The sequence below is a fragment of the Pseudomonas sp. R45(2017) genome (genome assembly GCF_002112305.1).
GTDB classification, from domain to species: Bacteria; Pseudomonadota; Gammaproteobacteria; order Pseudomonadales; family Pseudomonadaceae; genus Aquipseudomonas; species Aquipseudomonas paraglycinae.
Genome location: NZ_NEHH01000001.1, coordinates 283,427 through 396,517, shown reverse-complemented (window position 1 = coordinate 396,517; position 113,091 = coordinate 283,427). Strand labels below are relative to the sequence as shown.

102 protein-coding genes, 11 tRNA genes, 1 pseudogene and 1 riboswitch (1 of these 115 running past the window's edge) are annotated in these 113,091 nt (G+C 60.9%); of the genes and pseudogenes, 72 read left to right on the top strand and 42 right to left on the bottom strand.

Annotation, left to right across the window (positions count from 1 at the left end):
* The 7 genes from CAF74_RS01920 to astE all read left to right on the top strand — a co-directional run.
* On the top strand, positions 1 to 1,185 hold the 3' portion of the coding sequence (locus tag CAF74_RS01920; RefSeq protein WP_085745131.1) for an aspartate aminotransferase family protein. It extends 36 nt beyond the left edge of the window; the window shows 1,185 of its 1,221 coding nt (coding positions 37–1,221); the start codon falls outside the window, past its left edge; it ends in the stop codon at positions 1,183 to 1,185.
* A 131-nt stretch (positions 1,186 to 1,316) separates the two neighbouring features.
* Positions 1,317 to 2,336, top strand: coding sequence for an arginine/ornithine succinyltransferase subunit alpha (gene aruF, locus CAF74_RS01915; protein WP_011335535.1), 1,020 nt, complete (start codon positions 1,317 to 1,319; stop codon positions 2,334 to 2,336).
* 51 nt (positions 2,337 to 2,387) lie between these two features.
* Entirely contained in the window at positions 2,388 to 3,413 is a 1,026-nt protein-coding gene (gene astA, locus CAF74_RS01910; protein ID WP_064598805.1) for an arginine N-succinyltransferase, read from the top strand.
* Positions 3,410 to 4,879: a succinylglutamate-semialdehyde dehydrogenase gene (gene astD, locus CAF74_RS01905; protein WP_164872184.1), complete on the top strand. Its 1,470-nt coding sequence runs from the start codon at positions 3,410 to 3,412 to the stop codon at positions 4,877 to 4,879. The genes astA and astD overlap by 4 nt, the downstream gene beginning before the upstream one ends.
* 93 nt (positions 4,880 to 4,972) lie before the next feature.
* Positions 4,973 to 6,319: an N-succinylarginine dihydrolase gene (gene astB, locus CAF74_RS01900; protein ID WP_085745129.1), complete on the top strand. Its 1,347-nt coding sequence runs from the start codon at positions 4,973 to 4,975 to the stop codon at positions 6,317 to 6,319.
* Between the two features lie 62 nt (positions 6,320 to 6,381).
* Positions 6,382 to 6,672, top strand: a complete 291-nt coding sequence (locus CAF74_RS01895) for a hypothetical protein (protein WP_064598799.1) — start codon at positions 6,382 to 6,384, stop codon at positions 6,670 to 6,672.
* Between the two features lie 12 nt (positions 6,673 to 6,684).
* Positions 6,685 to 7,695, top strand: a complete 1,011-nt coding sequence (gene astE / locus CAF74_RS01890) for a succinylglutamate desuccinylase (protein ID WP_085745128.1) — start codon at positions 6,685 to 6,687, stop codon at positions 7,693 to 7,695.
* Between the two features lie 45 nt (positions 7,696 to 7,740).
* On the opposite strand, the gene CAF74_RS01885 is transcribed toward astE, so the two are convergent.
* Positions 7,741 to 8,250: a 6,7-dimethyl-8-ribityllumazine synthase gene (locus tag CAF74_RS01885; protein ID WP_011335530.1), complete on the bottom strand. Its 510-nt coding sequence runs from the start codon at positions 8,248 to 8,250 to the stop codon at positions 7,741 to 7,743.
* Positions 8,251 to 8,352: 102 nt separating this feature from the next.
* Positions 8,353 to 8,524: riboswitch (FMN riboswitch) on the bottom strand.
* Positions 8,525 to 8,722: 198 nt separating this feature from the next.
* On the opposite strand from CAF74_RS01885, the gene ltaE reads away from it, so the two are divergent.
* The 8 genes from ltaE (at position 8,723) to CAF74_RS01845 (ending at position 14,840) form a co-directional block, all read left to right on the top strand.
* Positions 8,723 to 9,727 carry a low-specificity L-threonine aldolase gene (gene ltaE, locus CAF74_RS01880; RefSeq protein WP_085745127.1) on the top strand — a complete coding sequence of 335 codons (1,005 nt, stop codon included), beginning with the start codon at positions 8,723 to 8,725 and terminating at the stop codon, positions 9,725 to 9,727.
* Positions 9,728 to 9,873: 146 nt separating this feature from the next.
* Complete coding sequence (gene alaS, locus CAF74_RS01875) at positions 9,874 to 12,498, top strand: alanine--tRNA ligase (RefSeq protein WP_085745126.1); 2,625 nt, start codon at positions 9,874 to 9,876, stop codon at positions 12,496 to 12,498.
* Between the two features lie 90 nt (positions 12,499 to 12,588).
* Positions 12,589 to 13,830, top strand: coding sequence for an aspartate kinase (locus CAF74_RS01870; protein WP_007951048.1), 1,242 nt, complete (start codon positions 12,589 to 12,591; stop codon positions 13,828 to 13,830).
* A 186-nt stretch (positions 13,831 to 14,016) separates the two neighbouring features.
* Positions 14,017 to 14,205 (top strand): carbon storage regulator CsrA, encoded by a 189-nt coding sequence (gene csrA, locus CAF74_RS01865; protein WP_002554426.1) that lies wholly within the window; start codon positions 14,017 to 14,019, stop codon positions 14,203 to 14,205.
* Positions 14,206 to 14,267: 62 nt separating this feature from the next.
* A tRNA-Ser gene (locus CAF74_RS01860) sits at positions 14,268 to 14,358 on the top strand.
* A gap of 107 nt (positions 14,359 to 14,465) precedes the next feature.
* Positions 14,466 to 14,542: transfer RNA gene (locus CAF74_RS01855), tRNA-Arg, on the top strand.
* A gap of 72 nt (positions 14,543 to 14,614) precedes the next feature.
* Positions 14,615 to 14,691: transfer RNA gene (locus CAF74_RS01850), tRNA-Arg, on the top strand.
* A 72-nt stretch (positions 14,692 to 14,763) separates the two neighbouring features.
* Positions 14,764 to 14,840: transfer RNA gene (locus CAF74_RS01845), tRNA-Arg, on the top strand.
* A gap of 19 nt (positions 14,841 to 14,859) precedes the next feature.
* On the opposite strand, the gene CAF74_RS01840 is transcribed toward CAF74_RS01845, so the two are convergent.
* Complete coding sequence (locus CAF74_RS01840; RefSeq protein ID WP_085745125.1) at positions 14,860 to 15,378, bottom strand: cell envelope protein SmpA; 519 nt, start codon at positions 15,376 to 15,378, stop codon at positions 14,860 to 14,862.
* Positions 15,379 to 15,698: 320 nt separating this feature from the next.
* Between CAF74_RS01840 and mgtE the strand changes: the two genes are divergently transcribed.
* The gene (gene mgtE / locus CAF74_RS01835) at positions 15,699 to 17,141 is read left to right on the top strand and encodes a magnesium transporter (RefSeq protein WP_007960287.1); all 1,443 of its coding nucleotides are present in this window, start codon (positions 15,699 to 15,701) and stop codon (positions 17,139 to 17,141) included.
* A gap of 116 nt (positions 17,142 to 17,257) precedes the next feature.
* Here mgtE and CAF74_RS01830 read toward each other — a convergent pair whose 3' ends face one another.
* Positions 17,258 to 17,584 carry an Arc family DNA-binding protein gene (locus tag CAF74_RS01830; RefSeq protein WP_003178899.1) on the bottom strand — a complete coding sequence of 109 codons (327 nt, stop codon included), beginning with the start codon at positions 17,582 to 17,584 and terminating at the stop codon, positions 17,258 to 17,260.
* Positions 17,585 to 17,973: 389 nt separating this feature from the next.
* On the opposite strand from CAF74_RS01830, the gene phnN reads away from it, so the two are divergent.
* Positions 17,974 to 18,543 (top strand): phosphonate metabolism protein/1,5-bisphosphokinase (PRPP-forming) PhnN, encoded by a 570-nt coding sequence (gene phnN, locus CAF74_RS01825; protein ID WP_085745124.1) that lies wholly within the window; start codon positions 17,974 to 17,976, stop codon positions 18,541 to 18,543.
* Here phnN and CAF74_RS01820 read toward each other — a convergent pair.
* A complete protein-coding gene (locus tag CAF74_RS01820) occupies positions 18,518 to 18,697 on the bottom strand; it encodes a PA3371 family protein (protein WP_085745123.1) in 180 nt (59 codons plus the stop codon). The genes phnN and CAF74_RS01820 overlap by 26 nt on opposite strands.
* A gap of 20 nt (positions 18,698 to 18,717) precedes the next feature.
* Positions 18,718 to 18,945: a hypothetical protein gene (locus CAF74_RS01815; RefSeq protein WP_085745122.1), complete on the bottom strand. Its 228-nt coding sequence runs from the start codon at positions 18,943 to 18,945 to the stop codon at positions 18,718 to 18,720.
* Between the two features lie 284 nt (positions 18,946 to 19,229).
* Between CAF74_RS01815 and CAF74_RS01805 the strand changes: the two genes are divergently transcribed.
* Positions 19,230 to 19,306: transfer RNA gene (locus tag CAF74_RS01805), tRNA-Arg, on the top strand.
* A gap of 56 nt (positions 19,307 to 19,362) precedes the next feature.
* Here the strand turns inward: CAF74_RS01805 and CAF74_RS01800 are convergent.
* Complete coding sequence (locus CAF74_RS01800; RefSeq protein ID WP_085745121.1) at positions 19,363 to 21,003, bottom strand: methyl-accepting chemotaxis protein; 1,641 nt, start codon at positions 21,001 to 21,003, stop codon at positions 19,363 to 19,365.
* A gap of 367 nt (positions 21,004 to 21,370) precedes the next feature.
* Between CAF74_RS01800 and CAF74_RS01795 the strand changes: the two genes are divergently transcribed.
* From CAF74_RS01795 to CAF74_RS01785, 3 genes are read left to right on the top strand one after another with little or no spacing between them, the layout of a single operon-like run.
* Complete coding sequence (locus CAF74_RS01795) at positions 21,371 to 22,771, top strand: cytochrome c (RefSeq protein WP_085745120.1); 1,401 nt, start codon at positions 21,371 to 21,373, stop codon at positions 22,769 to 22,771.
* Positions 22,772 to 22,774: 3 nt separating this feature from the next.
* Positions 22,775 to 23,329, top strand: coding sequence for a sugar dehydrogenase complex small subunit (locus CAF74_RS01790; RefSeq protein ID WP_085745119.1), 555 nt, complete (start codon positions 22,775 to 22,777; stop codon positions 23,327 to 23,329).
* Entirely contained in the window at positions 23,326 to 24,960 is a 1,635-nt protein-coding gene (locus CAF74_RS01785; RefSeq protein WP_085745118.1) for a GMC family oxidoreductase, read from the top strand. Before CAF74_RS01790 ends, CAF74_RS01785 begins: the two co-directional genes overlap by 4 nt.
* 81 nt (positions 24,961 to 25,041) lie before the next feature.
* On the opposite strand, the gene CAF74_RS01780 is transcribed toward CAF74_RS01785, so the two are convergent.
* Positions 25,042 to 26,424: a lysozyme inhibitor LprI family protein gene (locus CAF74_RS01780; RefSeq protein WP_256578336.1), complete on the bottom strand. Its 1,383-nt coding sequence runs from the start codon at positions 26,422 to 26,424 to the stop codon at positions 25,042 to 25,044.
* Between the two features lie 215 nt (positions 26,425 to 26,639).
* Here CAF74_RS01780 and CAF74_RS01775 point away from each other — a divergent pair, with 215 nt between their 5' ends.
* The 4 genes from CAF74_RS01775 (at position 26,640) to CAF74_RS01760 (ending at position 31,833) form a co-directional block, all read left to right on the top strand.
* Positions 26,640 to 28,244, top strand: a complete 1,605-nt coding sequence (locus CAF74_RS01775; protein ID WP_085745116.1) for a tetratricopeptide repeat-containing response regulator — start codon at positions 26,640 to 26,642, stop codon at positions 28,242 to 28,244.
* On the top strand, positions 28,241 to 28,933 hold the full coding sequence (locus CAF74_RS01770) for a sensor histidine kinase KdpD (RefSeq protein ID WP_085745115.1): 693 nt from the start codon (positions 28,241 to 28,243) through the stop codon (positions 28,931 to 28,933). Before CAF74_RS01775 ends, CAF74_RS01770 begins: the two co-directional genes overlap by 4 nt.
* A gap of 219 nt (positions 28,934 to 29,152) precedes the next feature.
* Entirely contained in the window at positions 29,153 to 30,394 is a 1,242-nt protein-coding gene (locus CAF74_RS01765; RefSeq protein WP_173892800.1) for a glutamine synthetase family protein, read from the top strand.
* 68 nt (positions 30,395 to 30,462) lie between these two features.
* Positions 30,463 to 31,833 carry an MFS transporter gene (locus tag CAF74_RS01760; RefSeq protein WP_085745113.1) on the top strand — a complete coding sequence of 457 codons (1,371 nt, stop codon included), beginning with the start codon at positions 30,463 to 30,465 and terminating at the stop codon, positions 31,831 to 31,833.
* Positions 31,834 to 31,892: 59 nt separating this feature from the next.
* Here the strand turns inward: CAF74_RS01760 and CAF74_RS01755 are convergent, their stop codons facing one another.
* The 4 genes from CAF74_RS01755 to flgA all read right to left on the bottom strand — a co-directional run bounded on the left by CAF74_RS01755 (position 31,893) and on the right by flgA (position 34,545).
* Entirely contained in the window at positions 31,893 to 32,627 is a 735-nt protein-coding gene (locus tag CAF74_RS01755) for a flagellar brake protein (protein WP_007960322.1), read from the bottom strand.
* 95 nt (positions 32,628 to 32,722) lie between these two features.
* A complete protein-coding gene (locus tag CAF74_RS01750) occupies positions 32,723 to 33,190 on the bottom strand; it encodes a flagella synthesis protein FlgN (protein ID WP_007960323.1) in 468 nt (155 codons plus the stop codon).
* A gap of 48 nt (positions 33,191 to 33,238) precedes the next feature.
* Positions 33,239 to 33,565 carry a flagellar biosynthesis anti-sigma factor FlgM gene (flgM, locus tag CAF74_RS01745; RefSeq protein WP_007960324.1) on the bottom strand — a complete coding sequence of 109 codons (327 nt, stop codon included), beginning with the start codon at positions 33,563 to 33,565 and terminating at the stop codon, positions 33,239 to 33,241.
* 218 nt (positions 33,566 to 33,783) lie between these two features.
* Positions 33,784 to 34,545 carry a flagellar basal body P-ring formation chaperone FlgA gene (gene flgA / locus CAF74_RS01740; protein ID WP_085745112.1) on the bottom strand — a complete coding sequence of 254 codons (762 nt, stop codon included), beginning with the start codon at positions 34,543 to 34,545 and terminating at the stop codon, positions 33,784 to 33,786.
* Between the two features lie 82 nt (positions 34,546 to 34,627).
* Between flgA and CAF74_RS01735 the strand changes: the two genes are divergently transcribed.
* From CAF74_RS01735 to flgE, 6 genes are all read left to right on the top strand, one after another.
* The gene (locus CAF74_RS01735) at positions 34,628 to 35,560 is read left to right on the top strand and encodes a chemotaxis protein CheV (protein ID WP_007960326.1); all 933 of its coding nucleotides are present in this window, start codon (positions 34,628 to 34,630) and stop codon (positions 35,558 to 35,560) included.
* Positions 35,561 to 35,607: 47 nt separating this feature from the next.
* Positions 35,608 to 36,435, top strand: coding sequence for a protein-glutamate O-methyltransferase CheR (cheR, locus tag CAF74_RS01730; RefSeq protein ID WP_007960327.1), 828 nt, complete (start codon positions 35,608 to 35,610; stop codon positions 36,433 to 36,435).
* 241 nt (positions 36,436 to 36,676) lie between these two features.
* The gene (gene flgB / locus CAF74_RS01725) at positions 36,677 to 37,084 is read left to right on the top strand and encodes a flagellar basal body rod protein FlgB (RefSeq protein WP_007960328.1); all 408 of its coding nucleotides are present in this window, start codon (positions 36,677 to 36,679) and stop codon (positions 37,082 to 37,084) included.
* A gap of 3 nt (positions 37,085 to 37,087) precedes the next feature.
* Positions 37,088 to 37,531, top strand: a complete 444-nt coding sequence (gene flgC, locus CAF74_RS01720) for a flagellar basal body rod protein FlgC (RefSeq protein ID WP_007960329.1) — start codon at positions 37,088 to 37,090, stop codon at positions 37,529 to 37,531.
* A gap of 15 nt (positions 37,532 to 37,546) precedes the next feature.
* Positions 37,547 to 38,275, top strand: coding sequence for a flagellar hook assembly protein FlgD (gene flgD, locus CAF74_RS01715; protein WP_085745111.1), 729 nt, complete (start codon positions 37,547 to 37,549; stop codon positions 38,273 to 38,275).
* A 30-nt stretch (positions 38,276 to 38,305) separates the two neighbouring features.
* Entirely contained in the window at positions 38,306 to 39,619 is a 1,314-nt protein-coding gene (gene flgE / locus CAF74_RS01710; protein WP_085745110.1) for a flagellar hook protein FlgE, read from the top strand.
* A 729-nt stretch (positions 39,620 to 40,348) separates the two neighbouring features.
* Here flgE and CAF74_RS01705 read toward each other — a convergent pair.
* Positions 40,349 to 43,243, bottom strand: a complete 2,895-nt coding sequence (locus CAF74_RS01705) for a ribonucleoside-diphosphate reductase subunit alpha (RefSeq protein ID WP_085745109.1) — start codon at positions 43,241 to 43,243, stop codon at positions 40,349 to 40,351.
* 735 nt (positions 43,244 to 43,978) lie between these two features.
* Between CAF74_RS01705 and CAF74_RS01700 the strand changes: the two genes are divergently transcribed.
* Both CAF74_RS01700 and CAF74_RS01695 read left to right on the top strand, forming a co-directional pair.
* Complete coding sequence (locus CAF74_RS01700) at positions 43,979 to 44,701, top strand: response regulator (protein WP_085745108.1); 723 nt, start codon at positions 43,979 to 43,981, stop codon at positions 44,699 to 44,701.
* Positions 44,698 to 46,308, top strand: coding sequence for an ATP-binding protein (locus CAF74_RS01695; protein WP_007957745.1), 1,611 nt, complete (start codon positions 44,698 to 44,700; stop codon positions 46,306 to 46,308). Before CAF74_RS01700 ends, CAF74_RS01695 begins: the two co-directional genes overlap by 4 nt.
* A 6-nt stretch (positions 46,309 to 46,314) precedes the next feature.
* Here CAF74_RS01695 and CAF74_RS01690 read toward each other — a convergent pair whose 3' ends face one another.
* Together CAF74_RS01690 and CAF74_RS01685 are read right to left on the bottom strand one after the other, a co-directional pair.
* Positions 46,315 to 47,040 carry a 4'-phosphopantetheinyl transferase gene (locus CAF74_RS01690; RefSeq protein WP_085745421.1) on the bottom strand — a complete coding sequence of 242 codons (726 nt, stop codon included), beginning with the start codon at positions 47,038 to 47,040 and terminating at the stop codon, positions 46,315 to 46,317.
* 221 nt (positions 47,041 to 47,261) lie between these two features.
* Entirely contained in the window at positions 47,262 to 48,053 is a 792-nt protein-coding gene (locus tag CAF74_RS01685; RefSeq protein ID WP_085745107.1) for a dienelactone hydrolase family protein, read from the bottom strand.
* A gap of 143 nt (positions 48,054 to 48,196) precedes the next feature.
* Here CAF74_RS01685 and CAF74_RS01680 point away from each other — a divergent pair, with 143 nt between their 5' ends.
* From CAF74_RS01680 to CAF74_RS01670, 3 genes are all read left to right on the top strand, one after another.
* Positions 48,197 to 48,802 carry a hypothetical protein gene (locus CAF74_RS01680; protein ID WP_085745106.1) on the top strand — a complete coding sequence of 202 codons (606 nt, stop codon included), beginning with the start codon at positions 48,197 to 48,199 and terminating at the stop codon, positions 48,800 to 48,802.
* A gap of 104 nt (positions 48,803 to 48,906) precedes the next feature.
* Entirely contained in the window at positions 48,907 to 49,584 is a 678-nt protein-coding gene (locus tag CAF74_RS01675; RefSeq protein WP_085745105.1) for a response regulator transcription factor, read from the top strand.
* Positions 49,581 to 50,927, top strand: coding sequence for an ATP-binding protein (locus CAF74_RS01670; protein WP_085745104.1), 1,347 nt, complete (start codon positions 49,581 to 49,583; stop codon positions 50,925 to 50,927). Before CAF74_RS01675 ends, CAF74_RS01670 begins: the two co-directional genes overlap by 4 nt.
* 86 nt (positions 50,928 to 51,013) lie before the next feature.
* On the opposite strand, the gene CAF74_RS01665 is transcribed toward CAF74_RS01670, so the two are convergent.
* A complete protein-coding gene (locus tag CAF74_RS01665; RefSeq protein ID WP_085745103.1) occupies positions 51,014 to 52,012 on the bottom strand; it encodes an AraC family transcriptional regulator in 999 nt (332 codons plus the stop codon).
* Between the two features lie 352 nt (positions 52,013 to 52,364).
* Between CAF74_RS01665 and CAF74_RS01660 the strand changes: the two genes are divergently transcribed.
* Positions 52,365 to 53,699: a dicarboxylate/amino acid:cation symporter gene (locus CAF74_RS01660; protein ID WP_064383574.1), complete on the top strand. Its 1,335-nt coding sequence runs from the start codon at positions 52,365 to 52,367 to the stop codon at positions 53,697 to 53,699.
* Between the two features lie 145 nt (positions 53,700 to 53,844).
* Positions 53,845 to 55,026 carry a CaiB/BaiF CoA-transferase family protein gene (locus CAF74_RS01655; RefSeq protein ID WP_085745102.1) on the top strand — a complete coding sequence of 394 codons (1,182 nt, stop codon included), beginning with the start codon at positions 53,845 to 53,847 and terminating at the stop codon, positions 55,024 to 55,026.
* 8 nt (positions 55,027 to 55,034) lie between these two features.
* On the opposite strand, the gene CAF74_RS01650 is transcribed toward CAF74_RS01655, so the two are convergent.
* Together CAF74_RS01650 and CAF74_RS01645 are read right to left on the bottom strand one after the other, a co-directional pair.
* Complete coding sequence (locus CAF74_RS01650; RefSeq protein ID WP_085607401.1) at positions 55,035 to 55,529, bottom strand: SprT family zinc-dependent metalloprotease; 495 nt, start codon at positions 55,527 to 55,529, stop codon at positions 55,035 to 55,037.
* A 158-nt stretch (positions 55,530 to 55,687) separates the two neighbouring features.
* A complete protein-coding gene (locus tag CAF74_RS01645) occupies positions 55,688 to 56,290 on the bottom strand; it encodes a Yip1 family protein (RefSeq protein ID WP_007957761.1) in 603 nt (200 codons plus the stop codon).
* Positions 56,291 to 56,579: 289 nt separating this feature from the next.
* On the opposite strand from CAF74_RS01645, the gene ttcA reads away from it, so the two are divergent.
* Together ttcA and CAF74_RS01635 are read left to right on the top strand one after the other, a co-directional pair.
* Positions 56,580 to 57,404 carry a tRNA 2-thiocytidine(32) synthetase TtcA gene (ttcA, locus tag CAF74_RS01640; protein WP_011335493.1) on the top strand — a complete coding sequence of 275 codons (825 nt, stop codon included), beginning with the start codon at positions 56,580 to 56,582 and terminating at the stop codon, positions 57,402 to 57,404.
* 68 nt (positions 57,405 to 57,472) lie between these two features.
* A complete protein-coding gene (locus tag CAF74_RS01635; protein WP_085683575.1) occupies positions 57,473 to 58,147 on the top strand; it encodes a DNA-3-methyladenine glycosylase I in 675 nt (224 codons plus the stop codon).
* A gap of 76 nt (positions 58,148 to 58,223) precedes the next feature.
* Here CAF74_RS01635 and CAF74_RS01630 read toward each other — a convergent pair whose 3' ends face one another.
* Genes CAF74_RS01630 through arsC form a run of 3 tightly spaced genes read right to left on the bottom strand, consistent with a single transcriptional unit; the run spans position 58,224 to position 59,597 of the window.
* A complete protein-coding gene (locus CAF74_RS01630) occupies positions 58,224 to 58,649 on the bottom strand; it encodes a DUF2069 domain-containing protein (protein ID WP_085745101.1) in 426 nt (141 codons plus the stop codon).
* 1 nt (position 58,650) lies between these two features.
* Complete coding sequence (wrbA, locus tag CAF74_RS01625; protein WP_085745100.1) at positions 58,651 to 59,247, bottom strand: NAD(P)H:quinone oxidoreductase; 597 nt, start codon at positions 59,245 to 59,247, stop codon at positions 58,651 to 58,653.
* On the bottom strand, positions 59,244 to 59,597 hold the full coding sequence (arsC, locus tag CAF74_RS01620; protein ID WP_011335489.1) for an arsenate reductase (glutaredoxin): 354 nt from the start codon (positions 59,595 to 59,597) through the stop codon (positions 59,244 to 59,246). The genes wrbA and arsC overlap by 4 nt, the downstream gene beginning before the upstream one ends.
* A gap of 114 nt (positions 59,598 to 59,711) precedes the next feature.
* Between arsC and CAF74_RS01615 the strand changes: the two genes are divergently transcribed.
* Positions 59,712 to 60,179, top strand: coding sequence for a TlpA disulfide reductase family protein (locus CAF74_RS01615; protein ID WP_007957768.1), 468 nt, complete (start codon positions 59,712 to 59,714; stop codon positions 60,177 to 60,179).
* A gap of 258 nt (positions 60,180 to 60,437) precedes the next feature.
* On the opposite strand, the gene CAF74_RS01610 is transcribed toward CAF74_RS01615, so the two are convergent.
* On the bottom strand, positions 60,438 to 60,842 hold the full coding sequence (locus tag CAF74_RS01610; protein ID WP_039772881.1) for an META domain-containing protein: 405 nt from the start codon (positions 60,840 to 60,842) through the stop codon (positions 60,438 to 60,440).
* Positions 60,842 to 61,276: a hypothetical protein gene (locus CAF74_RS01605; protein WP_007957770.1), complete on the bottom strand. Its 435-nt coding sequence runs from the start codon at positions 61,274 to 61,276 to the stop codon at positions 60,842 to 60,844. The genes CAF74_RS01610 and CAF74_RS01605 overlap by 1 nt, the downstream gene beginning before the upstream one ends.
* 133 nt (positions 61,277 to 61,409) lie before the next feature.
* Between CAF74_RS01605 and CAF74_RS01600 the strand changes: the two genes are divergently transcribed.
* Positions 61,410 to 61,850, top strand: coding sequence for a hypothetical protein (locus CAF74_RS01600; RefSeq protein WP_085607393.1), 441 nt, complete (start codon positions 61,410 to 61,412; stop codon positions 61,848 to 61,850).
* Between the two features lie 10 nt (positions 61,851 to 61,860).
* Here the strand turns inward: CAF74_RS01600 and CAF74_RS01595 are convergent, their stop codons facing one another.
* Positions 61,861 to 62,850 carry a 2-hydroxyacid dehydrogenase gene (locus tag CAF74_RS01595; protein WP_085745099.1) on the bottom strand — a complete coding sequence of 330 codons (990 nt, stop codon included), beginning with the start codon at positions 62,848 to 62,850 and terminating at the stop codon, positions 61,861 to 61,863.
* A gap of 83 nt (positions 62,851 to 62,933) precedes the next feature.
* Positions 62,934 to 65,687, bottom strand: a complete 2,754-nt coding sequence (locus CAF74_RS01590) for a response regulator (RefSeq protein WP_085745420.1) — start codon at positions 65,685 to 65,687, stop codon at positions 62,934 to 62,936.
* 216 nt (positions 65,688 to 65,903) lie between these two features.
* Between CAF74_RS01590 and CAF74_RS01585 the strand changes: the two genes are divergently transcribed.
* The 7 genes from CAF74_RS01585 to CAF74_RS01555 all read left to right on the top strand — a co-directional run bounded on the left by CAF74_RS01585 (position 65,904) and on the right by CAF74_RS01555 (position 74,236).
* The gene (locus CAF74_RS01585; protein ID WP_085607389.1) at positions 65,904 to 66,626 is read left to right on the top strand and encodes a response regulator transcription factor; all 723 of its coding nucleotides are present in this window, start codon (positions 65,904 to 65,906) and stop codon (positions 66,624 to 66,626) included.
* Positions 66,613 to 68,037, top strand: coding sequence for a sensor histidine kinase (locus CAF74_RS01580; protein ID WP_085745098.1), 1,425 nt, complete (start codon positions 66,613 to 66,615; stop codon positions 68,035 to 68,037). The genes CAF74_RS01585 and CAF74_RS01580 overlap by 14 nt, the downstream gene beginning before the upstream one ends.
* 171 nt (positions 68,038 to 68,208) lie before the next feature.
* Entirely contained in the window at positions 68,209 to 69,111 is a 903-nt protein-coding gene (gene cysM / locus CAF74_RS01575; RefSeq protein WP_085745097.1) for a cysteine synthase CysM, read from the top strand.
* The gene (rlmD, locus tag CAF74_RS01570; protein ID WP_085745096.1) at positions 69,111 to 70,496 is read left to right on the top strand and encodes a 23S rRNA (uracil(1939)-C(5))-methyltransferase RlmD; all 1,386 of its coding nucleotides are present in this window, start codon (positions 69,111 to 69,113) and stop codon (positions 70,494 to 70,496) included. Before cysM ends, rlmD begins: the two co-directional genes overlap by 1 nt.
* Positions 70,497 to 70,584: 88 nt before the next feature.
* Entirely contained in the window at positions 70,585 to 72,828 is a 2,244-nt protein-coding gene (gene relA / locus CAF74_RS01565) for a GTP diphosphokinase (protein ID WP_085745095.1), read from the top strand.
* A 5-nt stretch (positions 72,829 to 72,833) separates the two neighbouring features.
* Positions 72,834 to 73,667, top strand: a complete 834-nt coding sequence (gene mazG, locus CAF74_RS01560; protein ID WP_085745419.1) for a nucleoside triphosphate pyrophosphohydrolase — start codon at positions 72,834 to 72,836, stop codon at positions 73,665 to 73,667.
* Positions 73,668 to 73,693: 26 nt separating this feature from the next.
* Complete coding sequence (locus CAF74_RS01555; RefSeq protein WP_085745094.1) at positions 73,694 to 74,236, top strand: DUF2058 domain-containing protein; 543 nt, start codon at positions 73,694 to 73,696, stop codon at positions 74,234 to 74,236.
* A 96-nt stretch (positions 74,237 to 74,332) separates the two neighbouring features.
* Here the strand turns inward: CAF74_RS01555 and CAF74_RS01550 are convergent, their stop codons facing one another.
* The 6 genes from CAF74_RS01550 to CAF74_RS01525 form a co-directional block, all read right to left on the bottom strand.
* Complete coding sequence (locus CAF74_RS01550; protein ID WP_007957795.1) at positions 74,333 to 74,521, bottom strand: hypothetical protein; 189 nt, start codon at positions 74,519 to 74,521, stop codon at positions 74,333 to 74,335.
* Positions 74,522 to 74,797: 276 nt separating this feature from the next.
* Positions 74,798 to 76,018, bottom strand: a complete 1,221-nt coding sequence (fabB, locus tag CAF74_RS01545) for a beta-ketoacyl-ACP synthase I (protein ID WP_007957797.1) — start codon at positions 76,016 to 76,018, stop codon at positions 74,798 to 74,800.
* 11 nt (positions 76,019 to 76,029) lie between these two features.
* Entirely contained in the window at positions 76,030 to 76,545 is a 516-nt protein-coding gene (gene fabA, locus CAF74_RS01540) for a 3-hydroxyacyl-[acyl-carrier-protein] dehydratase FabA (protein WP_003227150.1), read from the bottom strand.
* 247 nt (positions 76,546 to 76,792) lie between these two features.
* On the bottom strand, positions 76,793 to 78,694 hold the full coding sequence (locus CAF74_RS01535) for an ATP-binding protein (RefSeq protein ID WP_085745093.1): 1,902 nt from the start codon (positions 78,692 to 78,694) through the stop codon (positions 76,793 to 76,795).
* Positions 78,691 to 79,623, bottom strand: coding sequence for an ABC transporter substrate-binding protein (locus CAF74_RS01530; protein ID WP_085745092.1), 933 nt, complete (start codon positions 79,621 to 79,623; stop codon positions 78,691 to 78,693). The genes CAF74_RS01535 and CAF74_RS01530 overlap by 4 nt, the downstream gene beginning before the upstream one ends.
* Positions 79,624 to 81,747 (bottom strand): TonB-dependent siderophore receptor, encoded by a 2,124-nt coding sequence (locus CAF74_RS01525; RefSeq protein ID WP_085745091.1) that lies wholly within the window; start codon positions 81,745 to 81,747, stop codon positions 79,624 to 79,626.
* 196 nt (positions 81,748 to 81,943) lie between these two features.
* Here CAF74_RS01525 and CAF74_RS01520 point away from each other — a divergent pair, with 196 nt between their 5' ends.
* The 9 genes from CAF74_RS01520 (at position 81,944) to CAF74_RS01480 (ending at position 89,816) form a co-directional block, all read left to right on the top strand.
* Entirely contained in the window at positions 81,944 to 82,969 is a 1,026-nt protein-coding gene (locus CAF74_RS01520) for an NAD(P)H-dependent glycerol-3-phosphate dehydrogenase (protein ID WP_085745090.1), read from the top strand.
* 18 nt (positions 82,970 to 82,987) lie between these two features.
* Positions 82,988 to 83,335, top strand: coding sequence for a DUF4389 domain-containing protein (locus CAF74_RS01515; protein ID WP_085745089.1), 348 nt, complete (start codon positions 82,988 to 82,990; stop codon positions 83,333 to 83,335).
* Positions 83,332 to 83,784, top strand: coding sequence for a phosphohistidine phosphatase SixA (gene sixA, locus CAF74_RS01510; protein WP_007957806.1), 453 nt, complete (start codon positions 83,332 to 83,334; stop codon positions 83,782 to 83,784). Before CAF74_RS01515 ends, sixA begins: the two co-directional genes overlap by 4 nt.
* Before the next feature lie 81 nt (positions 83,785 to 83,865).
* Positions 83,866 to 85,521, top strand: coding sequence for an AMP-binding protein (locus tag CAF74_RS01505; RefSeq protein WP_085745088.1), 1,656 nt, complete (start codon positions 83,866 to 83,868; stop codon positions 85,519 to 85,521).
* 31 nt (positions 85,522 to 85,552) lie between these two features.
* Complete coding sequence (locus CAF74_RS01500) at positions 85,553 to 85,996, top strand: hotdog fold thioesterase (protein WP_007957810.1); 444 nt, start codon at positions 85,553 to 85,555, stop codon at positions 85,994 to 85,996.
* A 118-nt stretch (positions 85,997 to 86,114) separates the two neighbouring features.
* Positions 86,115 to 86,921 (top strand): alpha/beta fold hydrolase, encoded by an 807-nt coding sequence (locus tag CAF74_RS01495; protein WP_085745087.1) that lies wholly within the window; start codon positions 86,115 to 86,117, stop codon positions 86,919 to 86,921.
* Entirely contained in the window at positions 86,918 to 87,772 is an 855-nt protein-coding gene (locus CAF74_RS01490; RefSeq protein ID WP_085745086.1) for an alpha/beta hydrolase, read from the top strand. The genes CAF74_RS01495 and CAF74_RS01490 overlap by 4 nt, the downstream gene beginning before the upstream one ends.
* Before the next feature lie 127 nt (positions 87,773 to 87,899).
* Positions 87,900 to 88,706, top strand: a complete 807-nt coding sequence (locus tag CAF74_RS01485; protein WP_007957816.1) for a DUF4892 domain-containing protein — start codon at positions 87,900 to 87,902, stop codon at positions 88,704 to 88,706.
* Positions 88,707 to 88,775: 69 nt separating this feature from the next.
* Positions 88,776 to 89,816: an AI-2E family transporter gene (locus CAF74_RS01480; protein ID WP_011335470.1), complete on the top strand. Its 1,041-nt coding sequence runs from the start codon at positions 88,776 to 88,778 to the stop codon at positions 89,814 to 89,816.
* Between the two features lie 616 nt (positions 89,817 to 90,432).
* Here the strand turns inward: CAF74_RS01480 and xopAW are convergent.
* The 3 genes from xopAW to CAF74_RS01465 all read right to left on the bottom strand — a co-directional run bounded on the left by xopAW (position 90,433) and on the right by CAF74_RS01465 (position 93,205).
* Complete coding sequence (xopAW, locus tag CAF74_RS01475; RefSeq protein WP_085745085.1) at positions 90,433 to 91,296, bottom strand: XopAW family type III secretion system calcium-binding effector; 864 nt, start codon at positions 91,294 to 91,296, stop codon at positions 90,433 to 90,435.
* A gap of 110 nt (positions 91,297 to 91,406) precedes the next feature.
* Positions 91,407 to 92,456, bottom strand: coding sequence for a cell wall metabolism sensor histidine kinase WalK (locus CAF74_RS01470; RefSeq protein ID WP_085745084.1), 1,050 nt, complete (start codon positions 92,454 to 92,456; stop codon positions 91,407 to 91,409).
* On the bottom strand, positions 92,456 to 93,205 hold the full coding sequence (locus tag CAF74_RS01465) for a response regulator (protein ID WP_085607468.1): 750 nt from the start codon (positions 93,203 to 93,205) through the stop codon (positions 92,456 to 92,458). Before CAF74_RS01465 ends, CAF74_RS01470 begins: the two co-directional genes overlap by 1 nt.
* Positions 93,206 to 93,500: 295 nt before the next feature.
* Between CAF74_RS01465 and pyrF the strand changes: the two genes are divergently transcribed.
* Positions 93,501 to 94,199 (top strand): orotidine-5'-phosphate decarboxylase, encoded by a 699-nt coding sequence (pyrF, locus tag CAF74_RS01460; RefSeq protein ID WP_176240461.1) that lies wholly within the window; start codon positions 93,501 to 93,503, stop codon positions 94,197 to 94,199.
* A 52-nt stretch (positions 94,200 to 94,251) separates the two neighbouring features.
* Here the strand turns inward: pyrF and CAF74_RS01455 are convergent, their stop codons facing one another.
* On the bottom strand, positions 94,252 to 95,256 hold the full coding sequence (locus CAF74_RS01455) for an NADP-dependent oxidoreductase (protein ID WP_085745082.1): 1,005 nt from the start codon (positions 95,254 to 95,256) through the stop codon (positions 94,252 to 94,254).
* A 229-nt stretch (positions 95,257 to 95,485) separates the two neighbouring features.
* Here CAF74_RS01455 and CAF74_RS01450 point away from each other — a divergent pair, with 229 nt between their 5' ends.
* From CAF74_RS01450 to CAF74_RS29500, 4 genes and pseudogenes are all read left to right on the top strand, one after another.
* On the top strand, positions 95,486 to 96,247 hold the full coding sequence (locus CAF74_RS01450; RefSeq protein ID WP_007917441.1) for an SDR family oxidoreductase: 762 nt from the start codon (positions 95,486 to 95,488) through the stop codon (positions 96,245 to 96,247).
* Between the two features lie 195 nt (positions 96,248 to 96,442).
* Positions 96,443 to 97,843 carry a PLP-dependent aminotransferase family protein gene (locus CAF74_RS01445; protein WP_085745081.1) on the top strand — a complete coding sequence of 467 codons (1,401 nt, stop codon included), beginning with the start codon at positions 96,443 to 96,445 and terminating at the stop codon, positions 97,841 to 97,843.
* A 108-nt stretch (positions 97,844 to 97,951) separates the two neighbouring features.
* Positions 97,952 to 99,007 (top strand): annotated as a pseudogene (locus tag CAF74_RS29505) (methyl-accepting chemotaxis protein); the annotation flags it as partial.
* Positions 99,008 to 99,034: 27 nt separating this feature from the next.
* The gene (locus tag CAF74_RS29500; RefSeq protein ID WP_371857318.1) at positions 99,035 to 99,916 is read left to right on the top strand and encodes a methyl-accepting chemotaxis protein; all 882 of its coding nucleotides are present in this window, start codon (positions 99,035 to 99,037) and stop codon (positions 99,914 to 99,916) included.
* A gap of 289 nt (positions 99,917 to 100,205) precedes the next feature.
* Here the strand turns inward: CAF74_RS29500 and CAF74_RS29180 are convergent, their stop codons facing one another.
* Positions 100,206 to 100,424, bottom strand: a complete 219-nt coding sequence (locus CAF74_RS29180) for a hypothetical protein (protein WP_085745079.1) — start codon at positions 100,422 to 100,424, stop codon at positions 100,206 to 100,208.
* A gap of 165 nt (positions 100,425 to 100,589) precedes the next feature.
* Positions 100,590 to 101,348 (bottom strand): hypothetical protein, encoded by a 759-nt coding sequence (locus CAF74_RS01430; protein WP_173892861.1) that lies wholly within the window; start codon positions 101,346 to 101,348, stop codon positions 100,590 to 100,592.
* A 388-nt stretch (positions 101,349 to 101,736) separates the two neighbouring features.
* Here CAF74_RS01430 and CAF74_RS01425 point away from each other — a divergent pair.
* The 7 genes from CAF74_RS01425 to CAF74_RS01395 all read left to right on the top strand — a co-directional run bounded on the left by CAF74_RS01425 (position 101,737) and on the right by CAF74_RS01395 (position 103,929).
* Positions 101,737 to 101,812, top strand: a tRNA-Glu gene (locus tag CAF74_RS01425).
* 2 nt (positions 101,813 to 101,814) lie between these two features.
* A tRNA-Gly gene (locus CAF74_RS01420) sits at positions 101,815 to 101,890 on the top strand.
* Between the two features lie 104 nt (positions 101,891 to 101,994).
* A tRNA-Glu gene (locus tag CAF74_RS01415) sits at positions 101,995 to 102,070 on the top strand.
* A 3-nt stretch (positions 102,071 to 102,073) separates the two neighbouring features.
* Positions 102,074 to 102,149: transfer RNA gene (locus CAF74_RS01410), tRNA-Gly, on the top strand.
* A gap of 58 nt (positions 102,150 to 102,207) precedes the next feature.
* Positions 102,208 to 102,283 (top strand) — tRNA-Glu (locus CAF74_RS01405).
* 2 nt (positions 102,284 to 102,285) lie between these two features.
* Positions 102,286 to 102,361: transfer RNA gene (locus CAF74_RS01400), tRNA-Gly, on the top strand.
* A gap of 206 nt (positions 102,362 to 102,567) precedes the next feature.
* A complete protein-coding gene (locus CAF74_RS01395) occupies positions 102,568 to 103,929 on the top strand; it encodes an MATE family efflux transporter (protein WP_085745077.1) in 1,362 nt (453 codons plus the stop codon).
* A 62-nt stretch (positions 103,930 to 103,991) separates the two neighbouring features.
* Here the strand turns inward: CAF74_RS01395 and CAF74_RS01390 are convergent, their stop codons facing one another.
* From CAF74_RS01390 to CAF74_RS01375, 4 genes are all read right to left on the bottom strand, one after another.
* Positions 103,992 to 105,731 (bottom strand): dipeptidase, encoded by a 1,740-nt coding sequence (locus CAF74_RS01390; protein ID WP_085745076.1) that lies wholly within the window; start codon positions 105,729 to 105,731, stop codon positions 103,992 to 103,994.
* A gap of 238 nt (positions 105,732 to 105,969) precedes the next feature.
* Complete coding sequence (locus CAF74_RS01385; RefSeq protein ID WP_085745075.1) at positions 105,970 to 106,608, bottom strand: LysE family translocator; 639 nt, start codon at positions 106,606 to 106,608, stop codon at positions 105,970 to 105,972.
* 1 nt (position 106,609) lies between these two features.
* On the bottom strand, positions 106,610 to 107,380 hold the full coding sequence (locus CAF74_RS01380) for a 2OG-Fe(II) oxygenase (protein ID WP_085745074.1): 771 nt from the start codon (positions 107,378 to 107,380) through the stop codon (positions 106,610 to 106,612).
* Positions 107,381 to 107,470: 90 nt separating this feature from the next.
* On the bottom strand, positions 107,471 to 108,097 hold the full coding sequence (locus CAF74_RS01375; protein ID WP_085745073.1) for a hypothetical protein: 627 nt from the start codon (positions 108,095 to 108,097) through the stop codon (positions 107,471 to 107,473).
* Positions 108,098 to 108,187: 90 nt separating this feature from the next.
* Between CAF74_RS01375 and CAF74_RS01370 the strand changes: the two genes are divergently transcribed.
* On the top strand, positions 108,188 to 109,183 hold the full coding sequence (locus CAF74_RS01370; protein ID WP_085745072.1) for a LysR family transcriptional regulator: 996 nt from the start codon (positions 108,188 to 108,190) through the stop codon (positions 109,181 to 109,183).
* A 57-nt stretch (positions 109,184 to 109,240) separates the two neighbouring features.
* Here CAF74_RS01370 and CAF74_RS01365 read toward each other — a convergent pair whose 3' ends face one another.
* Both CAF74_RS01365 and CAF74_RS01360 read right to left on the bottom strand, forming a co-directional pair.
* Positions 109,241 to 109,648, bottom strand: a complete 408-nt coding sequence (locus CAF74_RS01365; RefSeq protein WP_007950758.1) for a PA2817 family protein — start codon at positions 109,646 to 109,648, stop codon at positions 109,241 to 109,243.
* Between the two features lie 74 nt (positions 109,649 to 109,722).
* Complete coding sequence (locus CAF74_RS01360) at positions 109,723 to 112,170, bottom strand: acyl-CoA dehydrogenase (RefSeq protein ID WP_085745071.1); 2,448 nt, start codon at positions 112,168 to 112,170, stop codon at positions 109,723 to 109,725.
* 248 nt (positions 112,171 to 112,418) lie between these two features.
* On the opposite strand from CAF74_RS01360, the gene CAF74_RS01355 reads away from it, so the two are divergent.
* A complete protein-coding gene (locus tag CAF74_RS01355; protein ID WP_085745070.1) occupies positions 112,419 to 113,078 on the top strand; it encodes a transglutaminase family protein in 660 nt (219 codons plus the stop codon).
* Positions 113,079 to 113,091 lie beyond the last annotated feature (13 nt).

Genomic DNA, 113,091 nt, shown 5'->3' with positions numbered 1-113,091 from the left:
TTCGACCAGGTTATGGTTCCCAACTACGCGCCTGCCGCTTTCATCCCGGTGCGTGGCGCCGGTTCCCGCGTCTGGGATCAGGCCGGCCGCGAGCTGATCGACTTCGCCGGCGGCATCGCCGTCAACGTATTGGGCCATGCGCACCCGGCGCTGATCGGTGCCTTGACCGAGCAAGCGAACAAGCTGTGGCACGTGTCCAACGTGTTCACCAACGAGCCTGCGCTGCGTCTGGCGCACAAGCTGATCGACGCCACCTTTGCCGAGCGCGTGTTCTTCTGCAACTCCGGCGCCGAAGCCAACGAGGCCGCCTTCAAGCTGGCCCGTCGCGTCGCGTTCGACCGTTTCGGCACCGAGAAGTACGAAATCATCGCCGCGCTCAACAGCTTCCACGGCCGCACCCTGTTCACCGTGAACGTCGGTGGCCAGTCGAAGTACTCCGACGGTTTCGGCCCGAAAATCACCGGCATCACTCACGTGCCGTACAACGATCTGGCGGCGCTGAAAGCCGCTGTTTCGGACAAGACCTGCGCGGTCGTTCTGGAGCCGATCCAGGGCGAGGGCGGCGTGCTGCCGGCCGAGCTGGCTTACCTGCAAGGTGCCCGTGAACTGTGCGACGCGAACAACGCGCTGCTGGTGTTCGACGAAGTGCAGACTGGCATGGGCCGTACCGGCAACCTGTTCGCCTACCAGCATTACGGCGTGACCCCGGACATCCTGACCAGCGCCAAGAGCCTGGGCGGCGGTTTCCCGATCGCCGCGATGCTGACCACCGAAGCGCTGGCCAAGCATCTGGTCGTCGGCACGCACGGCACCACATACGGCGGCAACCCGCTGGCGTGCGCCGTGGCTGAAGCGGTGATCGACGTGATCAACACCCCTGAGGTGCTGAACGGCGTCAACGCCAAGCACGACAAGTTCAAGACCCGCCTGCAACAGATCGGCGAGAAGTACGGCCTGTTCACCCAGGTGCGCGGTCTCGGTCTGCTGATCGGTTGCGTGCTGAGCGATGCCTGGAAAGGCAAGGCCAAGGACATCTTCAACGCCGCTGAACAAGAAGGCCTGATGATTCTGCAGGCCGGCCCGGACGTGATCCGTTTCGCCCCGAGCCTGGTGGTTGAAGACGCGGACATCGACGCCGGTCTGGATCGCTTCGAACGTGCTGCAGCGAAACTGACCCAAGCCTGATTCATGCAAGACCGCCCGGCGTCTGTCGTGATCGACAGGCGCCGGGACCATTTTCCTGTGCCGGGCCTGCCCGGCATTTTTTTCCCGAGTCGGCGCTTTCGCCGACCTGAAGTAGAGAAAGGAGTGACACCATGCTGGTGATGCGCCCCGCGCAAATGGCTGATCTGGGCGAGGTACAGCGTCTGGCTGCGGACAGCCCGATTGGTGTCACTTCCTTGCCGGATGACGTTGAACGCCTGAGCGACAAGATCGCTGCGAGCGAAGCCTCGTTTGCCGCCGAAGTGAGCTTCAACGGCGAAGAGAGTTACTTCTTCGTCCTCGAAGACACCGCCACCGGCAAACTGGTGGGCTGCTCGGCAATCGTTGCTTCGGCCGGTTATTCCGAGCCGTTCTACAGCTTTCGCAACGAGACCTTCGTGCACGCTTCCCGCGAGCTGAAGATCCACAACAAGATCCACGTGCTTTCGCAGTGCCACGACCTGACCGGCAACAGCTTGCTGACCAGTTTCTACGTGCAGCGCGAGCTGGTGGGTTCCCCGTGGTCTGAGCTCAACTCCCGTGGTCGTCTGCTGTTCGTCGCCAGCCATCCTGAGCGGTTCGCCGATTCGGTGGTGACCGAGATCGTCGGTTACAGCGACGAGAACGGCGACTCGCCATTCTGGGACGCCATCGGTCGCAACTTCTTCGACCTGAACTACGCCGAGGCCGAGCGTCTGTGTGGCCTGAAAAGCCGGACGTTCCTCGCCGAGCTGATGCCGCATTACCCGATCTACGTGCCGCTGCTGCCGGACTCCGCTCAGGAAGCGATGGGCCAGGTACACCCGCGTGCGCAGATCACCTTCGACATCCTGATGCGCGAAGGCTTCGAGACCGATCACTACATCGACATCTTCGACGGTGGCCCGACCCTGCATGCGCGTGTTTCGGGGATCCGTTCGATCGCCCAGAGCCGCGTGGTGCCGGTGAAACTCGGCGAGCCGGTCAAAGGTGCCGGTCGCCAGTATCTGGTGGCCAACGCCCAGTTGCAGGATTACCGCGCGGTATTGCTTGAACTGGATTACGCGCCGGGCAAACCGGTGACTCTGGATCTGGAAGCGGCCGAAGCCCTGGGCGTCGGTGAAGGTGCCAGCGTGCGCCTGGTGGCGGTTTAACGCCTTAGCGAGTTTCACGGGTGGCCACGGCGGCCCGTTTGAGGAGATAGCATGATTGTTCGTCCCGTACGCAGCAGCGATTTGTCCGCTCTGATCGACCTGGCCCGCAGCACCGGCACTGGCCTGACCACCTTGCCGGCCAACGAAGAGCGCCTGACCCACCGGGTCGGCTGGGCCGAGAAGACCTTTCGCGGTGAAGCCGGCCGTGGCGACGCGGACTACCTGTTCGTGCTCGAAGACGACAACGGTCGCGTGGTGGGGATTTCCGCCATCGCCGGCGCCGTCGGTCTGCGCGAGCCTTGGTACAACTTCCGTGTCGGCCTGACCGTCAGCGCCTCGCAGGAACTGAACATCTATCGCGAGATCCCGACGCTGTTCCTGGCCAACGACCTGACCGGCAACTCCGAGCTGTGCTCGCTGTTCCTGCACGCCGATTACCGCACCGGCCTCAACGGTCGCATGCTGTCCAAGGCGCGGATGCTGTTCATCGCCGAATTCCCGCAACTGTTCGGCAACAAGATCATCGCCGAGATGCGCGGTGTGTCGGATGACGCTGGCCGTTCGCCGTTCTGGGAAAGCCTGGGGCGTCACTTCTTCAAGATGGAATTCAGCCAGGCCGATTACCTGACCGGTGTCGGCAACAAGGCGTTCATTGCCGAACTGATGCCGAAATTCCCGCTGTACACCTGCTTCCTGTCGCCGGACGCGCGCAACGTCATCGGCCAGGTGCACCCGGACACCGAGCCGGCGCTGGCGATGCTCAAGAGCGAAGGTTTCAGTTATCAGGGTTACGTCGACATCTTCGATGCCGGCCCGGCCATCGAGTGCGAGACCAGCAAGATCCGCGCGGTGCGTGACAGCGAAGCGCTGGTGCTGGCCATCGGCACGCCGGGCGACGACGCCACGCCGTTCATCATCCATAACCGCAAACGCGAAGACTGCCGCATCACGGCGGCGCCGGCCCGTCTGGCCGCCGGCACGCTGGTGGTCGATCCGCTGACCGCCAAACGTCTTCAACTCAACGCTGGCGATCAGGTTCGCGCCGTGGCGTTGTCTGCTGCCCGGGAGTCGAAATAATGAATTCGCTATACATCGCAGGTGAGTGGCTGGCCGGTCAGGGCGAGGCCTTTCAATCGCTGAACCCGGTGACCCAGCAAGTGCTGTGGTCGGGGGAGGGCGCCACTGCCGCTCAGGTCGAGTCGGCCGTGCAGGCTGCGCGTCAGGCGTTCCCGGGCTGGGCCCGTCGTACCCTGGAAGATCGCATCAGCGTGCTCGAAGCGTTCGCCGCTGCGCTGAAAAACCACGCTGACGAGCTGGCCCGCACCATCGGTGAGGAAACCGGCAAACCGCTGTGGGAAGCCGCGACCGAAGTCACCAGCATGGTCAACAAGATTGCGATCTCGGTGCAGAGCTACCGCGAACGTACCGGCGAGAAGAGCGGCCCGCTGGGCGACGCCACCGCCGTGTTGCGCCACAAGCCCCACGGCGTGGTCGCGGTGTTCGGCCCTTACAACTTCCCAGGTCATTTGCCGAACGGCCACATCGTGCCGGCGCTGCTGGCCGGTAACAGCGTGCTGTTCAAGCCAAGCGAGCTGACCCCGAAAGTCGCCGAGCTGACGGTCAAGTGCTGGATCGAAGCCGGTCTTCCGGCCGGCGTGCTGAACCTGCTGCAAGGCGCCCGCGAAACCGGGATCGCTCTGGCGGCGAACCCGGGCATCGACGGTCTGTTCTTCACCGGTTCAAGCCGTACTGGCAATCACCTGCACCAGCAGTTCGCCGGTCGCCCGGACAAGATCCTCGCGCTGGAAATGGGTGGTAACAACCCGCTGGTGGTCGATCAGGTCGCCGACCTCGACGCCGCGGTGTACACGATCATTCAGTCGGCGTTCATTTCTGCCGGTCAGCGTTGCACCTGCGCCCGTCGTCTGCTGGTGCCGGAAGGCGCGTGGGGCGACAGCCTGCTCAAGCGTCTGGTGGAAGTCAGCTCGACCATAGAGGTCGGCGCGTTCGATCAGCAGCCGGCACCGTTCATGGGCTCGGTGGTTTCCCTTGGTGCGGCGAAAGCGTTGATGGATGCCCAGGCGCATCTGCTGGCCAATGGCGCGGTGTCGTTGCTGGCGATGACGCAGCCGCAGGCCCAGTCGGCGCTGCTGACCCCAGGCATCGTGGATGTGACGGCGGTTGCCGATCGCTCCGACGAAGAACTGTTCGGCCCGTTGCTGCAAGTGATCCGCTACGCCGATTTCGCGGCGGCGATTGCCGAAGCCAACGACACAGCATTTGGTCTGGCCGCAGGTCTGCTGTCGGATTCCGAAGAGCGCTACCAGCAGTTCTGGCTGGAAAGCCGTGCCGGGATCGTCAACTGGAACAAGCAGCTGACCGGTGCTGCGAGCAGCGCACCGTTCGGCGGTGTCGGCGCCTCGGGCAACCACCGCGCCAGTGCCTACTACGCGGCGGATTACTGCGCGTACCCGGTGGCCTCGCTGGAAACTCCAAGTCTGGTGTTGCCGGCGGCCCTGACGCCTGGCGTGAAGATGGCGTGATGCTAATCGCCAGCCTGCTGGCGATGGCCGCGCCGCGGTCTCAAAGAATAGTTACTGAAGCCTATAACAACAGATTCTCGTGGAGCCTCGCTGATGAAATCCTATGAAGTCAATTTTGACGGTCTAGTGGGGCCGACCCATAACTACGGTGGTCTGTCCTACGGCAACGTTGCGTCCCAGAGCAACAGCCAGCAGTCTTCGAACCCGAAGGAAGCGGCGCTGCAAGGCCTGGCGAAAATGAAAGCGCTGATGGAAATGGGCTTTCAGCAGGGCGTTCTCGCACCGCAAGAGCGTCCGGATGTGGCTGCCTTGCGCCGTCTGGGTTTCAGCGGCACCGACGCTCAGGTGATCGAGCGTGCCGCCAAAGAAGCGATGCCGCTGCTGGTCGCCAGTTGCTCCGCGTCGAGCATGTGGGTGGCCAACGCCGCCACGGTCAGCCCGAGTGCCGACACCGCTGACGGTCGCGTGCACTTCACCGCCGCCAACCTGAACTGCAAATACCACCGCAGTATCGAGCACCCGACCACCAGTCGTGTGCTGGGCGCGATGTTCGCCAATCAGCAGCACTTCGCGCACCACGCCGCATTGCCGGCGGTGGCGCAGTTCGGTGACGAAGGCGCGGCCAACCACACGCGATTCTGCCGTGAGTACGGCGAGGCCGGTGTCGAGTTCTTCGTGTTCGGTCGCAGTGCGTTCGACACCCGCTACCCGGCGCCGCAGAAATACCCGGCGCGTCAGACCCTCGAAGCGTCGCAAGCGGTCGCTCGTTTGCACGGCCTGCGTGACGACGGCGTGGTCTACGCGCAACAGAATCCTGCGGTGATCGATCAGGGCGTGTTCCACAACGACGTGATCGCGGTGGGCAACGGCGAGGTGCTGTTCTATCACGAGGACGCGTTCCTCGACACCGATCAGATGCTGGCTGAGCTGCAAGCCAAACTGGCCAAGGTCGGCGGCAACTTCCAGTCGGTCTGCGTGCCGCGTTCGGCGGTCACCGTCGACGACGCCGTGCGTTCCTACCTTTTCAACAGCCAGCTGCTGTCGCGTCCTGACGGTTCGATGCTGCTGATCGTGCCGGAAGAGTGCCGTGGCAACGAGCGCGTGTGGAATTACCTGCAAAGCCTGACCAGCTCCGGCGGCCTGATCCGTGAAGTAAAAGTCTTCGACCTCAAGCAAAGCATGCAGAACGGCGGTGGCCCGGCGTGCCTGCGTCTGCGTGTCGCGCTCAACGAAACCGAGCTGGCGGCCGTCAACCCAGGGGTTATCATGACCGCCCCGTTGTACGGTTCGTTGACCGAATGGGTTGAAAAGCACTACCGCGACCGCCTGACCGAAAGTGACCTGGCGGATCCGCAGTTGCTGCTTGAATGCCGGACGGCACTGGATGAACTGACGCAAATCCTTAAACTGGGCGCGGTTTATCCATTCCAGATCAATTGATGGCCGGCGCGCCGCCTGAACGTGGCGCGCGGCTTGTCTCCCCAACAGAGCGTAAAAAAGACATGAGCGATTCCCTGCGGCTGATCCTTGAAGACACCGACGGCAAGCAACTGGAAACTTCCTGCACCCGCGTCGCGGTCATGTGGCAAGGCAAAGAGCTGTGGATCCAGCAGGACGGCCGCGGCCAACTGTTGATCGGCGTGGACGTCGAAGAGGGCGACGAAGAGTACGCCAACCTGCTGTTGCGCCCATTGGCGACTAATCTGGTAAGTCTGCAACTGGAGATGGAACCGGCTGACCTCGGCGACGATGACGGTCACGTGCACGGCCCGGATTGCAATCACGACCACTAAGGAAACCGCTCTATGCTCGCCCTCGGCAAACTGCTTGAACTGACCCTCGCCGGCCGCGAACCGGCGGAGAAGACTCAACTGACTGTCGAAGGCGTGCGCATGCGCTGGTTGAGCGAGGGGGCGCTGGAAGTCCGGCCACCCGAAGCGCGCGACAATGGCCTGGATCTGCTGCTGTCGGCAGGTATCCACGGCAATGAAACGGCACCGATCGAATTGCTCGACCGGTTGCTGCATGACATCGCCCGCGGCGATCTGAAGCCGCGCGCACGCATTCTGTTCCTGTTCGGCAACCCGGAAGCGATTCGCAAGGGCGAACGTTTCGTCGAGCAGGACGTCAATCGGCTGTTCAACGGCCGTCACGAACAAAGCAGCGGTTCCGAAGCCCTGCGCGCCTGCGAGCTGGAACGTCTGGCGGCAAGCTTCTTCAGCCTTCCTGACCGTCAGCGCCTGCACTACGACCTGCACACCGCAATTCGCGGTTCGAAAATCGAGCAGTTCGCCTTGTATCCGTGGAAGGAAGGTCGCCAGCATTCCCGTCTTGAGCTGGCCCGCCTGCGCGCGGCCGGCATGGAGGCGGTGCTGTTGCAGAACAAGCCGTCGATCGTGTTCAGCTCCTACACCTACGACAAGCTGGGGGCCGAGTCCTTCACGCTGGAGCTGGGCAAGGCGCGGCCGTTCGGGCAGAACGCCGGGGTCAATGTGTCACTGCTGGAAACCCGCCTGAAGCAGATCATCGAAGGCACTGAGCCGGAAATGGCAGAGCAGGACCTGGACGGTCTGCAACTGTTCAGCGTGGCACGGGAAATCATCAAGCACAGCGATGCGTTCCGCCTGAACCTGCCGGCGGACATCGAAAACTTTTCGGAACTGGATGTGGGTTATGTGCTGGCCGAAGACCTGGCCAATACCCGCTGGATCATCGAAGAGCAGGGCGCGCGGATCATCTTCCCCAACCCCAAGGTCAAGAACGGCCTGCGGGCGGGCATTCTGATCGTGCCGACCACTGACGAAAATCTTGCCTGAAACTGAACCTCCCCCACGCCGCGCGCGGGGGAGATCGTTATTGCATCAGACCGCTACAGCACGCGGCTCGGTGCGGCGCAATGCACGCACTTTCTGCAACGTATCGGCGCAGGTCTTCGCCGCTTCCTGACCTTTGTGCACGAAATGCTCGAAGAAGAACTTCTGGTGTTCTTCGCCGGCATGGAAGTGGTGCGGGGTCAGCGACACCGAGAACACCGGCACTTCGGTTTCCAGCTGCACCTGCATCAGGCCGCTGACGACCGACTGGGCAACGAACTCGTGACGGTAGATTCCGCCGTCCACCACCAGGGCGGCGGCAACGATACCGGCATAACGACCGGTCTTGGCCAGCAGCTTGGCGTGCAGAGGCATTTCAAAGGCGCCGCCGACTTCGAAGAAATCGATGTCCGATTCCTGATACCCCTGAGCGATCATTTCGGCGAGGAAACCCTTACGGCTCTGGTCGACGATTTCCTTGTGCCAGCAGGCCTGGATGAACGCGACGCGCTCGCCGTGAGTGTGTTTGCTTTTGCTGTCGATAGCGGTGGGTTGCATGTTCTGACTCCTGTTTGTGTGAAAAACAGGGCGTTATGAATCGAAAGGGATTCAAGGGTACGCACGCTCGCGCGAACACGGCGGACGGCCCTTTGGCGTCAATCCCGTTCTCTCTTCATCCGGACTATGACCGTCGGCCCCGGAATCACACCGGGTCTGCTGACCTTGCCGCCGCTCACGGTTTTTGCCGTGCCTGACACCAAGCGCTCGCGGGCTATGCGCATTGCGCGCAATTACCGCCGGTGGGGAATTGCACCCCGCCCTGAGAACGTTTCGCCGCCCTTTATCGGGCGGCGCAGCGTTTTTAACACAGATTGCCGGGCTGTGCATTGCGCCTTTGTGATGATTGCCATCGGATTTTTCGAAGCACAGGAAACGACTTTTCCTTGCGCGAGGGTTGATTAATCCGCGCCGTGCCCGCAGTAATTCACCTTCGTAAAGGGATTTCCCCAGCTGACTTGAGGCCAGGTTCATGAGCGTTATCGATCTTCGCAGCGACACCGTCACTCAACCGACCCCCGCCATGCTTGACGCGATGACCCGCGCCGACACCGGCGATGACGTGTATGGCGAAGATCCGACGGTCAATCGTCTGGAAGCCGAACTGGCAAAACGGCTGGGTTTCGCCGCCGCGCTGTTCGTCCCGACCGGGACCATGAGCAACCTGCTGGGCCTGATGGCACACTGCGAGCGCGGTGACGAATACATCGTCGGTCAGCAGGCGCACACCTATAAGTACGAGGGCGGCGGCGCAGCGGTACTCGGTTCGATTCAACCACAGCCGCTGGAAGTGCAGGCCGACGGCTCGCTGGACCTGGATCAGGTGGCCGCGGCGATCAAGCCCGACGATTTCCACTTCGCCCGTACGCGCCTGCTGGCGCTGGAAAACACCATGCAGGGCAAAGTGTTGCCGCTGGACTATCTGGCCCGGGCCCGCCAGTTCACTCGGGACAACGGCCTGCAACTGCATCTGGACGGCGCGCGGCTGTACAACGCGGCGGTCAAGCTCGGGGTCGATGCTCGGGAAATCACCCAATATTTCGATTCGGTCTCGGTGTGCCTGTCCAAAGGCCTCGGCGCGCCTGTGGGGTCGGTGCTGTGCGGTTCGTCGGCGTTGATTGCAAAGGCCCGGCGCCTGCGCAAAATGGTCGGTGGCGGCATGCGTCAGGCTGGATTGCTGGCGGCGGCCGGGCTGTACGCGCTGGATCACAACGTCGAGCGTCTGGCGGATGACCATGCCAACGCCCAGTATCTGGCTGAAGGCCTGCGCGAGGCCGGTTTCAGCGTCGAGCCGGTGCAGACCAACATGGTTTACGTGCAGATGGGCGACCGTGCCGAGGCGATCAAGGCTTTCGCTGCCGAGCGCGGGATCAAATTGAGCGCTGCCGCCCGCCTGCGGATGGTCACGCACATGGACGTCAATCGCTCGCAAATCGAGCAAGTGATCGCGACATTCGTCGAGTTTTCGCGCAAGTGACAGCGTTAGCCACCCAATTGACCGTTTCTATCGTATAAACACGCTGTACCCCGCGCGCAGGGCCGATATAATGCGGCCCTTTGCCGTCGTTTCGTCTGTTGACGTTTCGTACAGGCCTTTGGCCGCAGCCTCCGTGGAAGAACCTAATGAAAAGCGCAGAAATCCGTGAAGCCTTCCTTCGCTTCTTCGAAGAGCAAGGCCACACCCGTGTAGCCTCCAGCTCTTTGATTCCGGGCAACGACCCAACCCTGCTGTTCACCAACGCGGGGATGAACCAGTTCAAGGACTGCTTCCTGGGCCAGGAAAAGCGCGCGTACACCCGCGCCGTCTCCAGCCAGAAATGCGTGCGCGCCGGCGGCAAGCACAACGACCTGGAAAACGTCGGTTACACCGCCCGTCACCACACCTTCTTCGAAATGCTGGGTAACTTCAGCTTCGGCGACTACTTCAAGCGTGATGCCATCACCTACGCCTGGAACTTCCTGACCTCCGAGAAGTGGCTGAACCTGCCGAAGGAAAAACTGTGGGTCACCGTCTACGCCAGCGATGACGAGGCCTACGACATCTGGACCAAGGAAGTCGGTGTGCCGGCCGAGCGCATGGTGCGCATCGGCGACAACAAGGGCGCGCCATACGCCTCCGACAACTTCTGGACCATGGGCGATACCGGCCCGTGCGGTCCTTGCACCGAGATTTTCTACGATCACGGCGCCGACATCTGGGGCGGCCCACCGGGCTCGCCGGAAGAAGACGGCGACCGTTACATCGAAATCTGGAACAACGTATTCATGCAGTTCAACCGCACCGCCGATGGCGTGTTGCACCCGCTGCCAGCCCCGTCGGTGGACACCGGCATGGGTCTTGAGCGGATCAGTGCCGTGCTGCAGCACGTTCACTCGAACTATGAAATCGACCTGTTCCAGAGCCTGCTGGCCGCATCGGCCAAGGCCATCGGCTGCAGCAACGACAACCAGGCGTCCCTGAAAGTCGTGGCGGACCACATCCGTTCCTGCGGCTTCCTGATTGCCGACGGCGTACTGCCGTCCAACGAAGGTCGCGGTTATGTGCTGCGCCGGATCATCCGTCGCGCCTGCCGTCACGGTAACAAGCTGGGCGCCAAGGGCAGCTTCTTCTACCAGATCGTTGCCGCTCTCGTGGCCGAGATGGGCGAAGCGTTCCCGGAACTGAAATCCCAGCAGGCGCACATCGAACGCGTACTGAAAGCCGAAGAAGAGCAATTCGCCAAGACCCTGGAGCAGGGCCTGAAAATTCTCGAGCAGGATCTGGCCGAGCTCAAAGGCGACGTGGTGCCGGGCGACGTGGTGTTCAAACTTTACGACACCTACGGTTTCCCGATGGACCTGACCGCGGACATCGCCCGCGAGCGCAGCCTGACCATCGACGAAGCCGGTTTCGAGCGTGAAATGGAAGCCCAGCGCGTCCGCGCACGTTCCGCCAGCTCGTTCGGTCTGGACTACAACAGCCTGGTCAAGGTTGACGTCGACACCGAGTTCACCGGTTATCACGCCACCAGCGGTTCGGCGAAAGTCGTTGCGCTCTATAAAGATGGCCAGTCCGTGGACGTCTTGAGTGAAGGGCAGGAAGGCGTTGTGGTGCTGAACCAGACCCCGTTCTACGCCGAATCCGGCGGCCAGGTCGGCGATTGCGGTTACCTGCAGGCCGGCGACAGCCGTTTCGACGTGCGCGACACCACCAAGACCGGCGGCGCGTTCCTGCACCACGGTGTACTGGCGTCGGGCAGCCTGATCGTTGGCGCACCGGTGGAAACCCACGTCGAGGCCGACGTGCGTCACGCCACTTCGCTGAACCACTCGGCCACTCACTTGCTGCACGCAGCGCTGCGCAAAGTGCTGGGCGACCACGTTCAACAGAAGGGCTCGCTGGTCGACAGTCAGCGCCTGCGTTTCGACTTCAGTCACTTCGAAGCGATCAAACCTGAGCAGATCAAGGCGCTGGAAGACATCGTCAACGCCGAGATTCGCAAGAACTCCGCCGTTGAAACCGAAGAAACCGACATCGAAACCGCCAAGCAGAAAGGCGCGATGGCGCTGTTCGGCGAGAAATACGGCGACAACGTGCGCGTACTGAGCATGGGCGGTGATTTCTCCGTCGAGCTGTGCGGCGGTATCCACGCCAATCGTACCGGCGACATCGGCCTGCTGAAAATCATCAGCGAAGGCGGTGTGGCATCGGGTGTGCGTCGTATCGAAGCGGTCACCGGCGCTGCGGCGCTGGCTTACTTGAACGCTGCTGAAGAACAACTCAAGGAAGCGGCCAGCCTGGTCAAGGGCAGCCGCGACAACCTGATCGACAAGCTGTCGGCTGTGCTGGAGCGCAACCGTGCGCTTGAGAAGCAGCTCGAGCAGTTGCAGGCCAAGGCCGCTGCTGCCGCTGGCGACGATCTGTCGGCTTCGGCCGTGGACGTCAAGGGCGTGAAAGTGCTGGCCGTGCGTCTGGATGGTCAGGACGGCAAGGCGCTGCTGGCGCTGGTCGATCAGCTGAAAAACAAACTCGGCCGCGCAGTGATCCTGCTCGGCAGTGTCCATGAGGAAAAGGTCGTACTGGTTGCAGGTGTAACCAAGGACCTGACTGGCCAACTCAAAGCCGGTGATTTGATGAAACAGGCTGCTGCGGCAGTGGGCGGGAAGGGCGGTGGTCGTCCGGACATGGCGCAGGGCGGCGGTGTCGACGCCGGCGCACTGGATGGCGCACTGGCGCTGACCGTTCCATTCGTCGAGCAGGGTTTATAAGACGGCCCGTCGGGCCCGCAGTCTAGTGGTGGGCCCGACGGCTGTTTGAGTGATTATTGGGCGCCCTTCATGGGCAGAGGCGGCTTTGAAATGGCTTTGATCGTACAGAAATTTGGAGGCACCTCGGTCGGCACTGTCGAGAGAATCGAGCAGGTCGCCGACAAGGTTAAGAAATTCCGCGATGCCGGCGATGACCTGGTGGTTGTGCTGTCTGCAATGAGCGGCGAAACCAACCGTCTGATCGATCTGGCCAAGCAAATCAGTGGCGAAGATCAACCGGTTCCGCGTGAACTGGACGTGATCGTTTCCACCGGTGAGCAGGTGACGATCGCCCTGTTGGCCATGGCGCTGATCAAGCGCGGTGTGCCGGCGGTGTCGTACACCGGCAACCAGGTGCGGATCCTGACGGACAGCGCGCACAATAAAGCGCGTATCTTGCAGATTGATGACCAGAAGATTCGCGGTGACCTGAAAGCCGGTCGCGTGGTTGTGGTCGCCGGTTTCCAGGGCGTCGACGAGCACGGCAACATCACGACCCTGGGTCGTGGCGGTTCCGACACCACCGGTGTGGCGCTGGCCGCTGCGCTGAAGGCTGACGAATGCCAGATCTACACCGACGTCGATGGTGTCTACACCACTGACCCTCGTGTGGTATCGGTTGCTCAGCGTCTGGACAAGATCACCTTCGAAGAGATGCTGGAAATGGCCAGCCTCGGTTCCAAGGTGCTGCAGATCCGCGCGGTGGAGTTCGCCGGCAAGTACAACGTTCCGCTGCGCGTACTGCACAGCTTCAAGGAGGGTCCGGGCACCCTCATTACTATTGATGAAGAGGAAACCATGGAACAGCCGATCATTTCCGGCATCGCTTTCAACCGCGATGAAGCCAAGCTGACCATCCGTGGCGTGCCAGACACCCCGGGCGTGGCGTTCAAGATTCTCGGCCCGATCAGTGCCGCGAACATCGAAGTCGACATGATCGTGCAGAACGTCGCGCACGATAACACCACCGACTTCACCTTCACCGTGCACCGCAACGACTACCAGTCTGCGCAAACCGTGCTGGAAAACACCGCTCGCGAGATCGGTGCCCGTGAAGTGGTTGGCGACACCAAGATTGCCAAGGTCTCGATCGTCGGCGTCGGCATGCGTTCCCACGCAGGCGTGGCCAGCCGCATGTTCGAATCCCTGGCAAAAGAAAGCATCAACATCCAGATGATCTCGACCTCGGAAATCAAGGTTTCCGTGGTGATCGAAGAGAAGTACCTGGAACTGGCCGTGCGCGCCCTGCACACGGCTTTCGAACTCGACGCTCCGGCCCGCCAGGGCGAGTGATGCGTTGTCTGAAGGGCGCGGTCTGACCGCGCCCTTTATTTTTTGAATGGCGTGAGCCCTGAACTGTTCTTTTGCTCGCGCTGGTCAATACTCAGGCATGTAGGGCTACGATCGCTCCGGTTGTAGGTCGGGTGCCTTTTTTTTGCAGACTGTTGTCCCTGAAATGATTCGCGTGAGGAGAAAGGTATGCTGATTCTGACTCGTCGGTGCGCAGAAAGCCTGATTATCGGTGATGGCGAAATCACCGTGACCGTGCTCGGCGTTAAAGGAAATCAAGTGCGTATCGGCGTCAACGCCCCGAAAGAGGTGGCCGTGCACCGTGAAGAAATCTATCTGCGTATAAAGAAAGAGAAGGACGAAGAACCAAGCCATTAATTTTTATCGATTTTTATGTTTGCAAACGGGGAAGAAGGTGGTTAATATACGCCCCGTGTTGCGGAGAGCTGGCCGAGTGGCCGAAGGCGCTCCCCTGCTAAGGGAGTACACCTCAAAAGGGTGTCGGGGGTTCGAATCCCCCGTTCTCCGCCATTATTTGCTTAGTACGTTGTAATCTGGCTTTTTCTGTAAGTTGCTGAAATTTATAGAAAAAGTGGTTGGAATAGAGATTAGACGGGCTATAATGCGGCGCAACAAATGCACTCGTAGCTCAGCTGGATAGAGTACTCGGCTACGAACCGAGCGGTCACAGGTTCGAATCCTGTCGAGTGCACCATTTAAGAGTCAATTGCAGCGATGTAAATGACTTGGCTTCAACCAGTTGTGATCTGGTCTAAAAACACAAAATGCACTCGTAGCTCAGCTGGATAGAGTACTCGGCTACGAACCGAGCGGTCACAGGTTCGAATCCTGTCGAGTGCACCATTTAAGAGTCAGTTGCAGCAATGCGGATGACTTGGTTACAGCCAGTTGTGGTCTGGTCTAAAAACACAAATTGCACTCGTAGCTCAGCTGGATAGAGTACTCGGCTACGAACCGAGCGGTCACAGGTTCGAATCCTGTCGAGTGCACCATATACCGAAAAGCCCGCGTTTAACGCGGGCTTTTTGCTGTCCGGGATTTGGCTTTTCCCGTCACGCATCCTTTCTCATCAAAATCGATTTGAGCACTGCGGCCTCGCTTGAGGTCGTAACGATAACTCGTTGCCGAATTTCGGATGCTCACCTTGTCGGGTTTGCCCAAGGCGCTTTCAACATCCTGTTGGCTCATGCCGGCGATGATTCGTTGATTGATGATCGCCTCGCGTTTCTGTCGCGCGTCGATCAGATCTCCACATTTGTCCTGGGTGCGCCCGACGACGGCCATTTCTCGCTTTCTGATATTCATACCGGATATTTCTTCGTGCCGGGCTTCGGGTATCAGGGTGACTGTGGAGCCAGGCGAGTAGGGGCGAACTTCCTGCAATGAAAGGTGCTCATCGTTCGCGCAGCTCAGCGTGGTGAACGTGACGTGACCATCTGAAGCTTCGCAACGATGAAGTGTCGTTGCGCTCCCGATGGCGGGCAGGCAGAGCAGGGTGGTCAGCATGAATCGGGATGTTTTCGATGGCATTCGGCGTCCTCCATGACGATTGTTCTCAAGCGTAGCCGGCAGTTTTTTCACCGCCGGTGTGTTTTCTTTTCAGGATGCGTCGTCGCAGTGTGAAGGATCAGGACAGTGCTCAGCTTTGTCTCGCAAGCGCTTGTTTCAGCCACTATTTTTTAACGTTTAAAACCGTCAGGCGGTGTATCATTGCGCCCGTCAGCCCCGCCGGGGCTTATGGAAAACCTCCATGGACTTACCCAGTAGTTATTCAGTAACCCGTTTCACCAATCATGAATTGACTGATTGATCCTTCCGGCGTGCCCCGCTGCTGGGAGTGGAGTTCGCCTATGTCCGAAATCGAAGTAAAGAAAACACAGGAAAGCCTGCAGGATCGCCTGGCTCAGGTCGTCGAGCTGCTGCAGCGCCAGCGGGTCGTCGAAGACCTGACTCATCGCCAGGAAGGCCCGCATCATGACCGGGTCGAGAACCTGGTCCACCGGCAAAACCTCGTCGAATTGCAACGCAAGCTCGACGATCTGCACTCCGCCGACGTCGCTTACATTCTTGAAGCCCTGCCGCTGGACGATCGTCTGACGCTCTGGCAACTGGTCAAGGCCGATCGCGACGGCGACATTCTTCTCGAAGTATCCGATTCCGTCCGTGAAACCCTGATCGCCGACATGGACGATCATGAGCTCCTGGCTGCGGCCAAGGACATGGATGCCGACGAACTTGCTGACCTGGCCTCCGAGCTGCCGCGAGACGTCGTCCATGAGCTGATGGAGACTCTGGACCAGCAGCAACGCGAGCGTGTGCGTTCGGCCCTCTCCTACGACGAGGAGCAGGTCGGCGCGCTGATGGACTTCGAGATGGTGACCATCCGTGAGGATGTCAGTCTCGAAGTGGTTCTGCGTTACCTGCGTCGCCTCAAAGAATTGCCGGGCCATACCGACAAACTGTTCGTGGTCGACTACGACGGCGTGCTCAAGGGCGTGCTGCCGATCAAGCGTTTGCTGGTGAATGACCCGGAGAAGCAGGTTTCCGAGGTCATGGCCAGTGACCCGGTGAGTTTTCACCCGGACGAGGACGCCTATGACGCCGCTCAGGCGTTCGAACGTTACGACTTGATCTCGGCCCCCGTGGTCGACAAGAACGGCAAGCTGATCGGCCGTCTGACCATCGACGAGATGGTCGACCTGATTCGTGAGGAGAGCGAAAGCGAAGTCCTCAACATGGCGGGTCTGCGTGAAGAGGAAGATATTTTCGCCTCCGTCTGGAAGTCCCTGCGCAACCGTTGGGCGTGGCTGGCGATCAACCTGATCACCGCATTCGTCGCATCGCGGGTGATCGGCCTGTTCGAAGGTTCGATCGAGAAGCTGGTGGCCCTGGCGGCGCTGATGCCGATCGTGGCGGGCATTGGCGGCAACTCCGGCAACCAGACGATTACCATGATCGTTCGCGCCATGGCGCTCGATCAGGTCAGCACCGGCAACACCTCGCGCCTGATGCGCAAAGAGTTGGCCGTGGCGTTGATTAACGGCCTGGTCTGGGGCGGTGTGATCGGTGTGGTCGCTTACTTGCTCTACGGCAGCTGGTCGTTGGGCGTGGTGATGACGGCTGCCATGACGTTGAACCTGTTGCTGGCAGCATTGATGGGGGTGTTGATCCCGATGACTCTGGCGAAGATGGGGCGCGATCCGGCGATGGGCGCCAGTGTGATGATCACGGCCATGACCGACAGTGGTGGCTTCTTCATCTTCCTGGGGCTGGCGACGATTTTCCTGCTCTGACCGACTGCATAAAAAAACAGCCCGCCAATTGGCGGGCTGTTTTTCGCCTGTAAGTAGCCCGAATCGCAGGCAAAAAAAAGCCAGCATTCATGCTGGCTTGAGATGTTCGGTTTGACTCAGGATGCGTCTGCGGCCATTTCGGCGTCGTGGGCGATCAGAGAAACCAGCGCGTTCTGCTGGCGATGGGAGAGTTGGCGGAAGCGTTGCAGCAACTCGCGTTCGTGCAGCGACAGCTCCGGGCTGTCCAGGCGCATGCTCAGCTCTTCGCCCAGTGCACCTTCCTGAATAAGACTCTGCTCAAGGCGCGCAATGATCTCGGAGTTCATGCTGCGATGATGATTGCGAGCCACCTCGGCAATGCGTTCACGCATTCCGTCTGGCAGACGTACGACGAACTTGTCAGCCGTACGGCTGGAATAAATTGCCTGTTTCAATGGGCGCATATATTTAACCGGTTAGTTCAGGGGAGCGGTTCTCGGGATTGGCCGCAGGATGAGTGGTAGGACAAGCATCCGCGCCAAATGGTTCAACCTGAATTGTTAAGAGGCGCGCATCATGCCTCAAAATTGCCAGATCATTGGCGTCAATTCTGTGACAAATATTGATCCGGGTAAAGGCGTAATGCCAGCACCAATTATCAGAAATGCGGACTGGTTTGAAAAGAAAGCATCGGCCCGTATCGCTGACCGCGTCCTGAAACATGTCGACTGATGCCCGAAGGCGTCAGAACGTGCATGCTATGCGGGTTGAATCGTTGTTCCTTACCTTGTACAGGATAGTGGCAAATGGCCGATTTACTAGGGGCAAATGCCCGCCGGAGGGCGTTTTCAGGATGGATGGCAGGCTGATTTACCTCATGGGACCTTCCGGCTCTGGCAAGGACAGTCTGATCGAGGCTGCGCGTGAACCTTTACGGGCGTTGGACTGCGAAATCATCAGGCGCGTGATCACCCGTTCGGCCGAATCCATGGGCGAGGATGCGATCGGCGTGACGCCCCAGGAGTTCCAGCAACGTCAGCGTGCAGGCAAGTTCTCGCTGTGGTGGGAGGCCAACGGCCTTTCCTACGGGATTCCTGCGGAGATGGATCAGTGGTTGAAAGCCGGCAAGCACGTCCTGGTGAACGGCTCTCGGGCGAACCTTCGGCAAGCGCTGGAACACTACCCGACGCTAGTGCCGGTGTTGCTCACGGTTCGGGATGATGTCCTGCGTGAGCGCCTGCTCCGGCGTGGCCGGGAGACGCTTGAGCAGATCGATGCGAGGCTGGCCCGTAACACGCTGTTCAAGGACAGGCGTTCAACCGACAGCCCTGTGCACCTGATCGACAACTCGGGCGACCTGGCCGATGCCGTCAATCATTTGCTGGAGCTGGTCAGGTTCAGCGCAATACCGGATCAAACTTGATCTTGCGCCCGGCCACCAGCGCCAGTACGAACAGCGCCGAAAAGACGCCGCAACCGATCAGGGGCAGGGATATTTCGGTTTGCTCGAACAGCGAAAAATGCCCGAGGCCACTCAATAAGGCGAGGATCAGAAATCCTGCAGCTGACTTGGACATGCTGTACTCCTGAGGATATTTCAAAAAACCAGACGTTCAGTCGAATGCGCCGGCAACGCCTGTTCAGATTCGCTGACCGCTTGCGGGGCGAAGCTCTCATCGCTCAACACCGCCCATTGCGGCGCCTTCTGCACTTGCAGGTAATGCGGCATGCGCCCGGCCACTTTCTCGTCGTCCTCGGGGACGAAGTGAAAGCCCACCAGGACGGCCAGTGCGATTGCGTTTGCGAACACGAGGGCGCTGTTCATGAGACGAGTCTCCGATTGTTCTTGTATAAGAATCGGTAAAGCAGCCGTCGTGCCAATAGTCTAACCGCTGTTAAATCCTTTAAAAACAAGCATTTAGCAGGGTTTTTCGAAGTGCACGCATTGCATTCTGCAATGATGGCTTTTTGCGGTGATGCAAATTGCACGGTAAAACGTCCGGCACCCTTGCAAGGCGCCTGCCTACACTTAAAAAGCCCTGCGGACGACATGACAAATCAGGGCCCGGCCGTTAACATGCACGCCGTCTGTCGCACCGACAGATTTGTGTCCCAGTAGCTCAATTGGATAGAGCATCCCCCTCCTAAGGGGAAGGTTGGCAGTTCGAACCTGCCCTGGGACACCATCTATTGAAAAAGCCCCGCGCAGAGTGATCTGGCGGGGCTTTTTGTTTTCAGGAATTTATAAGCGAAAGCGACTGACCAGAGTGTTGAACGACGCCGCCAAGTTGGACAGTTCCTGGGTCGAGGCGCTGGTCTGATGTGCGCCTGCCGCTGTCTGGGTGGAAAGATCCTGAATGTTGACCAGATTTCGGTCCACTTCACGAGCAACGTGTGCCTGTTCTTCCGAGGCTGTGGCGATGACGAGGTTGCGATCATTGATCTGCGAGATGCCGTCGGCAATCAGCTCCAATGCCTGGCCGGTCGCTTGCGCCAGTGACTGGGTTTCGCTGACCAGCGCCTGGCTTTTCCCCATGGCGCCGACGGCTTCGTCTGCACTGTTGCGAACGTCGTTGATCATGCCTTCGATTTCCCCCGTCGAAGCCTGGGTTCTTGCCGCCAGGGCTCGTACCTCGTCGGCGACCACGGCAAAACCTCGACCTTGCTCACCCGCGCGTGCAGCCTCGATGGCGGCGTTAAGCGCCAGCAGATTGGTTTGCTCGGCAATCCCCCGGATGACATCCAGAACCTTGCCGATGTCCCGTACTTTCTCTGCCAGGTCCTTGACCATGGTGGTGGAGGTGGCGATTTCCGTGGTTGCATGGTTGATCGCGGCAACGGCGTTTCGCGCTTGATCGCGTCCATTGCTGGCTTCCCGGCTGGTGGTCTGGGAGGCCTCGGAGGTGGATACCGCATTGCGCGCAACTTCCTCCACGGCGGAGGTCATTTCCGTGACAGCCGTCGCTGCCTGCTGGATCTCGTCGTTCTGACGAATCAGTCCGCGGCTTCCATTGTCAGTGACGGCGGTGAGTTCTTCGGCAGCGGAAGCCAGTTGATCTGCCGCGCTGGCGATCTGCTGAATAGTGCTTTTCAGACTGCCCTGCATCTCGGCCAGGGCCGTGAGCAACTGACCGGCCTCGTCGCGGCCGGTGCTGACGATGTTTTGAGTCAAGTCGCCCCCAGCGATGCTTCGGGCGCTTTCAACGGCTTTGGAGATGGGGCGGCTGATCAGTCGGCTGATGAACAGGCCAAGCAAAATCGCCGCGACAAAGGCCAGCACGATGCCGATGTACAGCGAGGTCTTGGCGGAGGACTCCGTCAGAACCGATCGCTTCGCGGCTTCGCTGACCTGCATGTCGTTGGAGTTGGTCATGATGGTCAATTCGTCCATGACGACGCGGTAGTTTTTCTGCAGATTGCCGAGCAGCAGTTCGCGGCCATTTTCCAGGTCGCCGGCCTTCATCAGGGTCAGATACCTTTGCACGATCGCCTGGTAAACGGGCCAGGCCTTCTCCATCCGGTCACCGGCTGCACGTTCGTCGTCGGCAAGCTCGGTTTTCCGGTATTCGGCAAAGGCTTTTTCGCTCGCCAACTGGTTGGCGCTCATCGAGGCGAGGAATTCGTCTTTGGTGCTCTGTGGCAGGTTGGCGGCAGTGGCGACGTAAAGCCGATACATGTCACGGGTCTGTCCGACAGCCTTGATTTTGGTCTGCGCGATGTTGGCGACGGCGACGAGGTTGTTGCCGAACACCGATCTGAGGCTTGTCGAGAGTTCGGTCACTCCCCGGCTTCCCAGCAGGCCTACCCCCAGGGTGATGAAGGCGCACGCCGCGAAGGCCGTGATCAATTTCGTGGAAAGTCTTGCGTCATTCAACCAACTCATAAGGGGCATCCTGCTGACATGTGGGGGCGGGTCAATATCGAGCGCAGCTCGTAAGCAAATGGCTAGTCGTCGTACATCTTTCGGCTGCGGAGTCCACAACTGTAGGGTTACCAGTTGTTTCTTATTTAAATATATTCTGCATTAAACACCCTTGTAACCAGCGTTTTAGAGCATTCAGCACATACATACAAAAGATGGCACTTGGCCTTTTCTATTTATTGCAAAGTGTTACATTGTATGGAATATTCCAATAAATACGTACGACATCGTACCTCTTCGTCCTTGTCGCTCAAGATGACGAGGACGCTGTGTTCGTGATTTCCAGAACCGTGAAAAAAAAAGAACGAAGCAGCCTAGGGTAGGACTCATGTCGCGTCGCATTGATAAAGGGAAACGCAGGGGGTACGCCTCTGCCGGATTGGTTACGCTGCTGATCGCCATAGCTGGCGCCGCGTACGGCGAGGCGCTCGACAGCACCGCGTCGGTGGGCAAGCGTCTAGCGGTAGCCGCTGACTGTGTGGCTTGTCATACGGCGCCAGGCGGCAGGGCTTTTGCGGGCGGCTATCCGCTCGGTTCACCGATGGGCACGATCTACTCGACCAACATCACGCCTTCGAAAACGGCGGGTATCGGCAATTACACGTCAGAGCAATTCGCCCGTGCGGTGCGTGACGGGGTGGCGGCCGATGGCACTCGGCTTTACCCGGCGATGCCCTACACCTCCTATTCGAAGATGACCGACAGCGACATTGCTGCGCTCTACGACTACTTCATGCATGAAGTGGCGCCGGTCGATACGCTGAACCAGAAAACCGCTCTGGATTTCCCGTTCAATATCCGCGCGTCGATGATTGGCTGGAACGCGCTGTTCCACAGCAAAACACGCTTCACGCCGGATCCGGCCAAGTCCGCCGAGGTCAATCGCGGCGACTATCTGGTCAACGGCCTGGCTCACTGCGATACCTGCCACACACCGCGCAATGTCCTGATGGCGGCCGACAGCGCAAAACCGTTGGCCGGCGGATCACTGGGCAGTTGGTATGCCCCCAATATCACTTCCGACAAAGTCAGCGGCATCGGTGCCTGGTCGAGCGACGAGATCGTGGCCTATCTGCGTACCGGTCACGTCGAGGGCAAGGCCCAGGCGGCGGGGCCGATGGCCGAGGCGGTGGAGAACAGTCTGCAGCATTTGAGCGATGTGGATCTCAAAGCCATTGCGGCCTATCTGCTGCAGACGGCGCCGATCAACAGTGGGGAAACCAAAGCCCGCCACGAGTACGGTCAGGCCTCGGTCGATGAATTGACGCTGCGCGGAGGCAAACCGGGGGACAACCCGGGCTGGCAGATATTCAGTGGCACTTGCGCCAACTGCCATCAGCCGAACGGTCAGGGCACGCGGGAATACCCATCACTGTTTCATAACACTGCCACCAGTCGCAGCGACAACCTGATCGCGGCCATCGTGTACGGCGTGCATCGTGAAGTCGACGGTGTGGCCATCGACATGCCGGGTTTCGGCCCTGACGCGCTGTTCACCGACCGCCTGAACGACCAGCAGATTGCCGACGTCAGCAACTACGTGCTGTCGCGCTACGGCAATGCCGACACGATTGTCACCGCCGCCGATGTGGCGCAGGTACGGGACGGTGGTCCCAAGGCACCGCTGGCAGTAATGGCGAAGTTTACGACCCCGGTCATCATTCTCGTGTGCGTGTTGATGGGCCTGGGCGCATGGGCCTTGATTGCACGTCGGCGCAAGGAGGCCTGAGCAATGGACACTTCAATGACGCACAAACACGAAAAAACTCAAACCGAAAGCTCGACTGGGCTCACTCGCCGCAATCTGTTGCGTGGTTCCGTGACGCTGGGCCTGGCCGCGATGATCGGCAGTGCGCTGCCCTGGCAGTCGGTGCTGGCAGCGCAGGTATCGGGCGACGATTTCATTGCGCTGTCGCAGTTTCTGGTCAGCCGTGCGGTCAATCCGGTTCTGGCCGGTCGTTACTACGCCGCACTGGACAAGCGCGCGCCGAATTTCTCGACCAATGTAATAGCCCTGAAGCAATTGATCGGCGCACAGGGGTACAGGCATGTCGACGAATACCTGGCGCAGCCGAATCCGGATCCATCGCTGCGAGCCACGGCCACCAGCATCATTTCCGCCTGGTATCTGGGCATTGTCGGTGAGCCGGCGTATGCCGAGCTGATCAGCTATTCCCTCGCCATGATGTATCAGCCCACTCACGGCATTCTCATCATTCCAACCTACGGTGGCGGCCCGGATTCATGGGGTCCCAAACCAGCAGTCATTCAGGACTCGACAGTATGAGCAGCGATCAATTCGATGCCGATGTGGTGATCATCGGTTCCGGTGTCATGGGCGGTCTGATCGCCACGGGCCTGGCCAAAGCGAACAAGTCGGTGATCGTGCTCGAGGCCGGTCCCCGGGTGAATCGCCGTGATGTGGTGGAAACGTTCCGCAATGCCCCGGTGAAACTCTCGCTGGCCAATGCCAAGCTGCAGGGCGCCGGGTCGCCCTATCCGAGCCTGCCTCACGCGCCGTCGACCTACGGCGACTATTTGCAGCAGGTAGGGCCAGTGAAATACAACACTTCTTACTTGCGTGTGGTGGGCGGCACCACCTGGCACTTCGGTTCCTCGCTGTGGCGCATGCTGCCCAACGATTTTCGTCTCAAGTCGTTGTATGGCCGTGGTCGTGACTGGCCGATCAGTTATGACGAGCTGGAACCGTATTACGCTCGGGCTGAAATCGAACTGGGCGTTTCCGGTGTCGACGGCCAGGACGAAAGCGGGCAGGGCGGGGACGCCTATCCGCCGCGCTCGATTCCCTATCCGATGGAGGGCCTGAAGCCGAGCTACATGTTCAAGCGCCTCTCCGAATTGCTCAGCAAGGGCGGGTATAACCCGATCCTCGAGCCGAACGGCCGGGCAACCCGCCCCTATGGCAAACGGCCTCCCTGTGCCGGCAACAACAACTGCAACCCGGTATGCCCGATTGCAGCCAAGTACGACGGTTCGATGCATATCGATGAGGCCGAGCGCCATGGCGCCAAGGTGCTGGACAACTCTGTCGTCTACAAGATCGAGGCGGGCGACGACGGCAAGATCACCGCGATCTGGTACATGCGCCCCGACAAGATCAAACACAAACTGACCGCCCGGGCCTTTGTACTGGCGGCATACGGTATCGAGTCGCCGAAGCTGCTGTTGATGTCGACCTCGGAAAAGTACCCGAACGGGATTGCCAACTCCTCGGATCAGGTCGGGCGCAACCTGATGGATCACACCGGCATCAGCATGAACGTCATGACCAAGGAAGACATGTGGCCGGGCGAAGGGCCGACGCAATTGCTGGTCTATCTGAACAGTCGCGATGGCGCGTTTCGCAACGATTACCCGAGCTACAAGATCAAGGTGCGCAACACCGTGCCGACGTCGCAAATCACCTCGAACCTGATCGCCAAAGGCGTGCTGGGCTCGAAGCTCGATGAGCAGATCCGCCTGCAATCGGCGCGCTCCCTGAACTGGGCCGTCGATTTCGAAACCTTGCCGCTGCCGGAAAACCGGGTCACCCCGAGCAAGACCAAGTTCGACGCCATCGGTCTGCCGGTTCCCGAGATCTACTACAGCGTTCCCGACTACTGGCACGCCGGTAAAGAGAAGGCGCTGGAAGACTTCAAGCAGTTTGCAAAACTGCTCGACGCCGACATCCTCAGCACCGACACGGGCTTCCAGAACCGTCAGCACATCATGGGCACCACCATCATGGGCGATGATCCGAAAGACTCGGTGGTAGACCGCGATTGCCGCAGTCACGACCATTCCAACCTGTTCATTGCGGGGACGAGCGTCATGCCATCGTCCTCCTGCGTGAACCCGACGCTGACAGGTGCGGCGTTGAGTATTCGGATTGCCGATGTGTTGGTGGCGGAGGTCTGAGAAGCGCCCTGAAGTACAAAGCCCCACGCAGAGGTGTCTGGTGGGGCTTTTTTGTGTCTTTCAATCTTGCAGGAGGAAGGGTTAGAAAATTTCAGCTCCACCCTCTGCCTTTCCAATCGAGGTTGTGACGTTCGTGAAATGTCGGCGGCCGTTGACTGAGAAGCCCCGTTCGGGATCTTGAGACCCGGGCTTGCGCAAAGTCAGCAAGGCGGGCAATCCGTCTTTCTCGCTGTAACTACCAAACCAATTGTTCAGCCTTGCGATGAAGCACTCGTTGTCGATAAAGACTGGCAAGTCCATGACGGTTTCTACTGCGTAGTAACCTGCGCCGTAACTGTAATAATCATCGTCACCCGAGCCCGATGCAGGAATGGGGCAGAGGGGGCCTTTGTGTTGGCTGGGTTGTTGAGGTTTACCCGCACCCGATTGGATCAGGGCTTTTATGAGAGTCTTTCGCAAAACTGGGTCCAGTACGTAGCTGGTACTGCTTTCCTCGGAGTATTGATTACTCGGCACGATCAACTTGTAGTCATACCGAACTGTCACCGTTGGTATTTGGCTGTTGATCTTCAGGGGATTGAGCAAGTACACATCATCAGCACCGTATGAGCCGTTGCGGTAGGCGAGATACATTCTTCCGTGAGATTTGATCCAGCCTGCCGACTGGTTGGCGCCGCGATCACTGGTGGAGAACAACGAGCTGCCGGCGCCGGCTTCCGGATCATAGGGAGCCAGCCTTCTGGTGAACCGTTCTCCATCGTGACGGAAGGTTTCATAGAAGCTGAAGAGGCCTGTACCACCGGTGTAGGTTGAAACGATCAGATCCCGTTGGCCGTCGCCGTCCAGGTCTATCAATGTGTAATTCACCTGACCTTGCTCGGCATCAGCATCGAGGCCGGAAGCGTTAAGCGCTTTCCATTCACCCTGGGTGACGCCCTTGGGAATACTTTTGGGGAACACGGTCTGATCCTCGGCTGGGTCGTCATTTGGATCGCCGGAGAATGAGGTTTCGCCTTTTTCGCTGGTGAGAGAGCCAAGTGCCCGCTCCAGTGCAAACTCCGGACTTTCCTTACTCATCTCCCGAACCCGTTGCTGCAGATCCTCCATGACCTGTCTATCGATCTCGTCCGGTTTGTAGGCCACCGCGTCGATCCACTGCGCGTGCAAGACCTGCAAACGATCCTGATAACGCTGGCTCAGGCAACTGACCTCCTCGCCACATCTATCACGCTCCCTGAGCCACTGGTGCTGAGCCTTTTTCACTTCGGCCTGCGCCGGCGCAGCCTTCATCAACTTCCGATAAGCCGCCCCCATCTGCGCATCCAGCTCATGCAACGGCTTGTCCGCGCAAATCGCCTTCTCCACAACACTCGCCGCCTTTGTGCAGTCCATTCCGCTCGCCAGTGCCTGCTGCAAAAACAGCAGCGCACAGGCCGACACGATGTAGCGTCCCTTGATGTACACGATGAATCCTTTGCCGTTGGAAGGTGAGAACCGCCGCGCAGGGTAATCCTTGCGCAACGAATCTTGAACCCTCGCTTCAAGAGAACCCCTGATCCGGCCGATAACCCATTCGGTGACTTCAGAGTCGCGCGAAATCGCTTGATAGCATTTGGCCGGCAGCTATCATCTGCGCGCCTGGAAATGGTCCATCCTCTTCAATTGCCTGGAAATCCTCGATGCTGTCGTATCACCAAAAGAGTTTTCTGATCGTCGATGATTTCTCGGATTTCCGCAGTTCCGTGCGTTCGATGTTGCGCGAGTTGGGCGTCAAGGATGTGGACACCGCCGACACCGGCGAGCAGGCGCTGAAAATGTGTGCGCAGAAGTCCTACGATTTCATCCTCCAGGACTTCCACCTCGGTGACGGCAAGAAGAACGGTCAGCAGGTGCTGGAAGACCTGATGATGGAGAAGCTGATCAGCCACGAAGCGGTGTTCGTGATGGTCACGGCCGAAACCAGTCAGGCGATGGTGCTCAGTGCCCTGGAGCACGAGCCGGACGCGTACCTGACCAAGCCGTTCAACCGCTCCGGCCTGGCTCAGCGGCTGGAGCGTCTGGAGCAGCGCAAGACCCTGCTCAAACCGATTCTGCAAGCCCTCGACCGTGGCAAACCGGTCGAGGTGCTCAACGCCTGTATCGCCCTGTGCAAACAGGACATCCGCTATTCGCCGCTGTGCCTGCGCTATCGCGCGGATGCGCTGCGCGACATGAACCAGAACGAAGCGCTCGAGCGACTTTACGACAGCATCATCGCCGACCGGCCGTTGCCATGGGCGTTTGCCGGGTTGGGCAAATTGCTGTTCAAGCGCGGGCAGGTCAGTCAGGCCAAAGGCGTTTACGAAAAAGCCCTGAAGGTCTTCCCGATGATGCCGGCGCTGTACGACGGCATGGCCGACGTGCTGGTCGCCGAAGGCGATACCAAAGGCGCGCAGCAAGTGCTGGAGGAGGCCATTCGCCTGTCGCCGCTGGCGGTGCGCCGTCAGGCGTTGCTGGGCAAGCTGGCGATGGCCAACGAAGATTTCGACACCGCTTCCCGGGCTTATCGCCAGGCGGTGAATCAGGGCGCGCAATCGCGGTTCAAGGATCCGGAAAGCAATCTCGGCCTGGCCCATGCCCTGATCAGCAAAGGCAGCGAACGCGGGCTCGACACCCGCACGCGGCTGGAGATCAACACCACCCTCAGCGCCGTGGCCAAGGAAAACCCGACCGACCCGGGCCTGCAGATTCGCGCGCGTCTGATGAAGGCCACGAGCCTGTTGCTCAACGATGCCGAGACCGCCGAGAAGCTCACCGAACAAGCGCTGATGCGCCTCGACGGCATGGAGCAGTTCATGAGCCCCGAGGCGGCGTTGCTGGTCGCCAAGCAATTGCAGATGCTCGGTCAGGCCGAGGCGGGCACTTCGATGCTCAAGAGCTGTGCGGAAATCTACGGCGATGACCCGACGGTGATGAAAGACATCGCCAAGCTCACCGACGACCCGACTATTCTCAGCTCCAGCAACGCGGCCGCCGACCTCAACCGTCAGGGCGTGCGCGTGTACAAGACCGGCAACCTGGTGGAGGCCCGCGAGGTGTTCCGCAAGGCGCTGAAGATGCAACCGAAGAACATCAGTATCGCGCTGAACATGGCCCAGTCGTTGCTGCACGGCACCGACACCAATGTGCCGTCGGCGGAGCTGGAAGAATGTCGGGCCTGCCTGAAACTGGTGGGCATGATGCCCGATACCGACGCGCGTTATCCGCGTTATCAGAAGCTGAAAAGCAAGGCGTTTGGCGAATGAACCAAGACGAGCAGGCACTGGATTTTTCCACGGTGATCGCCTCCACCGTGCACGACATGAAGAACTCTCTGGCGATGCTGATGCAGGCCCACAGCCAATGGCTGGCGCGTCTGCCCGAGACGCAGCGCCAAGGGGCGGAGCAGGGCGTGATCGACTTCGAGTTCGCCCACCTCAACGGCATGCTGGTGCAGTTGCTCGGGCTGTACAAGCTTGGGGTGAATCAGATGCCGTTGCAGCCGGCCTATCACGAGCTGGACGATTTCATCGAAGCGCAACTGGCGGCGCATCAGGAAGTGTTCGCCAGTCGTGGAATCATCGCCACTTACGAAGTCGATCCGCTCAGTCCGCTGGGTTTCTTTGATCGCGAACTGATCGCCTCTGTGCTGGGCAACTGCATCAACAATGCGATCCGTTACGCCCGTGAATCGCTGCTGATCACCGTCAGCGACGAAGCCGGGCAACTGGTGCTGAGCATCAATGACGACGGCGACGGTTACCCGGCCGAAATGCTCGAGCGTCAGTCCGATTACGTGCAGGGCATCAATCACAGCAGTGGCAGCACCGGCCTCGGTCTGTACTTCGCCGGGCGCATTGCCGCGCTGCATCAGCGCAACGGTGTTGGCGGCCGGACCGAGATTCGTAATGGCGGCCCGCTGGGCGGCGGCGTGTTCAGTATTTACCTGCCCTGAATCACGGATTCATTGACCGGAATTCTTTTTGTTGGCTGCTGCTTGATATTCCGAACAGCCGAAGCCTATTTTGTCCGGGTCGCCGTTCGCGGCTCGCACAATAACAAGGATTGCGTCATGACAACCGATGGCCAGCGTTCACTCGCGCAGCGATTGACGGGCATTGATGAGATTGAATGTGTCACGCCGGATTTGAACGGTGTGCCACGTGGCAAGGTAATGACCGCCGAGGGTTTCCTCGAAGGGCGGCGTTTGCAGTTGGCCCGGGGGGTGCTGCTGCAATGCATCATGGGTGGTTATCCCGCCGCGAAATTCTATGGCAGCGATGACGGTGACCTGGCGCTGGTGGCCGATCCGGCGCAGATCCATCCGTTGCCATGGAGTGAAGAACCGCGGGCCTTTGCCATCTGTGATGCCGACGAGCTGACCGGCGAAAGCTCCAACCTGTCGACCCGTGGTCAACTCAAGAAGGTCATTGCCCGCTACGCAGCCCTAGGTCTGGCGCCGGTGGTGGCGACCGAACTCGAATTCTTTGTGTTCGCTCCGAACACCGACCCGAACCAACCGTTCCAGCCGCCCGTCGGTCTCGACGGTCGTCGCGAGGACGGTCACTCGGCGTTCAGCGTCAGCTCCAATAACGGTCTGCGGCCGTTCTTCAGTGAAGTCTATAAATGCATGGCGGCCCTCGGTCTGCCGCGCGATACCTTCATGCACGAAATGGGCGTCAGCCAGTTCGAGATCAACCTTCTGCACGGTGATCCGCTGTTGCTGGCCGACCAGACCTTCCTGTTCAAACACCTGCTCAAGGAAGTCGCGCTCAAGCACGGTTTGACCGTGGTTTGCATGGCCAAGCCGCTGGCGCACACGCCGGGTAGCTCGATGCACATTCACCAGAGCATCGTCGAAATCGGCAGCGGCAAGAATGTGTTCAGCGATGCGGACGGTCAGCCGACCGCGATGTTCCGCCACTTCATTGGCGGGCAGCAGGCGGGCATGGCTGATTTCACCGCGCTGTTTGCACCAAACGTCAATTCCTACCAGCGCCTTTGCCATCCGTTCGCATCGCCGAACAACGCCTGCTGGTCCCACGACAACCGCGCCGCCGGCCTGCGTATTCCGGCCAGTTCGCCGGTTGCCCGTCGAGTCGAGAACCGCTTGCCGGGCGCCGATGCGAACCCGTATCTGGCCATCGCTGCGAGCCTTGCCGCCGGCTTGTACGGCATCGAGCATGAGCTGGAGCCAAGCGAAGCGATTCAAGGCGAGTTCGAAGTGCCGGACAATCTTTCGCTGCCGTGTACCTTGCACGCGGCGCTCGAACGTCTGAAACGCAGCCAGCTTGCAAAGGAACTGTTCGGCACGGAGTTCATCGAAGGCTACATCGCTTCGAAGACCATGGAGTTGACCAGTTTCTTTGATGAAATCACTCCCTGGGAACGCCGTGTTCTAGCAGCCCAGGCCTGACGACATGTCGCCGTCGGGCTATCGTTTGATAGCCCGATACTTACCGCAAGGAGCCGCTCGGAACGCCGATGCGCCAAATCTGGAAATCCTTTCGAGCGCTGTATTTCGCCTCGCTGATGATGTTGATCGGCTCGGGCCTTCTTTCTACTTATCTGGCTTTGCGTCTGGCTGCCGACCATGTCGACGGGTTGTGGGTCGGTGCGTTGATGGCGGCCAACTATTTCGGTCTGGTGCTGGGCGGCAAGATCGGTCACCGCCTGATTGCCCGGGTCGGGCATATCCGTGCCTACTCGGCGTGTGCCGGGATCGTCGGTGCGGCGGTGCTCGGTCATGGCCTGGTGGACTGGCTGCCGGCCTGGCTGGTGCTGCGGACCATCGTCGGCCTCGGCATGATGTGCCAATACATGGTCATCGAGAGCTGGCTGAACGAGCAGGCCGACGCCAATCAGCGCGGTCTGGTGTTCAGCGGCTACATGATCGCGTCGTACCTGGGGCTGGTGCTCGGTCAGCTGATTCTGGTCATGCACCCGGGCCTTGGCCTGGAACTGCTGATGCTGGTCGCGCTGTGCTTCGCCCTGTGTCTGGTGCCGGTGGCACTGACCCGGCGGATTCACCCGGCACCGCTGCACCCGGCGCCGATGGAGCCGCGCTTTTTTATCAAGCGCGTACCGCAATCGCTGAGCACGGTGCTCGGGGCGGGGCTGATCATCGGTTCGTTCTACGGTCTGGCGCCGCTGTATGCCTCGCAGCAGGGGCTGTCCACCGAGCAGGTCGGTCTGTTCATGGGTAGCTGCATTTTTGCCGGGTTGGTGGTGCAGTGGCCGCTGGGCTGGTTGTCCGACCGCTATGACCGGGCGCTGCTGATTCGTTGCTTTGCGTTGTTCCTCGCGATTGCCGCGTTGCCGCTGGCGATCCTGCCGCAGGTGCCGCTGGAGGTTCTGTTCGTGGTCGGCTTCCTCTGCTCGCTGGTGCAGTTTTGCCTGTACCCGTTGGCGGTGGCGTTCTCCAACGACCACGTCGAAGGCGAGCGCCGGGTGTCGCTGACGGCGATGCTGCTGGTGACTTACGGCGTAGGCGCCAGTATCGGGCCGCTGGCGGCCGGGGTGCTGATGAAGCTGTTCGGGCCGCAGAGCCTGTATGCGTTCTTCACCTTTTTCGCGTTGGTGCTGGTGTGGCGGATCCGACCTAAAGCCGTGACCAATCTGCACCAGGTGGACGATGCACCGCTGCATCACGTGGCGATGCCGGACAGCATGTCCAGTTCGCCGCTGGTAGCAGCGCTTGACCCGCGGGTTGACGAGCAGGTGGTGCAGGAGCAGATGCAGAATACGGTCGCTCCGGAGCCTGAACCTGAACCAGAACCTGAACCAGAATCTGCCGCGCCCACCGACTCGACAGTCGAAGACGAGGGGCCGGACATCACTCCCGCCAAGCCGTGATCCGGGCATAAAAAAACGGGCAGTCACCGCAGTGACTGCCCGTTTTTCATGCCTGCCGATCAGAGATCGTCTTTATCGAACCGACGCGCTTCGCGCTGCAGTTGATAAACGAAACGCTCGACGTTCCGGGCCGCCGGGCCGCTGATGTTGTGAAAGCGCAGGCCGGCGAAGGTGATGTTGAGCTTTTCTTCGAAGTGCAGGTAACGCAGCTCGACCGATACCGGTTGGTTGCCGAACAGCGGTGCGGCGATCAGGCGATCATAGACCTGGCCCAATTGCAGGCGGTCGGTGATATCGCCTTCAAAGCGCAGCTTGCAACCCGTGGCCGAGATGTCCAGCAATTTGCCATCCAGCGGTGCCTTGAGCTTTTCGCCGCCGAGCACGACGCTGACCAGGTCGGTCAGTTTCAGTGCGGCGCGAAAGGCGTTGCGGCGCTGGTGATAAACCACTTCGGTGGGAAGGTCGCCGGTGTAGAAGCGGTCGCCGTCGGAGTCTTTGATGCTCAGCGTCCCTGTGCATTCCCAGGCAATGCGCACGCCATCATGAAAACCCTCAACCTTGAACGGTTCGCCTGCTTCCAGAAAACGTTCGCCGTCGCGCGGGATCATCTCATCAAGCTTGATCGAACCGTTTTCGCGATCGACTTCAATCAGGTAGCTCTGGAAGCGCTGGCTGCGCTCGTGGAACGTAATGATCAGCGGATCGTGGCTCTCTTGCAGCTGGCGCAGATTGCTGGAGATCTCCAGGGGCGTGGTGAGCACCTTTGGGGGCTGCGGAGCGTCATCGTTGGACACGTTAAATCAATCTCCAGACAAAATTTGACTACGGCTGGCCAGTATTTTGCCAGCATGTTTCGCACGTTGATAGGGCGCAAGCATAGAAGAAAGCATCACGCCTGGCTGAGCGCGCGTGGTTTCTGCAGTTTGGAGAAGGTGCCGCTGGCATCGTAGAGCGCGGGAGGCTCGCCGCCGGTGAGGATTTTCAGCTGATTGGCCGTAGCGGCCTGCTGCATGATGATCGACTGGCCGTTCTTGACGTTGGCGGCCTGGCACTGGGCAATCAGGTCGGTCAGGACATCGCTCTGGCTCAGCAACTGATCGCCGATGCTCGACTGGCTGGCCAGTTGTTCCAGGCCTGCGCGGTCGAGCGACAGATTGAGACTGGCGAGGATTTCGCTGCGCTTGCGGCCATGCTGTTCGAGCAGAATGATCAATGCCTGTTTGCGCGCCAGAATTTCTTCCAGCAGAGGCATGTCGCGACCGTGCAAGGCGAGGGACTCGGTTTGCAGCAACTCCAGCAATTGTTGAGCTGGAGCAAAGTCGTCGGTGATCAGTTGCAATAGATTAGTGTCGTGCATGGCTGGCCTTGGGTTTTAAGCGTCCAAAAGCCTGGCGCTGACCGAGGCCTAGCGCTGGGCTTCGAAATTAAGCAGTTTGCTGGCTACACGGTTGCTGTCGACCTTGTAGCTGCCATCGGCAATCGCTGCTTTCAACTCGGCCACGCGGGCTTTATCGACGGCAGGCTGATCGCGCAGCTTGTCAGTGACCTTCTGCAACTGTTGAGCCTCATTGCTGAGGTGTACCGATTCCCCGCTTTTTGCGGTACTGGCCTGTTCGGCCGGGGTATTCAGCGGCGCGGAGGTGCCGGTTTCGGCGGTTTCCTTGGCGTTGCTGGTACGTGTACTGCCCGTAAGTGACGAGGAGCTGTTCAAACGGCTGAAATCGATGACCATGTTAAAAACCTCTGGGAATTTGGACGCTTGCCATGTTCTCGGCCATCCCCTGGAAAACTTTAGGCTCATTTAGCAATGAGCTTGCATGCGCCGTTGCAGATCCTGCTGCGGCACAGTTTAGGGAACAGCTCTGGTCAGCGCCAGTTTTCTGCTTGGGTACTCAGGGGCTTTTCAAATATCCGTTCATACAGCCGCTCACATCACCGCTACATGGCCGTTCACATGGCAACTTCCACCTGGCCCGGCGCGATAACCTGCGCCTTGATAACCCGTTGGGAATTGAGGTTTTTCACCCGAATCTGTTCTTTCAGGCCGCCGTTCGACAGGGCTTCGCCCGGCATGCGGACGGCGAGGGTGCCGCTGCGGGCGGTGATCACCACTTGATCGCCCTTGCGAACCACTTCCGCCTGTTCCAGATGCACCAGGGTGATGACTTGATCGGCTACCGTTGGTCGGGTCAATTTCTGGCCGATGGCTTCATCCACCGACGTCAGGAAACCCTGATTGATCGTGCTGACGTCGCGCTCGCGCAAGGTCACGTCTTGAGGCTCGATGATGCCGGCGCGTTTGAGTGGCCGCGTGGTGGTGACAATCTCGCGAAACAGGCGGACTTGAGCGGGCACGAACACCGTCCAGGGGGAGGTGCCTTCGCAGCGGACCTTGACCGTGACACGGCCCAGAGGGCGTGCCGGACTCTCCAGTGTCGCTGTCAATTCCTTGTCGCACATAGGCATGCGCATGCGTGGATCGAGCTGGTTGACCTCGATTTCATAACGGCCTTCCGTTTGACTGGTAGCCAGATAGTCTTCTACGGTGAATTCAAGAAAGCCCTGAGTGACGCCGATAAGCATGTCAGGCAAGGTAACCGCATCAGCACCGGCAGGGCTGCCAGCGAAAAAAAGGCAAATGGCGGACATCGCGCAAAGCCCTATGCGGAGGGGAGATGTCAGGCGTCGGAAAAATGTCGTTTGAGCGTTCATACGAGTTGAAAAGCAAGCGCCGTGCCGTTTAGCAATGAATGTGCGTCGCAACAACACTTGGCGTTGGTGTAGGAGTCTGGGCATGGCTGGTGTAATGGATTCGGTGAACCAGCGCACGCAACTGGTGGGGCAGAATCGCCTGGAGCTGTTGTTGTTCCGTCTCGACGGCCAGCAGCTCTACGGGATCAACGTGTTCAAGGTTCGGGAAGTGCTGCAATGCCCGCAACTGACGCTGATGCCCAAGTCCAGTCCTGTCGTGTGCGGGGTGGCGAATATCCGGGGGGCGACCATTCCGATCCTTGATCTGGCGATGGCGACCGGCTCCGGTGCTTTGAAAGACAAGAACAGTCCGTTCGTGATCATCACGGAATACAACACCAAGACGCAGGGTTTCCTGGTGCGCTCGGTGGAACGTATCGTGAACATGAACTGGGAAGAGATCCATCCGCCGCCCAAGGGCACCGGACGCGATCATTACCTGACCGCTGTGACTCGGGTCGACAATCAGTTAGTCGAAATCATCGACGTCGAGAAGGTGCTGGCGGAAGTTGCGCCGACGCCGGAAGCGATTTCGGTCGGCGTGGTGGATGTCGAGACCCAGAGCAAGGCGTTGTCGCTGCGGGTGCTGACGGTCGATGACTCGTCGGTGGCGCGCAAGCAGGTGACGCGTTGCCTGCAGACGGTCGGTGTCGAAGTGGTGGCGTTGAACGACGGCAAGCAGGCGCTGGATTACCTGCGCAAGCTGGTCGACGAGGGCAAGAAGCCGGAAGAAGAGTTCCTGATGATGATCTCCGACATCGAAATGCCGGAGATGGACGGGTACACCCTGACGGCCGAGATCCGCAGCGACCCTCGCATGCAAAAGCTTCATATCATCCTGCATACTTCGTTGTCGGGTGTGTTCAATCAGGCGATGGTCAAGAAAGTCGGTGCCGATGACTTCCTGGCCAAATTCCGTCCTGATGACCTGGCATCCCGGGTAGTCGACCGGATCAAAGCAGCAGATATCAGCTAAGGGCCTTTTGCCCCTGGCGTTCAACACGATTTAAGAGGCGGCATCATTTGTCTACGGGTAATTTGGATTTCGAACAGTTCCGGGTCTTCCTGGAAAAAGCCTGTGGCATTTTGCTCGGTGAAAACAAGCAGTACCTGGTGTCGAGCCGTCTCAACAAACTGATGGAGCAGCAAGGCATCAAGTCCCTGGGTGAGCTGGTTCAGCGCATCCAGACCCAGCCGCGCAGCGGTTTGCGCGAGCAGGTGGTCGATGCCATGACGACCAACGAAACCCTGTGGTTTCGCGACACCTATCCGTTTGAAGTCTTGAAGAACAAGGTGCTGCCCGAAGCGATCAAGGCCGCTCCCAACCAGCGTCTGCGGATCTGGTCGGCGGCCTGCTCGTCGGGTCAGGAACCCTATTCGCTGTCGATGTCGATCGACGAGTTCGAGCGGACCAACATCGGCCAGTTGAAGATGGGTGTGCAGATCGTTGCCACCGATCTGTCCGGCAGCATGCTGACCAACTGCAAGACCGGCGAGTACGACAGCCTGGCAATCGGTCGCGGTCTGTCCGCCGATCGTCTGCAGCGCTACTTCGACCCGAAAGGGCCGGGGCGCTGGGTGATCAAGGCACCGATCAAGAACCGGGTGGAGTTCCGCTCGTTCAACCTGCTCGACAGCTACGCAAGCCTGGGCAAGTTCGACATCGTGTTCTGCCGCAACGTGCTGATCTACTTCTCCGCCGAGGTGAAGAAGGACATCCTGTTGCGCATCCACAGCACGCTGAAGCCGGGCGGTTATCTGTTCCTTGGCGCTTCCGAGGCGCTGAACGGTCTGCCGGATCATTACCAGATGGTTCAGTGCAGCCCGGGGATCATCTACCAGGCGAAGTGATCAAGACCGGCAACACAAGAAACGGGAGTCCTCAGGGGCTCCCTTTTTTTTATGCCTGAAGGTTTTGCCGGTGGCAGGCGGCGGCAGAAAAGCGGCATCCGGCGGAAACCGGTTGCCGCTTTTCTGGCATTGCCGCGTTGCCGGTTCCGCGCAAAGCCCCGTAATCCGGGGCTTTCTCAAACTGGCACGCCGCTTGCTATAACCCTGTTACGAAAAATCCGGTCACCTGAAGGTTCCCGACATGAGCATCAGCTTCGATAAAGCGCTCGGCATTCACGAAAAGGCTCTGGGCTTCCGCGCCCAGCGTGCCGAAGTGCTGGCCAACAACATCGCCAACGCCGATACCCCGAACTACAAGGCGCGGGATCTGGAGTTCTCCAAAGTGCTCGAAGCACAGAGCCAGAAGAACGCCAACGGCACCATCGCCCTGAACATGACCAACAGCCGTCACATCGAAGCTGAAGGGCTGGGCAATGGCGACGAGTCGCTGATGTATCGCACGCCGATGCAGCCGTCGATCGACCAGAACACCGTGGACGCCCAGCTGGAACAGTCGAACTACGCGGAAAACGCGGTCGGCTTCCAGGCCAGCTTCACCCTGCTCAACAGCAAATTCAAAGGGCTGGTATCAGCCCTGCGCGGAGAGTAATCCATGTCCCTGTCCAGCGTTTTCAACATTGCCGGCAGCGGCATGAGCGCCCAGACCACCCGCCTCAACACCGTGGCTTCGAACATCGCCAACGCCGAGACCGTCTCGTCGAGCATCGATCAGACCTACCGTGCCCGTCACCCGGTATTCGCCACCATGTTCCAGGGCGGCCAGAGCGGCGGCAGCAATTCGCTGTTCCAGAACCAGGATGCTGCGGGCCAGGGCGTGCAGGTCATGGGCGTGGTCGAAGACCAGAGCAACCTCGAAGCGCGCTACGAGCCGAACCATCCGGCAGCCGACGCAAAGGGCTACGTCTACTACCCGAACGTCAACGTGGTGGAAGAAATGGCTGACATGATTTCCGCGAGCCGGTCGTTCCAGACCAACGCCGAAATGATGAACACCGCCAAGACCATGATGCAGAAGGTACTGACCCTCGGTCAGTAATAAGGGGCGACTGCCATGAGTGTTACCGATACCACCAGCAGCCTGACGATGAACGACATACTGGCCAACTCTTCGAAGAAGACCAGTAGCACGACCACCGGCGGCATCGCTTCGGCCACCAACAGCTCGACCGGCGGCCAGGCCCTGGGCAAGGACGCGTTCCTGCAACTGCTGGTAACCCAGCTGAAGAACCAGAACCCGCTCGACCCGCAGGACAACAGCGCATTCGTTGCCCAGTTGGCGCAGTTCAGCAGCCTTGAGGGGATCACCACCCTCAACAGCACCGTCAGCTCGCTGGCCGGCAACTACAACTCGTCGCAAGCCCTGCAGGCTTCGTCGCTGGTCGGCCGCAACGTGATCGTGCAGACCAACTCGGTACAGCTCGACGATCCGAGCAAAGGCATGACCGGTTCGGTCACCGTTCCGTCGTCGATTGCCGGCGGCACTGTCTCCATCACCGACAGCAGCGGCACCGTTGTTCGCACCATCGACCTGGGCAGCCGCGCCGCCGGCAATGCGAGCTTCACATGGGACGGCAAGGACAAGGACGGCAACCTGGTGAAAACCGGTACCTACACCGTCAAGGCGAACGCCTCGATCAACGGTACCTCGACCGATATGGCGACCTACCTGCCAGCCACGGTCACCAGCGTGACGATCAGCCAGACCGGTGGCGAGCTGATGCTCAACCTGTCCGGCAAGGGCACCGTTGCCCTGTCCAAAGTACAAACCATTGGTATATAGAGCCGACTAACCGGCACAAAGGAGTGGAATATGTCTTTCAATATCGGCCTTAGCGGTCTCTATGCAGCCAACAAGCAACTGGACGTGACCGGCAACAACATCGCCAACGTTGCGACCGCCGGTTTCAAATCGTCCCGTGCAGAATTCGAAGACGTCTACTCGGCCACTCGCCTGGGTAGCGGCAGCAAGGTCATCGGCAACGGTGTGCGCCTGGCCAACGTTTCCCAGCAGTTCACCCAGGGCGACATCAACAACACCGGCAACGTGCTGGACATGGGCATCAACGGTTCGGGCTTCTTCACCCTGAGCAACAACGGCTCGATCTCCTACACCCGTGCCGGTACGTTCAAGGTCGACAAGGACGGCTTCATCACCAACACCGACTACACCTCGCGTCTGCAAGGCTATGGTGTGGACTCCAACGGCAAGGTCATCAACGGCGTGTTGACCGACCTGAAGATCGACACCTCGAACCTCGCGCCGAAGTCCACCTCGCTGGTGACCTCGACCATCAACCTGAACTCGACCGCTCCGGTGATCGACGACACAGTGGCGGCCGGCAAGTTCGACCCTAGCAAGACCGAGACCTACACCAAGTCGTTCAGCACCCCGATCTATGACAGCCAGGGTAACTCCCACGTCATGGACCAATACATGGTGAAAACCGGTGCCAACACCTGGAAGGTCTACACCCTGGTAGACGGTCGTAACCCGGATGCTACCGGCAGCGATCCGAAAGTCACCGCACCTGTCGCTTCGACCATGACCTTCGACTCCACCGGTCAACTGACTCAGGTCAGCACGCCGCCTGCCGTGATCAGCAGCGACCTGAAATTCACTGGCTGGGTACCGGGTACTGTCACCAACGGCGTGTGGAAGGCCAACGGTGCTTCGGCGAACCCGGCTGGCATCACCATTTCGATGGCCAAGACCACTCAGTTCAACGCTGACACCGCGCGTTCGATCCCGACTCAGGATGGTTACGCGACTGGCCAGATCACCAACCTGACCATCGACGGTACCGGTACGCTGTTTGCCAACTTCAGCAACAACCAGAGCAAGGCCATCGGCCAGGTTGCGCTGGCGAGCTTCACCAACGAGCAGGGTCTTCAGCCGATTGGTGGTACCAGCTGGAAAGAGACTTACGCTTCGGGCATTCCGGGCTACGATGCGCCGGAGACCGGTACTCTGGGTTCGGTTGTTTCGAACTCGCTGGAGGAGTCGAACGTTAACCTGACCAATGAGCTGGTTGATCTGATCAAGGGTCAGAGTAACTATCAGGCGAACGCCAAGACCATTTCGACTCAGAGCACCATTATGCAGACCATTATTCAGATGACCTGATTTCTGGGTTTGGTTTTGTATGGGAGCCCCTCTTTTTGAGGGGCTTTTTTTTGGCTGCGGTTTGGGGTGTTTATCCGTTTCTGCGGGTGTTGCCGCTGGCGGTTTCGCCCTTACGGCGAGTCCCTTTTGCAAACGCCCAAAAGGAACCAAAACGCTGGGCCCCGGCGTTCGGCACCTCGCTTTGGCTCGGTGTTCCTTCGTTACGGGATTCATCCGGGGGCATCGCCTACGGTTTGCTTCGCTGCACCTCCTCTCGATGCATGCGGCTGCGCCGCACGGTCGCTGCGCTCCCACCCCCGGATAAATCCCTCCACTCAGCCTTCCGATGGGGCCGGCACGTCAAAAGCCTTACTCGAGCTAACGCTCATCGTATTGAGTGGTGGAAGCAGGGATGTTTGCTTTAGTTCAACTCGGTCTTTCACGTCGGCGTATCTCTCCCAAACAACTCGGTCAGTCCCCTCTCCCTCGGGAGAGGGTTAGGGTGAGGGGGCTTTGGAGAGGAAGATGCGGGAGTTGAGTTGGATGCGTTTCAAAACCCAAGTTCACCTCGGTATTTCACGTCGGCGTATCTCTCCCAAACACCTCGGTCAGTCCCCTCTCCCTCCGGGAGAGGGCTAGGGTGAGGGCGGCTTTTGCTTTTATCGCGGGCAAAAGAAAACCCCCGACAAACCAGAAGTCTGTCGGGGGTTTCTCGGATCAGGCGTTTCGCAACGCCCGATTCAGCTCAGCTTATTGGCAAGCTTCGCAATCCGGCTCGTCGATGGCGCAAGCCTTCGGTACTGGAGCCGGGCCGGCAGGGGCTGCCAGGACCGAGTCGTCGCCGTGGTTGCCGCCGCTGGATACAGCGTTCAGCTTGCCGGTGTTGATGGTCGACTTCTCGGTGCTGGTCGCGGCCAGGGCGCGGAGGTAGTAGGTGGTTTTCAGACCACGGTACCAGGCCATGCGGTAGGTCACGTCCAGCTTCTTGCCCGATGCGCCGGCGATGTACAGGTTCAGCGACTGGGCCTGGTCGATCCACTTCTGACGACGGCTGGCGGCGTCAACGATCCACTTGGTGTCCACTTCGAATGCGGTCGCGTAGAGCTCTTTGAGTTCTTGCGGGATGCGCTCGATCTGCTGAACCGAACCGTCGTAGTACTTCAGGTCGTTGATCATGACCGAGTCCCACAGACCGCGAGCCTTCAGGTCGCGAACCAGGTAGGGGTTGATCACGGTGAATTCGCCCGACAGGTTCGATTTCACATACAGGTTCTGGTAGGTCGGTTCGATCGACTGCGATACGCCGGTGATGTTGGCGATGGTCGCGGTCGGTGCGATGGCCATGATGTTCGAGTTGCGGATGCCTTTCTGTACACGGGCGCGAACCGGTGCCCAGTCCAGGGATTCGGTCAGGTCGACGTCGATGTACTTCTGGCCGCGTGCTTCGATCAGGATCTGTTGCGAATCCAGCGGCAGTACGCCTTTGGACCACAGCGAACCCTGGAACGTCTCGTACGAGCCGCGCTCGTCGGCCAGGTCGCAGGAAGCCTGGATCGCGTAGTAGCTGACCGCTTCCATCGACTTGTCGGCGAACTCGACGGCAGCGTCGGAACCGTAAGGGATGTGCTGCAGGTACAGCGCGTCCTGGAAGCCCATGATGCCCAGGCCGACCGGACGGTGACGGAAGTTGGAGTTCTTCGCCTGCGGTACCGAGTAGTAGTTGATGTCGATCACGTTGTCGAGCATGCGCACGGCGACGTCGATGGTGCGCTTGAGCTTGGCGGTGTCCAGCTTGCCGTCGACGATGTGGTTCGGCAGGTTGATCGAGCCCAGGTTGCAGACCGCGATCTCGTCCTTGTTGGTGTTCAAGGTGATCTCGGTGCACAGGTTCGAGCTGTGAACAACGCCGACGTGCTGCTGCGGGCTACGCAGGTTGCACGGGTCTTTGAAAGTCAGCCATGGGTGGCCGGTTTCGAACAGCATCGACAGCATCTTGCGCCACAGGTCTTTGGCCTGGATGGTCTTGAACAGCTTGACCTTGCCCGGGTACTCGGTCAGGGCTTCGTAGTACTCGTAGCGCTCTTCGAAGGCCTTGCCGGTCAGGTCGTGCAGATCCGGTACTTCGGACGGCGAGAACAGGGTCCATTTGCCGTCATCGAAGACGCGCTTCATGAACAGGTCAGGGATCCAGTTGGCGGTGTTCATGTCGTGGGTACGACGACGGTCATCACCGGTGTTCTTGCGCAGCTCGATGAACTCTTCGATGTCCATGTGCCAGGTTTCCAGGTAGGCACAGACAGCGCCTTTGCGCTTGCCACCCTGGTTAACGGCGACGGCGGTGTCGTTCACCACTTTCAGGAACGGAACCACGCCTTGCGATTTGCCGTTGGTGCCCTTGATGTACGAACCCAGTGCACGCACCGGCGTCCAGTCGTTGCCCAGGCCACCGGCGAATTTTGACAGCATGGCGTTGTCGTGGATCGCGTGGTAGATGCCCGACAGGTCATCCGGCACGGTGGTCAGGTAGCAGCTCGACAGCTGTGGACGCAGGGTACCGGCGTTGAACAGGGTCGGGGTCGAAGCCATGTAGTCGAACGAGGACAGCAGGTTGTAGAACTCGATCGCACGGTCTTCTTTCTGCTTCTCTTCGATCGCCAGGCCCATGGCCACGCGCATGAAGAAGATCTGCGGCAGTTCGAAACGCACGCCATCCTTGTGGATGAAGTAACGGTCGTACAGGGTCTGCAGGCCCAGGTAGGTAAATTGCTGGTCGCGCTCGTGGTTGATCGCCTTGCCCAGTTTTTCCAGGTCGAAGGAGGCCAGCACAGGGTTCAGCAGTTCGAACTCGATACCTTTGGCGACGTAGGCCGGCAGTGCCTTGGCGTACAGGTCGGCCATCTCGTGGTGAGTGGCGCTTTCGGCCACGCCCAGGAAGCCCAGGCCTTCGGCACGCAGGGTGTCCATCAGCAGGCGGGCGGTCACGAACGAGTAGTTCGGCTCGCGCTCGACCAGGGTACGCGCGGTCATCACCAGAGCGGTGTTGACGTCGTTCAGGGCCACGCCGTCGTACAGGTTCTTCAGGGTTTCGCGCTGGATCAGGTCGCCGTCGACTTCAGCCAGACCTTCGCAGGCTTCGGTGACGATGGTGTTCAGGCGACCCATGTCCAGTGGCGCGAGAGTGCCGTCGGCGCGGGTGATGCGGATCGACGGGTGCGCCTGTACCGGTGCTTCGGCGGTGGTGCGAACGGCGCGTTCCTTGGAACGGGCATCACGGTAGATCACGTAGTCGCGAGCCACTTTCTGCTCGCCGGCACGCATCAGGGCCAGTTCGACCTGGTCCTGGATTTCTTCGATGTGGATGGTGCCGCCCGACGGCATGCGACGCTTGAAGGTCGCGGTGACCTGTTCGGTCAGGCGGGCAACGGTGTCGTGGATTCGCGACGAAGCGGCAGCGGTGCCGCCCTCAACTGCGAGAAACGCTTTGGTGATAGCGACGGTGATCTTGTCATCGGTGTAAGGAACGACAGTGCCATTACGCTTGATCACGCGCAGTTGGCCAGGCGCGGTGGCAGCCAGATCCGAATTCGAATCGGCGGCCTGCGGCAAGGTGCCCTGCGGGTTCTCGCGAGTTGTGTCGGTTTGCATGGGTGTCTCCACGTTCTCTATGTTTGTTTGGGCACCATCACGGTGCCCACCGTTCCGTCCTGAAGCACTACGACCGGCAGTTGCCGGGTAACGACTTCGGGACAGTTCAGGAAGGGGGCCTTGTGGGCGCCGCTTCCATGCCGAAGTCTTCGGTTCGCGCGATACGCGTGAAACCGCATTCCTTTCGGGGAGCAGTTTGGGACTGCAACACCCGTACCGTTTACGCCGTGATCGGCTGAAAAACGGTAGCCATCCGCAGGCGCGGTTTGGGCTTCTGAAAATACGTTTGGTTCAACCCGACAATGGCAATAAAAAGCCTTGAATTCACTGTCCGGTTTGTGTTTGGTTTTTTGGTCTCAACCCCTACATGTAGGGTTTTTTTGAGCGCGGGCTACAAGATAATGCGTTTCGGGGGGCGATTGCAACGGACAGCCTGTGGATAACCCTGTGCGTAAATTGTGTGCGAAACAGGGAAAACCTTTGTAGGCCGTGAACCTGCTGAGCTAGACCGTTTGTCACTGTTTTTCAGTCGGGAAAAACGCTTCAGCGGATTTTTAAGGGCGCGAACCCTATCACAAAAATCCGCCTTGTCCGAACGCATTTACCGACTTGTGTTCTGGCTGTACGCCGTTTATACAATCGGGCCATGCGCACGCATTCTTATCCTCCTTAAAGATGACAAAAAGACGGGAGGATCCTTCCTTTATAAGCAGCATCGGCAAGCAGAGGTCACCCGTGGAGCAAGAAGCCTGGCAGGTATTGATAGTCGAGGACGACCAGCGTCTGGCCGAACTGACCCGTGAATACCTGCAAGCCAACGGATTGCGCGTGGAGATCGAAGGCAACGGTGCGCTGGCGGCGGCGCGGATCATCAAGGAACAGCCGGACCTGGTGATCCTCGACCTGATGCTCCCCGGCGAAGACGGCCTGAGCATCTGCCGCAAGGTGCGTGACCGTTACGACGGCCCGATCCTGATGCTCACCGCGCGCACCGATGACGCCGACCAGATCCTCGGGCTCGACTTGGGTGCCGACGACTACGTCTGCAAACCGGTGCGCCCGCGACTGTTGCTGGCGCGTATCCAGGCGCTGCTGCGACGCAGTGACACACCGGAGGCGCCAGCGGGCAATCCGCGTCGTCTGCAGTTCGGTCCGCTGGTGGTGGACAACGCCTTGCGCGAAGCCTGGCTCAGTGACAGCGGCATCGAGCTGACCAGCGCCGAATTCGATCTGCTCTGGCTGCTGGTATCCAACGCCGGGCGGATCCTGTCCCGGGAAGAAATCTTCACCGCACTGCGCGGCATTGGCTACGACGGCCAGGACCGCTCGATCGATGTACGCATCTCGCGCATCCGCCCGAAAATCGGCGACGACCCCGATCACCCGCGCCTGATCAAGACCGTGCGCAGCAAAGGTTATCTGTTCGTGCCGGAAGCCTGCGTAGAACTGCCGCTGTGAATTCGATCTTCCTGCGCATCTATGGCGGCATGTGCGCGGCGCTGATTCTGGTGGCGGTGCTCGGCGTGCTGGCGCTGCACCTGCTCAACCAGGTGCGCAGCGAGCAATACCGCGAGCGTCTGGCCCACGGCACGTTTTCGCTGATGGCCGACAACCTGCAACCGATGAATGAAACCGAGCGCCATCGCGCCTTGCTGGTGTGGGAGCGGCTGCTCGGGATTCCGCTGGCGCTGAAGACCTTTGCCCAGACCGATCTCGATCTGACCCAGCGCACCCGGGTGCAGCGCGGCCAGGCGCTGGTCGAACAGACCGGCCCGCACGCGGCCAAGGTCTATCGGCTGGTCAGTGACAAGGATCAACTGGTGCTGGTGGGCGAGGTGCAGCAGATCAGCGAGCAACTGGCCCGGGCGACCATCTACCTGTTGGCCGATGAGCTGGTGCGGGTGCCCGTGGGCGAACAGCCCAAACGACTGGCGCAGTTGAAAGAAGACAAAGGCTTCGGCTTCGATTTGCGGCTGGTCACCGTCAGCGATGCCGACATGGACGAAGACCAGAGTCGTCGAGTGTCCGAAGGCGATACGGTGATGGCGCTGGGCAAGGGCGGCGATTCGATCCGGGTGTTCGCCGGCATGGTCGGCACGCCGTGGGTGCTGGAAATCGGGCCGCTGTATCAGATGAATCCGTACCCGCCGGAATGGCTGGTTTTGATCGCCGCTCTCGGCCTGACCCTGATCGGCCTGATCGTCTATTTATTGGTGCGTCAGCTCGAACGGCGTTTGCGCGGGCTCGAAGCTGCCGCCACGCGCATCGCCAAAGGCAGTCTGGAAACTCGCGTTCCGGCCCGGGGTGCCGACTCGGTGGGCAAGCTGGCGGCGGCGTTCAACGGCATGGCCGAGCACTTGCAGCAGTTGCTGGCCATCCAGCGTGAACTGGTGCGCGCGGTGTCCCACGAATTGCGCACGCCGGTGGCGCGCCTGCGTTTCGGCCTGGAGATGATCGGCTCGGCCACCACCCCGCAGGCGCTGGAGAAATACCGCGAGGGTATGGACCACGACATCGAGGACCTCGACAAGCTGGTCGACGAAATGCTCACGTACGCCCGGCTGGAGCAGGGCTCGCCGGCGCTGACCTTCCAGCGCATCGACCTGGATGCACTGGTCAATCAGGTGATCGAAGAGCTGGCGCCTCTGCGCGCCGAAGTCACGGTACAGCGCGGTTTGTGCCTGTCGGCGGCGGATTGCGATGACGCCTGGGTCGAGGCCGAGCCGCGTTACCTGCACCGTGCCTTGCAGAATCTGGTGAGCAACGCCATGCGCCATGCACGCTCGAAGGTCACGGTCAGTTATCAGGTCGGGCAGATGCGTTGCCGGGTGGATGTCGAGGACGACGGCCCCGGCGTGCCGGAAACCGCTTGGGAGAAAATCTTCACGCCGTTCCTGCGCCTGGACGACAGCCGCACCCGAGCGTCCGGCGGGCACGGGCTGGGCCTGTCGATCGTGCGGCGGATCATCCACTGGCACGACGGCCGGGCGCTGATCGGCAAGAGCAAGAGTCTGGGCGGAGCGTGCTTCAGCCTGAGCTGGCCGAGGAATCAGGAGCGGCGCTGAAGCCGCTTACGCCTGGATGCTGACCAGGCTCAGCAACTGCCCGTCTTGCACGCCGAATTGCGCATCGAGCTCCGTGCCGTTGCGCCATTCACTGGACAGATCCGTCAGCAACCGCAGCCGCACCTGACCCTGTTCATTCCACTCCAGAACCTCGGCGTGTTCGAAGTAGAAGCGCTGCTGCACGATCGGGTACAGCGCCTTGAACAGGCTTTCTTTCACCGAAAAGGTCAGGGTCACCCAGAGCGCGATCTGATCCCGGGAGCCGGCGGCCATGCGCTGCATTTCCGGCGGGGTCAGGATCTCTCCAGCCAGCCGCTCGGCGCGTTCGGCGTTGAGCAGGTTTTCCAGGTCCATGCCCAGCCCGCGCCAGTGCTGTTTGTTGGCGACAATCGCCGCCGCACGGCCGGTGCTGTGGGTGATCGAGCCGCAGATGTGTGCCGGCCAAATCGGCGCGCGATCCTCGCCGATCGCCGGAACAGTGCTTGAGCCTTCCAGCTGCTGCAACGCCGCCCGTGCACAAATCCGCCCTGCAAGGAATTCCGCCTGCCGCTTCGCCACCGAACGCTGAATGCTCGGCGGCGACTCGATGGCGCTGCGGCGGAAGTCATCACCGAGCAATTGCGAAGGATCGAAATGGGTGCTCAGCAGCACAGTGTCGGGCAACACCGTCGGCAGCGGCCAATGGGCATCGAGCGGGGTGCAGCAGGCGGGGAGGAAAGGGTTGGAGTTCATGTGGCGCATTTTGCCGGGTTGCCTTAAGGCTGGATAGTGTCGACATGATCGTTCCCACGTCGAACCGTGATCGCTCCGACGCTGCGGCCCCGAATTGTGATCGTTCCCACGCTCCGCGTGGGAATGCAGCCTCGGGACGCTCCGCGTCCCTTCGCTGTGTGACGCGGAGCGTCACTGTATGCATTCCCACGCAGAGCGTGGGAACGATCAGCAACAGGGGTTCAGCCAAAGATTTTCTTGAAGAACGCCTGCATGTCCGCCCAGGATTTTTCATCGGCGGCCTTGTTGTAGCCGATATCCGGGCCACCGTGATCGCCGTGGCTCAGGCGATCCGCGTCGGGATTGCTGAACCCGTGCTTGGCACCGTCGAGGCTGACGAATTGATAGTCGGCGCCGGCCTTGTCCATTTCCGACTTGAATGCCGCGACGTTGTCCGGGGTGACCATGCTGTCCAGCGCGCCGTGCTCGACAAGGACTTTCGCCTTCACGCTACCCGGCGTAGCCGGAGTCTTGGTGGCCAGCGCACCGTGGAAGCTCACCACGCCGGCCAGCGGCACGCCCTGACGCGCGGCATTCAGCACCACGCCACCGCCGAAGCAGTAGCCGATGGCGCCGATTTTATCCTTGTCGGTCTGCGGCTGTTTCTTCAACAGATCCAGCCCGGCCTGAAAGCGCTTGCTGGCCGCATCGGCGTTTTGCGTGGCGGCCTGCATGAACGCCATTGCGTCTTTCGGGTGCTCGGTGTTCTTGCCTTCACCGTACATGTCGATGGCCAGCGCGCTGTAGCCGAGCCCGGCGAGATCCCGGGCGCGGCGCTTGGCGTAGTCGTTCAGGCCCCACCACTCATGCACCACCACCACGCCGGGGCGCGGGCCCTTTATTGCATCGTCGTAGGCGTAGTAACCGATCAGCTTGGTGCCGTCAGCACTCTGATAGGGGATTTCCTCGGTCTTGATCGCAGCCTGGCTGAGGCCGCTGAAGACAAGGAGGGCGAGGGTTAGAAGCAGGCGCATGATCGGGTCTCCGGACAATAAAGTGGTCAAAACAGCCTAGTTCATTTCATTCAGGCCAGGTTCAGAGAGCGTTCAGGGGCGGTACAGGGGAGGGTCAGTAACCTTGCGCCATACCCAAACAGCACTGTGAAAGAGGAAACTCCATGACTCGTTTAAATAAACTGCTGCTGGCTTTTACCGTAATGAGCGCCAGTATCGCGGCCCACGCCGACACCACCAGCAACTTCGCCGGCCTGACCTTTGGCCAGACCAGCGACAAGATCAAAAAATCCAACGCCCTGAACGACAACCTCGGCCATCCGGATGCCACCGCGGCCATCGACGGCAACAACACCTACGGCCTGCGCCTGGGTCAGCAAAACAGCCAGGGTCGCTACTACGCCACCTACGACAACGTGTCCGGCTCGCACAATGGCATTAAACTGCGCCAGGAAAACCTGCTGGGCAGCTACGATCTGTTTTACCCGGTGGGTAGCAGCACCAAGCTGTTCGGCGGTGCCACGGCCGGTCTGACCAAGTTGACCCAGGATTCGCCGAGCTACAGCCGTGACAGCGACATCGGTTACGCCGTCGGCGGCCAGTTCGGTGTGTTGCAGCAAGTCTCGCAGAACACCTCGGTCGAACTCGGTTACCGTTACCTGCGCAGCAACGCCAGCACTGAGATGAAAGAGAGCGGCGGCAGCAAGCAAGGCTCGCTGGATTTGACCAGCAGCGCCCAGACTTACCTGTCGGCCAACTACGCTTTCTAAGCGATTGGCGTCAGGCCCGCGCCGGGTCGTCCTTCGAGGGGCGACCCGGCGCAGCCATGTGAGGCGAAAGCCTTTGGAGTTGTCGATTTACCCGGGAGAGCGTCATGAAACTGTTGGTCGTCGAAGATGAAGCGCTGTTGCGCCATCACCTGCAAACCCGCCTGACGGAGAGCGGTCACGTGGTCGAGTCCGTGGCCAATGCCGAAGAGGCGTTGTACCAGACCGGGCAATTCAACTTTGACCTGGCGGTGATCGACCTTGGACTGCCGGGCATGAGTGGCCTCGACCTGATCCGCCAGCTGCGCTCGGGCGCCAAGACGTTTCCGATCCTGATCCTCACCGCGCGCGGCAACTGGCAGGACAAGGTCGAAGGTCTGGCAGCCGGGGCTGACGATTATCTGGTCAAGCCGTTCCAGTTCGAAGAACTCGAAGCGCGGCTCAATGCGTTGCTGCGCCGCTCCAGCGGTTTCACTCAGTCGACCATCGTCGCCGGCCCGCTGTTGCTGGACCTCAATCGCAAGCAGGCGACCCTCGACGAGCAACCGCTGGCGCTGACCGCCTACGAGTACCGGATCCTCGAATACCTCATGCGCCATCACCAGCAGGTGGTGCCCAAGGATCGGTTGATGGAGCAGTTGTACCCGGATGACGACGAGCGCGATCCAAACGTGATCGAAGTGCTGGTCGGCCGTTTGCGCCGCAAGCTCGAAGGCCCGGCCGGATTCAAGCCGATCGACACCGTGCGCGGCCTCGGTTACCTGTTCAATGAGCGCTGCACTTGATCCGTTCCCTTCGCGTCCGGCTGATGCTTGCCGCCACGACCCTGGCGGTGTTGTTCATGCTCGCGTTGCTCCCGGCGATGCAGGGCGCGTTCAGCCTGGCGCTGCAGGACTCGATCGAACAGCGGCTGGCGTCCGACGTCACCACGCTGATCTCCGCCGCGCGGGTTGAAAACAACCGCCTGATGATGCCGGCACAGTTGCCCGACGAGCGCTTCAACCTCACGGACAATCGCCTGCTCGGCTACATCTATGACCGCGAAGGGCATCTGGTCTGGCGCTCGAAGGGCACCCAGGAAGAGAAGATCAACTACACGCCGCGCTACGACGGCCTCGGCAACGAGTTCGCGCGGATCCGTGAAGCCAACGGCCAGGAATTCTTCGTCTACGACGTCGAAGTCAAACTGCTTGGCGGCAAAAGTGCAGCCTTCAGTATCGTGGCCCTGCAACCGGTGCGCGAATACGAAACCACCCTCGAAGGCCTGCGGGAAAATCTCTACCTCGGTTTTGGCGCGGCATTGCTGGTGCTGCTGGCGCTGCTGTGGATCGGCCTGACCTGGGGCCTGAAAGCCTTGCGCCGGCTCAGTCAGGAACTCGACGAAATCGAAGGCGGAACCCTCGAAAGCCTCAGCGAACAGCACCCGCGTGAACTGCTGCGCCTGACCGGTTCCCTCAACCGCTTGCTGCACAGCGAACGCCAGCAGCGCAGCCGGTACCGCGATTCCCTCGACGATCTGGCCCACAGCCTGAAAACCCCGCTGGCGGTATTGCAAGGCGTCAGCGAAGACATGGCCCAGCGCCCCGAAGACCGCGATCAGGCGTGGGTGCTGCAAACCCAGATCGAACGCATGAGCCAGCAGATCGGCTATCAGTTGCAACGCGCCAGCCTGCGCAAAAGCGGTCTGGTGCGCCATCAGGTGCGCCTGCGCCCGGTGCTGCAAAGCCTGTGCGACACGCTGGACAAGGTCTACCGCGACAAACACGTGCGCGTCGCCTTCGATCTGCCGGAGCACTGTTACGTGCCGATCGAGCAGGGCGCCTTGCTGGAAATGATGGGCAACCTGCTGGAAAACGCCTATCGCCTGTGTCTGGGCGAAGTGCGCATCAGCGTGCGCGAAAGCCATTCCGGAATGGAGCTGTGCATCGAAGACGACGGCCCCGGCGTACCACCGGATCAGCGCGCACGGATTCTCGAACGCGGCGAACGCCTGGATCGCCAGCACCCAGGGCAGGGGATCGGGCTGGCAGTGGTCAAGGACATCATCGAGAGCTACAGCGCGAAACTGACGCTGGGCGATTCACCGATGGGCGGGGCGGCGTTCAGAATTCATTTTCCTGCGGTGTGAAAACGATCGGCCCTCACCCTAACCCTCCCGAAACGTCGGACCGCCCAGAGGGAGGGTTAGGGTGAGGGGGCTTTTGATCTTTGGCCTCACTGCTCCTGCGCCCGATAAGCCCCCGGCGTCAGCCCCGTCCACTTCTTGAACGCCCGATGAAACGCCGACGGCTCGGAAAACCCGAGCTGTTCGGCGATCTGTTGCAACGACAGATCGGCCCGCCCCAGGTGATAAATTGCGATGTCCCGGCGCAACTGATCCTTCAATTCCTGAAAACTGGTGCCTTCCTCGCGCAGATGCCGGCGCAAGGTTTGCGGGCTGATGTGCAGGTGCGCGGCAACTGCTTCGAGGTCCGGCCAGCGTGCGCTGTCGTGGCTGAGCAAACGGCGCAGCCGGCTGCTCAGGCTGTTGCCGTCGTCCGGGCGGGACAGCAGGTCGGCGGGGGAGCGTTCGAGGAAATGCTTGAGGGTGCGTTCATCCTGCAACAGCGGCATGTGCAGATAACGGCTGTGAAACACCAGGCTGCTTTGCGTTGCCGAAAATTCCAGCGGGCAGGAAAACAGCAGATCGTATTCCGCCCCGTGCGCCGGTTTCGGGTAGCTGAAGCTCGCCTGTTCCAGACGAATCCGCTGGCCGATCAGCCAGCTGCCGAGGCGATGCCAGATCACCAGCAGGCTCTCGCTGAGAAAGTGATCCGGGTCCCACAACTGCGCATCGTCGAGGCTCAGGCGTACCCATTCGTCTTCATGGCTCAGGGTCAGGCACGGGGCTTCGGGGAATAGGCTATAAAACAATAAGCCGCGTTGCAGAGCCTTCTCCAGGCTGCGGCAATGGATGATGGCGTGGCACATCATGGCGAAGCTGCCAGGTTTGCTCGGAGCGTTGCCAAAACCCAGGTATTCGTCGTCCAGGGCCAGCCACAGGTTCTGGATCAGTTGGGTGAATTGTTCCGGGGCGATCCGCGCGCGCGGCTCGTCGAGCAGTTCGGGGCTGATGCCCAGTTGCTGCAGCAGGTCCGAGTAGTCGTAACCCGAGCGCCGCGCGCCACCGAGGGCGGCGCGGGCAAAGTGACTGGCGATGGTGCGTTCGCGCATGAGCGGCAGATCCTTCCTCTGGCGACCGATGGTAGCGGCTGCCTTTGATCGGTAACAAGGCGGATTTCCGCCAAATTGTAGGACGAGGTCGGGCGAGTTGGCGGAAATCCGCCACACTTGAGTAACCGAACGGTGACACAGAAAAAGCCGGATCCCCTGATATCAAAAGGCTTGCAGCGATTTGCACCAAAGTGGCACGACGTTTGCGATAAGAGCGACAGAAGCGTGCGCCGAGCCGGTCCGGAAAGCGCCGTTCGACACAACAAATCCCTCCAGTGCAGGAGGGTTCGCAATTCAGGTTTCGCGTTCAACAGATGGATGTTGCCACGCGGGACTCTTGAGGAACTTTGCAATGACGACTCGTCAGCCACTGTACAAATCCCTGTATTTCCAGGTGATCGTCGCAATCTGTATCGGTATTGCGCTCGGCCACTACTACCCGCAGTTCGGCGTGGCCGTAAAGCCGCTGGGTGACGGGTTCATCAAACTGATCAAAATGATCATCGCCCCGATCATCTTCTGCACCGTGGTCAGCGGCATCGCCGGCATGCAGAACATGAAATCGGTCGGCAAGACCGGCGGTTACGCACTCCTGTACTTCGAAATCGTTTCGACCATCGCCCTGCTGGTCGGCCTGATCGTGGTCAACATCGTGCAACCGGGCAACGGGATGCACATCGACGTCAGCACCCTCGATGCCTCGAAAGTCGCGACCTATGTTGCTCAAGGCGCAGACCAGAGCGTTGTCGGCTTCCTGCTCAACGTGATCCCGACCACCATCGTCGGCGCGTTCGCCACCGGTGACATTCTGCAAGTGCTGATGTTCTCGGTGATCTTCGGTTTCGCCCTGCATCGCCTGGGTGCCTACGGCAAGCCGATCCTGGACTTCATCGATCGCTTCGCCCACGTGATGTTCAACATCATCAACATGATCATGAAGCTCGCGCCAATCGGTGCCTTCGGTGCGATGGCGTTCACCATCGGTGCCTACGGCGTCGGCTCGCTGGTGCAGCTGGGTCAACTGATGATCTGCTTCTACATCACCTGCCTGGCGTTCATCCTGATCGTGCTCGGCGGTATCGCCCGCATGCACGGCTTCAGCGTGCTGAAGATGATCCGCTACATCCGTGAAGAGCTGCTGATCGTGCTGGGTACTTCCTCTTCGGAATCGGTACTGCCACGCATGCTGATCAAGATGGAGCGTCTGGGCGCGAAGAAATCGGTGGTAGGTCTGGTGATCCCGACCGGCTACTCGTTCAACCTCGACGGCACCGCGATCTACCTGACCATGGCGGCCGTGTTCATCGCTCAGGCGACCGACACCCACATGGACATCACTCACCAGATCACTCTGCTGGTAGTGTTGCTGCTGTCCTCCAAAGGCGCAGCCGGTGTGACCGGTTCGGGCTTCATCGTACTGGCGGCCACCCTGTCGGCCGTAGGTCACCTGCCGGTGGCCGGTCTGGCGCTGATCCTGGGTATCGACCGCTTCATGTCCGAAGCCCGCGCCCTGACCAACCTGGTCGGCAACGCCGTAGCGACCATCGTCGTGGCCAAGTGGGTCAAGGAGCTGGACACCGATGTGCTGCAATCCGAGCTGGCCTCGGGCGGTCGTGGTATCTCCGACGAGCGTGAGGAAGATGACCTGGGCGTGGCCGAAGGCCCGACCCCGAGCAATGTGAAGTAAGCATCGCTTGAATGGAAAAACCCGCTTCGGCGGGTTTTTTCTTGCCTGCTGTTTGAGCGCAACGGTCAGCGCAACTGATGGATCCGGTAATTGCCCCATCGCCGATGGCTGCCTAGGCTGCATGCATCGTTGATGGAGATTGCCCATGCCTGCACCGCTGGCCTCACTGAAGATTCTGGATTTCTCGACCCTGCTGCCGGGGCCGTTTGCCTCGCTGCTGCTGGCGGATATGGGCGCCGAAGTGCTGCGCATCGAATCGCCGACCCGCCTCGACCTGGTGCGGGTCTTGCCGCCCCATGATCACGGCGTCTCGGCCAGTCACGCGTATCTCAACCGCAACAAGCGCAGCCTGGCGCTGGACCTCAAGCAGCCCGAGGCGTTGGAGCTGGTGAAGCAGTTGCTGGTGAATTACGACATCGTGCTGGAACAGTTTCGCCCCGGTGTGATGGAGCGGCTGGGGCTGGGTTACGAGGCGCTGAAGGCGATCAATCCGAAGCTGATTTATGTGTCGATCACCGGTTACGGCCAGACCGGACCGTACAAGGATCGCGCCGGCCACGACATCAACTATTTGGCGCTGGCCGGGCTCTCCAGCTACACCGGCCGCGCCGACAGCGGGCCGTTGCCGCTGGGCATGCAGGTGGCGGATGTCGCCGGCGGCTCGCTGCACGGGGTGATCGGCTTGTTGGCGGCGGTGATTTCCCGCCAGCAGACCGGGCAGGGCACCCATCTGGATGTGAGCATGACCGATTGCGCGTTCAGCCTGAACGCCATGGCCGGTGCCGGGTATCTGGCCTGCGGCGAGGAGCCGGGCTGGGAGGATCAGATGCTCAATGGCGGCAGCTTCTACGATTACTACCGCTCCCGCGACGGGCGCTGGATGTCGGTGGGCAGTCTGGAACCGGCCTTCATGCAGCAACTGTGTGCGGCGCTGGGCCGGCCGGAACTGGCGGCGCAGGGCTTGTCGCCCAAACCCGAGCAGCAGCGGGCGCTCAAGGACGCCTTGAAGGTCGAGTTCGAGAAGCATGACTTTGCCGAACTGTGCGAGCTGTTCGCCGGGATCGATGCCTGCGTCGAGCCGGTGTTGAACCTGGGCGAGGCGGTGCAGCATCCGCAATTGCAGGCGCGGGAACTGGTGACCCAGGTGCCCCGCGGTGATGGCACGGTGCAGGCGCAGATCGCCTGTCCGCTGAAGTTTTCCGAGGCGTTGCCGGCGCCGCGGCATGTGGGGGCAGCGCTGGGGCAGCATACAGATCAGGTGTTGACGGAGTTGGGGTTGAGTCCTGAGCGGATTGCCGAATTACGCGCCGCGAAAGTCATCGCGTAGCTCGTGGGTTACTCGACCCGCATCTCGCCACTGAACACCAATGTGTTGCGACAGCGCCGGCACAGATAGCGCCGACCCTGCCTGACCAGGCTATGGCGCTGCGCCGAAAACGGAAAATCGCTATCGGCACACGGGCATTTATAGATGTAGCGGGTCACGCTGCGGCGTTTGATTTCATAGGTATGGCAACGGTCCGGCGGCAATTCGTAAACGCCGCGCATGATCAGTTGCCACTCCTCGCCGTGGGGCTGGATGCGGTCGCCGAACAGTTGATGGGCGATCAGGTGCGCGACTTCGTGGGCCACGGTCTGCTTGAGGAAATGTTCGGTGTTTTCCCGGTACAGCTGCGGATTGAAGCGCAGCAGATTCTCGTGCAGATGCGCGACCCCGGCTTTTTGCCCGCGCAGCTTGAGGCTCACCACGGGGCGTTTGAAGGGACGTTTGAAAAAGGATTCAGCGAGTTGGAAACAGTCTTCGACGCGGGTATTGAGTTGCTCGGGCATGCTTGATGGATCTCCAGAGATTTGGAGTATGCCGCAACCTTTCGGCGTTGCGTATCGCCAAACTGCCGAATGGTCGCGACGTTCATTCCAGGCATGAGAAGGCCGCCTTGCGGCGGCCTGTGTTGGCGGATCTTGTTCTTCTCGGGAGGAACCGGTCGCTAATTGGTGTAGACAGGCCCCACGCCCAGACCCCAGACAATCACGGTAAACGCCATGATGGCGACCAGCACCACCAGACCCACCGCCAGTACCGAGCTGGAAAACAGGAAACCCTCGTCGGACGGAATGTTCATGAAGGTCGGCAGCCCCACATACAACAGGTAAACCGTGTAGCAGATGGCCGCCGTGCCGACGATCATCCCCAGCCACATGTGTGGATAGAGCGCCGCCAGCCCGCCGACGAACAACGGTGTCGCGGTGTAGGTGGCAAATGCCACGCAACGGGCCAGGCTCGGGTTGGCGTCATAGGTGCGGGCCATCCAGTGCACGAAGGCACCCATGACCGCGACTCCGCCGAGCATTGCCAGGTAAGACATGATCGTCATCCACAACGCGCTTTCGACGGTGAGCATCACCGGTGCGCGGTTGCCGATCACCCAGCCGACCTGAGTCGTGCCGATAAATGCCGAAACAGCGGGGATCGCCGCCAGAATCAGCGTGTGCGTCAGGTACATGTGGCTGATGCTTTCTTCCTGGTCGCCACGGATTTCCTTCCATTCCTGATCGGGGTGGGTAAAAAGTCCCACTACGTGATGGATCATGCCAGTCACTCCTCTCGTTATTGCCATCGCCCCCCAGCGGAGCGCCTACGGGCCAATGCGGCCGAGCAAATACAGGTCTTCAGATTGTGTGCGACCTTATGTCGCAGTATAGAAAGGTCTTAACCGCACAGGTGATAGGGGCTTAGAGCAAATCGCGCTGTAAAACCGCGGGGTAATCGCGTCGGGGTCTGTGCAAACGGGCGCTGTAAGCGGCGACAACCTGTGGCCACAAGCGAAGTGTTTTTGCGTAAAATGCCCGCCTTTCGTCACACCTCACGGATTTCGCGTCATGGGCACTCTTACGGTCAACCAGAACAAACTGCAAAAGCGCCTGCGCCGCCTGGCCGGCGAAGCCGTCACCGACTTCAACATGATCGAAGACGGCGACAAGGTCATGGTCTGCCTGTCCGGGGGCAAGGACAGCTACACCATGCTCGACGTGCTGATGCACCTGCAGAAGGTTGCACCGATCAAGTTCGAGATCGTCGCCGTGAACATGGACCAGAAGCAGCCGGGTTTCCCCGAGCACGTGCTGCCGGCCTACCTGAAAGAGCTGGGCATCGAGTACCACATCGTCGAGAAGGACACCTACTCGGTGGTCAAGGAACTGATCCCGGAAGGCAAGACCACCTGCTCGCTATGCTCGCGCCTGCGTCGCGGCACGCTGTACACCTTCGCCGACGAAATCGGCGCGACCAAAATGGCCCTCGGTCATCACCGCGACGACATCGTCGAGACGTTCTTCCTCAACATGTTCTTCAACGGCAGCCTCAAGGCCATGCCGCCGAAGCTGCGCGCCGACGACGGGCGCAACGTGGTGATCCGTCCGCTGGCCTACTGCAACGAGAAAGACATCCAGGCCTACTCGGACTTCAAGCAATTCCCGATCATTCCGTGCAACCTCTGCGGTTCCCAGGAAAACCTGCAGCGTCAGGTGGTCAAGGAAATGCTCCAGGACTGGGAACGCAAGACCCCGGGCCGTACCGAAAGCATCTTCCGCAGCCTGCAGAACGTGATCCCGTCGCAACTGGCTGACCGTAACCTGTTTGACTTCACCAGCCTGAAGATCGACGAGACGGCGGCTTCGCGTTTCGTCAATGTGGTGAACCTGTAAGTGATCTGATCGCTCGAAAGAAACGGCGCTCGCGGGCGCCGTTTTCAATTCATTTTTTAGGAGAGGGCATGCGCGACTACAAGTGGCTGCACGAATACTGTCTGAACCGCTTCGGTTCGGCGGCTGAACTGGAAGCCCATCTGCCCGTTCCCAAGACCCCGGCGCAACTGCGCAAGATCAGCGACGACCGTTACCTCTCGACCATGGCCCTGCGGGTGTTCCGTGCCGGGCTCAAGCACAGCCTGGTGGATGCCAAGTGGCCGGCCTTCGAGGAAGTGTTCTTCAAGTTCGACCCGGAAAAGGTCGTGCTGATGAGCGCCGAACACCTTGAGCGACTGATGCAGGATGCGCGGATCATCCGTCACCTGGGCAAGCTCAAGAGCGTGCCGCGCAATGCGCAGTTCATTCTGGATGTCGAGAAAGAGAAGGGCAGTTTCGGTGCGTTGCTCGCCGACTGGCCGGTGACCGATATCGTCGGTTTGTGGACGTACCTGAAAAAGCACGGTCATCAATTGGGCGGGCTGTCGGCGCCACGGTTCTTGCGGATGGTTGGCAAGGATACGTTCGTGCCGAGCTACGACGTGGTCGCGGCGTTGAATGCACAGAAGATCGTCGACAAGGTGCCGAGCAGCCTGCGGGATCTGGCGACGGTGCAGAACGCGTTCAACCAGTGGCATGAAGAGAGCGGTGGACGGCCGATGAGCCAGATCTCGATGATGCTGGCGTACACCGTCAATCATTGAGTTCAAAGCGATCGTTCCCACGCAGAGCGTGAAACGATCCCGGCAGACTCGGTTAGCTCGGCGATCTGGCGAGCAGTCAGGCGACGGAGACTTCGCCTTCGCCCGCCAGTTTGCGATTCAACTGATACCGCCACCGCACATACAGCAGTGCCGAGCAAAACACCGCCAGACTGGCGATCATCTCCAGCACACCGAACAGCTGCCGGCTCGGGTCATACGCGGCCAGTGCGCCCTTGATGAAATACAGATTCACCACAAAGCACATCCACGAATGCCCGCGTGCGCTGCCCATGATCATCGCCGGTGCGAGCACGATCCACGGGATCAGCTCGATCAGCAGAATCACCCACGGTCGCGCGCCGTGCAGGTCGGCGAACATCAGGTAATAAGCGGCGAGCAGTCCGGCCAGGCCGAAAAAGCACAGCAGACTGATCACCCGCATCGCCCGCACCCGCGGCTCCAGCCACTCGACGGCGGGCAGGACTTTCGGCTTTCTGGCCATCTCAGTTCCCCAGTTTCCGGGCCGTCTTGGCCAGACGTGCGCCGAGGGCGCGGCACAGCGCCACTTCGTGCTGATCGAGACCGCTTTTACCGTCGGCCCCGGCGTGATGGCTGGCGCCGTACGGCGTGCCGCCGCCCTGGGTTTCCAGCAGCGCCGATTCGCTGTAGGGCAGGCCGGTGATCAGCATGCCGTGGTGCAGCAGCGGCAGCATCATCGACAGCAGGGTGGTTTCCTGACCGCCGTGCAGGCTGGCGGTGGACGTGAACACTCCGGCCGGCTTGCCGACCAGTGCGCCGGTCAGCCACAGGTTGCTGGTGCCGTCGAGGAAGTACTTGAGCGGCGCGGCCATGTTGCCGAAACGGGTCGGGCTGCCGAGGGCCAGGCCGGCGCAGTTCTTCAGGTCATCCAAAGTGGCGTACAGCGCGCCTTCATCCGGAATGTCCGGTGCCACGGCTTCGCACTCGGTGGAGATCGCCGGCACGGTGCGCAGGCGCGCTTCGAGACCGGCCTGCTCGACGCCACGGGCAATCTGCCGGGCCATCTCGTTGGTCGAGCCGCTGCGGCTGTAATACAGAACCAGAATGTACGGCGCACTCACGGCAGCAGCTCCAGGATCTGCTCCGGTGGACGGCCGATGACGGCTTTGTCGCCGGCTTCGAGAATCGGTCGCTCCATCAACTTCGGATGGGCCGCGATCGCTTCAATCAATTGTTTCTCGGTGAGACTGGCATCGGCCAGGTTCAGGGTCTTGTATTCGTCTTCGCCGGTGCGCAGCAGTTGCCGTGCGCTGATTCCCAGCTTGCCGAGCAGCGCCTTGATCTGCGCGGCGTCCAGCGGGGTTTCGAGGTAGCGCACCACGTTTGGCGTCAGGCCACGGGCTTCGAGGAGTTCGAGCGCACCGCGGGATTTCGAGCAGCGCGGGTTGTGATAAAGCGTCAGATCGGTCATGGGCGGGTCGCTTCTTGCGTAGAGTGGCGGCTATTCTAACTGTGCAGCGCGCAATCCAGAACCTTGGGAGGCGATGGGTCGCAGGCGCATTCAATTTTTCACAAGGAACACGACATGACACGGGCACTGGCAGCGGCATTGACGATCATCGGGGCGTTGATGCTGGGGGGCTGCGGTAACGACTACGGCATCGACCAGAACGGACAGAAAGTGGCGTCCGAGCGCCTCGACAAACAATGGGTCGTGCTCAATTACTGGGCCGAATGGTGCGGCCCGTGCCGCACGGAAATCCCGGAACTCAATCACCTGGCGGACGAACTCAAGGGCAAGAAGATCGGCGTGTTCGGGGTCAACTTCGACAACGTGCAGGGTGAAGAGCTGAAGAGCGCCAGCGAAAAACTGGGCATCAAGTTCACCGTGCTGGCGCAGGATCCGTCGGAATTGTTCGAACTGCCGCGCAGTGAAGCCTTGCCGGTGACTTACATCATCGACAACAAGGGCAAGGTGCGGGAACAGTTGATGGGCGAGCAGACGGCGGCGGGGGTGATGGCGAAGCTTGAGGCGTTGCAGGCTACAAATTGAGTTGCCGCTATAAAGCATCCCTCACCCCAGCCCTCTCCCGGAGGGAGAGGGGGCCGACCGAGGTGTCTGGCGATTTCCATCGACCTGGAAGATCAGGTCGACTGAAGATTCGTCAGAGTGGAATCCGGTTGGTTATGGATTCGGTGAAGGTCTTTCAGGTCGGCGTATCTCTCCAATATCCCCCAATCAGTCCCCTCTCCCTTTGGGCGGTCCGACGTTTCGGGAGGGTTAGGGTGAGGGGCTTGGCGATCTAAAGGATCAGCCTTCTTCCAGCCACCAGCGCAACGGCTTGCCTTCAGCCGGCCAGAAGCGCATCTGCTCGATCGGCGAGATGTCCCAGCGCTCCACGTGCTCCAGGGCCTGGAGGAAGCGTTGCTCCTGCTCCATCAGCGCCGGGGCACACAGTTTGCGGGTCTTGCCGATCTTGCCGAAGCTCAGCTTGTCGCCTTCCAGAGTGTACGGCGCGAACCAGTGGTTGCAGCCGCCATTACCGTACGCCCGGCCATCATCGCCGAGGGTCACGGTCAGGTGGCTGTAGTCCATCAGCGGACGCTCGCCGATCCATTCCAGAATGTAGCTGCGGTTCTGTTGCAGTTGCACAGGCTCCGCGGCGCAACCCATCAGGCCGGCGCCGACAACGGCGGTCAGGGCCAGGTGTTTCATCACGCCGGCTCCTGGCATTTCGGGCACAGGTGCTTGTCGCCGACGGCTTTCCAGCCCAGCTCCGCAATACGTGCCGTGGCGGCCGGTTTTTCCGCAGGTTTGCCGAGCTTGGCGTCCACGGCGAATTCGAAGCTCAGCTCCTTGGCGCAGCTGTCGCAGTTGACCTGCCAGGTGTGGATCGCCAGTTCACCGAACACCGGGCCGGTGGTCATGGCAGTCCATTGACCCGGCGGGTTGATCAGGTGGCGGACGGTGTCGACGGTCAGGCGCATGGACAAGTCCTTGCTGCCTTTGAGGGTCACGACCAGCACGTCGCCGATGCGGATCGAGCCACCGTTGCCGGTGACCTGATAACGGCCCGGAACCAGGGCGCGGCATTCGGTGAGGGTGTGTTGCGGGTTCATCAGGGTGTAGCGGAAATCGTGTTCGACCATGGGTCCTCCAAATATGCGCGACATGCTAGCACGGGCTTGATTGCAGAATGATGCGCGCGTGCGACCTTCGATCCGGTTCAAATCGACACCGCAGTCGTGGCAAACTGCCGCCTTCATTTTCAAGGAACGGAACATGGCGCTGATCGAATGTTATGAATGCAAGCGGAGCATCAGCTCAGAAGCCACGGCGTGCATTCATTGCGGGGCTCCACTGGCAGATGCACAGGCTCCTCACGCCGAAAAGGGCGCGTCGACGATTTCCTTTGGCAGCCTGCCGCGTAACAAGGCAGTGCCCGAGGCCTTCGTTCCGCCGCCGGCCCCCGAGCGGCCGAAGATCATGCCGGCCGCGGCGGGGCGACGCCGTCGTTCGCAGCCTGTCGAACCGGTGTTGAACCCGGACGGTTCGCGCCCGGTGGAAGGCTGGCTGAAAATCATGGCGTTTCTGATGCCGCTGGTGTTTGTCTGGTTCCTGCTGCGCAGCGGCCACTCCCTCAAGCAACGTTTGCTGGGGTTCGGCTGGCTGGCGCTGTTGATCCTGTGCGTGGCGATTACCCCGACGCCGCCCCCGGTCTGAGTCCGATCGCTCAGCCTTCGACCTGGTTCTGCGGCGTACCCGCCGCCCAGGTCGCAATGTTGTGCAAGGTGGTCGCGGCAATCGCGCCCAGCGCCTCATGGGTCAGGAATGCCTGATGCGCGGTGACAATCACATTCGGGAAGGTCAGCAGCCGCGCCAGCACGTCATCTTGTAGCGGCAGGTCGGAGCGATCCTCGAAGAACAGCTGCGCCTCCTCTTCATACACATCCAGTCCCAGATAACCGAGTTGGCCGTCCTTCAGGGCGTCGATCAGCGCCGGCGTGTCCACCAGACCGCCGCGCCCGGTGTTGATCAGCATCGCCCCCGGTTGCATGTGCGCCAGCGAATCGCGGTTGATCAGGTGTTTGCTCTGTTCGTTGAGCGGGCAGTGCAGGCTGATGATCCGTGCTTGCGCCAGCAGGTCCGGCAGGCTGAGGTAGCGCGCGCCCAACGCTTCGACGGCAGGGTTCGGATAAGGGTCGTAGGCCAGCAGTTCGCAGCCGAAGCCGTGCATGATCTTCGCGAAGGTCGCGCCGATCTGTCCGGTGCCGACGATGCCGACGGTTTTGCCCACCAGATCGAAACCGGTGAGCCCGTGCAGGCTGAAATCACCTTCGCGGGTGCGGTTGTAGGCGCGATGCAAGCGCCGGTTGAGGGCGAGGATCAACGCCACCGCATGTTCGGCCACCGCATGGGGCGAGTAGGCCGGTACGCGCACGACGGCCAGCCCCAGACGTTTGGCGACGGCCAGATCCACATGGTTGTAGCCGGCCGAACGCAAGGCGATCAGGCGAGTGCCGCCCGCGGCCAGACGCTCCAGCACCGGGGCGCTGAGGTCATCGTTGATGAACGCGCAGACTACTTCGTGATGTTCGGCCAGCGCTGCGGTATCGAGACTGAGCCGGGCTGGCTGAAAGTGCAGTTCGATCCCGGCCGGGCAGTCGGCGGCGAGGAAACTGTCGCGGTCGTAGGTCTGGCTGCTGAAAACGATCATGCGCATGAAATCCTCCTGGAGCATCGACGCGGGCGCAAATCACCCGCGACAACTTTAGCTGCGTCGGCGTTGACCGGCATTGCCGTGGATCAGGCGCTGATCTTCGCCTGGGCCGCCAGGCGATTGATTGCCCGCTCCAGCTCGTCCAGCGCGGTCGATGCCTTGGGGTCCTGCTGCTTGAGCAGGGTTTCGCTGCGCTGGCAGGCGGCGCGCAATTGCGGCACACCGCAGTAACGGGTGGCGCCGTGCAGACGGTGCACCCGTTCGAGCAGACTGTTCTGATCCTGACTGTCGCGGGCGGTGCGAATGGCTTCGCGATCGGCCTCGAGCGAGGCCAGCAGCATCGCCAGCATGTCTGCCGCCAGATCCGCCTTGCCGGCGGCCAGGCGCAAACCTTCTTCGTGATCGAGTATCGGCAGTTCCTGATTGCCCAGCAGGCTTTCGCCGCCACGGTCCGGCGCCTGATTGCGCAACGCAAGGCCCGTCCACTTCAGCACCACCTGTGCGAGTTGCCGCTCGCTGATCGGCTTGGTCAGGTAGTCGTCCATGCCGCTTTGCAGCAGCGCGCGTTTTTCATTGGCCATGGCGTGGGCGGTGAGGGCGACGATCGGCAACGGCGTGCAATGCCGCTCGCTTTCCCACTGGCGGATGGTTTCGGTGCTCTGGCGTCCGTCCATGCCGGGCATCTGCACGTCCATCAGCACCAGATCGAAGGTTTCGTTCTGTACTGCCTTGACTGCGGCGTAACCGCTTTCCACGGCCAGCACCTTGGCGCCCATGTCTTCGAGCAGCGTTTGCACCAGCAACAGGTTGGCCGGGTTGTCGTCGACACAAAGCACTTTCGGCGCGCGGCTCGACAACGGTTCGCCCGGTTCGCTGCGCGGCTGGCGCGGGTTGACCATGTCCGACAAGGCCCGGCGCAGTTTGCGGGTGCAGGCCGGTTTCGATTGCAGCTGACTGTGAGGGTTGGGCACTGAAAGGTGGTACAGCGTCAGTTCGGTGGTCGGGCACAACACCAGCACCCGGCAACCGAGGTGCTCAAGGTCCCAGATGTGCTGGTTGAGACGCTCCGGCGGCATGTCGTTGCTGGTGATGCCGAGCACCGCCAGATCGATCGCCTGATCGGTCTGATGGGCGCCGGTAACGCCATTGGTCAGGCTTTCCAGGGTATTGAACGGCGTGACATCGAGGCCGCAGTCTTCCAGTTGATGCTGCAGGGCCTGACGCGCCAGTTCGTGGTTTTCCAGTACCGCCACCCGGCGCCCGAGCAACGGCGCGCAGGGCAGGTCTTCGGCGTCGTCGCGGGTCTTGGGCAGGTTCAGGCTGATCCAGAATTCCGAACCTTCGCCCGGCGTGCTGTCGACGCCGATCTCGCCGCCCATCTGCTCGATCAGGCGCTTGGAAATCACCAGCCCCAGACCGGTGCCGCCGGGCTGGCGCGACAGCGAGTTGTCCGCCTGGCTGAACGCCTGAAACAACGCGCGCACGTCCTCGTTCGACAAACCGATGCCGGTGTCCTGAATGCTGATGCGCAACTGCACGCTGTCGTCGTTTTCTTCTTCGAGCATGGCGCGGGCGACGATGGTGCCTTCGCGGGTGAACTTGATCGCATTGCTCACCAGATTCGTCAGGATCTGCTTGAGCCGCAGCGGATCGCCGACCAGCGACAACGGCGTGTCGCGGTACACCAGACTCACCAGTTCCAGCTGCTTGGCGTGAGCAGCGGGGGCGAGGATGGTCAGGGTGTCCTGCAACAGGTCGCGCAGGTTGAACGGGATATGGTCGAGCACCAGTTTGCCAGCCTCGATCTTCGAGAAATCGAGGATCTCGTTGATGATCCCCAGCAGGCTGTCGGCGGACTTTTCGATGGTGCCCAGGTAGTCGAGCTGGCGCGGGGTCAGCTCGCTTTTCTGCAACAGGTGGGTGAAACCGAGAATGCCGTTGAGCGGTGTGCGGATCTCGTGACTCATGTTGGCGAGGAATTCGGATTTGATCCGGCTCGCTTCCAGCGCTTCCTTGCGGGCCAGGTCCAGCTCGATGTTCTGGATCTCGATGGTTTCCAGGTTCTGGCGCACGTCTTCGGTGGCCTGATCGACGCTGTGCTGCAATTCTTCGCGGGCGTTTTGCAGGGTGCCGGCCATGCGGTTGATGCCGGACGCCAGTTCATCCAGCTCCTGACTGCCCAATGGCGGCAGACGGGTTTCCAGGTGACCGTCCTTGAGCTGCGCGACGGCCTGTTTGATCTGGCTCAGCGGGCGGTTGATCGTGCGGCCCATGCGCAAGGCCAGCAAAGCGGCGCCGGCCAGACCCGCGCCGATCAGCAGCAGGCTGGCGAACAGGCTTCGATAGCCGCGCAACAGCATGCCGTTGTGCGACAGCTCCAGTTCGACCCAGCCGAGCAGGCGGTCGGACTCTTGCGGGATCAGTTCGCCGGCGAGGTTGCGGTGTTTACCGAAAACCGGCAGCAGATAGCGCGTGGCGTCGTTGCCGCTGCGTCGCAGCAAATGCGCGCTGTCGCCGCTGGGCGCCTGATTGAGCATGGTCGGGCCGGCGTGGGCGAGTGGCGAGCGGTCGGGCGCGAGGAAGGTCACGGCGCGCACGTCCGGTTGTTCGAGAGACTGGGTGGCGATGCGCTCGAGCAGTTCGGCATCGCCGTGGCCCATGGCCGGTGCCACCAGCGGAGCCAGTTGCTCGGCGATCATTTCGCCGCGCTGCATCAATTGGGCTTGCAGGTCGGACTGCTGCGTCCAGGTGAAATACCCGCCCAGCACCAGTGCCATCAGGCTGGTCGGCAACAGGGTCAGCAGCAACACGCGACCTTTGATTCCCAGTTTCTTGAGCACGCCTTTCTCCTGCATCCCGCTGATCGTTGACTCACACGTGCGTCCGGCACGCGGTATCGGCGCAGTGTAGCGATTTGCTTGCGGGCAATCTTGGGAAAAATGATGTCGTGGTTGTTCACTCGCAGGCCGGTCATCTGTCCGACAGGTCAAGCTTGGGTTGCCGGGCGCCGGGCAATCTTGAATAATCGCCCAACTGAGAATTATTTGCAGATAGTCATGACTCCTGTCTCTATTGGCCAACCCCGCATTCTTTCCATCGAAGACGATCCCGTCCTCGGTGCCTATGTCCATGAACAACTGGGCCGCAGCGGCTTCCAGGTCACCTGGTGCCAGAACGGCAGCGAAGGCCTGAGCATCGCCCGGCGCCAGCCGTTCGATGTGGTGTTGATGGATATTCTGTTGCCGGGGCTCGACGGTCTGAACGTCCTGACCCAACTGCGTCAGAGCCATTCCACCCCGGTGCTGCTGATGTCAGCCCTCGGTGCCGAAGCCGACCGTATCAGCGGCTTCCGCCTCGGCGCTGACGACTATCTGCCCAAACCCTTCAGCATGGCCGAGCTGCATGTGCGGATCGAAGCGATCCTGCGCCGGGTCGCCCTCGACCGTCGTCCGGCTGCCGTCACCCCGGTGGTACCGGTCGGCGGGCTGCGTTTCGACGACGAGCAGTGCGACGTGTTCTACCTCGACCAGCCCGCCGGCCTGACCCGCAGCGAATACCGCCTGCTGGAAACCCTCAACCGCAACGACGAGGAAGTGCTGAGCAAGGCCTTCCTTTATCAGCACGTTCTTCAGCGCGGTTATGCGGCCCACGACCGCAGCCTCGACATGCACATCAGCCAGATCCGCCGCAAACTCAAGTCGGTCGGCTACACCGAGCGTGAAGTGCGCACGGTGTGGGGCAAGGGTTACGTCCTGAGTGCCGTCGATGAAAGTGTCTGACCTGCCGGGCCGGCACTCGCTGTTCTGGAAACTCGCCTGCCTGCTGGTGGCGTTCTGTCTGCTGATGATCTGGTTGAGCTGGTCCTGGGGCCGGTACATGGAACAGCGCAACCAGTTCCTCTCCGACGACGCCCGCCGCACGCTGAGCCGTTATGCCGCCGAGGCCGAACGCGCCTGGCAGCAGGGCGAGCGCGATGGCATCGATAGCTGGTTGCAAAGCATGGAGCTGCGCGAAGCCGGCTGGGTCGGCGTGATCGGTGGCAATCTGCAGTCGCTGGGCAGCCAGCCGTTGAGCACTCAAGAGCTTCAGCACCTGACTTTCCTGCGAGGCCTTGACTGGCCGATTCACAAAAAGGGCCGGCCGTGGCTGCGGGTCCCGTTCCCCACTGACCCGACTGCTGGCAGTCTGGTGATCGAATTGCCCGAGCGATTCCTGCCGGGGAAATACCGTGTGTTCTGGCGGGTCATCACCAACGGTGTGATTCCCGGTCTGTTCACCTTGCTGCTGTGCGTCGGCCTGTATCGCCTGCTGGTGGTGCCGCTGAACAATCTTCGCGAGCAGGCCAATGCCTGGCGCGCCGATCAATTGAATGTGCGGTTGTCGAGCGGCATCACCCAGCGCCCCGATGAGCTCGGTGAACTGGCCCGCGCCTTCGACTCGATGTCCGAACGCCTGCAATCCACCGTGGCCCTGCAACAGCAATTGCTGCGCGACCTGTCTCACGAACTGCGCACGCCTCTGAGCCGGTTGCGGGTTGCCAGCGAAAGCGAGCAGCAGCTGCAACCTTTGCGCGAACGCATCGGTCGCGAAGTCGACGTGATGCAGCGGCTGGTGGAGGACACCCTGCAACTTGCCTGGCTCGACACCGAGCGCGCACCGTTGCCGGACGAAGCGATCCAGATTCAGGCGCTGTGGGAAATGCTCACGGAAAATGCCTGCTACGAAAGCTGCTGTCCGGTGGGGCAGTTGCAATGTGGGGTGGAAGCTTCCTGCTGGGTGCGCGGCAATCTCAACACCCTGGCCCAGGCCCTGGAAAACATTCTGCGCAATGCGATTCGTCATTCGCCGCCGGGCGGCATCGTGCGACTCGACGGTCGGCGGGATGGCGATTACTGGCACCTGTGGCTGGAGGACGAGGGCGGCGGTGTGGACGAGGCGGATCTTGAGCGGATTTTCTCGCCATTTATCCGACTCGATGGTTCGCGGCCGGGGGACGGTGGATTTGGTCTGGGCCTGAGCATCGCGAGGAACGCGGTGCAACGCCAGGGCGGAACGTTGTGGGCCGAGAATGGGCCATCGGGATTGCGACTGAATCTGCGGTTGGTGGCGGATGACAGTGCTGTCAGTCCTGAAGTCTTCGCTGGCAAGCCAGCTCCGACTGTGGACATGAGCCGCCCGCAGATTGTGTGAGCGGCACAGGAAAGTGTCAGCACTGCTGACACTCTTTTAAAAAGTCTCACCACTGGTGAGACTTTTACTGCTTATTCCAAGAAACCATAAGCACCACACTTTGCGTGATATGGCCTGCGCAGGTTTGCCGGTATGATAGGCGCCCCCGCTGTCCGGATTGCGAAAAACGCCATGACCTTGCAGTACCCAACCATCGCCGATTGCGTCGGCAACACGCCGCTGGTGCGTTTGCAGCGCCTGCCCGGTGTCACCAGCAACACCCTTTTGCTCAAGCTCGAAGGGAACAACCCGGCGGGTTCGGTCAAGGATCGTCCGGCGCTGTCGATGATCACCCGTGCCGAGTTGCGCGGGCAGATCCAAGAAGGCGATACGCTGATCGAAGCGACCTCGGGCAACACCGGGATCGCCCTGGCGATGGCCGCCGCGATCAAGGGTTACAAGATGATCCTGATCATGCCGGACAACTCCAGCGCCGAGCGTAAAGCGGCGATGACCGCGTACGGCGCGCAGCTGATTCTGGTCAGCCAGGAAGAGGGCATGGAAGGCGCTCGCGATCTCGCCCAGCGGATGGAAGCCGAAGGCCGTGGCAAGGTGCTGGATCAGTTCGCCAACGGCGACAATCCTGAAGCGCACTACACCACCACCGGCCCGGAAATCTGGCGTCAGACCCAGGGCTCCATCACCCATTTCGTCAGCTCCATGGGCACCACCGGCACCATCATGGGCGTGTCGCGCTACCTCAAGGAGCAGAACGACAACGTGCAGATCGTCGGCCTGCAACCGATGGAAGGCTCGGCCATTCCCGGCATCCGCCGCTGGCCGCAGGAATACCTGCCGAAGATCTATCAGGCCGAGCGTGTCGACCGCATCGTCGACATGGCGCAAAGCGAAGCCGAGGACGTCACCCGGCGTCTGGCCCGCGAAGAAGGCATCTTCTGTGGCGTGTCCTCGGGCGGTGCGGTGGCAGCGATGCTGCGCCTGTCCAAAGAAGTTGAAAACGCGGTGATCGTCGCGATCATCTGCGACCGTGGCGACCGTTACCTGTCGACCGGCATTTTCGACGCGCCCAACTGATGGCCAAGCATGAGAGAGGCCTGCGCTTCCAGCCCACCGGCGGCAGCAAGGCCGCGCAAATCCCGACCGGCAAAAAGCAGCGCCTGAGCATCGAGCGCCTGGCCAATGACGGTCGCGGCATCGCGTTTTTTGAAGGCAAAACCTGGTTCGTCCTCGGCGCCCTCGCCGGTGAAGAGGTCGAAGCGCGGGTGCTCGGCGCCCACGGCAAAGTGGTCGAGGCGCGCACCGAACGTGTGTTCAGTGCCAGTGAATTGCGTCGTCCCGCACCTTGTCAGCACGCCGGCCGTTGCGGCGGTTGCAGCGTCCAGCATCTGCCCCACAACGAACAGCTTGCCCTGAAACAGCGCATGCTCGCCGAGCAGTTGTCGCGAGTTGCCGGTGCCGAACCCGAGGAGTGGGCGGCGCCGTTGACCGGTCCAGAATTCGGCTACCGTCGCCGCGCCCGGATCGCCGTACGCTGGGACAGCAAGGCCAAAAAGCTTGAAGTCGGTTTCCGTGCCGCCGGCAGTCAGGACATCGTCGCGATCAGCGAATGCCCGGTGCTGGTACAGCCCTTGCAGCCGATCATGACCCGCTTGCCGGAGATGCTTCGTCGCTTGAGCAAACCTCAGGCGCTGGGGCATGTCGAATTGTTCAGTGGCTCGTCACTCGCCGTTCTGCTGCGTCACATGGCGCCGCTGTCCGAGGCTGACCTGACGATCCTCAAGGATTTCTGCGCGTTCCATGAAGCGCAACTCTGGCTGCATGGCGAAGGCGAGCCGCAGCCGGTGGATGATGCACTGTCGCTCGGCTATCGCCTGGAACAATGGGATCTGCAACTGGCCTACCGGCCGGGGGATTTCATTCAGGTCAACGCCGGGGTCAACGAGGCCATGGTTGCGCAAGCGCTGGACTGGTTGAAACCGACGAGCGATGAGCGCGTGCTCGACCTGTTTTGCGGTCTGGGCAACTTCGCCCTGCCGCTGGCGAAAGCCGCGCGTGAAGTGGTGGCGGTCGAAGGCGTGCAGACCATGGTCGATCGCGCGGCGGCGAATGCCGCTAGCAACAATTTGCATAACACAAAGTTTTTTCAGGCCGATTTATCCCAGCCTTTGACCGATGCCGAGTGGATCGGAAACGGCTTTTCTGCGGTACTCTTGGACCCACCGCGCGACGGTGCTTTCGAGGTGGTGCGCAAGCTGGCGACCCTGGGCGCCAAACGGTTGGTGTACGTGTCGTGCAACCCTGCAACTCTGGCGCGCGATACGGTCGAATTGATCAAGCAGGGCTACCGGTTAAAACGTGCCGGGATTCTCGATATGTTTCCTCAGACGGCACATGTCGAGGCCATGGCGTTATTTGAAGCGAGCCAGGATGGCTCGTCTGATCCGACTGGTCGTCCGTAGCGCTCGCCTTGGCCCCGCGAGCGCGAACGGGCATTGACGGTCAGTGATTTGACGCATTGAATCTGCGTCGTAGGGAAGGTAAAGCAAGATGGTACAGGTGAGAGCACACCAGCCGATCAACACTGACGGCAGTATCAATCTCGAGGCTTGGCTCGATCATGCGGTCAGTGTCGATCTGGCACTGGATCGCGAAGCCTTGAAAGAGGCCTGCGAGTACGCTCGCCAGGCCGAGCAACAATCCAATGCGGCGAAGAATCTCTGGTCCGAAGGCAGCGGCAGTTTCAGCACGGGCCTCGAGATCGCCGAGATCCTCGCCGACCTCAAGCTCGATCAGGATTCGCTGGTGGCTGCGGTTCTCTATCGCGGCGTGCGCGAAGGCCAGATCGAACTCGCGGCGGTCAGCCAGCGCTTCGGCCCGGTGGTCGCCAAGCTGATCGACGGCGTGCTGCGCATGGCGGCGATCAGTGCCAGCCTCAGCCCTCGCCAGTCGATGGTTCTCGGCACCCAGGGCCAGGTGGAAAACCTGCGCAAGATGCTGGTGGCGATGGTCGACGACGTGCGTGTCGCGCTGATCAAACTCGCCGAACGCACCTGCGCGATCCGCGCGGTGAAAACCGCCGACGACGAAAAACGTAACCGGGTCGCCCGGGAAGTGTTCGACATCTATGCGCCGCTCGCGCATCGACTCGGCATCGGTCATATCAAATGGGAACTGGAGGACTTGTCCTTCCGTTACCTGGAACCCGATCAATACAAACAGATCGCCAAGCTGCTGCACGAGCGGCGGCTGGATCGCGAGCGTTTCATCGCCGACGTGATGACCCAGCTCAAGGACGAATTGCAGGCCACCGGCGTCGAAGCCGACATCAGCGGCCGGGCCAAACACATCTATTCGATCTGGCGCAAAATGCAGCGCAAGGGTCTGGAATTCAGCCAGATCTACGACGTGCGTGCGGTGCGCGTGCTGGTGCCGGAAATGCGCGACTGCTACACCGCGCTCGGCATCGTCCACACCCTGTGGCGGCACATCCCGAAAGAGTTCGACGACTACATCGCCAACCCGAAAGAGAACGGCTACCGCTCGTTGCATACGGCGGTGATCGGCCCGGAAGGCAAGGTGCTGGAAGTCCAGATCCGGACCCATTCGATGCACGAAGAGGCCGAACTCGGCGTCTGCGCGCACTGGCGCTACAAGGGTACCGACGTCAAGTCCGGCTCGAACCACTACGAAGAGAAAATCTCCTGGCTGCGTCAGGTGCTCGAGTGGCACGAAGAGCTGGGCGACATCGGTGGTCTGGCCGAACAGCTGCGGGTCGATATCGAGCCGGACCGGGTCTACATCTTCACCCCGGACGGTCACGCCATCGACTTGCCGAAGGGCGCGACGCCGCTGGACTTCGCCTACCGCGTGCACACCGAAATCGGTCACAACTGCCGTGGCGCGAAGATCAACGGGCGCATCGTCCCGCTCAACTACAGCCTGCAGACCGGCGAGCAGGTCGAGATCATCACCAGCAAGCACGGCACGCCGAGCCGTGACTGGCTGAACCCGAACCTCGGTTACGTCACCACGTCCCGGGCGCGGGCGAAGATCGTGCACTGGTTCAAGTTGCAGGCGCGCGATCAGAACGTCGCGGCGGGCAAGACCCTGCTCGAACGCGAACTCAGTCGCCTCGGCCTGCCGGCGGTGGATTTCGACAAGCTGGCCGACAAGGCCAACATGAAAACCGCCGAGGACATGTTCGCCGCCCTTGGCGCCGGCGACCTGCGTCTGGCGCAACTGGTGAATCTGGCGCAACAACTGGTCGAGCCGGAACGCGGCAACGAACAGCTGGAACTGATTCCACGCAAGGCGACCGGCTACAAACCGGGCAAGCGCGGCGACATCCAGATCCAGGGTGTCGGCAACCTGATGACCCAGATGGCCGGCTGCTGCCAGCCGTTGCCGGGCGATGCGATCGTCGGCTACATCACCCAGGGCCGTGGCGTGAGCATTCACCGTCAGGACTGCGCCTCGGTGCTGCAACTGGCCGGGCGGGAGCCGGAGCGGATCATTCAGGTCAGCTGGGGCCCGGTGCCGGTGCTCACCTATCCGGTGGACATCGTCATCCGCGCCTACGACCGTTCCGGTCTGCTGCGTGACGTTTCGCAGGTGCTGCTCAACGAGCGGATCAACGTGCTGGCGGTCAACACCCGCTCGAACAAGGAGGACAACACCGCGCTGATGTCCCTGACCATCGAGATTCCGGGTCTGGACGCGCTGGGGCGGTTGCTGGGGCGGATTTCCCAGTTGCCGAACATCATCGAAACGCGGCGTAACCGGACTCCATGAAACCGATCTACAGCCTTGAAGACCTGCTGCACCTGATGAACCGTCTGCGCGACCCGCAGTACGGTTGCCCGTGGGACATCAAGCAGACTTACGCGACCATCGTCCCGCACACCCTTGAAGAGGCCTACGAAGTCGCCGACGCCATCGAGCGCGGCGACTTCGACCACCTGCAGGGCGAGTTGGGCGATCTGCTGTTTCAGGTGGTGTATTACAGCCAGCTGGCACGGGAGGAGGGGCGGTTCGAATTCGCCGGCGTGGTCGACAGCATCACCCGCAAGCTGATCCGTCGCCATCCGCATGTGTTTCCCACCGGTGATCTGTATGCGCCGCTGGATGTGCCGCGCCTGAACGAAGAGCAGGTCAAACAGCGCTGGGAGGAGATCAAGGCCGAAGAGCGCGCCGAGAAATCCGCCGAGCCGCAGCAACTGTCACTGCTCGACGATGTGCCGGCTGCATTGCCGGCCCTGTCCCGCTCGGCCAAGTTGCAGAAGCGCGCCGGGCAGGTCGGTTTTGACTGGCCGGATGCCTTGCCGGTGCTGGACAAGGTCCGTGAAGAGCTCGATGAAGTACTCGAAGCCATGTCCGAAAATGACCCGCAAGCGGTGGCCGACGAGATTGGTGACCTGCTGTTTTCCGTGGTCAATCTGGCCCGGCACCTGAAGGTCGATCCGGAAAGCGCGTTGCGTGGCGCCAACGCCAAGTTCGAGCGACGTTTCCGTTTTATCGAACAGGCATTGCGCGACACCCACCGACCCATGGAAGATTGCACCCTCGAAGAGTTGGACGCCCTGTGGGGCGAAGCCAAACGTCAGGAAAAGAATTCGCCCAGCTGTGGCTGAGCCGTTGCCCAAGTGAGTAAGCATCAATGAGCCTTTCCCTTCGCGACCAGTTGCTCAAGGCAGGACTGGTCAACCAAAAGCAGGCCAAGCAGGTCAGCAAAGACAAACAGAAACAACAGCGCCTGGCCCACAAAGGCCAGATCGAACTGGACGACTTCCAGCAGCGTGCTGCCCAGGAAGCCATGGCCGAGAAGGTCAAGCGCGACCAGGAGCTGAACCGCCAGCAGCAGGAGAAGGCGGAAGCCAAGGCCCGCGCCGCGCAGGTCAAGCAGTTGATCGAGGTCTCGCGTCTGCCGAAGCTGACGACCGAGGACTACTACAACTTCGTCGACGACAAGAAGGTCAAGCGCATCTCGGTCAACACGCTGATGCGCAACAAGCTCAGCAGCGGCTCGCTGGCGATCGTGCACCATGCCGGCGGTTACGAAGTGATTCCTCGTGAGGCGGCCCTGAAGATTCAGGAGCGCGATCCACAGCGCATCGTCCAGCTCAACGAGAAGGTCGAAGAGGTCAATGCCGAGGACGATCCGTACGCGGCCTATGTGATCCCTGATGATCTGATGTGGTAAGCGGGTTCCGCCGGGCTGCGAAGCGGCCCTGAAATCCCCAAAACGACAAACCCCGCTCATGGCGGGGTTTGTCGTTTTCAATGCTGTGATTTTGCTTCAGGCGGATTTCAGATCCCGCTGGCGTTCTTGCAGTTCCAGTTCGGCCTTGTAGTTGTGGGCGTCGATCTCGTTGTGGAACATGCCGACCAGCAAGTCTTGTTGGTGCACATCCCAGATCCGTACGCCGGCGGCTACGCCTTCATGGGACATGTGTGAATCGTCGCGTTCAGTTACTTTTACAGTCATCTGCTAGCTCCAATCTCTGTTATCTGCAGCAAGGCGTGTGCAGGACTCTTTTATAGATTTTGTTAGCCTGCTAAGTAAACGCCCGATTTGTGCAATGTATTCTTGCGAAATCTGCAACAGCGCTGGAGCCCGCTGAATCCGCGACATTCAGTCGCAGGGCGGTAAGTTGCATGACAAACGTTTCATCTTGGCGCCGTTGAAAATGCCTTTCTCCAGGCGAAAAAAAACGCCCCGAACCAGTCGGGGCGTTTTCATGTGCGGCTCAGCGGGAGGGAATTACTTGCCTTCCCAGCGCTTCAGCACGAGGGTGGCGTTGGTGCCACCGAAGCCGAAGCTGTTGCTCATCACGGTGTTGATGGTGGCGTTCTCGCGGGTCTTGGTCAGCACCGGCAGATCGGCCACTTCAGGGTCCAGTTCGTCGATGTTGGCGGAACCGGCGATGAAGTTGCCTTCCATCATCAGCATGCAGTAGATCGCTTCGTGAACGCCGGCGGCGCCCAGGGAGTGACCCGACAGGCTCTTGGTGGAGCTGATGGCCGGGGCCTTGTCGCCGAACACTTCACGCACACCTTTCATTTCCGCGACGTCGCCGACCGGAGTCGAAGTGCCGTGGGTGTTCAGGTAGTCGATCGGGGTATCGACGGTGGACAGCGCCTGCTGCATGCAGCGGATGGCGCCTTCGCCGCTTGGGGCGACCATGTCGTAGCCGTCGGAAGTCGCGCCGTAGCCAACGATTTCCGCGTAGATCTTCGCGCCACGGGCCAGAGCGTGTTCCAGCTCCTCGACCACCACCATGCCGCCACCGCCAGCGATGACGAAACCGTCACGGTCGGCGTCGTAGGCGCGCGAGGCTTGTTCAGGGGTATCGTTGCGCTTGCTGGACAGGGCGCCCATTGCGTCGAACAGGAACGACTGGCTCCAGTGCTCTTCTTCACCGCCACCGGCGAACACGATGTCCTGCTTGCCCATCTGGATCTGTTCCATGGCGGTACCGATGCAGTGAGCACTGGTGGCGCAGGCAGAAGCGATGGAGTAGTTCAGGCCCTTGATCTTGAACGGGGTGGCCAGGCAAGCCGAAACGGTGCTGCTCATGGTCCGCGTTACACGGTATGGGCCGACGCGCTTGACGCCTTTCTCGCGCAGGATGTCCAGCGCTTCCATCTGGTTCAGGGTCGACGCGCCGCCGGAACCTGCGATCAGGCCGGTACGCGGGTTGGACACCTGCTCTTCGGTCAGACCGGAGTCAGCGATGGCGTCTTTCATGGCCAGGTAGGCGTAAGCCGCTGCGTGGCCGACGAAGCGATAGATCTTGCGATCGATCAGCTCTTCAAGGTTGAGGTCGATGGAGCCGGAAACCTGGCTACGCAGACCCATTTCGGCGTATTCCGGGTTGAACCGGATGCCAGGGCGGCTTGCACGCAGGTTAGCGGAGACGGTCTCTTTGTCATTGCCCAGGCACGAAACGATGCCCAGACCAGTGATAACGACGCGGCGCATGCGAATAACCCTTAGAAGTTGTCAGTGGAGGTGAACACGCCGACGCGAAGGCCTTCGGCGGTGTAGATTTCGCGACCGTCGACAGTCACCGAACCGTCGGCAATGGCCAGGTTCAGCTTGCCCTTGAGGACGCGCTTGATATGAATGTTGTAGGTGACTTTCTTGGCGGTCGGCAGGACCTGGCCGAAGAATTTCACTTCGCCCGAACCCAGCGCACGGCCGCGGCCCGGCAGGCCTTGCCAGCCGAGGAAGAAGCCGACCAGTTGCCACATGGCGTCCAGACCCAGGCAGCCCGGCATCACCGGATCGCCTTCGAAGTGGCACGCGAAGAACCACAGGTCAGGGTTGATATCCAGCTCGGCGACCAATTCACCTTTGCCGTACTTGCCGCCTTCTTCGCTGATCAGGGTGATGCGATCCACCATCAGCATGTTCGGGGCGGGCAGTTGCGCGTTACCTGGGCCGAACAGCTCACCGCGACTGCAGCGCAGCAGGTCTTCCCGAGTAAAGGCGTTTTGTTTGGTCATGCGAGCTCCTCAATAATCCCATGCGGCAGGTGGGGCAAATCTTCCCGGCCGATCGACGCGTTCATGCCTCGAACCGGCAGCCTACTCATAGACTATTGCGTTGTGGTGAAAGTCACAGCACCAAGGACATGAATGTACACTTGTGCACTGAAATTTTTAATCAAGCCCCTTTTGAGGCTCGTTCGGGTGCCTAAGACTGCCGCACTTTCGCTTTTCACGCCAGTCGCAGATGCTCGAAAGGGCCCCGTTACTGCACCCATCGCTGCAGAATCTGCTGCAGATCATTGCGTTTGAATGGCTTGGCCAGGTAATCGTTCATCCCCGCCGACAAGCAGTTTTCGCGGTCGCCCTGCAACGCATTGGCGGTCAGGGCGATGATCGGCACATGGCCGCAGCCGGGCAGGCGGCGGATCTGTCGGGTTGCCTCGTAACCGTCAATCAGCGGCAAGCGGCAATCCATCAGGATCGCTTCGAAACGGTTGTCCCCGGCGCTGCGCACCGCCTGCACACCATCGGTGGCGACGCTGACGGTAAATCCCAGACTGCGCAACATCGCTTCGATCACCGTCTGGTTGACCGGGTTGTCCTCCACCAGCAGCACATTGCGTCCTTCGCCGTGACCGTCGCCGTTCAGTGTGCGCGGTGCCGCCAGCGCGGGCAGTGCCTGCTTATATAAAGCCAATGGTATTTCCAGAGTGAATACCGATCCGCGACCTTCTTCGCTCTGAGCGCGCAAGGTGCCGCCCATCCGTTCGGCGAGCGTGCGGGCAATCGGCAGGCCCAGGCCGGTGCCGCCATATCGACGGGAAATCGAACTGTCGGCCTGCTGGAACGCGTTGAACATCAGCTCCAGGCTCTCCGGCGAAATGCCGATGCCACTGTCACGCACCGCGCAGGTGAACCACAGCAACTCGTGATCCAGCGACTGCCACTGCGCCTCGATGCTGACGCGCCCCTGCTCGGTGAACTTCAGCGCATTGCCGACCAGGTTGACCAGAATCTGCCGGATCCGCGTCGGATCGCCCTGTACCTGCAAGTCGCGCATGTCTTCGGGAATCCGCAGTTGCAGGGCCAGCCCGCGTTGCGCCGCACTGTGCTGGAACGACTGGGCGCAGGCGCCGATCACTTCGGCGAGATTGAACGGAATGTGCTCGAGCTCCAGCTCCGAACGCTCGATGCGCGAGAAATCCAGAATGTCGTTGATCACCTTGAGCAAATGCTCGGTGGACTCGGAAGCCAGCGCCGCGTACTCGACCTGCTCTTCGGTCATGTCGGTGGTTTCCAGCAATTGCAGCATGCCCAGCACGCCGTTCATCGGGGTGCGCAGTTCATGGCTCATCATCGCCAGGAAATCCGATTTGGCGTTGTTGGCCTTCTCCGCCTCTTCGCGGGTCTGGATCAGTTGCGCCATCGCCTGATGCTGTTCGCGGCTGGCCTGCTCCAGCGCCTGGGCCAGGTTGTTGATGTGCTGGGACAGGGCGCCCAGCTCGGTGTCATCGACAATCGGCAGCGGGGTCTTGTAGTCGCCGTCCTGAATCGCCTTGACCGCATTGCCGATGTCGCGGATCGGCTGCGAAAGGCTGCCAGCCAGCCGCCGCGCCAGCACAAAAGTGAAGAGCAGGGCGAACAACGCCAGAATCCCGGCCTTGAGCAAAATCTCCTGTTGGCGCTGGCTGAAGGCGTCATTCGACAGCCCGACGATCACCCGCCCCAGATAATCCTCGCTGGCCACGCCGGGGCTGCTCTTGCCGTCCTGAAAGAAATCGTTGTGCAGGGCGATGCGTTGCAGTCGCACCGGCGCCTGGAACACCTCGACCTGATGCGGGCGATTGTGCGCATCCGCCGGCTGTTCGACGTAGGCCAGAATCCGGTTGGCGCTGTCCTGCACTTCCAGAAACCGCACGTTCGGCGTGGCCAGCGTGGCTTTGAGCAGGCTTTCCAGCACTTCGTTGTTGCCGGAAATCACCCCGTACTCGGTGGCCGGTGCGAGCTGGTTGGCGATCAACTGGCCGGTGTGAGTCAGCTCCTGACGCAAATCCTGAATGCGTACGAAGGTGAAAAAGCTGATCAGCAGCAAGGTCAGCAACAGCGCAGGGCCCAGGCTGATCAACTGGGTGCGGGTGTTGATGTCCCAACGGCGGAAAATCATGGGCGGCGCTCTCCTTCGGCCAGCTCTGCGGCGACAGACGCTTCATTCATCGGTTCTATCCCTAAGGAACGAGCCACCTGCGCATTACTTGAGACTTTAAAACGCCCGGGATAGAGCGTGCGCGGCCAGGTGGCCGGTGGCCGGTCCAGCAATTCGTCGAGAACGGCCAGCCAGTCGTTCTGATCGCTGTAGGTGCTGGCCAGGCTGCCGGCGCGAACGAAAGCGACATTCGGCCCGACCAGCGCCAGTTGCCGAGAGTAACTGCTGAGCAACAGGTTCTTCGCGGTTTTCGGGTTGTACAGGTCTGGGTCGTCGAGGCCCAGCAGCACGTCGCTATTTTTCAGCACAGTCTGCAAGGGGCGGCTGTCGTGAGTGTTGTCCCAGCGCTGCGGGACAATTTGCAGATTCAGCGGCTGGGCGGCCGATTGCAGCTCCTTGAGCAGGAACTCGCTGTGCTGATCGAACAGCACGCCGACTCGCCCGGCCTGGGGCAGGATCCGGCGGATCAGTTGCAACTGACGACTCAGCGGCGGATCGGCCCACAGCAGACTCAAGTGGGGCGGTTGCGCGTCGCCGAAGCGCTGTCGAGCTTGCAGGCGGCTGATGCGCAGGACCAACGTCGCGGGGCCCTGGCTTTCCTGCATGCGCCAGTCGAGGCTCGGCAGATCCAGCAGGATCAGGCGCAGGCTCGACGGCAACTTGCCCGGCGCCGGCAAACTGGCCAGCGGCTGGAAATGCACGCGGTCGGTCGGGCGCAGTTCGCTCAGGGCCTGAACGAAGGACTGCACGCCGGGGCTTTCCTCGGCGCCGGTCAGCAAAATGTCGGCCGCCTGCACCGCCACGCCATGCAGCCACGCTGTCAGGAACAGACAAAGCCCGGCCAGCCATTGGCCGAGTGTTGGCATCTTCCGTGACATGGCGTAGCGCATCTAGAACTCCAGCTCGGCGCTGAAATACACCACGCGGCGTTCGTCGTAATTGTTGTCGACGAAGGTGGTCGGCTCATGGTCGAGGCGTTGTTGCAGCACGCCGGCCAGTTGCAGTTGGGCCTTGCCCAAGGCGATGCGTTTGGCGATGCGCGTGTCGACCCGCTCGAAGCGGTAACCGTTGAGCGCGTTGTCACCGTAATAGAAGAGGGCGCTGTTCCAGCCGTGGCCCCAATCGCGCAGCCAGCCCGCCGAGCCGCTGTTGCGCGCGGTGAATTGCTGGTCCAGCGGATTGCTCGCCTCGGCGTCGACGAAAGCGTAGGTCAGGCGCAGGCGGTCGGCCGCACTCAGGCGCCAGTCCAGTTGCGTCTCGGTGCCGCGAAAGCGCGAATCGTTGGCGTTGCTGGCGATGTATTGATTGTTGCGCAGCGGCTCGCTGATCATCCCGGTGATTTCGTCGTAGAACAGCTTCACGTCCAGCGCCAGGCCCCATTCCGGGAAAAAGCCGTTGTAGCCCAGTTCCCGCGAGCGCATGTGTTCCTGGTCCAGATCGCCGGGGCCCCGGGTCTTGACGAAGTAGCGGGCCGAAGACTGGCCATAGGCGGCGGGCCGCAGGTTGGTCACCTGATAACTCCAGTTGACGTTGTTCTCGAACATGTCCGGCGAACGGATGGCTTCCGAATACACCGCGCGCAGGCTGTGGCGCGGATTGAACAGGTAGTTGACCGCAAACCGGGGCGTCAGCGAGCTGCCGATCAATTGCGTGTCTTCGAACATGGCGCCGCCCTGCAACAGCCAGTGTTCGCTGGCGCGCCATTCCAGCTGGCCGAAGGCGCGCCAGGTGGTGTCGTCCAGCGTGCCGTTGAAATAGGTCTCGGAATCGGCACGGTCGTAACGATAGTTCAGGCCGCTGACCAGACGCAGGCTATCGGACAGGCTGAGGGTGTCCTGCAATTCCAGGTCGTAACGCGATTCCCGGGCACTCTGGTCGATGTCGCCGCACAGGGTCTGGCGCGCGCCGTTGCGCCACTGGTCCAGCACCTGATTGGCCAGGGCCATTTCCTGCGGCGTGCCGGCGGGTGCGCCGGGGCCGGTGAACAGGGTCATGTTGCGGGCCAGGCGTTCGGTGTAGTTCGGGTTGAGTTGCCACAGCTCCGTGAGCTGCGGGCTGAACGACACCTCGGCGTCACAGGCGCGCCAGGTTTGCTGGCGATCCCAGTGTTGCGCCGAGCCCTGCACATAAAGACTGTGATCGGGGGTGAGGTCCAGATTCCAGCGCACCGAACCGGCATAGTCCTTGGCAACCACGTCGGAATTGTTCCCGGCAGCCGTAATCCCGGAGAACACCGGACGGTAGGTATAGGGCCGTTGATTGGCCCCGTCCTTGGCGTTGATCTGCCAGTCCAGGCTCTGGTTGTCGCTCAGGGTCTGGCTGACGGCGAGGCTGAAGCGGTTCAAGCGGCGGCTGTCGCGGTAATCGGCGCCGGTGCGGTCGCTGTCAAAGCCGTCGTCTTCCTGGCCGGACAGAGAAAGACGCAAGTCGCCGTCATTCCAGCCGGTGCTCTGGCTGGCATAGAAGTCGTTGATGCCGCGTTGGCCGCGCGTCAGCTTCAGCCGCGTGCCGTGGCTGTCCGCCGGGTTGCGGGTGATGATGTTGACCACTGCCATCAGCGCGTTGGCGCCGTAGCTGACGGTGTTCGGGCCGCGAAAGACTTCGATGCGCTCGATGTCTTCCATCGCCACCGGGATGTCGCTCCAGTCCACGGTCGCCAGACCGGCGCGGTACACCGAACGGCCGTCGATCAGCACCTGCATGCGTCGGGCTTCAGTGGCGTTGGTTCCGTGATAGTTCACCACAGCCTGATTGCCGCTGATGTTGCCGACCATCATCCCCGGCACCAGCCGCAACAGTTCGCTGATGTCCCGGGCACCGCTGGCGGCGATCAGTTCGCTGTCCAGTACGGTCATGCTGCCCGGGACTTCCGCCGGCGACTGTTTCAGGCGCGTGGCGGTCAGGATCTGCGGCAAGGCCTCACTGTCGACAAACAGGTCGTCCGCCAGCAGCACCGGGCTGAACAGCAGCGCCAGCAGCAGGGACGAACGCGGGGAAGGGGGGCCAGAAAACACGACGCAGCCTTGATAGCAAAGAATTGGCGCGCATGTTAACTGAGGTCGACGACTTTTCCAGTCACGTTGCAGGCATTTTCCTCGGTTTTATTGGTCTTCTTCCTACAAGTGCGGGTAATTGACGCCGGGGCTGTCCGAGAAGGGGACGCTCCGTATAATGCCGGCATCGCCACTGGTATGGATTAACGGATTACATATGACTGAACAGCGCCCGATTGCGGTCCTGGGAGGCGGAAGTTTCGGTACCGCCGTGGCCAATCTGTTGGCCGAGAACGGCCATCAAGTCCGGCAGTGGATGCGTGACCCCGAGCAGGCCGAGGCCATCCGGGTCAATCGCGAGAACCCGCGTTACCTCAAAGGCATCAAGATTCTGCCGGGCGTGACCGCGGTCACCGACCTGCAGGAAACCCTCGACGCCTGCGATTTGTGTTTCGTCGCGTTGCCGTCCAGCGCGCTGCGTACGGTGTTGGCGGCGCACGCCGAACGCCTGAGCGGCAAGATGCTGGTCAGCCTGACCAAGGGCATCGAAGCCCACACCTTCAAACTGATGAGCCAGATTCTCGAAGAGATCGCCCCGCAGGCTCGCATCGGCGTGCTGTCCGGGCCGAACCTCGCGCGGGAAATCGCCGAGCACGCGCTGACCGCCACTGTGGTTGCCAGCGAAGACGAAGAACTCTGCAAAGCCGTGCAGGCCGCATTGCATGGCCGCACTTTCCGCGTCTACGCCAGCGCCGACCGTTTCGGCGTGGAGCTGGGCGGTGCCCTGAAAAACGTCTACGCAATCATTGCCGGCATGGCGGTGGCGCTGGAGATGGGCGAGAACACCAAGAGCATGCTGATCACCCGCGCCCTGGCCGAAATGACCCGGTTTGCGGTGAATCAGGGCGCCAACCCGATGACCTTCCTCGGTCTGGCCGGTGTCGGCGACCTGATCGTCACTTGCTCGTCGCCGAAAAGCCGCAACTACCAGGTCGGTTTCGCCCTTGGTCAGGGCTTGAGCCTCGACGAAGCGGTGTCGCGCCTGGGTGAAGTGGCCGAAGGCGTCAACACCCTGAAAGTGCTCAAGGCCAAGGCTCAGGAGGTTGGCGTCTACATGCCGCTGGTCGCCGGACTGCATGCAATCCTGTTCGAAGGGCGCACGCTTGAGCAGGTGATCGGTCTTCTGATGAGAGGCGAGCCGAAAACCGATGTCGACTTTATTTCCACCAGTGGTTTCAACTGATTCAGCAGGGAGCAGGCCATGAACGATCCGAAAACCGAAGCCAAATATGAATCCATCCTCCTGCGGGTGTTGTGGATGATTGTTTACATCCTGGTCTGGCAGGTAGCGCAGTTCATCCTCGGCGCGGTGGTGCTGGTGCAGTTGATCTATCGTTTGATCTATGGCGCCCCGAGCGCCAGCCTGATGAATTTCGGCGACAGCCTGAGCCAGTTTCTGGCGCAGATCGGCCGTTTCGGCAGTTTCCACAGCGACCAGAAACCCTGGCCGTTCGCCGACTGGCCAACACCGCGTACTCCGGAAGGTGAAGCGCCACACGTTGTCGCGCCGGCACCGCATCCGGCCCGGGATGAGGAACCCAAGCTATGAAACTCTGGGTATTGCGTCACGGTGAGGCCGAGCCCTATGGCTCGCGCCCAGACTCCGAGCGGGAACTGACCGCCCACGGTCGCAAGGAAGTGTTGAGCAGCGCGGCCCGCTTGATGGGCCAGCCGCTGACCGCCATTTACGCCAGCCCGTACCTGCGGGCGCAGCAGACCGCGCAACTGGTGCGCGAAGCTCTCGGCTTCGAGCCGGAGATCCGCACGGTCGAGTGGCTGACCCCGGAAGTTGACCCGGACCGCGTGGCCGAGCAACTGGTGTCGGTGAGCAACGTGCTGCTGGTCAGCCATAACCCGTTGGTGGGAAACCTGCTCAGCTACCTGCAACACGGTGCGGGTTACCCACCAGAAAAGGTCAGCACCGCCGGGCTTGCCGAGCTCGAACACAGCGAATTGCTGATCGGTTCGATGACGCTCAACAGCCTTAAACATCCCTGAAATTTTTTGTACGAAATAGTCAACCAAGCACTTGCTTGGTTGACTACGCTTGCTCCAGACCAAAAAACAGGAGCGAGTCGAATGTCTTCCGCCTTCCGTTTGCCGCTGGACGTGTTTTACGAACGCGAGGCCCGGCACCCGCGTCAGCGTTTTCTGGTGCAGCCGATCGGCGGCGGGCAGGTCGAGACACTGACCTGGGCCGACGTCGGCCATCAGGCCCGCTGCGCGGTGCACTGGCTGCGCTCCCGGGAATTGCCGCAAGGCAGCCACATCGCCCTGATCTCGAAAAACTGCGCGCACTGGATCATCGCCGACCTGGCGATCTGGATGGCCGGGCACGTTTCGGTGCCGCTCTATCCGAACCTCACCGCCGAATCCGTGAATCAGGTGCTGACCCACTCGGAAAGCGTGCTGGCGTTCATCGGCAAACTCGATGACTGGCCGGGCATGTCGCCGGGCGTACCGGCCGGCCTGACCACCGTCAGCCTGCCGCTGCATCCACCGGGCACATTCGATTTCAACTGGAATGACCTGCAACGCAGCTCGCCGATCCAGGACGATCCGCGTCCCGCCGCCGAGCAAATGGCGACCATCATTTACACCTCCGGCACCACCGGCCTGCCCAAGGGCGTGATGCACAGCTTCGCCAATCTCGGGTTCGCGACGACGCGCGGCACGCAGTTGTTCGGCCTCAATGAGAACGACCGGCTGCTGTCGTATCTGCCGCTGTGTCATGTGGCCGAACGGATGTTCGTTGAACTGGCGTCGATCTATACCGGGCAGACAGTTTTTTTCGCCGAAAGCCTCGACACCTTTCTCGCCGATCTCAAGCGGGCGCGGCCGACGGCGATGTTCGGGGTGCCGCGGATCTGGACCAAGTTCCAGATGGGCGTCTACAGCAAGATCCCGGCAAAACGCCTGGATTTCCTGCTCGGTCTGCCCTTGATCGGCAAGCGGATCGGCCACAAGGTGTTGGCCGGATTGGGACTGGATGCCCTGCGCGTGGCGCTGTCCGGTGCGGCGCCGGTGCCGCTGACTTTGTTGCGCTGGTATCAGAAACTCGGGCTCGACGTGCTGGAAGTCTACGGCATGACCGAAAGCTGCGGTTATTCGCACATCTGCCTGCCGGGGCAATACAAGGAAGGCTGGATCGGCCGGCCGTGCCCCGAAGTGGAAGTGCGCATCGATGAATCCGGCGAAGTGCAGGTGCGCAGCCAGGCGAACATGCTCGGCTATTTCAAGGAACCGCAGAAAACCGCCGAGACCCTCACCGAAGACGGCTTCCTGCGCACTGGCGACAAGGGTGAGCAGGATGCGGAAGGGCGTTTGCGCCTGACCGGGCGGCTCAAGGAAATCTTCAAGACCAGCAAGGGCAAATACGTCGCCCCGGCGCCGATCGAAAACCGTCTGGCGGTGCATTCGCGGATCGAGCAGGTCTGCGTGGTCGGCGATGGCCTGAGTGCGCCGCTGGGGTTGTGCGTGCTCTCGGCGGTGGGCCGGGAAGAGCCCCGCGCGCCGCTGCATTCGAGCCTGGAAAAATTGCTGGAGGAGGTCAACGCCGTGCTCGACAAGCACGAGCGCCTGCGTCGGCTGGTGGTGGTCAAGGACAGTTGGGCAGTGGAGAACGGCTTCCTCACCCCGACCTTGAAGATCAAACGCAACATCATCGAAGACACCTACGGAGCTCGTTTCGAAGAATGGAGCGAGCGCAGCGAGGCGGTGCTGTGGCAGGATTGAGCGTCGATCAAAACAACAAAGGAAGCCTGCGATGACCTTGTGGCGCACCACTCCGAACATCGAGCAGTTGAACGCAATCCAGAAAAACACCATCGGCGAAGTGCTGGACATCCGCTTCGAGTCCTTCGACGAAGAATCCCTGACGGCCAGCATGGTCATCGACCATCGCACCCATCAGCCTTACGGCCTGCTGCACGGCGGCGCCTCGGTGGTGCTGGCGGAAACGGTCGGCTCGATGGCCAGTTACCTGTGCATCGACGCCAGCAAGTTCTATTGCGTCGGCCTGGAAATCAACGCCAACCACTTGCGCGGCCTGCGCAGCGGACGAGTGACGGCGGTGGCCAAACCGATCCACATCGGCCGCACCACCCACGTCTGGGATATCCGCCTGACCAGCGATGAAGGCAAGGCCAGTTGTGTGTCGCGCTTGACCATGGCAGTGGTGCCGCTGGGAGAACAACCGCCGGCGCGTTGATGGCCGAAGCGTCATAGCCCTGACCGGACTGTCATCATTCCTGGCAGTTACGGTCATTGCTGAAGGACGCGGTCTTACGGACAATCAACGCCTGTTTTCCGCTCATGGATTTGCCGGTATGTCGCAACCGATCTTCTTCGCCCACGCCAACGGTTTCCCTTCGGGCACCTACGGCAAACTGTTCGCGGCGCTGGCGCCCGAGTACCGGGTCGCGCATCTGGAACAACATGCCCATGACCCGCGTTTCCCGGCGGGTGACAACTGGTATCACCTGGTCGACGAACTCATCCATCACCTGCAACAGCAAGATGAACCGGTGTGGGGCGTCGGCCATTCCTTCGGCGGCATGTTGCATTTGCACGCTGCACTGCGTTGCCCTGAACTGTATCGGGGCGTGGTGATGCTCGACTCGCCGGTGCTGACCCGCACCGATCAATGGGTGATCCGCGCCGCCAAGCGCTTTGGTTTCATCGACAAACTGACTCCGGCCGGTCGCACGCTGGGACGCCGCGAAGAGTTTGCCGATCTGGACAGCGCCCGAGGTTATTTTGCCGGCAAAACCCTGTTCCGCAGCTTTGATCCGGAATGTTTCGATGCCTACTTGCAGCACGGCCTGCACAAGGTCGGCGACAAGTTGCGCCTGCGCTTCGATCCTGCGACCGAGATCAGCATCTATCGCGGCGTGCCGCACACCAGTCCTGCGCATACCCGGCAATTGAAAGTGCCGCTGGCGGTGGTACGTGGACACAAGAGCCGCGTGGTGATGAACCACCACACCCGCTTCGTCGGACGCCTGCCTCAGGGCGAGGCGCTGACCGTGCCCGGCGGGCACATGTTTCCGCTTGAGCGCCCGCAGGACACCGCGCAATTACTGAAAAACCTGTTCGATCGCTGGGAGCGCCGGCAAGACAAGGATTGCGCATGAACCCCGGCGTCGAAGAAGTGCGCCTGAGCCTGCCGCATATCGAACTGGCAGCGCACCTGTTCGGCCCGGAAGACGGGTTACCGGTGATCGCCCTTCACGGCTGGCTGGATAACGCCAACAGCTTCGCGCGCCTGGCGCCGAAGCTCAAAGGCTTGCGTATCGTGGCGCTGGACATGGCCGGTCACGGGCATTCCGGGCATCGTCCGAACGGCGCCGGTTACGCGCTGTGGGATTACGCCCACGACGTGCTGCAGGTCGCCGAGCAACTGGGCTGGAAACGTTTCGGCCTGCTCGGGCATTCCATGGGTGCGATCGTGTCGCTGGTGCTGGCCGGGTCGTTGCCCGAACGCATTACCCATCTGGCGTTGATCGACGGGGTGATTCCTCCTACCGACAAAGGCGAAAACGCCGCCGAGCGCATGGGCATGGCCTTACAGGCGCAACTCGATCTTCGGGAAAAGCGCAAACCGGTCTACAACACCCTCGACCGGGCGATCGAAGCACGGATGAAAGGGCTGGTGGCGGTCAGTCGCGAAGCCGCCGAACTGCTGGCCCAGCGCGGTCTGATGCCGGTGCCCGGCGGTTACACCTGGCGCACTGACAACCGTCTGACGTTGCCGTCGCCGCTGCGTCTGACCCAGGAACAGGCGATGGCATTTGTGCAGCGCATTGCCTGCCCCGCGCAATTGGTGGTCGCCGCCGATGGCATGCTGGCCAAACATCCGGAGCTGCTGGACCGTCTGCCCTTTGCCCGGGAACAGCTGCCGGGCGGGCATCATCTGCACCTGAACGATGAGGCCGGGGCCGACCTTGTCGCAGACTGTTTCAATCGGTTCTTCGCCATTCCTTGACTTGCTCCCGGCAACTGTCGAGGCTGGGCAGGTTGAAATGGGAGACAACCAAGATGGATTTCTACACCGCTGCGACTTCGAACTGCCCTCAAGGCACCCAGGCCATGCCCCTGCGATGAGCCTGTCCATGCGATCTATCAGTCTGCTGGCGCTGTGCTGTTTCAGTCCCTTTCTATTCGCTGCCGACCTGCCGGGCAGTCAGGACTTGCCGATCGTGCCGCGTGTGGCCGATGCGCAGATCGTCGACTATCGCCCTGCCGTGGAGCTGGAGCGGATCTACCCGCTCGGCTCGATCCGCAAGATCAGCGGTCAATTGCGTTTCGACGGCCAGGTCAGCGCCCGGGGGCAGACCACCTCGGTGACCTATGAATTACCGCCGGAGCATTCCGCCACCGAAGCCTTTACCCTTGCCCGCGAAGCCCTGCAAAAGCAGGATGCCCAGCTGTTGTTCTGGTGCCAGGCCCGGGATTGCGGCGAGAGCAGCCTGTGGGCCAATGAGGTGTTCGGCAACGCCAAGCTGTACGGTGCCGACGAGCAGCAGGCCTATCTGCTGCTGAGGCTCGCGGCCCCGCGCGACAACACGCTGGTGGCGCTGTACAGCATCACCCGCGGCAATCGCAAAGCCTATCTGCACGTTGAACAGTTCGAGGCGCTGGCACCGCTCGGTGATCTGCTGCCGACCTCGGCCACGCTGCTGCGGGAACTGAAAAGCACCGGCGAACTGGATTTTCCAAAGCTCGCCGGCGATCCGGATGACACCTGGCTGCGCTTGCTGTCCCGTGGCCTGAACCTCGACACCACGTTGCGGGTGACAGTGTCCGGGCCGAAAGCCGAGGCCTGGCGGCAGGCGCTGATCGGGCAGGGCGTGCGCGCCGCGCGAATGGAAACCGGCAGTGTCGATGGCGAAGGTCTGCGCATCGATCTGTTGCGATAAGGTGTCTTTGGCGGACACGCTCGACGTGTTCGCCTACTCTTTGCCTGACTGATTTTTTCGAGATTTCTCATGCCCAATAATGATCGTCTGCTGGTGCAGATCCTGTTGCTGGTGCTGTTTGGTGCCAGTTTCTGGGTGATGGCGCCGTTCTGGTCGGCGCTGTTCTGGGGCGCGGTGCTGGCGTTTGCCAGCTGGCCGCTGATGCGCTTGCTGACGCGCTGGCTCAATGGCCGGGAATCCCTCGCGGCGCTGTTGCTGACCATGGGCTGGATGTTGCTCGTGGCGGGGCCGCTGGTGTGGCTGGGTTTTAACCTGGCCGATCACGTGCGCGATGCCACGGCGTTCATCAAGGATGTGCAGGTCGACGGACTGCCCGAAGCGCCGAGCTGGCTGGGCGGCGTGCCGTTGGTGGGCGAACGGCTGGTGGGGATCTGGAACAGCATCGATCAGCAGGGCGCGGCCCTGATGGTGACTGTAAAACCTTATCTGGGGCAGGTCGGCAACTGGTTGCTGGCGCGCAGTGCGCAGATCGGCAGCGGGATTCTCGAGCTGACCCTGAGCATTGTCTTCGTGTTCTTTTTCTACCGTGACGGGCCGCGACTGGCGGCGTTCGTGCACAGTCTGCTGGAACGCCTGATCGGTGATCGGGCCGGGTACTACATCGATCTGGTGGCCGGTACGGTGCAGCGGGTGGTCAACGGGGTGATCGGTACGGCGGCGGCGCAAGCGGTGCTGGCGCTGATCGGGTTCCTGATTGCCGGGGTGCCGGGGGCGCTGGTGCTGGGGATCGTGACGTTCCTGCTCAGTCTGATTCCGATGGGGCCGCCGCTGGTGTGGATTCCGGCCACGGCGTGGCTGGCCTGGAAGGGCGAGTACGGGATGGCGGTGTTTCTCGGGATCTGGGGGACGTTCATCATCAGTGGCGTGGATAACGTGCTCAAGCCGTATCTGATCAGCCGGGGTGGGAATCTGCCGTTGGTGATTGTGTTGCTTGGGGTGTTTGGCGGGTTGATTGCGTTTGGGTTTATCGGGTTGTTTATTGGGCCTACGCTTTTGGCTGTTGCTTATAGTTTGTTGACGGATTGGAGTAAGAGTCAGGCTCGGGTTTGAGGCTTTTGACTTGGCGGCCTTTGGGCCGACCAGGCTCTTTGGGATTGGGTGAATATCCGTTTCTTCGGGTGTTGCCGCTGGCGGTTTCGCTTTTACAGCGACTCCCTTTGGCAAACGCCCCAAAGGAAGCAAAGGTCTTGGCCCCTGCGTTCGGCGCCTCGCTGTGGCTCGGCGTTCCTTCGCTCCGGGATTCATCCGGGGGCATCGCCTACGGTTTGCTTCGCTGCACCTCCTCTCGATGCATGCGGCTGCGCCGCACGGTCGCTGCGCCGCACGGTCGCTGCGCTCCCACCCCCGGATAAATCCCTCCACTCAGCCTTCCGATGGGGCCGGCACGTCAAAAGCGGTACTCGAGCTAACGCTCATTGTGTTGAGTGGTGGGAGGCCAAAGCCAAAGCAGGAGTGGGATTGTATGTGCTTTAAACCTGAGTTCACCTCGGTATCTCACGTCGGCGTATCTCTCCAAACACCTCGGTCAGTCCCCTCTCCCTCCGGGAGAGGGCTAGGGTGAGGGCAGCTTTTGATGACACACCACAGAGCCAAAGCAAACCACTCACCCAGCCAACCCTGATTGCTCCTCAGATCTCTGCCCGAGAGCGATCCTCTTCACCCAATCTCAAGTCGCCACATTCAAATACTTGCCCACCGACGCGGTGCTTTCTAGCGAGTACTGCTTGCTCAGATTGGCAATCATGCGGTTCAGCGCTTCGGTTGTGGTTTGAGTACTGCTGGCAGTTTGTTCGTTATCCGGGCGTTCGCGACCTGCATGCAGTGCAGCTTTCAGTTCGTCGCTGCTGACGCCTCCGCTGCTGTCGCTGTCCAGAACCTTGAGCAGGGCGGTGGCGGTGTCGGTGTCGGTGTTGTTTGAGGAGGTGCTGTCGCTGGTCTGCAACGCGCTGTTCAGTTCGGTGGCGGTAACACTGCCGTCGCCGTCTGCATCGAGCTGGCTGAAGAGTTCGTCGCTGGAGGCTTGCGGTGGTGGGGGTGGCGGTGGGGTGAGGCTGGCGGCGAGTTCGTCCTGGCTGACGACGCCGTCTTCGTTTTTGTCCAGGGCGGAGAAGATTTTGCTGCTGTCGGCGGTGCTGCCGGCGCTGGTCAGGCCGTTGCTCAGTTCGTCGCTGCTGATGGCGCCGTCGCCGTCGGCGTCGAGGGCGCTGATCAGGGCGTCGGCGAGTTCGGTGTTGGGGGCTTGGTCTCCCGGTGGTGGCGGGGGTGGGGCCATGGCGGTCATTTCTTCGGCGCTGAGGCTGCCGCTGGCGTCGCTGTCCAGATCGCCGAATTGTTTGCTCAGGCTGACCAGCAGGCCGTCGTTGGACTTCTGCGACAGGGCGCTGCCGAGTTCGTCCTGATCCACCGCGCCGTCGCCGTTGCTGTCGAGTTTGGCGAACAGTTCCTTTTGCAGTTGCTGGCTGCGGGCGTTTTGGGTGGAGGTGCTGCTGGTGCTGGTATAGCTCGTGTAGTTGCAGACGCTACCGATCATCGGGCTCACTCCTTGGACTGGAAAACCGGTGGGTGTACCGGCTTATGCAGCCTCCAGTCGCAAGGTGTCGTGGGTATGTGAAGTTTGTACCGACCGGTACACAGTCGGGATCAGTGGCGGGGCAGCTGGATCACGGCGGTCAGGCCGCCGCCGGGTGTTTCTGCCAGGGTCAGTTGTCCGCCCTGACGTTGCGCCGCTTCCCGGGCGATGGTCATGCCCAGACCGACGCCGCCGGAGTTGCGGTTGCGTGAGCCTTCGAGGCGGAAGAACGGCTCGAATACGGCTTCGCGCTTGTCCGCCGCGATGCCCGGGCCGTGGTCGATGACGCGGATCAGCAGCTGTTCGCGTTGGTCCTGCAGTTCGATGTGCGCTTGGCCGGCGTAGCGCAGGGCGTTGTCCATCAGGTTGTTGATGCATGAGCGCAGTGCCATCGGTTGCACCTGCAAGGGGGCACAGTGGCCGCTGACCTGCACGTCGGCGCCTTGATCCTGGGCGTTTTCGCACAGTGATTCGACCAGCGCCTGCACGTCCATCAACTGCAAGGCTTCGCTGGTGCGCTGTTCGTGCAGGTAGGTGAGGGTGGCGTCGAGCATGCCGATCATGTCGTCCAGATCCTGGCGCATCTGGCCTTGCAGCTTGTCGTCGTTGATGTTTTCCAGGCGCAGTTTCAGCCGTGACAGCGGGGTGCGCAGGTCGTGGGAGACGGCGCCGAGCATTCGTGCGCGTTGCTGCACCTGTTCGCGGATGCGGTGTTGCATCAGGTTGAACGTGTGTGCGGCCTGTCGGGCTTCCCGCGGGCCGGTTTCGTCCAGTGGTGGGCTGTCGAGGTCTTCGCTCAGGCGCTCGGCCGCATCGCTCAGACGCTGGATCGGTCGGGTCAGCAGCTTGGCGCCGTACCAGGCGGCGATGATCAGCGAGATGAACTGGAAGGTCAGCGGCACGATCGGCCCGCCGAACCAGGGGCGCGGTGGACGGGGCGGGTAGCGTGGATCCTGAGCCGGCTGTTGACCGTCGAGGTTTTGCGAGAACTCCGGCGGCGGTGGCGGGGGCGGTGGGCCGTAGAGGCGGAACCAGGCGAAGGCCAGCAGGTGCGCCAGGACAATCGCCACCAACAGCATGCCAAACAGGCGGCCGAACAGCGTGTCGAAGCGCGCTCGCATCAGCCAATGTCCCGGGCGTCGAACAGGTAGCCTTCACCCCGTACGGTCTTGATCAGTTGCGGGGCTTTCGGGTCGTCGCCGAGTTTTTGCCGCAGACGCGATACCAGCAGGTCGATGCTGCGGTCGAAGGCTTCGATCGAGCGGCCACGGGCGGCGTCCAGCAACTGTTCGCGGCTGAGCACCCGGCGCGGACGTTCGATGAATACCCAGAGCAGGCGGAACTCGGCGTTGGACAGCGGCACCACCAGCCCGTCGTCGGCGATCAACTGGCGCAGCACGCTGTTCAGGCGCCAGTTGTCGAAGCGAATGTTTGCACGCTGTTCGGTGCGGTCGTCGCGCACCCGGCGCAGAATCGTCTGAATTCGCGCGACCAGTTCCCGAGGCTCGAACGGTTTGGCCATGTAGTCATCGGCGCCCAGTTCCAGGCCGATGATCCGGTCGGTGGGTTCGCAGCGGGCGGTGAGCATCAGGATCGGGATGTCGGACTCCGCGCGCAGCCAGCGGCACAGCGACAGACCGTCTTCGCCGGGCAGCATAAGGTCGAGCACCACCACGTCGAAATGCTCGGCCTGCATCGCCTGGCGCATGGCCGCACCGTCGGTGACGCCGCTGGCGTGAATGTTGAAGCGGGCCAGGTAGTCGATCATCAGTTCGCGGATCGGCACGTCATCGTCGACGATCAGGGCACGGATGCTCCAGCGCTTGTCGTCTTTCTGCTCGTCGTTCACGGAGGCTTGGGAGTTGTGCATGAGGCTGTTCATCTGCCAGTAGGCCGCCAACCACAAAGATAGGCTGCGAGGTTGTGGTTTCAGCATAGGCGTCCGGCCATGAGGCGGGAAGGGCTGCTGTAAGGACTTGTTGCGGCTGGCGAGGCTAGCGCGGGCGCATGTTGCCGGCGTGTCGGTTGTGTATCGGGTTCGACACAATACCCTGCAAGGCTATGCTGATCACGGTTGGCGCGACGATTTACCGATCATCGGGTGCCGCGCCGCCGCCGGTTCCGCTACAATGCGCGCCGATTTCGACTTGCCTGAGAGCCCATCCATGTCCGCCTGCCAGACTCCTATCATCGTCGCCCTGGATTTCCCTACCCGTGACGCCGCACTGAAGCTGGCCGACCAGTTGGACCCGAAACTGTGCCGGGTCAAAGTGGGCAAGGAGCTGTTCACCAGCTGCGCCGCGGAAATCGTCGGCACCCTGCGTGACAAGGGTTTTGAAGTATTCCTCGACCTGAAATTCCACGACATTCCCAACACCACGGCGATGGCGGTCAAGGCTGCGGCCGAGATGGGCGTGTGGATGGTCAACGTTCACTGCTCCGGCGGCCTGCGCATGATGGCGGCCTGCCGTGAAGAACTGGACAAGCGCAGCGGCCCGCAGCCGTTGCTGATTGGCGTGACCGTGCTGACCAGCATGGAGCGTGAGGATCTGGCAGGTATCGGTCTGGACATCGAGCCGCAGGAGCAGGTGCTGCGTCTGGCGGCACTGGCCGAGAAGGCCGGGATGGACGGTCTGGTGTGCTCGGCGCTGGAAGCCACCGCGCTGAAAACCGCGCACCCGTCGCTGCAACTGGTGACCCCGGGGATCCGTCCGGCGGGCAGTGCGCAGGACGACCAGCGTCGCATCCTGACCCCGCGTCAGGCGCTGGATGCCGGCTCCGACTATCTGGTGATCGGCCGTCCGATCAGCCAGGCGGTGGATCCGGCCAAGGCCCTGGCCTCGGTGGTTGCCGAACTGGCCTGAGCGAACAGCTGAAGCATCAAAGAAGGGAGCCCGATGGCTCCCTTCTTTATTTTCAGACCTTCAACACCAGTTTGCCGAAGTTCTCGCCGCTGAACAGTTTGCCCAGGGTCTCGGGGAAGGTTTCCAGGCCTTCGACGATGTCTTCCTTGCTCTTGAGCTGCCCCTTGGCCATCCAGCCGGCCATTTCCTGGGCGGCACTGGCGTATTGCGCGGCGTAATCCATCACCACGAAGCCTTCCATCCGCGCGCGGTTGACCAGCAGCGACAGGTAGTTGGCCGGGCCTTTGACGGCTTCCTTGTTGTTGTACTGGCTGATCGCGCCGCAGATCACCACGCGTGCTTTCAGGTTGATACGGCTGAGCACGGCGTCGAGGATATCGCCGCCGACGTTGTCGAAATACACGTCCACACCTTTCGGGCATTCGCGTTTAAGGCCGGCGAGCACGTCTTCGCTCTTGTAGTCGATGGCGCCGTCGAAGCCCAGTTCATCGATCAGGAACTTGCACTTGTCGGCGCCGCCGGCAATGCCGATCACCCGGCAACCTTTGATCTTGGCAATCTGCCCGGCGATGCTGCCGACCGCGCCCGCTGCACCGGACAGCACCACGGTGTCCCCGGCCTTCGGCGCGCCGACATCGAGCAGGGCGAAGTAGGCGGTCATGCCGGTCATGCCCAGTGCGGACAGATAAACCGGCAGCGGTGCCAGTTTCGGATCGACCTTGTAGAAACCTTTTGGCTCGCCAAGGAAATAATCCTGCACGCCAATGGCACCATTGACGTAGTCGCCGACGGCGAACCCCGGATTGTTCGACGCGACTACTTTGCCTACGCCCAGCGCGCGCATGACTTCGCCCAGACCTACCGGTGGAATGTAGGATTTGCCTTCATTCATCCAGCCGCGCATGGCCGGGTCGAGGGACAGGTATTCGTTCTTGACCAGAATCTGCCCCGCCGCCGGCTCGCCGACCGGTAATTCCTGATAGGTGAAGGTCTCGCGGGTGGCGGCGCCCACCGGGCGTTTGGCGAGCAGGAACTGGCGATTGGTCTGGTTGGTCATGACAGGCACTCGAATTGAATGAAGCCTTGTTGATAGACCTTCATGGGCGATGCCGCAAGGTTGGCTCATGGGGCGAATGCAGGTTGATCCAGTTCGGTGATAGTCCCCGGCTGGGTTTCATCACTGCGATTCATGCAAGCCTAACCGGCCTTTTGATAGTGCTGACGTCACTCAGGCCCCTGTGGCTATGCTGCCTTCATCAATCCCCCCCGCATTCGAGGACATAACAATGAGCATGACGTTTTCCGGTCAGGTAGCCGTCGTCACCGGCGCGGCCAACGGCATCGGCCGCGCGACGGCCCAGGCATTCGCCGCCGAAGGTCTGAAAGTGGTGGTGGCCGATCTGGATGCGGCCGGGGGCGAGGGCACTGTGGCGCTGATTCGTACAGCCGGTGGCGAAGCGACCTTCGTGCGCTGCAACGTGACCGTCGAAAGCGAAGTGAAGAATCTGATGGACGAGGTGATCAATACCTACGGCCGTCTCGACTATGCCTTCAACAATGCCGGGATCGAAATCGAGAAGGGCAAACTGGCCGAAGGCTCGATGGACGAGTTCGACGCGATCATGGGTGTCAACGTCAAAGGCGTCTGGCTGTGCATGAAGTACCAGTTGCCGTTGCTGCTGGCCCAGGGCGGCGGGGCGATCGTCAATACCGCGTCGGTGGCTGGATTGGGCGCTGCGCCGAAGATGAGCATCTACGCGGCTTCCAAGCATGCGGTGATCGGCCTGACCAAATCGGCTGCGATCGAATACGCCAAGAAGAAAATCCGCGTCAACGCCGTATGCCCGGCAGTGATCGACACCGACATGTTCCGCCGCGCCTACGAAGCGGATCCGAAAAAAGGCGAATTCGCCAACGCCATGCACCCGGTCGGGCGCATCGGCAAGGTCGAGGAAATTGCCAGCGCCGTGCTGTACCTGTGCAGTGATGGCGCAGCGTTTACCACCGGCCATTCGCTGGCCGTGGATGGTGGCGTGACCGCCTTCTGAGAGGCCATTGGCTGATGCATGAACGAGCCCGCCCATCGGCGGGCTTTTTTCGTCTCGGGGGCGGCTCCGTGAATTCGCTAAACAATGTGTTTCAAATATTGAGAAAGGAGGTTTTTGGCGGTTTTGTCGCACAGTCTCAAGGACGTGGCTGTGATTTACTGCCGCCAGCAAAAACGGACAGGAGTTTGCGCGCTCATGGAATTGAGAATTGACCGACAGGCAATGGTGCCGGTCGTACAGCAGATTGTTGACGGGTTGACCGAGTGGATCATGCAGGGGCAAGTGCCGCCGACGACGCGTCTGCCCTCCGTGCGAGAGATCGCACGGTGCAATCTGCTCAGCCAGTCCTGCGTCATGGAAGCTTGCGAGCGCCTTGTGGCGCAAGGGGTTCTGGCCTCGCGTCAGGGCTCGGGATTTATGGTGGCGTCTTCATTGCCCGATTGCTGCAAGGCGATCGATGGCACCGGGTGTGAGGGAGAGCGCAGCGGGGGGGATCCAGCCGCCCGATGGCGCGGCGGTTTGACGCTGGGAAGTGGCGTCCTGCCGGAGAGTTGGCGCGAGCCCGATGATCTCGCCTATGCGATCCGCGAAGTGGCGCGCGCCGACATGGCCAGTCTGTTCAACTACAGCACGCCTCTGGGGCTGCCGGCGTTACGCGAACAGATCATCAAGCGCCTGGGATTGCTGAGTATCAGGGCCGTGGCAGAACAGGTGATGACCACCGCCGGCGCCAGCCACGGACTGGACCTGATCGTGCGTACCCTGTTCAAGGCCGGTGATTGCGTGGTGGTCGAGACGCCCGGTTATGCGCCGCTGTTCGATCTCCTGCGCTTGCACGGCGTGCGCATGCTGGAGGTTCGCCGCACGCCGGGCGGGCCGGATCTCGAGGCGCTCGAGGCGTTGCTGCAACAGTTTCGGCCCGCCGCGTTGTTCATCAACAGTCACCATCACAATCCCACGGGCAGTTGCCTGCTGCCGGCGGTCGCCCGACGTATCCTGGAGTTGAGCAGGCTCTACGATCTGCGGCTGATCGAAGATGATGTTTACGCTGACCTGCACAATGGCAGCGGCACTCGACTGGCAGCGCTGGATGACGAGGGACGGGTGATTTACGTCGGCAGTTTTTCCAAGACCCTGAGCAGCTCGCTGCGAGTGGGTTTCGTGTTGGCCGATGGCGAACTGATCGAGCGCATGGCGCGGGTCAAGATGATCAGTTGCATGGGCACCTCGAGGTTCTGCGAGGCGGTGCTGGCCGGGATGCTGGCCAGTGGCGCCTACCGCAAACTGGTGCAGCGCCAGCGCCAGCGCCTCAATACTGATCGTGCGGCGGCTTTGCAGGCCCTGGAAGATGCCGACTGGGAAGTGTTCGGCAAGCCCACGGGCGGCCTGTTCATCTGGGCGCGCGCGCCGCTGGCCGATGAGGCGCACTTGCGCAGGCATGCCTCGCGCTGCGGGGTGCAACTGGCTTGTGCAACCTCGTTCAGCCCCAGTGGCGAAGCCTGCGACTGGCAGCGCATCAACGTGGCTTACGCCTGTGATCCCCGGGCGCGACAGTTTTTTCGCAGCACGACCGTGGATCGACCTCAAGCGTTCTGAAAACGACGCGTGCGTAGCTTTTTGCCATTATTCCGACGCCAGAGACTTGTGCTGGTTCGAGGCCATTGCGAATCTTCGACAACAGACTATGGCAGGGGACTACGCGCAATGATTTCGGCCGTGCAAGGACGTTTTGCCAACCTCGGTATGGCAAAAAAACTGGGTATCGGGTTTGTGCTGGTGTTGCTGCTGACGGCGCTGGTGGCCGCCATTGGCGTCTGGTCCCTGCAAACCATCAGTCAGCGCTTCGACGGCCTCAAGCAGATGTCATCGCTCAACAGTGGCTTGCTCAAGGTGCGGCTGCTGGAGCAGGACTACGCCTTGCACGGCAACCCGAAAACCGTCGATGCCTTGCATGAGGGTGTCGACGGTCTGATCGCCATGGCCGACCAGCTCAAGATTTTGTCGCCGGGCAATGAGTCGGTCATGAACGACGTCCAACAGTCATTGAGCGCTTACCGCAAGGCGTTCGATGAATTCGTCTCGTTGTCCCAGGCCAAGGACCTGGCGCTGGAGATGGCCAGTTGGTCGGTGTCCAGCGTCGCCAACAATCTCGATGTGTTGCAGGCCGGTCTGGCCGACGACGGCGCGTACACCCTGAAAGACAGCGAGGGCAAGGACGGGGCGCAATTCATCGAGCAGGCCGGTCAGGTCAGCCAGGTTTCGCGCTTGATGTTGCAGGCGATGAACGAAGCGCGGGTGCGACTGGATCAAAGCCGCAAGGGTGACGACAGCGCCGGCCAAGGCAATATCGAACAGGCTGCGCAAGCCCAGGCGCAGGCTGAGCAGCTCAAGTCCACGGTCAAGGACGAGGGTTACCTGACGGTACTCAATGAAGTGTCCGGACACATTGCCGGTTTCAGCGACAAGCTTGCCGAGTACACCGGGTTGCTGGCCCAGGAAAAGACTGTCTATCAGCAGTTGCATCAGCGAGCCGACGAAGTCGTGGCGCGGGTCGATCAGGCGTATGTCGCGCAAGACGGCGCGATGCAGGGCGAACTGAAAAAGAATTCGGTGCTGATCATTGGCTCGTCGGCGCTGGCGTTGCTGGTCGGGCTGATCGCGGCGTGGGTGATCACCCGACTGATTGTGGCGCCGTTGCGCAGCGTGATTCATGTGGCGCAACAGATTGCGGCCGGTGATCTGAGTGCAACGATCGAGGTCACCCGGCGGGACGAAATCGGTCAGTTGATGCTGGCCATGCAGCAGATGGGCGCGGGTTTGAGCACGATTGTCAGCGGGTTGCAGGCGGGGATCGAACAGCTGGCGAGTTCGGCGCAATCGCTGTCGGCGGTGACCGAGCAGACCAACCTTGAGGTCAGCAGCCAGAAAGAGGAAACCGAACAGGTCGCCACGGCCATGAACCAGATGACCGCCACCGTGCACGATGTGGCGCGCAATGCCGAAGAAGCGGCGCTCGCGGCGCAGACCGCCGATGGCAAGGTCGAAAGCGGCCAGCAGGTGGTGCGTCAGAGCATGGCGCGGATCGAGCAACTGGCGGATTCGGCGACGTCGGCCAGTTCGAGCATCGAAAGCCTCAGTGCGGAAATCCAGAACATCGGTACGGTGCTGGGTGTGATCAAGAGTGTCGCCGAGCAGACCAACCTGCTGGCGCTCAACGCGGCGATCGAAGCGGCGCGGGCGGGCGAGCAGGGCAGGGGCTTTGCGGTGGTCGCCGATGAGGTGCGGGCGCTGGCCCGGCGCACGCAGCAGTCGACCGAGGAGATCGAGCGGCTGGTCAGTGCCTTGCGTTCGGCGGCGCATTCGTCGGTGCAGCAGATTCAGAGCAGTGGCGAGTTGGTGAAGCTGGCGGTGAGTGATGCGTTGCAGACCGAAAGCGCACTGGGGAGTATTGCGGCGGCGGTTTCGTTGATTCAGCAGATGAACCAGCAGATTGCGGCGGCGGCCGAGGAGCAGAGTTCGGTGGCCGAGGAGATCAATCGCAGTGTGACGAGTATTCGGGCGAGTGCGGATCAGTCTTCGATTGCGATGCGGGGGAATGCGGCTTCCAGTGTTGAGCTGGCGCAGTTGGGGAGTGAGCTCAAGGGGATGGTGGGGCATTTTCGGCTTTGACCTTGGCGGCCTTTGGGCCGACCAGGTTCGCGTTTTATTGCGTTCATATCCGTTTCTACGGGTGCTCCGGCTGGCGGTTTCGCCCTTACGGCGAGTCCCTTTTTCAAACGCCAAAAAGGAACCAAAAGGCTGGGCCCCTGCGTTCGGCACCTCGCTTTGGCTCGGTGTTCCTTCGTTCCGGGATTCATCCGGGGGCATCGCCTACGGTTTGCTTCGCTGCACCTCCTCTCGATGCATGCGGCTGCGCCGCACGGTCGCTGCGCTCCCACCCCCGGATAAATCCCTCCACTCAGCCTTCCGATGGGGCCGGCACGTCAAAAGCGGTACTCGAGCTAACGCTCATTGTGTTGAGTGGTGGGAAGCCAAAGCAGAAGCAGAAGCAAGAGTAGAAGAAGCAGAGGATGCAGAAGGTGCAAGGTGCAAGGTGCAGCAGGTGCAGCAGGTGCAGCAGGTGCAGCAGGTGCAGCAGGTGCAGCAGGTGCAGCAGTGTGAGTTGAGTTGCATACATTTCAAAACCCGAGTGCGACTCGGTCTTTCACGTCGGCGTACCTCTTCCAAACAGCGCGGTCAGTTCCCTCTCCCTCCGGGAGAGGGCTAGGGTGAGGGAAAGCTTTTGATCTTCTTTCAGGCAATAAAAAAGCCACCTCTCGGTGGCTTCTCTTTTTGACTGCACTCAGTCGTAAATCACTTTTTTCTTCCAGTCCGCGTCAGCCTCGACATCTTTGAGGCCGGCAGTCAGTTGGTTTTCTTCGCCTTCGACCGGGGCGATTTTGTCCATGACCTGGGCGTTGGCGCGGGCCAGGAGTTTTTCCAGGTATTGGAGTTGTTCGGCGTAGATTTGCGGGTCCTGCTGTTTGCGCAGGTATTGCACGCCGCGTTCGAAGGCGAGGCGGGCCTGGCCTGGTTGGTTTTGCTGGAGGGCGTGCTGGCCGAGGTTGTTGAAGAACTCGATGTGCAGCAGTACGAGGATGTGGCGTACTTCGCGGACCCAGTGTTTGGCTTCGTTCGGTGGCAGGAAGCCGTCCTGGGCGGCGCGGGTGATCTGGCCGTGGAGGGCTTCGAGGAGGAAGCGGACGTCTTTGGCCTTGGCTTCGGTCTGGATCGGGGCCGGTGGGTTGTTGACCGGGATCGATTCGCCCTGGGCGACGAGGGCGCTGAGTTCAGTGATGCGGGCCTTGGTGGTGGCGCTGGTCTTTTCCAGGTTCAGCAGGCGCTGGCAGACGTTCAGCTCAAGGCGGGTCAGCAGCAGCTTGAGGGCCGGGGTCATGAACTGGCCGGGGAAGGTTTCGGTCAGTTCGCCGCAACGGCGCAGGCGGTCGTTGAGTTCGACCTTGGTGCGGGCCTTCTCCAGTTTGGTGTTTTCCACCACATGGTTCATGTAGCCAATGGCGATCAAGATTGCGATCCCGGCTATGACTAGCAGGGTGATCATGAGTGGTGTCACCGGTAAGACCTCTTTATAGGGTTCGCATGCGAGTGTAGTGGCTTGGCATAGAGGAGCCTAGCGCCGCTCGACGGGTTTGGATCGGCGAAGCTGAATCTGTATCGGCCAGGAACCGGCTTATATAAATGCTGGCCCTTGGGGTTCAGATTGCCATCACCTGTGCCGTGGACTATAACGCCTTGGCGAGTGTCGGAATATAGGCGTCAATCGTCGGGCGACGCAAAAGCCGGAAACGGCCCGTAAAGCAGGTCGAAGTCATTGATTTAAATAAATTTATATCTGGGGGTTGACGACCTTTCAATCCATCCATAGAATGCGCGCCACTTGCAGCGTAAAGCACACAGCGAAACGCGGCAGGGAGTGAATGTTGTAGTGTGTCCCCTTCGTCTAGTGGCCTAGGACACCGCCCTTTCACGGCGGTAACAGGGGTTCGAGTCCCCTAGGGGACGCCAATGCGGGAATAGCTCAGTTGGTAGAGCACGACCTTGCCAAGGTCGGGGTCGCGAGTTCGAGTCTCGTTTCCCGCTCCAATTTTAAACAGCAACGCTTTCGGGCGGTGCTGAGTGAAACCAGAACCCGATCTTCGGAGACGGATCTGGACACCGAAACACACACCATGTGTTCCGGGTAGCGTGTCCCCTTCGTCTAGTGGCCTAGGACACCGCCCTTTCACGGCGGTAACAGGGGTTCGAGTCCCCTAGGGGACGCCATTTGCGGGAATAGCTCAGTTGGTAGAGCACGACCTTGCCAAGGTCGGGGTCGCGAGTTCGAGTCTCGTTTCCCGCTCCAAATTCAAAAAGCGCCGCTTTGCAAAGAGCGGCGTTTTTATTAGTGAAAGTTGTAGCCTGTCCCCTTCGTCTAGTGGCCTAGGACACCGCCCTTTCACGGCGGTAACAGGGGTTCGAGTCCCCTAGGGGACGCCATTGCGGGAATAGCTCAGTTGGTAGAGCACGACCTTGCCAAGGTCGGGGTCGCGAGTTCGAGTCTCGTTTCCCGCTCCATATTCACAAAAACGCCGCTCAGTGATGAGCGGCGTTTTTGTATGCGCGTTTCTTGTGCGTGCTGCGCTCTGTTACAACTTTCCTACGGTGAATCCGAGATTTGCGGAAGCGTCTGACAGCCAGCCCTCGACCGATTCTGAGATAACGACCGCCCCGTCAGCCTTGATGGTTGAAGCGGGGGTGATCGAATTCGAGGATCTCACTTAATGTCACAAACGATCAGACCTCCCGGCCATCTGCACGAGATTCGAGCAACCGCATGGCTGTCGCTTCCGTTGGTCATAGGGCACCTGTGCGCAGGGCTGATTGCTTTCGTGGATAACCTCATCGCGGGCAATCACGGCACCGATACCTTGGCTGCCGTCACGCTCGGCACGGCGTTGTTGTGGCTGCCGATGCTGGTGCCAATCGGAACATTGATTGCGCTGACCGCTTCAGTCGCCCGTTTACACGGCGCGGAGCGAACAGACGAGATTGGGCCGATCTTTCGCCAGGCCATGTGGTTGGCGCTGTTCATGGGAGGGCTGATGTTCGCTTTCCTGAGCCTTGCGCCTCATCTGCTCGCACCCGCGGGGATTGCACCGGAAATTATTCCGGGGGCACAGGCCTTTCTGCAGGCTGTGCGTTGGGGAAGTCCGGCGTTGACCCTGTTTTTCTGCATGCGCTATCTGTGCGAAGGAATGCACTGGATGCGTCCGACCATGGTCTTCGGTTTTGGTGGTCTCTTGTTTCTGGCGCCAGTGGGTTATGTGCTGACCAATGGCAAGTTGGGTTTCGTGGAGATGGGGGCTCAAGGACTGGGCATCGCGTCGGCTTTGATGATGTGGCTGCAAGCGTTGCTGTTCGCTGCGCACCTCTGGCGAGGCAAACGGCTGGCGCATTTGCAGCTGTTTGCCCGCTTCGATCCGCCGCGTCTTGCCGGCATCGTTGATTTGTTGAGGGTTGGAATACCGATCGGCATCGCGATTTTGACCCAGGGCAGTCTGTTCATTGTCACCTCGCTACTGATTGGCCGCCTCGGCTCGACTTTTCTGGCGGCCCATCAGATCGCGGTGAATCTGGCTCAGCTGTGTTTCATGATCCCGGTGGCCGTAGCTGAAGCCACGACCGTTCGGGTCGGTCATGCGTTGGGGCGGGGGGATTTCAAAGGCGTCCGGCAGGCTGCCGGGGCGGGCTGCGTCATCGTCCTGGTCGCGCAAAGCGTTTCGGTACTGATCATGCTGTTGGGCAATGAAACGATAGCGGGTTGGTACAGCGCGGATGTAGCGGTCACCGCGCTCGCCTCGACGCTTTTGCTGTACGCCGCAGCGTTACAGTTTCCCGATGGGTTGCAAATGCTGTCCGCCGGCGCCTTGCGCGGTTTGCAGGACACTCGTGTGCCCATGTGGCTGGCGATTTTCTGTTACTGGGGTGTCGGCTTGCCGCTCGGTTGCCTGATGGCGTTCGGGTTGGGCTGGGGACCGCAAGGCATCTGGCTGGGGCTGATTACGGCATTGACGCTGGCAATGCTGCTGATGGGGAGGCGGTTTTTCGTGTGCAGTCGAATGGGTGTGGCGGTCGTCGACTGAATTGAAAAGGCCCGTCGGTGGGAACCGACGGGCCTTTGTTCATTGTGGCGTTGACGTATGGATCACAGTTTTGGCAATTGCCCGATTCGCCCCATCATTTCGGTAACGATCTGCAGGTCCAGCAAGAACTGGTCAACGGTCTTGAACTCGCCATCGGTGTGACCGGTGTATTTGACCTCCGGTCGTGCCAGGCCGAATTGCACACCGTTCGGCAGTTCATGCACCGAGGTGGCGCCGGCCGAGGTGCCGAATTCGTGTTTCATGCCCAGATTCTCGGTGGCCACCGCCAGCAGCGCCTTGACCCATTCGCCTTCAGGGTTGCGGTACATCGGTTCGGCGATCGAATAGTCGAAGTTCACCGCGACATGGTTTTTCTTGCTCCAGGCTGCCAGTTTGTCGGCGATTTCTGTCTTGAGCAGTTCCGGCGACTTGCCCTTCGGCACGCGCAGGTTAACCGCGAGTTTGAAGGTTTTGTCGTCCATGCCGACGTAGGTCAGGGAAGTGGTCAGCGGGCCCATGAAGTCATCGGCGAAACCGACGCCCAGCTTGCCGCCCTTGTAGTCCAGGCCCCAATTGTCGGCGGCGTAGTGCGCAGCGTCGGTGATATGGTTGTGCTTGAGGGCGATCTTGCCGTCCACGCTGTGGATGAAGTCGAGCATGCGGGCAACCGGGTTGACGCCGGATTCAGGCTCGGACGAGTGCGCGGAAACACCGGTGACGGTGAGTTTGACGTCTTTGCCATCGACCTTGGCGTTCACTTCGAAATCGCCGCCATTGCGCTTGGCGTATTCAGCGCCGGCCTTTTGCAGGCTGGCCGCCAGGTCGGCAGGTTTGTCAGTCACCAGGGTGACGACCGAAACCGATGGAATCTGGTTGGTCGCCAGGCCACCTGTCATCGAGGTGATTTCCGCGCCTTTGCCCTCGGCCTTGCGCTTGGCGAACCTGGCCATGACGGTGCCGTAACCTTTCTCGGCAATCACCACCGGATAGCCACCGTCCAGCGCCAGGTTGTACTCCGGCGTCGGGTTGCGTTCGAAATAGTAAGGAATCGCGTCACCGGTGGTTTCTTCGGTGGTGTCCACCAGCAGTTTGAAATTGCGTGCCAGTGGCAGCTTCTCTTCCTTGATCACCTTCATGGCGTAAAGCGTTACGACGATGCCGTTCTTGTCGTCCTCGGTGCCACGGCCGTACATGCGGTCGCCGATCAGTGTGACTTTGAACGGATCAAGTTTGGTGCCGTCCTTCAGTACCCAGTTTTCCGGCGTTACCGGCACCACGTCGGCGTGAGCGTGAATGCCGACGACGTCCTTGCCGCTGCCGTCGAGGGATATTTCGTAAACGCGGTTGTCGATGTTGCGGTAGTTCAGGCCGAAAGACTCGGCTAGAGCTTTGATCTTGCCCGCGATCTTGATGAACTCGGGGTTGTCGTGCTGATCGACACCGTCCTTGCGGTAGGTCGGGATTTCCACCAGTTCGCGCAGGGTTTCCAGCGCGGCTTTGCCGTACTTCACGCGAGTGTAGAGGCCGAGCAAGCGATGGATCTCGTTTTGCTGTTCGGCGGTCAGCGTCTTGTTATCGAGGAAGGCGCTGATGGCTGGACGCAGATCGTCGGTCTTGCTCAGGTCGTTCTTTGCCAGATCACCGAGAAACGCTCTGAAATCACTGACCTTTGCCTCGTTGAATGTCTTGAGGATGGTCGCGCTCTGCTGCTCGGTCAGGTTGGCGTGGGCTGGCAGTGTGACGGACGAAAGGCTGGCCAGAATCAACGTCGAGGCGGCCAGTTGCTTGAGTGAAAAGTCCATTGCTAAGGGCATTCCTTTGCAGGCAGTGAGTAGGAGGTATCTGATCGAAGCGTCAGACGGTTTCGCAAACTAACACCACCAGCGAGTGATAGGGGAGCCCCCGAAGTGAGACACGTCGCAAAAATGACACTGAATCGAAAAAATAGGATTGAGGCCTCTAGGGCAGGACTTACAACGGATCCCGAAAGCAAAAGAGGCTCGCCAGCTTGACTGTGCGAGCCTCTTTTATGGGCGCAGATTACATCGACAACACCAGACGCCCGGCAAACAGGATCAGAATCACCCCCATGCTGCGCTCGAACCAGTGGCCCATGCGCATGAACAGCACGCGCACTTTGCTGCTGGAAAAGAACAGCGCGACGATCACGAACCACAACGCATTCACCCCGCACATCCACAACCCGTACAGGGCCTGGATTTGCAGAGGTGTGCTGGCGCTGATGATCGTGGTGAAGATCGCCAGGAAAAACAGCGTGGCCTTGGGGTTGGTGGCGTTGGTCAGGAAACCGGTGGAAAACGCCTTGAACAGCGATTGTTCAATCAACGGTTCGTCGCTGGTCTTTTCGCCTTCCATTGTCGTCTTGGGTTTGCTGCGTATCAGGCTGACGCCGAGGTAAAGAATGTAAGCACCGCCGACCACTTTGGCGACGGTCAGCAGCCAGGGCGTGGTGTGCATCAAGGCGCCTACGCCCAGCAAGGTGTACAGCACGTGCACGGAAATTCCCGCGCCGATGCCCAATGCCGTGCAGATGCCGACCAGTCGACCGAAACGCACACTCTGGCGGATGGTCACGGCGAAGTCCGGGCCGGGAGCGACCACGGCCAGAAAGTGGATGGTGGCCAATGCCAGAAACTCGCCCAGGTAATTCGATGTCATTTCAGCTCCAGAAAGTCAAGGGTGAAGCATTGCCGCGATAGCCGACAAAAAACGAAAGGCTCAAGCGCGGATCGGCCACGCCCGGCGTTACCGAGTGCATGCGACGCGAATTGAACATGATGAAATCCCCCGGCTCCGGGCGTACTTCGAGGGCGGGCGGGCCAAGCAGCGCCGGGTCGATGCCGTAGCTGTCGCCGCGCATTTCATCGAAGCGGTCCGGGGAAATGTCGTCTTCCCACATCTGCAATGCGCCGCCTTCGGTTGGCATGTTGAGGTAGACGTTGCAGGCGAACTGCGCCTCGAGGCTGCGGGCCTGAAAACTTTCCGGGGCGTCCTTGGCGAAGATGTCGTGATGGGCCAGGAAGCACACGCCCGGTTTCACTACCCGGGACAGGCCGACGTACATCTTGCGACCGTAAAGGTTTTCCAGGTGGGCACCCGCCGGCCAGGATTCGTCGAGCATGCAGCGCAGGGTGTCGACCGGTGACGAATAGGGCGCGCAACGGTTACGCAACTCGGCGATGTTGCGGGTGGCGCGCTCGAAGTAGTCTTCGATCAGCAGCGGCTGGTTTTCCGCCTCGTAGAACGCCATGCCGATGCGGCCGATGCTGGGCGCGTTGATGTAGCCCTCGAAGCCGGGCGCGAGGATCTTGTCGCCAATCTGGATCGCCTGCGCCTGGGGCAGAAAGCCCTTGACGCGGATGGCGAGGACTTCTTCGTTGGCCAGTTTTTTTATGCACGTCTCATCGAGACGCTCGACGTCAAGCATCATGGTTTCAGGTCCATCTATCGAATAGTCAACGGAACCGGCGAACGCGGTTCCCCCGGCGTCGGACGCTGCATCTGGCAGCGCCCGAAATCCTCAATCCACGCTGTAGTGGACGGACAACGTGCCTTTCTTCTGCGAAAGGGACGCGATCGTGACTGTGCCCAGATCCTTCAGGCTGCGTACATGGGTGCCACCGCAGCCATAGGCTGGCAGTTCACCGAAACCGATTTCCCGTGCGCCTTCGCGCAGGGACGTCAGGCGTGGCAGATCGTGTTCGATCCATTGCCCGATGCCGTATTGAACGACTTGTGCATCGACTTCCTGAGCCGAATCTCCGGGCTTGAATTGCACCCGGCCCTCGTCCGGCCAGTGATGGGCCTTGATCGGCATCCAGCCCATGGCCTGGACAAAGTGGCCGATCAAATGCCCGGCAGAGTGCATGCGGGTGTTGAAGCGGCGGCGTTCTTCGTCGACGCGAATCTGGGTCATGCCCAGTGGCACCGGTTGATCGACGAAATGAATGATCCGGTCCGGTTCCTGAACGACCCGCAGCACCTGGCTGTCGCCAATCCAGCCGGTATCACAGGGTTGGCCACCGCCCTGGGGATGAAAAAGTGTGGCGCGCAACACAACGGCGAATTCGTTCTCGTGGGGCGTGCAGTCGAGGACTTCCACATTGGCCTTGAGGTCATCACTATGGAAAAAGAGGCGAAGCGTCATATTCCATGCCTTTATTAAAGTTTCTTTTTTAATTATATGAATCGTGCAATAACGTGATAATCCGTTCAAACATCAAAGGACTGTTGCGCTGTGAGCATAAATCTCCCACTGCCGCTGCTCGGTGAAATGGCGATTTTCGTCAAGGTCGTCGAGACCGGCAGCTTCTCCGAAGCCGCTCGCCAATTAGGCTCATCGCCGTCGGCAGTCAGCCGCAGCATTTCCCGGCTGGAGAAGGCGCTGGCCACGCGGCTGCTGCAACGCACCACGCGCAAACTGCGCTTGAGCGATGGCGGAGAAGAAGTGTTCAAGCGCTGCCAGGAAATGGTCAGCGCAGCGAAGTCGGTGATGGAGATCAGCGGCCAGTTCACTCACGAAGCCGAAGGTCTGGTGCGGGTCAGCGTGCCGAAAGCAGTGGGGCGCTTCGTGATTCATCCGCACATGCCGGAGTTTCTGCGGCGCTACCCGAAGGTCGATGTGGAGTTGTTGCTGGAAGACCGCCAGGTGGATCTGATCGACGACCATGTCGACCTGGCCATTCGCATCACGGACCGTCCACCGGCTGGACTGGTGGGACGACAACTGTTGACCATCGACCATTTGCTCTGCGCGACGCCGCAGTATCTGGCCGAACACGGGACGCCAACTCATCCCCATGACTTGCTCAACCACAGTTGCATTTACCTGGGCGAAACCCCGAGCGATGCGCGCTGGAAATTCAAGAAAGGCACGAAAGCCGTCACTGTCGGCGTGCGCGGGCGCTATGCCGCCAATCACACCGGCGTGCGTCTGGGCGCCGTGTTGCAGCACATCGGCATTGGCAGCCTGCCGTATTTCACCGCGCGTTATGCCCTGGAGCAGGGGCTGATCGTGCAGGTCCTGCCGGACTGGACGTTCCTGGCGTCGTACCACGGCGGGTTGTGGTTGCTGCATTCGCCGACGCGCTATCTGCCGCCGAAGCTGCGGGTGTTCATCGACTATCTGGTGGAGTGCCTGGAGAAAGAGCCGACCCTGAGCAAGCCGGCAAAATCCGGCGGTTCAAAACCGTTGGCGGAGTACGAATTGCCCGAGAGTGAAGGGTTGCTCTGACCCGATAAAAAAAGGCCCGCATGGATCACCATGCGGGCCTTTTTTATCGGGCGAAAATCAGTGCTTGCTGTCCTGGGCGGACATCGCCAGCAGCTGTTTTTCCTGGTTCCAGTCGAACGGTTCATCGTTCTGTTCGGCTTCGTAGCGGCGTTCTTCCAGCGCCTGGTACATGTCGATTTCTTCGTCGGACAGGTAATGCAGGCAGTCGCCGGCGAAGAACCACAGCAGATCCCGCGGGATCAGGTGGGCAATTTGCGGGTAACGGGTAATCACTTGAGTCAGGATGTCCTGGCCCAGGTATTGGCTTTCGATCGGCTCGATCGGCAGTGACGCCAGCAGTTCATCGAAACGCTCCAGGAACAGGGCATGGCTTTCTTCGGGAACCTGATCGGCCTCACCTACGGCGACCAGGATACTGCGCAGGTGGTCGAGCAAAACCAGATGATCGGCAACGACGTTGGACACGAGATAAGTCCTCAAGAGCAAAACGGGCGCGGGAGTATAAAGCCCCTGCGCCCGTTTTTCACTGATTGAAGGGATCAGCGGATTTTGCCGTCCGCCGGTTTCAGTTGCTCCTTGTCGAAATCATCGACATCGATCACCTTGCGTCGAGCCGCTTCGGCATCACGCAGGGTCTGGGCTTCCACGGCCTGCAATACCCCGGCCTCCAGCGCCGCATCGATGGCGTGTTCGCCGGCGACCGGTTTGACCTGACCGCTCTTGAGCGAGGTGTGCAGTTTTTTGTGCAGCGGTTGCGCAGCGTTCAACTGATCGCAGGCGTGCTGCAGCGCACCGACCGCATCGTCGGCCGATTGCGGGCGATAGCAGCCGGCAAGCAGTTCTTCCAGCGCCGGATCGCCCTTGGCCCGGCCGATGACCGCAGCCACTTCGGCACCGAGTCTGTCCGACGGGCCTTTGTGACGGCGGCCGAACGGGAACACGATCACTCGCAGCAGGCAGCCGAAGACCCGGTTCGGGAAGTTGGTCAGCAGTTCATCCAGCGCTTTTTCCGACTGGCCGAGGCTTTCTTCCATGGCCCATCTGAACAGCGGTTCCATGTAGGCCGGGGAATCGAGGTCGTGATAACGCTTGAGCGCCGCCGAGGCCAGATACAGGTTGCTCAGCACATCACCCAGACGCGCCGACAGACGCTCGCGGCGTTTCAGTTCGCCGCCCAGCAGCATCATGCTCAGGTCGGCGAGCATGGCAAACGCGGCAGCCTGACGGTTGAGGGCGCGGAAATAACCCTGGCTGAGCTTGTCTCCCGGTGCATGTTCGAAATGGCCGAAGCCGAGGTTCAGCACCAGCGTGCTGGCGGCGTTGCTCACGGCAAATCCGATGTGCTTGAGCAGCAGGCCATCGAATTCCTTGAGCGCCTGGTCCTTGTCCTCGCGTCCGGCGAGGGCCATTTCCTTGAGGACGAACGGATGGCAGCGGATCGCGCCCTGGCCGAAGATCATCAGGTTGCGCGAAAGAATGTTCGCGCCTTCCACGGTGATGAAGATCGGCGCGCCGTTCCAGCTGCGGCCCAGGTAGTTGTTCGGGCCCATGATGATCGCCTTGCCGCCGTGCACGTCCATCGCGTGGCTGATGCACTCGCGACCGCGCTCGGTGAGGTGATATTTGAGGATCGCCGACAGCACCGAAGGTTTCTCGCCCAAGTCCACCGCGTTGGCGGTCAGCATCCGCGCGGCGTCCATCATCCAGGCATTGCCGCCGATCCGCGCCATGGCTTCCTGAATGCCCTCGAATGCTGAGAGTGGCACGTTGAACTGCTCGCGAATCTGCGCGTATTGCCCGGTTACCAGACTGGTGAACTTGGCCGCGCCGGTGCCCACTGCCGGCAGCGAGATCGAGCGCCCGACCGACAGGCAGTTCATCAGCATCATCCAGCCTTTGCCGAGCATGTCCTGGCCGCCGATGAGGTAGTCCAGCGGGATGAACACGTCCTTGCCGGAGTTCGGACCGTTCATGAACGCCGCGCCCAGCGGCAAGTGGCGGCGGCCGATTTCCACGCCGGGGGTGTCGGTCGGGATCAGCGCCAGGCTGATGCCCAGGTCTTCCTTGTCACCGAGCAGATGATCCGGGTCATAGGCCTTGAAGGCGAGGCCAAGCAGGGTCGCGACCGGGCCGAGGGTAATGTAGCGTTTTTCCCAGTTCAGGCGCAGGCCGAGGGTTTCCTGACCTTCCCATTCGCCCTTGCAGATGATTCCGGTGTCGGGCATGGCGCCGGCGTCGGAGCCGGCGAGCGGGCCGGTCAAAGCGAAGCACGGAATGTCGTCGCCCCGGGCCAGCCGTGGCAGGTAATGATTACGTTGTTCGTCGGTGCCGTAATGCAGCAACAGTTCGGCCGGGCCGAGGGAGTTGGGCACCATCACGGTGGAGGCGAGGTCGCCGCTGCGGGTCGCCAGTTTCATCGCCACCTGGGAGTGGGCGTAGGCGGAGAAACCCTTGCCGCCGAACTCCTTGGGAATGATCAGGGCGAAGAAACCGTGTTCCTTGATGTGGGTCCAGGCTTCGGGCGGCAGGTCCATCGACTGGCCGATCTGCCAGTCAGTGACCATGGCGCAGAGCTCTTCGGTCGGGCCGTCGATGAACGCCTGTTCCTCTTCGCTCAGTTGCACCTTGGGATAGGACAGCAGCTTGTCCCAATCCGGACGGCCGCTGAACAGTTCGCCGTCCCACCACACCGTGCCGGCGTCGATCGCGTCGCGTTCGGTCTGCGACATCGGAGGCAGGGTTTTCTGGAACCAGCTGAACAGCGGCGCGGTGAAGTGTTTGCGGCGCAGGTCAGGCAACAGCAGCGGGGCGGCCACCAGCGCCAGCACGACCCAGAAAATCAGCAGCAACCAGCCCGGTGCGTGGCTGAAAATCCCCATCGCCAACAGGTAAGCGGCGACGATACCCAGTGCCGGCAGCGGGGCGATGCGCCGGTGGGCCAGATACGCCACGCCGACGATCAGAACCAGTATCCACAACAACAGCATATTTAATCCTCCGTGAACCAGGGCGAACCGACCCACCAGAGCTTAGACGGCATCTGCAAAACGGGGCGGTCAGAGCAAGGTGATTGAAATCGTGGGAAACCCCGGATGTCTTTTGTAGGTTCGGTGGGCAACACGCGTGGGAAATCGTTCGCCGCTTCCGCGTCTTTGCGTGCATGTTTGGCCGAAACGTCGTTATCTCTGTGCTGAACCTCTCGCTAGACTCGGGGCTCAATCAGGAGAATGTCGTCATGCACGAGTATCTGAGCCCCGGCCGCTTCATCGATAGTGACCACCCCTCGGTGGTGGAGTTCGCCGAGCAGCACCGTGGTGCCAGCCGCGATCCGCTCGCGCAGGCGGTCAGTCTTTATTACGCCGTGCGCGAGGCGGTGCGTTACAACATGTACACCTTCAGCCGCGACCCGCAGACCTTGCGCGGCAGCTACGCGCTGGCGGCGGGTGAGAGTTATTGCGTGCCCAAGGCCACGTTGCTCGCCGGTTGCGCGCGCCATTGCGGGATCCCCGCACGCATTGGTCTTGCGGATGTGAAAAATCATCTGTCGACGCCGCGTCTGCTTGAACTGCTGAGAAGCGAAGTGTTCGCCATGCATGGTTATACCGAGCTGTTTCTCAATGATCGCTGGGTGAAAGCCACACCCGCGTTCAACCAGAAACTCTGCGAAATGTTCAACGTTGCGCCGCTGGAATTCGACGGCATGAGCGACAGCGTTTTCCACCCGTACAACAGCGATGGTGCGCTGCTGATGGAGTACCTGGTCGATCACGGCCAGTTCGCCGATGTACCGGAATCTTTTTTCTTCGAACATCTGCAGAAATGTTATCCGCACCTGTTCAACGATCAGCAGACGCCACTGTCCGGTGACATGCGCGGTGATGTCGGCAGCCTCTGATCCGGCGTATGCT

Coding starts and splice junctions, on each gene's coding strand:
- aruF (WP_011335535.1), top strand. CDS start 1,317: ATGCTGGTGATGCGCCCCGCGCAAATGGCTGATCTGGGCGAGGTACAG.
- astA (WP_064598805.1), top strand. CDS start 2,388: ATGATTGTTCGTCCCGTACGCAGCAGCGATTTGTCCGCTCTGATCGAC.
- astB (WP_085745129.1), top strand. CDS start 4,973: ATGAAATCCTATGAAGTCAATTTTGACGGTCTAGTGGGGCCGACCCAT.
- CAF74_RS01895 (WP_064598799.1), top strand. CDS start 6,382: ATGAGCGATTCCCTGCGGCTGATCCTTGAAGACACCGACGGCAAGCAA.
- astE (WP_085745128.1), top strand. CDS start 6,685: ATGCTCGCCCTCGGCAAACTGCTTGAACTGACCCTCGCCGGCCGCGAA.
- CAF74_RS01885 (WP_011335530.1), bottom strand. CDS start 8,250: ATGCAACCCACCGCTATCGACAGCAAAAGCAAACACACTCACGGCGAG.
- ltaE (WP_085745127.1), top strand. CDS start 8,723: ATGAGCGTTATCGATCTTCGCAGCGACACCGTCACTCAACCGACCCCC.
- alaS (WP_085745126.1), top strand. CDS start 9,874: ATGAAAAGCGCAGAAATCCGTGAAGCCTTCCTTCGCTTCTTCGAAGAG.
- CAF74_RS01870 (WP_007951048.1), top strand. CDS start 12,589: ATGGCTTTGATCGTACAGAAATTTGGAGGCACCTCGGTCGGCACTGTC.
- csrA (WP_002554426.1), top strand. CDS start 14,017: ATGCTGATTCTGACTCGTCGGTGCGCAGAAAGCCTGATTATCGGTGAT.
- CAF74_RS01840 (WP_085745125.1), bottom strand. CDS start 15,378: ATGCCATCGAAAACATCCCGATTCATGCTGACCACCCTGCTCTGCCTG.
- mgtE (WP_007960287.1), top strand. CDS start 15,699: ATGTCCGAAATCGAAGTAAAGAAAACACAGGAAAGCCTGCAGGATCGC.
- CAF74_RS01830 (WP_003178899.1), bottom strand. CDS start 17,584: ATGCGCCCATTGAAACAGGCAATTTATTCCAGCCGTACGGCTGACAAG.
- phnN (WP_085745124.1), top strand. CDS start 17,974: ATGGATGGCAGGCTGATTTACCTCATGGGACCTTCCGGCTCTGGCAAG.
- CAF74_RS01820 (WP_085745123.1), bottom strand. CDS start 18,697: ATGTCCAAGTCAGCTGCAGGATTTCTGATCCTCGCCTTATTGAGTGGC.
- CAF74_RS01815 (WP_085745122.1), bottom strand. CDS start 18,945: ATGAACAGCGCCCTCGTGTTCGCAAACGCAATCGCACTGGCCGTCCTG.
- CAF74_RS01800 (WP_085745121.1), bottom strand. CDS start 21,003: ATGAGTTGGTTGAATGACGCAAGACTTTCCACGAAATTGATCACGGCC.
- CAF74_RS01795 (WP_085745120.1), top strand. CDS start 21,371: ATGTCGCGTCGCATTGATAAAGGGAAACGCAGGGGGTACGCCTCTGCC.
- CAF74_RS01790 (WP_085745119.1), top strand. CDS start 22,775: ATGGACACTTCAATGACGCACAAACACGAAAAAACTCAAACCGAAAGC.
- CAF74_RS01785 (WP_085745118.1), top strand. CDS start 23,326: ATGAGCAGCGATCAATTCGATGCCGATGTGGTGATCATCGGTTCCGGT.
- CAF74_RS01775 (WP_085745116.1), top strand. CDS start 26,640: ATGCTGTCGTATCACCAAAAGAGTTTTCTGATCGTCGATGATTTCTCG.
- CAF74_RS01770 (WP_085745115.1), top strand. CDS start 28,241: ATGAACCAAGACGAGCAGGCACTGGATTTTTCCACGGTGATCGCCTCC.
- CAF74_RS01765 (WP_173892800.1), top strand. CDS start 29,153: ATGACCGCCGAGGGTTTCCTCGAAGGGCGGCGTTTGCAGTTGGCCCGG.
- CAF74_RS01760 (WP_085745113.1), top strand. CDS start 30,463: ATGCGCCAAATCTGGAAATCCTTTCGAGCGCTGTATTTCGCCTCGCTG.
- CAF74_RS01750 (WP_007960323.1), bottom strand. CDS start 33,190: ATGCACGACACTAATCTATTGCAACTGATCACCGACGACTTTGCTCCA.
- flgM (WP_007960324.1), bottom strand. CDS start 33,565: ATGGTCATCGATTTCAGCCGTTTGAACAGCTCCTCGTCACTTACGGGC.
- flgA (WP_085745112.1), bottom strand. CDS start 34,545: ATGAACGCTCAAACGACATTTTTCCGACGCCTGACATCTCCCCTCCGC.
- CAF74_RS01735 (WP_007960326.1), top strand. CDS start 34,628: ATGGCTGGTGTAATGGATTCGGTGAACCAGCGCACGCAACTGGTGGGG.
- flgB (WP_007960328.1), top strand. CDS start 36,677: ATGAGCATCAGCTTCGATAAAGCGCTCGGCATTCACGAAAAGGCTCTG.
- flgC (WP_007960329.1), top strand. CDS start 37,088: ATGTCCCTGTCCAGCGTTTTCAACATTGCCGGCAGCGGCATGAGCGCC.
- flgD (WP_085745111.1), top strand. CDS start 37,547: ATGAGTGTTACCGATACCACCAGCAGCCTGACGATGAACGACATACTG.
- flgE (WP_085745110.1), top strand. CDS start 38,306: ATGTCTTTCAATATCGGCCTTAGCGGTCTCTATGCAGCCAACAAGCAA.
- CAF74_RS01705 (WP_085745109.1), bottom strand. CDS start 43,243: ATGCAAACCGACACAACTCGCGAGAACCCGCAGGGCACCTTGCCGCAG.
- CAF74_RS01690 (WP_085745421.1), bottom strand. CDS start 47,040: ATGAACTCCAACCCTTTCCTCCCCGCCTGCTGCACCCCGCTCGATGCC.
- CAF74_RS01685 (WP_085745107.1), bottom strand. CDS start 48,053: ATGCGCCTGCTTCTAACCCTCGCCCTCCTTGTCTTCAGCGGCCTCAGC.
- CAF74_RS01680 (WP_085745106.1), top strand. CDS start 48,197: ATGACTCGTTTAAATAAACTGCTGCTGGCTTTTACCGTAATGAGCGCC.
- CAF74_RS01675 (WP_085745105.1), top strand. CDS start 48,907: ATGAAACTGTTGGTCGTCGAAGATGAAGCGCTGTTGCGCCATCACCTG.
- CAF74_RS01665 (WP_085745103.1), bottom strand. CDS start 52,012: ATGCGCGAACGCACCATCGCCAGTCACTTTGCCCGCGCCGCCCTCGGT.
- CAF74_RS01660 (WP_064383574.1), top strand. CDS start 52,365: ATGACGACTCGTCAGCCACTGTACAAATCCCTGTATTTCCAGGTGATC.
- CAF74_RS01655 (WP_085745102.1), top strand. CDS start 53,845: ATGCCTGCACCGCTGGCCTCACTGAAGATTCTGGATTTCTCGACCCTG.
- CAF74_RS01650 (WP_085607401.1), bottom strand. CDS start 55,529: ATGCCCGAGCAACTCAATACCCGCGTCGAAGACTGTTTCCAACTCGCT.
- CAF74_RS01645 (WP_007957761.1), bottom strand. CDS start 56,290: ATGATCCATCACGTAGTGGGACTTTTTACCCACCCCGATCAGGAATGG.
- ttcA (WP_011335493.1), top strand. CDS start 56,580: ATGGGCACTCTTACGGTCAACCAGAACAAACTGCAAAAGCGCCTGCGC.
- CAF74_RS01635 (WP_085683575.1), top strand. CDS start 57,473: ATGCGCGACTACAAGTGGCTGCACGAATACTGTCTGAACCGCTTCGGT.
- CAF74_RS01630 (WP_085745101.1), bottom strand. CDS start 58,649: ATGGCCAGAAAGCCGAAAGTCCTGCCCGCCGTCGAGTGGCTGGAGCCG.
- arsC (WP_011335489.1), bottom strand. CDS start 59,597: ATGACCGATCTGACGCTTTATCACAACCCGCGCTGCTCGAAATCCCGC.
- CAF74_RS01615 (WP_007957768.1), top strand. CDS start 59,712: ATGACACGGGCACTGGCAGCGGCATTGACGATCATCGGGGCGTTGATG.
- CAF74_RS01610 (WP_039772881.1), bottom strand. CDS start 60,842: ATGAAACACCTGGCCCTGACCGCCGTTGTCGGCGCCGGCCTGATGGGT.
- CAF74_RS01605 (WP_007957770.1), bottom strand. CDS start 61,276: ATGGTCGAACACGATTTCCGCTACACCCTGATGAACCCGCAACACACC.
- CAF74_RS01600 (WP_085607393.1), top strand. CDS start 61,410: ATGGCGCTGATCGAATGTTATGAATGCAAGCGGAGCATCAGCTCAGAA.
- CAF74_RS01595 (WP_085745099.1), bottom strand. CDS start 62,850: ATGCGCATGATCGTTTTCAGCAGCCAGACCTACGACCGCGACAGTTTC.
- CAF74_RS01585 (WP_085607389.1), top strand. CDS start 65,904: ATGACTCCTGTCTCTATTGGCCAACCCCGCATTCTTTCCATCGAAGAC.
- CAF74_RS01580 (WP_085745098.1), top strand. CDS start 66,613: ATGAAAGTGTCTGACCTGCCGGGCCGGCACTCGCTGTTCTGGAAACTC.
- cysM (WP_085745097.1), top strand. CDS start 68,209: ATGACCTTGCAGTACCCAACCATCGCCGATTGCGTCGGCAACACGCCG.
- rlmD (WP_085745096.1), top strand. CDS start 69,111: ATGGCCAAGCATGAGAGAGGCCTGCGCTTCCAGCCCACCGGCGGCAGC.
- relA (WP_085745095.1), top strand. CDS start 70,585: ATGGTACAGGTGAGAGCACACCAGCCGATCAACACTGACGGCAGTATC.
- CAF74_RS01555 (WP_085745094.1), top strand. CDS start 73,694: ATGAGCCTTTCCCTTCGCGACCAGTTGCTCAAGGCAGGACTGGTCAAC.
- CAF74_RS01550 (WP_007957795.1), bottom strand. CDS start 74,521: ATGACTGTAAAAGTAACTGAACGCGACGATTCACACATGTCCCATGAA.
- fabB (WP_007957797.1), bottom strand. CDS start 76,018: ATGCGCCGCGTCGTTATCACTGGTCTGGGCATCGTTTCGTGCCTGGGC.
- fabA (WP_003227150.1), bottom strand. CDS start 76,545: ATGACCAAACAAAACGCCTTTACTCGGGAAGACCTGCTGCGCTGCAGT.
- CAF74_RS01535 (WP_085745093.1), bottom strand. CDS start 78,694: ATGATTTTCCGCCGTTGGGACATCAACACCCGCACCCAGTTGATCAGC.
- CAF74_RS01530 (WP_085745092.1), bottom strand. CDS start 79,623: ATGCGCTACGCCATGTCACGGAAGATGCCAACACTCGGCCAATGGCTG.
- CAF74_RS01520 (WP_085745090.1), top strand. CDS start 81,944: ATGACTGAACAGCGCCCGATTGCGGTCCTGGGAGGCGGAAGTTTCGGT.
- CAF74_RS01515 (WP_085745089.1), top strand. CDS start 82,988: ATGAACGATCCGAAAACCGAAGCCAAATATGAATCCATCCTCCTGCGG.
- sixA (WP_007957806.1), top strand. CDS start 83,332: ATGAAACTCTGGGTATTGCGTCACGGTGAGGCCGAGCCCTATGGCTCG.
- CAF74_RS01505 (WP_085745088.1), top strand. CDS start 83,866: ATGTCTTCCGCCTTCCGTTTGCCGCTGGACGTGTTTTACGAACGCGAG.
- CAF74_RS01500 (WP_007957810.1), top strand. CDS start 85,553: ATGACCTTGTGGCGCACCACTCCGAACATCGAGCAGTTGAACGCAATC.
- CAF74_RS01495 (WP_085745087.1), top strand. CDS start 86,115: ATGTCGCAACCGATCTTCTTCGCCCACGCCAACGGTTTCCCTTCGGGC.
- CAF74_RS01490 (WP_085745086.1), top strand. CDS start 86,918: ATGAACCCCGGCGTCGAAGAAGTGCGCCTGAGCCTGCCGCATATCGAA.
- CAF74_RS01485 (WP_007957816.1), top strand. CDS start 87,900: ATGCGATCTATCAGTCTGCTGGCGCTGTGCTGTTTCAGTCCCTTTCTA.
- CAF74_RS01480 (WP_011335470.1), top strand. CDS start 88,776: ATGCCCAATAATGATCGTCTGCTGGTGCAGATCCTGTTGCTGGTGCTG.
- xopAW (WP_085745085.1), bottom strand. CDS start 91,296: ATGATCGGTAGCGTCTGCAACTACACGAGCTATACCAGCACCAGCAGC.
- CAF74_RS01470 (WP_085745084.1), bottom strand. CDS start 92,456: ATGCGAGCGCGCTTCGACACGCTGTTCGGCCGCCTGTTTGGCATGCTG.
- CAF74_RS01465 (WP_085607468.1), bottom strand. CDS start 93,205: ATGCACAACTCCCAAGCCTCCGTGAACGACGAGCAGAAAGACGACAAG.
- pyrF (WP_176240461.1), top strand. CDS start 93,501: ATGTCCGCCTGCCAGACTCCTATCATCGTCGCCCTGGATTTCCCTACC.
- CAF74_RS01455 (WP_085745082.1), bottom strand. CDS start 95,256: ATGACCAACCAGACCAATCGCCAGTTCCTGCTCGCCAAACGCCCGGTG.
- CAF74_RS01450 (WP_007917441.1), top strand. CDS start 95,486: ATGAGCATGACGTTTTCCGGTCAGGTAGCCGTCGTCACCGGCGCGGCC.
- CAF74_RS01445 (WP_085745081.1), top strand. CDS start 96,443: ATGGAATTGAGAATTGACCGACAGGCAATGGTGCCGGTCGTACAGCAG.
- CAF74_RS29500 (WP_371857318.1), top strand. CDS start 99,035: ATGCTGGCCATGCAGCAGATGGGCGCGGGTTTGAGCACGATTGTCAGC.
- CAF74_RS29180 (WP_085745079.1), bottom strand. CDS start 100,424: ATGTATGCAACTCAACTCACACTGCTGCACCTGCTGCACCTGCTGCAC.
- CAF74_RS01430 (WP_173892861.1), bottom strand. CDS start 101,348: ATGATCACCCTGCTAGTCATAGCCGGGATCGCAATCTTGATCGCCATT.
- CAF74_RS01395 (WP_085745077.1), top strand. CDS start 102,568: ATGTCACAAACGATCAGACCTCCCGGCCATCTGCACGAGATTCGAGCA.
- CAF74_RS01390 (WP_085745076.1), bottom strand. CDS start 105,731: ATGGACTTTTCACTCAAGCAACTGGCCGCCTCGACGTTGATTCTGGCC.
- CAF74_RS01385 (WP_085745075.1), bottom strand. CDS start 106,608: ATGACATCGAATTACCTGGGCGAGTTTCTGGCATTGGCCACCATCCAC.
- CAF74_RS01380 (WP_085745074.1), bottom strand. CDS start 107,380: ATGATGCTTGACGTCGAGCGTCTCGATGAGACGTGCATAAAAAAACTG.
- CAF74_RS01375 (WP_085745073.1), bottom strand. CDS start 108,097: ATGACGCTTCGCCTCTTTTTCCATAGTGATGACCTCAAGGCCAATGTG.
- CAF74_RS01360 (WP_085745071.1), bottom strand. CDS start 112,170: ATGCTGTTGTTGTGGATACTGGTTCTGATCGTCGGCGTGGCGTATCTG.
- CAF74_RS01355 (WP_085745070.1), top strand. CDS start 112,419: ATGCACGAGTATCTGAGCCCCGGCCGCTTCATCGATAGTGACCACCCC.